This window comes from Labrys sp. LIt4, from assembly GCF_017813775.1.
Classification (GTDB): Bacteria; Pseudomonadota; Alphaproteobacteria; order Rhizobiales; family Labraceae; genus Labrys; species Labrys okinawensis_A.
Window position 1 is genome coordinate 513,920 of the sequence record NZ_JAGIPY010000002.1, and the last position, 110,321, is coordinate 624,240.

At 63.8% G+C, this 110,321-nt stretch carries 111 protein-coding genes, 1 tRNA gene and 2 pseudogenes (2 of these 114 running past the window's edge); 38 read left to right on the plus strand and 76 right to left on the minus strand.

What is annotated here, in order from left to right:
* Together J8I29_RS05310 and J8I29_RS05315 are read left to right on the plus strand one after the other, a co-directional pair.
* A protein-coding gene (locus J8I29_RS05310) for a fumarate hydratase (RefSeq protein ID WP_209430858.1) crosses the window boundary here: on the plus strand, positions 1 to 1,160 show its 3' portion. Its footprint begins 481 nt before the window's first position; only the last 1,160 of its 1,641 coding nucleotides appear in the window; the start codon falls outside the window, past its left edge; its stop codon occupies positions 1,158 to 1,160.
* A 364-nt stretch (positions 1,161 to 1,524) separates the two neighbouring features.
* Positions 1,525 to 2,700, plus strand: coding sequence for a porin (locus J8I29_RS05315; RefSeq protein ID WP_209430859.1), 1,176 nt, complete (start codon positions 1,525 to 1,527; stop codon positions 2,698 to 2,700).
* Between the two features lie 69 nt (positions 2,701 to 2,769).
* Here the strand turns inward: J8I29_RS05315 and J8I29_RS05320 are convergent, their stop codons facing one another.
* A complete protein-coding gene (locus tag J8I29_RS05320; protein WP_209430860.1) occupies positions 2,770 to 3,687 on the minus strand; it encodes an NAD(P)-dependent oxidoreductase in 918 nt (305 codons plus the stop codon).
* A gap of 325 nt (positions 3,688 to 4,012) precedes the next feature.
* On the opposite strand from J8I29_RS05320, the gene recA reads away from it, so the two are divergent.
* The 4 genes from recA to J8I29_RS05340 all read left to right on the plus strand — a co-directional run bounded on the left by recA (position 4,013) and on the right by J8I29_RS05340 (position 9,079).
* A complete protein-coding gene (gene recA, locus J8I29_RS05325; RefSeq protein WP_105862684.1) occupies positions 4,013 to 5,086 on the plus strand; it encodes a recombinase RecA in 1,074 nt (357 codons plus the stop codon).
* A gap of 319 nt (positions 5,087 to 5,405) precedes the next feature.
* On the plus strand, positions 5,406 to 8,057 hold the full coding sequence (alaS, locus tag J8I29_RS05330; protein WP_209430861.1) for an alanine--tRNA ligase: 2,652 nt from the start codon (positions 5,406 to 5,408) through the stop codon (positions 8,055 to 8,057).
* Positions 8,058 to 8,061: 4 nt separating this feature from the next.
* Positions 8,062 to 8,250, plus strand: a complete 189-nt coding sequence (locus J8I29_RS05335) for a DUF3329 domain-containing protein (RefSeq protein ID WP_209430862.1) — start codon at positions 8,062 to 8,064, stop codon at positions 8,248 to 8,250.
* 37 nt (positions 8,251 to 8,287) lie between these two features.
* The gene (locus tag J8I29_RS05340; RefSeq protein ID WP_105862687.1) at positions 8,288 to 9,079 is read left to right on the plus strand and encodes an arginine deiminase family protein; all 792 of its coding nucleotides are present in this window, start codon (positions 8,288 to 8,290) and stop codon (positions 9,077 to 9,079) included.
* Between the two features lie 59 nt (positions 9,080 to 9,138).
* On the opposite strand, the gene J8I29_RS05345 is transcribed toward J8I29_RS05340, so the two are convergent.
* The 4 genes from J8I29_RS05345 to J8I29_RS05360 all read right to left on the minus strand — a co-directional run bounded on the left by J8I29_RS05345 (position 9,139) and on the right by J8I29_RS05360 (position 12,377).
* A complete protein-coding gene (locus tag J8I29_RS05345) occupies positions 9,139 to 9,867 on the minus strand; it encodes an ABC transporter permease subunit (RefSeq protein WP_105862688.1) in 729 nt (242 codons plus the stop codon).
* 2 nt (positions 9,868 to 9,869) lie between these two features.
* The gene (locus J8I29_RS05350; RefSeq protein ID WP_181161172.1) at positions 9,870 to 10,550 is read right to left on the minus strand and encodes an ABC transporter permease subunit; all 681 of its coding nucleotides are present in this window, start codon (positions 10,548 to 10,550) and stop codon (positions 9,870 to 9,872) included.
* A gap of 121 nt (positions 10,551 to 10,671) precedes the next feature.
* Positions 10,672 to 11,448 carry a transporter substrate-binding domain-containing protein gene (locus tag J8I29_RS05355; protein WP_245196675.1) on the minus strand — a complete coding sequence of 259 codons (777 nt, stop codon included), beginning with the start codon at positions 11,446 to 11,448 and terminating at the stop codon, positions 10,672 to 10,674.
* 128 nt (positions 11,449 to 11,576) lie between these two features.
* A complete protein-coding gene (locus J8I29_RS05360) occupies positions 11,577 to 12,377 on the minus strand; it encodes an ATP-binding cassette domain-containing protein (protein ID WP_105862690.1) in 801 nt (266 codons plus the stop codon).
* Between the two features lie 151 nt (positions 12,378 to 12,528).
* On the opposite strand from J8I29_RS05360, the gene J8I29_RS05365 reads away from it, so the two are divergent.
* Positions 12,529 to 13,227 (plus strand): phosphatidylserine decarboxylase, encoded by a 699-nt coding sequence (locus tag J8I29_RS05365; RefSeq protein ID WP_105862691.1) that lies wholly within the window; start codon positions 12,529 to 12,531, stop codon positions 13,225 to 13,227.
* Between the two features lie 2 nt (positions 13,228 to 13,229).
* Positions 13,230 to 14,054, plus strand: a complete 825-nt coding sequence (gene pssA / locus J8I29_RS05370) for a CDP-diacylglycerol--serine O-phosphatidyltransferase (RefSeq protein ID WP_105862692.1) — start codon at positions 13,230 to 13,232, stop codon at positions 14,052 to 14,054.
* A gap of 117 nt (positions 14,055 to 14,171) precedes the next feature.
* On the opposite strand, the gene tyrS is transcribed toward pssA, so the two are convergent.
* On the minus strand, positions 14,172 to 15,413 hold the full coding sequence (gene tyrS, locus J8I29_RS05375; protein WP_209430863.1) for a tyrosine--tRNA ligase: 1,242 nt from the start codon (positions 15,411 to 15,413) through the stop codon (positions 14,172 to 14,174).
* 199 nt (positions 15,414 to 15,612) lie between these two features.
* Here tyrS and J8I29_RS05380 point away from each other — a divergent pair, with 199 nt between their 5' ends.
* Both J8I29_RS05380 and mce read left to right on the plus strand, forming a co-directional pair.
* Positions 15,613 to 16,740 carry an anhydro-N-acetylmuramic acid kinase gene (locus J8I29_RS05380; RefSeq protein ID WP_348535983.1) on the plus strand — a complete coding sequence of 376 codons (1,128 nt, stop codon included), beginning with the start codon at positions 15,613 to 15,615 and terminating at the stop codon, positions 16,738 to 16,740.
* Positions 16,737 to 17,141, plus strand: coding sequence for a methylmalonyl-CoA epimerase (gene mce / locus J8I29_RS05385; RefSeq protein ID WP_209430864.1), 405 nt, complete (start codon positions 16,737 to 16,739; stop codon positions 17,139 to 17,141). The genes J8I29_RS05380 and mce overlap by 4 nt, the downstream gene beginning before the upstream one ends.
* A gap of 199 nt (positions 17,142 to 17,340) precedes the next feature.
* Here the strand turns inward: mce and J8I29_RS05390 are convergent, their stop codons facing one another.
* The 9 genes from J8I29_RS05390 to J8I29_RS05430 all read right to left on the minus strand — a co-directional run bounded on the left by J8I29_RS05390 (position 17,341) and on the right by J8I29_RS05430 (position 27,437).
* Entirely contained in the window at positions 17,341 to 18,768 is a 1,428-nt protein-coding gene (locus J8I29_RS05390; RefSeq protein WP_105862695.1) for a DEAD/DEAH box helicase, read from the minus strand.
* Between the two features lie 463 nt (positions 18,769 to 19,231).
* The gene (locus J8I29_RS05395) at positions 19,232 to 19,801 is read right to left on the minus strand and encodes a hypothetical protein (RefSeq protein ID WP_209430865.1); all 570 of its coding nucleotides are present in this window, start codon (positions 19,799 to 19,801) and stop codon (positions 19,232 to 19,234) included.
* A 230-nt stretch (positions 19,802 to 20,031) separates the two neighbouring features.
* Entirely contained in the window at positions 20,032 to 20,445 is a 414-nt protein-coding gene (locus tag J8I29_RS05400) for an HIT domain-containing protein (RefSeq protein WP_105862697.1), read from the minus strand.
* Between the two features lie 4 nt (positions 20,446 to 20,449).
* Positions 20,450 to 21,688, minus strand: coding sequence for a GNAT family N-acetyltransferase (locus J8I29_RS05405; RefSeq protein ID WP_105862698.1), 1,239 nt, complete (start codon positions 21,686 to 21,688; stop codon positions 20,450 to 20,452).
* Positions 21,689 to 21,793: 105 nt separating this feature from the next.
* The gene (locus tag J8I29_RS05410; protein ID WP_209430866.1) at positions 21,794 to 22,261 is read right to left on the minus strand and encodes a RidA family protein; all 468 of its coding nucleotides are present in this window, start codon (positions 22,259 to 22,261) and stop codon (positions 21,794 to 21,796) included.
* A gap of 114 nt (positions 22,262 to 22,375) precedes the next feature.
* The gene (locus J8I29_RS05415; protein WP_105862700.1) at positions 22,376 to 23,587 is read right to left on the minus strand and encodes an NADP-dependent isocitrate dehydrogenase; all 1,212 of its coding nucleotides are present in this window, start codon (positions 23,585 to 23,587) and stop codon (positions 22,376 to 22,378) included.
* Positions 23,588 to 23,700: 113 nt separating this feature from the next.
* The gene (locus tag J8I29_RS05420; protein WP_209430867.1) at positions 23,701 to 24,345 is read right to left on the minus strand and encodes a glutathione S-transferase family protein; all 645 of its coding nucleotides are present in this window, start codon (positions 24,343 to 24,345) and stop codon (positions 23,701 to 23,703) included.
* 215 nt (positions 24,346 to 24,560) lie between these two features.
* Positions 24,561 to 26,807 carry an NADP-dependent isocitrate dehydrogenase gene (locus tag J8I29_RS05425; protein WP_209430868.1) on the minus strand — a complete coding sequence of 749 codons (2,247 nt, stop codon included), beginning with the start codon at positions 26,805 to 26,807 and terminating at the stop codon, positions 24,561 to 24,563.
* A gap of 381 nt (positions 26,808 to 27,188) precedes the next feature.
* A complete protein-coding gene (locus J8I29_RS05430) occupies positions 27,189 to 27,437 on the minus strand; it encodes a hypothetical protein (RefSeq protein WP_105862703.1) in 249 nt (82 codons plus the stop codon).
* 254 nt (positions 27,438 to 27,691) lie between these two features.
* Between J8I29_RS05430 and J8I29_RS05435 the strand changes: the two genes are divergently transcribed.
* The 3 genes from J8I29_RS05435 to murI all read left to right on the plus strand — a co-directional run bounded on the left by J8I29_RS05435 (position 27,692) and on the right by murI (position 30,078).
* The gene (locus J8I29_RS05435; RefSeq protein WP_245443389.1) at positions 27,692 to 28,438 is read left to right on the plus strand and encodes an RNA methyltransferase; all 747 of its coding nucleotides are present in this window, start codon (positions 27,692 to 27,694) and stop codon (positions 28,436 to 28,438) included.
* A gap of 73 nt (positions 28,439 to 28,511) precedes the next feature.
* Positions 28,512 to 29,009, plus strand: a complete 498-nt coding sequence (locus J8I29_RS05440) for a CYTH domain-containing protein (protein ID WP_209430869.1) — start codon at positions 28,512 to 28,514, stop codon at positions 29,007 to 29,009.
* 247 nt (positions 29,010 to 29,256) lie between these two features.
* Positions 29,257 to 30,078: a glutamate racemase gene (gene murI / locus J8I29_RS05445; RefSeq protein ID WP_245196677.1), complete on the plus strand. Its 822-nt coding sequence runs from the start codon at positions 29,257 to 29,259 to the stop codon at positions 30,076 to 30,078.
* A 70-nt stretch (positions 30,079 to 30,148) separates the two neighbouring features.
* Here murI and J8I29_RS30380 read toward each other — a convergent pair whose 3' ends face one another.
* Positions 30,149 to 30,829 carry a DUF930 domain-containing protein gene (locus J8I29_RS30380; RefSeq protein WP_209430871.1) on the minus strand — a complete coding sequence of 227 codons (681 nt, stop codon included), beginning with the start codon at positions 30,827 to 30,829 and terminating at the stop codon, positions 30,149 to 30,151.
* A gap of 280 nt (positions 30,830 to 31,109) precedes the next feature.
* Complete coding sequence (locus tag J8I29_RS05455; RefSeq protein ID WP_209430872.1) at positions 31,110 to 31,505, minus strand: hypothetical protein; 396 nt, start codon at positions 31,503 to 31,505, stop codon at positions 31,110 to 31,112.
* A 230-nt stretch (positions 31,506 to 31,735) separates the two neighbouring features.
* Here J8I29_RS05455 and rpsD point away from each other — a divergent pair, with 230 nt between their 5' ends.
* Positions 31,736 to 32,353 carry a 30S ribosomal protein S4 gene (gene rpsD / locus J8I29_RS05460; protein ID WP_105862709.1) on the plus strand — a complete coding sequence of 206 codons (618 nt, stop codon included), beginning with the start codon at positions 31,736 to 31,738 and terminating at the stop codon, positions 32,351 to 32,353.
* Between the two features lie 291 nt (positions 32,354 to 32,644).
* A complete protein-coding gene (locus J8I29_RS05465) occupies positions 32,645 to 33,283 on the plus strand; it encodes a glutathione S-transferase family protein (protein WP_105862710.1) in 639 nt (212 codons plus the stop codon).
* 12 nt (positions 33,284 to 33,295) lie between these two features.
* Here the strand turns inward: J8I29_RS05465 and J8I29_RS05470 are convergent, their stop codons facing one another.
* A complete protein-coding gene (locus tag J8I29_RS05470) occupies positions 33,296 to 34,222 on the minus strand; it encodes a LysR family transcriptional regulator (RefSeq protein WP_209430873.1) in 927 nt (308 codons plus the stop codon).
* 87 nt (positions 34,223 to 34,309) lie between these two features.
* Here J8I29_RS05470 and J8I29_RS05475 point away from each other — a divergent pair, with 87 nt between their 5' ends.
* Complete coding sequence (locus J8I29_RS05475) at positions 34,310 to 35,218, plus strand: DMT family transporter (protein WP_209430874.1); 909 nt, start codon at positions 34,310 to 34,312, stop codon at positions 35,216 to 35,218.
* Between the two features lie 182 nt (positions 35,219 to 35,400).
* Here J8I29_RS05475 and J8I29_RS05480 read toward each other — a convergent pair whose 3' ends face one another.
* From J8I29_RS05480 to purL, 4 genes are all read right to left on the minus strand, one after another.
* Entirely contained in the window at positions 35,401 to 35,706 is a 306-nt protein-coding gene (locus J8I29_RS05480; protein WP_105862713.1) for a putative quinol monooxygenase, read from the minus strand.
* Positions 35,707 to 35,798: 92 nt separating this feature from the next.
* Positions 35,799 to 36,140, minus strand: a complete 342-nt coding sequence (gene grxD / locus J8I29_RS05485; protein ID WP_105862714.1) for a Grx4 family monothiol glutaredoxin — start codon at positions 36,138 to 36,140, stop codon at positions 35,799 to 35,801.
* A gap of 104 nt (positions 36,141 to 36,244) precedes the next feature.
* A complete protein-coding gene (locus J8I29_RS05490) occupies positions 36,245 to 36,475 on the minus strand; it encodes a BolA family transcriptional regulator (RefSeq protein WP_105862715.1) in 231 nt (76 codons plus the stop codon).
* Between the two features lie 28 nt (positions 36,476 to 36,503).
* On the minus strand, positions 36,504 to 38,726 hold the full coding sequence (gene purL, locus J8I29_RS05495; protein WP_209430875.1) for a phosphoribosylformylglycinamidine synthase subunit PurL: 2,223 nt from the start codon (positions 38,724 to 38,726) through the stop codon (positions 36,504 to 36,506).
* A 174-nt stretch (positions 38,727 to 38,900) separates the two neighbouring features.
* On the opposite strand from purL, the gene J8I29_RS05500 reads away from it, so the two are divergent.
* Positions 38,901 to 39,137: an Lrp/AsnC ligand binding domain-containing protein gene (locus tag J8I29_RS05500; protein WP_068294951.1), complete on the plus strand. Its 237-nt coding sequence runs from the start codon at positions 38,901 to 38,903 to the stop codon at positions 39,135 to 39,137.
* 257 nt (positions 39,138 to 39,394) lie between these two features.
* Here J8I29_RS05500 and J8I29_RS05505 read toward each other — a convergent pair whose 3' ends face one another.
* A complete protein-coding gene (locus J8I29_RS05505; protein ID WP_105862716.1) occupies positions 39,395 to 39,859 on the minus strand; it encodes a hypothetical protein in 465 nt (154 codons plus the stop codon).
* A 461-nt stretch (positions 39,860 to 40,320) separates the two neighbouring features.
* On the opposite strand from J8I29_RS05505, the gene J8I29_RS05510 reads away from it, so the two are divergent.
* Positions 40,321 to 40,563: a hypothetical protein gene (locus tag J8I29_RS05510; RefSeq protein WP_105862717.1), complete on the plus strand. Its 243-nt coding sequence runs from the start codon at positions 40,321 to 40,323 to the stop codon at positions 40,561 to 40,563.
* A 243-nt stretch (positions 40,564 to 40,806) separates the two neighbouring features.
* On the plus strand, positions 40,807 to 41,097 hold the full coding sequence (locus J8I29_RS05515; protein WP_105862718.1) for a hypothetical protein: 291 nt from the start codon (positions 40,807 to 40,809) through the stop codon (positions 41,095 to 41,097).
* 532 nt (positions 41,098 to 41,629) lie between these two features.
* On the opposite strand, the gene J8I29_RS05520 is transcribed toward J8I29_RS05515, so the two are convergent.
* The 3 genes from J8I29_RS05520 to J8I29_RS05530 all read right to left on the minus strand — a co-directional run bounded on the left by J8I29_RS05520 (position 41,630) and on the right by J8I29_RS05530 (position 44,423).
* Positions 41,630 to 42,613 carry an asparaginase gene (locus J8I29_RS05520; RefSeq protein ID WP_209430876.1) on the minus strand — a complete coding sequence of 328 codons (984 nt, stop codon included), beginning with the start codon at positions 42,611 to 42,613 and terminating at the stop codon, positions 41,630 to 41,632.
* A gap of 30 nt (positions 42,614 to 42,643) precedes the next feature.
* Positions 42,644 to 43,339: a phosphoribosylformylglycinamidine synthase subunit PurQ gene (gene purQ / locus J8I29_RS05525; RefSeq protein ID WP_105863211.1), complete on the minus strand. Its 696-nt coding sequence runs from the start codon at positions 43,337 to 43,339 to the stop codon at positions 42,644 to 42,646.
* A gap of 136 nt (positions 43,340 to 43,475) precedes the next feature.
* A complete protein-coding gene (locus J8I29_RS05530; RefSeq protein ID WP_209430877.1) occupies positions 43,476 to 44,423 on the minus strand; it encodes a LysR substrate-binding domain-containing protein in 948 nt (315 codons plus the stop codon).
* Between the two features lie 209 nt (positions 44,424 to 44,632).
* On the opposite strand from J8I29_RS05530, the gene J8I29_RS05535 reads away from it, so the two are divergent.
* The gene (locus J8I29_RS05535; protein WP_105862721.1) at positions 44,633 to 44,950 is read left to right on the plus strand and encodes a multidrug efflux SMR transporter; all 318 of its coding nucleotides are present in this window, start codon (positions 44,633 to 44,635) and stop codon (positions 44,948 to 44,950) included.
* Positions 44,951 to 44,981: 31 nt separating this feature from the next.
* Here the strand turns inward: J8I29_RS05535 and J8I29_RS05540 are convergent, their stop codons facing one another.
* From J8I29_RS05540 to purC, 5 genes are all read right to left on the minus strand, one after another.
* Complete coding sequence (locus J8I29_RS05540; RefSeq protein ID WP_209430878.1) at positions 44,982 to 45,518, minus strand: hypothetical protein; 537 nt, start codon at positions 45,516 to 45,518, stop codon at positions 44,982 to 44,984.
* On the minus strand, positions 45,518 to 45,757 hold the full coding sequence (gene purS / locus J8I29_RS05545; RefSeq protein ID WP_105862723.1) for a phosphoribosylformylglycinamidine synthase subunit PurS: 240 nt from the start codon (positions 45,755 to 45,757) through the stop codon (positions 45,518 to 45,520). The genes J8I29_RS05540 and purS overlap by 1 nt, the downstream gene beginning before the upstream one ends.
* A 64-nt stretch (positions 45,758 to 45,821) precedes the next feature.
* Positions 45,822 to 46,388: an RNA 2'-phosphotransferase gene (locus tag J8I29_RS05550; protein WP_209430879.1), complete on the minus strand. Its 567-nt coding sequence runs from the start codon at positions 46,386 to 46,388 to the stop codon at positions 45,822 to 45,824.
* Between the two features lie 85 nt (positions 46,389 to 46,473).
* A complete protein-coding gene (locus J8I29_RS05555; RefSeq protein WP_146126911.1) occupies positions 46,474 to 47,016 on the minus strand; it encodes a hypothetical protein in 543 nt (180 codons plus the stop codon).
* A gap of 17 nt (positions 47,017 to 47,033) precedes the next feature.
* Positions 47,034 to 47,798 carry a phosphoribosylaminoimidazolesuccinocarboxamide synthase gene (gene purC, locus J8I29_RS05560; RefSeq protein WP_105862726.1) on the minus strand — a complete coding sequence of 255 codons (765 nt, stop codon included), beginning with the start codon at positions 47,796 to 47,798 and terminating at the stop codon, positions 47,034 to 47,036.
* Positions 47,799 to 48,159: 361 nt separating this feature from the next.
* On the opposite strand from purC, the gene J8I29_RS05565 reads away from it, so the two are divergent.
* Both J8I29_RS05565 and J8I29_RS05570 read left to right on the plus strand, forming a co-directional pair.
* A complete protein-coding gene (locus tag J8I29_RS05565) occupies positions 48,160 to 48,483 on the plus strand; it encodes a DUF1476 domain-containing protein (protein ID WP_105862727.1) in 324 nt (107 codons plus the stop codon).
* A 68-nt stretch (positions 48,484 to 48,551) separates the two neighbouring features.
* A complete protein-coding gene (locus J8I29_RS05570) occupies positions 48,552 to 49,346 on the plus strand; it encodes an aldolase/citrate lyase family protein (protein ID WP_105862728.1) in 795 nt (264 codons plus the stop codon).
* Between the two features lie 153 nt (positions 49,347 to 49,499).
* On the opposite strand, the gene J8I29_RS05575 is transcribed toward J8I29_RS05570, so the two are convergent.
* The 4 genes from J8I29_RS05575 to J8I29_RS05590 all read right to left on the minus strand — a co-directional run bounded on the left by J8I29_RS05575 (position 49,500) and on the right by J8I29_RS05590 (position 53,455).
* Entirely contained in the window at positions 49,500 to 50,063 is a 564-nt protein-coding gene (locus J8I29_RS05575; protein ID WP_105862729.1) for an alpha/beta hydrolase, read from the minus strand.
* 215 nt (positions 50,064 to 50,278) lie between these two features.
* The gene (gene purB / locus J8I29_RS05580) at positions 50,279 to 51,589 is read right to left on the minus strand and encodes an adenylosuccinate lyase (protein WP_209430880.1); all 1,311 of its coding nucleotides are present in this window, start codon (positions 51,587 to 51,589) and stop codon (positions 50,279 to 50,281) included.
* 77 nt (positions 51,590 to 51,666) lie between these two features.
* On the minus strand, positions 51,667 to 52,338 hold the full coding sequence (rpe, locus tag J8I29_RS05585) for a ribulose-phosphate 3-epimerase (RefSeq protein WP_209430881.1): 672 nt from the start codon (positions 52,336 to 52,338) through the stop codon (positions 51,667 to 51,669).
* Positions 52,339 to 52,465: 127 nt separating this feature from the next.
* Entirely contained in the window at positions 52,466 to 53,455 is a 990-nt protein-coding gene (locus J8I29_RS05590; protein WP_209430882.1) for a P1 family peptidase, read from the minus strand.
* A 207-nt stretch (positions 53,456 to 53,662) separates the two neighbouring features.
* Here J8I29_RS05590 and J8I29_RS05595 point away from each other — a divergent pair, with 207 nt between their 5' ends.
* Positions 53,663 to 54,454 carry a cytochrome c biogenesis protein CcdA gene (locus J8I29_RS05595; RefSeq protein ID WP_209430883.1) on the plus strand — a complete coding sequence of 264 codons (792 nt, stop codon included), beginning with the start codon at positions 53,663 to 53,665 and terminating at the stop codon, positions 54,452 to 54,454.
* A gap of 196 nt (positions 54,455 to 54,650) precedes the next feature.
* Here J8I29_RS05595 and J8I29_RS05600 read toward each other — a convergent pair whose 3' ends face one another.
* The 16 genes and pseudogenes from J8I29_RS05600 to J8I29_RS05675 all read right to left on the minus strand — a co-directional run bounded on the left by J8I29_RS05600 (position 54,651) and on the right by J8I29_RS05675 (position 72,219).
* Positions 54,651 to 55,772 (minus strand): branched-chain amino acid ABC transporter substrate-binding protein, encoded by a 1,122-nt coding sequence (locus tag J8I29_RS05600; protein WP_105862734.1) that lies wholly within the window; start codon positions 55,770 to 55,772, stop codon positions 54,651 to 54,653.
* 258 nt (positions 55,773 to 56,030) lie between these two features.
* Positions 56,031 to 57,149, minus strand: coding sequence for a branched-chain amino acid ABC transporter substrate-binding protein (locus J8I29_RS05605; protein ID WP_105862735.1), 1,119 nt, complete (start codon positions 57,147 to 57,149; stop codon positions 56,031 to 56,033).
* A 122-nt stretch (positions 57,150 to 57,271) separates the two neighbouring features.
* The gene (locus J8I29_RS05610) at positions 57,272 to 57,625 is read right to left on the minus strand and encodes a DUF6867 family protein (protein ID WP_105862736.1); all 354 of its coding nucleotides are present in this window, start codon (positions 57,623 to 57,625) and stop codon (positions 57,272 to 57,274) included.
* Between the two features lies 1 nt (position 57,626).
* Complete coding sequence (locus tag J8I29_RS05615; protein WP_105862737.1) at positions 57,627 to 58,349, minus strand: ABC transporter ATP-binding protein; 723 nt, start codon at positions 58,347 to 58,349, stop codon at positions 57,627 to 57,629.
* Between the two features lie 2 nt (positions 58,350 to 58,351).
* Positions 58,352 to 59,275, minus strand: coding sequence for an ABC transporter ATP-binding protein (locus J8I29_RS05620; RefSeq protein WP_209430947.1), 924 nt, complete (start codon positions 59,273 to 59,275; stop codon positions 58,352 to 58,354).
* A gap of 20 nt (positions 59,276 to 59,295) precedes the next feature.
* Positions 59,296 to 60,492: pseudogene (livM, locus tag J8I29_RS05625) on the minus strand (high-affinity branched-chain amino acid ABC transporter permease LivM); the annotation flags it as partial.
* A 203-nt stretch (positions 60,493 to 60,695) separates the two neighbouring features.
* Positions 60,696 to 61,649 carry a branched-chain amino acid ABC transporter permease LivH gene (locus tag J8I29_RS05630; RefSeq protein ID WP_105862738.1) on the minus strand — a complete coding sequence of 318 codons (954 nt, stop codon included), beginning with the start codon at positions 61,647 to 61,649 and terminating at the stop codon, positions 60,696 to 60,698.
* A 431-nt stretch (positions 61,650 to 62,080) separates the two neighbouring features.
* Positions 62,081 to 63,697 carry a molybdopterin-binding/glycosyltransferase family 2 protein gene (locus J8I29_RS05635; RefSeq protein WP_209430884.1) on the minus strand — a complete coding sequence of 539 codons (1,617 nt, stop codon included), beginning with the start codon at positions 63,695 to 63,697 and terminating at the stop codon, positions 62,081 to 62,083.
* A gap of 10 nt (positions 63,698 to 63,707) precedes the next feature.
* Positions 63,708 to 64,436 (minus strand): XdhC family protein, encoded by a 729-nt coding sequence (locus tag J8I29_RS05640; RefSeq protein ID WP_209430885.1) that lies wholly within the window; start codon positions 64,434 to 64,436, stop codon positions 63,708 to 63,710.
* A gap of 39 nt (positions 64,437 to 64,475) precedes the next feature.
* Positions 64,476 to 64,817 (minus strand): XdhC family protein, encoded by a 342-nt coding sequence (locus J8I29_RS05645; RefSeq protein ID WP_209430886.1) that lies wholly within the window; start codon positions 64,815 to 64,817, stop codon positions 64,476 to 64,478.
* Positions 64,818 to 64,911: 94 nt separating this feature from the next.
* Entirely contained in the window at positions 64,912 to 66,129 is a 1,218-nt protein-coding gene (locus J8I29_RS05650; RefSeq protein ID WP_209430887.1) for a VWA domain-containing protein, read from the minus strand.
* Between the two features lie 234 nt (positions 66,130 to 66,363).
* A complete protein-coding gene (locus J8I29_RS05655; RefSeq protein WP_105862743.1) occupies positions 66,364 to 67,281 on the minus strand; it encodes a MoxR family ATPase in 918 nt (305 codons plus the stop codon).
* A gap of 210 nt (positions 67,282 to 67,491) precedes the next feature.
* A complete protein-coding gene (locus J8I29_RS05660) occupies positions 67,492 to 68,052 on the minus strand; it encodes an O-acetyl-ADP-ribose deacetylase (protein WP_209430949.1) in 561 nt (186 codons plus the stop codon).
* Positions 68,053 to 68,186: 134 nt separating this feature from the next.
* Positions 68,187 to 68,984, minus strand: a complete 798-nt coding sequence (locus tag J8I29_RS05665; protein ID WP_105862744.1) for a xanthine dehydrogenase family protein subunit M — start codon at positions 68,982 to 68,984, stop codon at positions 68,187 to 68,189.
* A 122-nt stretch (positions 68,985 to 69,106) separates the two neighbouring features.
* Positions 69,107 to 71,476, minus strand: coding sequence for a xanthine dehydrogenase family protein molybdopterin-binding subunit (locus J8I29_RS05670; RefSeq protein ID WP_209430888.1), 2,370 nt, complete (start codon positions 71,474 to 71,476; stop codon positions 69,107 to 69,109).
* 248 nt (positions 71,477 to 71,724) lie between these two features.
* Positions 71,725 to 72,219: a (2Fe-2S)-binding protein gene (locus J8I29_RS05675; protein ID WP_105862746.1), complete on the minus strand. Its 495-nt coding sequence runs from the start codon at positions 72,217 to 72,219 to the stop codon at positions 71,725 to 71,727.
* Positions 72,220 to 72,633: 414 nt separating this feature from the next.
* Here J8I29_RS05675 and J8I29_RS05680 point away from each other — a divergent pair, with 414 nt between their 5' ends.
* Positions 72,634 to 73,236, plus strand: a complete 603-nt coding sequence (locus tag J8I29_RS05680; protein ID WP_105862748.1) for an exopolysaccharide biosynthesis protein — start codon at positions 72,634 to 72,636, stop codon at positions 73,234 to 73,236.
* A 30-nt stretch (positions 73,237 to 73,266) separates the two neighbouring features.
* Here the strand turns inward: J8I29_RS05680 and J8I29_RS05685 are convergent, their stop codons facing one another.
* Positions 73,267 to 74,157 carry an AraC family transcriptional regulator gene (locus tag J8I29_RS05685; RefSeq protein WP_209430889.1) on the minus strand — a complete coding sequence of 297 codons (891 nt, stop codon included), beginning with the start codon at positions 74,155 to 74,157 and terminating at the stop codon, positions 73,267 to 73,269.
* A gap of 134 nt (positions 74,158 to 74,291) precedes the next feature.
* Between J8I29_RS05685 and J8I29_RS05690 the strand changes: the two genes are divergently transcribed.
* Positions 74,292 to 75,047 (plus strand): SDR family oxidoreductase, encoded by a 756-nt coding sequence (locus J8I29_RS05690; RefSeq protein WP_105862750.1) that lies wholly within the window; start codon positions 74,292 to 74,294, stop codon positions 75,045 to 75,047.
* 5 nt (positions 75,048 to 75,052) lie between these two features.
* On the opposite strand, the gene J8I29_RS05695 is transcribed toward J8I29_RS05690, so the two are convergent.
* The 9 genes from J8I29_RS05695 to J8I29_RS05735 form a co-directional block, all read right to left on the minus strand.
* Positions 75,053 to 75,778, minus strand: coding sequence for an MOSC N-terminal beta barrel domain-containing protein (locus tag J8I29_RS05695; RefSeq protein WP_209430890.1), 726 nt, complete (start codon positions 75,776 to 75,778; stop codon positions 75,053 to 75,055).
* Positions 75,779 to 75,808: 30 nt separating this feature from the next.
* Complete coding sequence (locus tag J8I29_RS05700; RefSeq protein ID WP_209430891.1) at positions 75,809 to 76,213, minus strand: DUF930 domain-containing protein; 405 nt, start codon at positions 76,211 to 76,213, stop codon at positions 75,809 to 75,811.
* Positions 76,214 to 76,573: 360 nt separating this feature from the next.
* On the minus strand, positions 76,574 to 76,981 hold the full coding sequence (locus tag J8I29_RS05705) for a DoxX family protein (protein ID WP_105862753.1): 408 nt from the start codon (positions 76,979 to 76,981) through the stop codon (positions 76,574 to 76,576).
* Positions 76,982 to 77,166: 185 nt separating this feature from the next.
* The gene (locus J8I29_RS05710; RefSeq protein WP_105862754.1) at positions 77,167 to 77,934 is read right to left on the minus strand and encodes a proteasome-type protease; all 768 of its coding nucleotides are present in this window, start codon (positions 77,932 to 77,934) and stop codon (positions 77,167 to 77,169) included.
* A gap of 260 nt (positions 77,935 to 78,194) precedes the next feature.
* Positions 78,195 to 79,007 carry an ABC transporter permease gene (locus tag J8I29_RS05715; RefSeq protein WP_105862755.1) on the minus strand — a complete coding sequence of 271 codons (813 nt, stop codon included), beginning with the start codon at positions 79,005 to 79,007 and terminating at the stop codon, positions 78,195 to 78,197.
* The gene (locus J8I29_RS05720) at positions 79,004 to 79,843 is read right to left on the minus strand and encodes an ABC transporter permease (protein ID WP_209430892.1); all 840 of its coding nucleotides are present in this window, start codon (positions 79,841 to 79,843) and stop codon (positions 79,004 to 79,006) included. The genes J8I29_RS05715 and J8I29_RS05720 overlap by 4 nt, the downstream gene beginning before the upstream one ends.
* Before the next feature lie 58 nt (positions 79,844 to 79,901).
* Positions 79,902 to 81,017, minus strand: a complete 1,116-nt coding sequence (locus tag J8I29_RS05725; protein ID WP_105862757.1) for an ABC transporter substrate-binding protein — start codon at positions 81,015 to 81,017, stop codon at positions 79,902 to 79,904.
* Positions 81,018 to 81,116: 99 nt separating this feature from the next.
* On the minus strand, positions 81,117 to 82,250 hold the full coding sequence (locus J8I29_RS05730) for an ABC transporter ATP-binding protein (protein WP_105862758.1): 1,134 nt from the start codon (positions 82,248 to 82,250) through the stop codon (positions 81,117 to 81,119).
* 313 nt (positions 82,251 to 82,563) lie between these two features.
* Positions 82,564 to 83,472, minus strand: coding sequence for a LysR substrate-binding domain-containing protein (locus J8I29_RS05735; protein WP_105862759.1), 909 nt, complete (start codon positions 83,470 to 83,472; stop codon positions 82,564 to 82,566).
* Between the two features lie 140 nt (positions 83,473 to 83,612).
* Here J8I29_RS05735 and J8I29_RS05740 point away from each other — a divergent pair, with 140 nt between their 5' ends.
* The 4 genes from J8I29_RS05740 (at position 83,613) to J8I29_RS05755 (ending at position 88,230) form a co-directional block, all read left to right on the plus strand.
* Positions 83,613 to 85,181 carry an amidohydrolase gene (locus J8I29_RS05740; protein WP_209430893.1) on the plus strand — a complete coding sequence of 523 codons (1,569 nt, stop codon included), beginning with the start codon at positions 83,613 to 83,615 and terminating at the stop codon, positions 85,179 to 85,181.
* Positions 85,138 to 86,130 (plus strand): dimethylarginine dimethylaminohydrolase family protein, encoded by a 993-nt coding sequence (locus J8I29_RS05745; protein WP_209430894.1) that lies wholly within the window; start codon positions 85,138 to 85,140, stop codon positions 86,128 to 86,130. Before J8I29_RS05740 ends, J8I29_RS05745 begins: the two co-directional genes overlap by 44 nt.
* A gap of 33 nt (positions 86,131 to 86,163) precedes the next feature.
* The gene (locus J8I29_RS05750; protein WP_209430895.1) at positions 86,164 to 87,606 is read left to right on the plus strand and encodes an FAD-binding oxidoreductase; all 1,443 of its coding nucleotides are present in this window, start codon (positions 86,164 to 86,166) and stop codon (positions 87,604 to 87,606) included.
* Between the two features lie 321 nt (positions 87,607 to 87,927).
* A complete protein-coding gene (locus tag J8I29_RS05755; RefSeq protein ID WP_105862763.1) occupies positions 87,928 to 88,230 on the plus strand; it encodes a hypothetical protein in 303 nt (100 codons plus the stop codon).
* 307 nt (positions 88,231 to 88,537) lie between these two features.
* Here J8I29_RS05755 and J8I29_RS05760 read toward each other — a convergent pair whose 3' ends face one another.
* The 4 genes from J8I29_RS05760 to J8I29_RS05775 all read right to left on the minus strand — a co-directional run bounded on the left by J8I29_RS05760 (position 88,538) and on the right by J8I29_RS05775 (position 92,942).
* Positions 88,538 to 89,377 carry a transglutaminase family protein gene (locus J8I29_RS05760; protein WP_209430896.1) on the minus strand — a complete coding sequence of 280 codons (840 nt, stop codon included), beginning with the start codon at positions 89,375 to 89,377 and terminating at the stop codon, positions 88,538 to 88,540.
* Positions 89,378 to 89,384: 7 nt separating this feature from the next.
* The gene (locus tag J8I29_RS05765; RefSeq protein WP_105862765.1) at positions 89,385 to 90,326 is read right to left on the minus strand and encodes an alpha-E domain-containing protein; all 942 of its coding nucleotides are present in this window, start codon (positions 90,324 to 90,326) and stop codon (positions 89,385 to 89,387) included.
* Positions 90,327 to 90,385: 59 nt separating this feature from the next.
* Entirely contained in the window at positions 90,386 to 91,801 is a 1,416-nt protein-coding gene (locus J8I29_RS05770) for a circularly permuted type 2 ATP-grasp protein (protein ID WP_105862766.1), read from the minus strand.
* Positions 91,802 to 92,027: 226 nt separating this feature from the next.
* Complete coding sequence (locus J8I29_RS05775) at positions 92,028 to 92,942, minus strand: LysR family transcriptional regulator (protein WP_209430950.1); 915 nt, start codon at positions 92,940 to 92,942, stop codon at positions 92,028 to 92,030.
* A gap of 116 nt (positions 92,943 to 93,058) precedes the next feature.
* Here J8I29_RS05775 and J8I29_RS05780 point away from each other — a divergent pair, with 116 nt between their 5' ends.
* Positions 93,059 to 94,087 carry an NAD(P)-dependent alcohol dehydrogenase gene (locus J8I29_RS05780; protein ID WP_209430897.1) on the plus strand — a complete coding sequence of 343 codons (1,029 nt, stop codon included), beginning with the start codon at positions 93,059 to 93,061 and terminating at the stop codon, positions 94,085 to 94,087.
* Between the two features lie 184 nt (positions 94,088 to 94,271).
* Here J8I29_RS05780 and J8I29_RS05785 read toward each other — a convergent pair whose 3' ends face one another.
* On the minus strand, positions 94,272 to 94,871 hold the full coding sequence (locus J8I29_RS05785; protein WP_209430898.1) for an NUDIX domain-containing protein: 600 nt from the start codon (positions 94,869 to 94,871) through the stop codon (positions 94,272 to 94,274).
* A gap of 100 nt (positions 94,872 to 94,971) precedes the next feature.
* Between J8I29_RS05785 and J8I29_RS05790 the strand changes: the two genes are divergently transcribed.
* Positions 94,972 to 95,727 carry a DeoR/GlpR family DNA-binding transcription regulator gene (locus tag J8I29_RS05790; RefSeq protein ID WP_209430899.1) on the plus strand — a complete coding sequence of 252 codons (756 nt, stop codon included), beginning with the start codon at positions 94,972 to 94,974 and terminating at the stop codon, positions 95,725 to 95,727.
* A gap of 166 nt (positions 95,728 to 95,893) precedes the next feature.
* Here the strand turns inward: J8I29_RS05790 and radC are convergent, their stop codons facing one another.
* The 4 genes and pseudogenes from radC to J8I29_RS05810 all read right to left on the minus strand — a co-directional run bounded on the left by radC (position 95,894) and on the right by J8I29_RS05810 (position 98,695).
* On the minus strand, positions 95,894 to 96,649 hold the full coding sequence (gene radC, locus J8I29_RS05795; RefSeq protein ID WP_209430900.1) for a DNA repair protein RadC: 756 nt from the start codon (positions 96,647 to 96,649) through the stop codon (positions 95,894 to 95,896).
* Positions 96,650 to 97,480, minus strand: coding sequence for a type I methionyl aminopeptidase (gene map, locus J8I29_RS05800; protein ID WP_209430901.1), 831 nt, complete (start codon positions 97,478 to 97,480; stop codon positions 96,650 to 96,652). It lies immediately after the preceding gene.
* A gap of 12 nt (positions 97,481 to 97,492) precedes the next feature.
* Positions 97,493 to 97,909 (minus strand): annotated as a pseudogene (locus tag J8I29_RS05805) (hypothetical protein); the annotation flags it as partial.
* 165 nt (positions 97,910 to 98,074) lie between these two features.
* Positions 98,075 to 98,695, minus strand: coding sequence for a 2OG-Fe(II) oxygenase (locus tag J8I29_RS05810; RefSeq protein ID WP_209430902.1), 621 nt, complete (start codon positions 98,693 to 98,695; stop codon positions 98,075 to 98,077).
* 367 nt (positions 98,696 to 99,062) lie between these two features.
* Between J8I29_RS05810 and J8I29_RS05815 the strand changes: the two genes are divergently transcribed.
* The 3 genes from J8I29_RS05815 to gpt all read left to right on the plus strand — a co-directional run bounded on the left by J8I29_RS05815 (position 99,063) and on the right by gpt (position 101,744).
* On the plus strand, positions 99,063 to 100,193 hold the full coding sequence (locus J8I29_RS05815) for an Mrp/NBP35 family ATP-binding protein (protein WP_105863216.1): 1,131 nt from the start codon (positions 99,063 to 99,065) through the stop codon (positions 100,191 to 100,193).
* A 53-nt stretch (positions 100,194 to 100,246) separates the two neighbouring features.
* Positions 100,247 to 101,017, plus strand: a complete 771-nt coding sequence (locus J8I29_RS05820; protein WP_209430903.1) for a competence/damage-inducible protein A — start codon at positions 100,247 to 100,249, stop codon at positions 101,015 to 101,017.
* Positions 101,018 to 101,243: 226 nt separating this feature from the next.
* Positions 101,244 to 101,744, plus strand: coding sequence for a xanthine phosphoribosyltransferase (gene gpt / locus J8I29_RS05825; RefSeq protein WP_105862778.1), 501 nt, complete (start codon positions 101,244 to 101,246; stop codon positions 101,742 to 101,744).
* Positions 101,745 to 101,855: 111 nt separating this feature from the next.
* Here gpt and J8I29_RS05830 read toward each other — a convergent pair whose 3' ends face one another.
* The gene (locus tag J8I29_RS05830; RefSeq protein WP_209430904.1) at positions 101,856 to 103,664 is read right to left on the minus strand and encodes a glycosyltransferase; all 1,809 of its coding nucleotides are present in this window, start codon (positions 103,662 to 103,664) and stop codon (positions 101,856 to 101,858) included.
* 235 nt (positions 103,665 to 103,899) lie between these two features.
* Here J8I29_RS05830 and J8I29_RS05835 point away from each other — a divergent pair, with 235 nt between their 5' ends.
* Both J8I29_RS05835 and J8I29_RS05840 read left to right on the plus strand, forming a co-directional pair.
* Positions 103,900 to 104,601: an outer membrane protein gene (locus J8I29_RS05835; protein WP_209430905.1), complete on the plus strand. Its 702-nt coding sequence runs from the start codon at positions 103,900 to 103,902 to the stop codon at positions 104,599 to 104,601.
* A gap of 329 nt (positions 104,602 to 104,930) precedes the next feature.
* Positions 104,931 to 105,128 (plus strand): hypothetical protein, encoded by a 198-nt coding sequence (locus J8I29_RS05840; RefSeq protein ID WP_209430906.1) that lies wholly within the window; start codon positions 104,931 to 104,933, stop codon positions 105,126 to 105,128.
* Positions 105,129 to 105,150: 22 nt separating this feature from the next.
* Here J8I29_RS05840 and J8I29_RS30385 read toward each other — a convergent pair whose 3' ends face one another.
* A complete protein-coding gene (locus J8I29_RS30385; protein WP_209430907.1) occupies positions 105,151 to 106,158 on the minus strand; it encodes a cupin domain-containing protein in 1,008 nt (335 codons plus the stop codon).
* A 29-nt stretch (positions 106,159 to 106,187) separates the two neighbouring features.
* Positions 106,188 to 107,225, minus strand: a complete 1,038-nt coding sequence (pdxA, locus tag J8I29_RS05850; protein ID WP_280869890.1) for a 4-hydroxythreonine-4-phosphate dehydrogenase PdxA — start codon at positions 107,223 to 107,225, stop codon at positions 106,188 to 106,190.
* Positions 107,226 to 107,299: 74 nt separating this feature from the next.
* Here pdxA and J8I29_RS05855 point away from each other — a divergent pair, with 74 nt between their 5' ends.
* On the plus strand, positions 107,300 to 108,178 hold the full coding sequence (locus J8I29_RS05855; protein WP_209430908.1) for a LysR family transcriptional regulator: 879 nt from the start codon (positions 107,300 to 107,302) through the stop codon (positions 108,176 to 108,178).
* A 427-nt stretch (positions 108,179 to 108,605) separates the two neighbouring features.
* On the opposite strand, the gene J8I29_RS05860 is transcribed toward J8I29_RS05855, so the two are convergent.
* The 3 genes from J8I29_RS05860 to J8I29_RS05870 all read right to left on the minus strand — a co-directional run bounded on the left by J8I29_RS05860 (position 108,606) and on the right by J8I29_RS05870 (position 110,153).
* Positions 108,606 to 108,691 (minus strand) — tRNA-Leu (locus tag J8I29_RS05860).
* 36 nt (positions 108,692 to 108,727) lie between these two features.
* On the minus strand, positions 108,728 to 109,900 hold the full coding sequence (locus J8I29_RS05865) for an FAD-dependent monooxygenase (protein WP_209430909.1): 1,173 nt from the start codon (positions 109,898 to 109,900) through the stop codon (positions 108,728 to 108,730).
* Between the two features lie 7 nt (positions 109,901 to 109,907).
* Complete coding sequence (locus tag J8I29_RS05870; RefSeq protein ID WP_105862801.1) at positions 109,908 to 110,153, minus strand: zinc-finger domain-containing protein; 246 nt, start codon at positions 110,151 to 110,153, stop codon at positions 109,908 to 109,910.
* A 139-nt stretch (positions 110,154 to 110,292) separates the two neighbouring features.
* Here J8I29_RS05870 and J8I29_RS05875 point away from each other — a divergent pair, with 139 nt between their 5' ends.
* On the plus strand, positions 110,293 to 110,321 hold the beginning of the coding sequence (locus J8I29_RS05875; protein WP_209430910.1) for an alpha/beta hydrolase. The gene runs 727 nt beyond the window's last position; the window shows 29 of its 756 coding nt (coding positions 1–29); the start codon lies at positions 110,293 to 110,295; its stop codon lies beyond the right edge, outside the window.

The window sequence follows — 110,321 nt, forward strand, 5'->3', positions numbered from 1 at the left end:
AGGAGAAGAACACCAGGACCAATCTGCCGGCGCAGATCGATATTTCGGCGGAAGGGGAGGAGGCCTACAAGTTCCTCTTCGTCGCCAAGGGCGGGGGCTCGGCCAACAAGACCTTCCTCTATCAGGCCACGCCTTCCATCCTGTCCAAAGACCGCCTGATCGCCTTCCTGAAGGAGAAGATCCTCACGCTCGGCACGGCGGCCTGCCCGCCCTATCACCTGGCGGTGGTGATCGGCGGCACCTCCGCCGAACTCACGCTGAAGGCGGTGAAACTCGCTTCGGCGCGCTATCTCGACACCTTGCCCACCGAAGGTTCCGAACTTGGCCATGCCTTCCGCGACCTCGAACTCGAGAAGGAAGTGCACAAGCTCACCCAGTCGCTCGGCGTCGGCGCCCAGTTCGGCGGTAAGTATTTCTGCCACGATGTGCGTGTCATCCGCCTGCCGCGCCACGGCGCCAGCCTGCCGATCGGCCTCGGCGTTTCCTGCTCCGCCGACCGCCAGGCCATGGGCAAGATCACCCGCGACGGCGTCTTCCTCGAGGAGCTGGAACACAATCCGGCGCGCTTCCTGCCCGAGATCGACGAGAGCAAGCTCGGCGGCGCGGTGGTGAAGATCGATCTCAACCAGCCGATGTCCGACATTCTGGAGACACTGTCGCGTCATCCGGTGAAGACGCGCGTCTCGCTGACCGGCCCGATCATCGTGGCCCGCGACCTCGCCCATGCCAAGCTGCGCGAACGCCTGGAAGCGGGCGGCGGGCTGCCCGACTACATCAAGAACCATCCGGTCTATTACGCCGGCCCGGCCAAGACGCCGGCTGGCTACGCCTCCGGCTCCTTCGGGCCCACCACGGCCGGGCGCATGGACAGCTATGTCGACCAGTTCCAGGCCGCCGGCGGCTCGATGGTGATGCTGGCCAAGGGCAACCGCTCGGCCCAGGTCCGCGAAGCCTGCGCCAAGCATGGCGGCTTCTATCTCGGCTCGATCGGCGGCCCCGCCGCGCGCCTTGCGCAGGATTGCATCAAGAAGGTCGAGGTACTGGAATATCCCGAACTCGGCATGGAGGCAGTCTGGCGCATCGAGGTCGAGGACTTCCCGGCCTTCATCGTCATCGACGACAAGGGCAATGATTTCTTCAAGGAACTCAACCTGGGCTGAGTTCACGCGGACGGCTTTTTCGGCGAGGCCTCTTCCTGAAAAGGGAGGGGCCTTTTTCATGCACGTTTCGCGTGCTGTTGCGAATTCGCAACTGTCATGGACAAAGCCCCTTTGTGTCAGAACGGTGACTCACCTTAACATTGTGTAATGTCTCGCCTGGGAGGAAAGCTTCGATATCGCAGTGCACAACGACTGCGCCTCTTCGGTACGCCCAATATTGCTTTGCCGGCTTGCCGAAGAGAGAGGCCCTTTTGAAGGGGTCGACTTATGAGATCGAGGTATTTCCATGTTTATTCGTACAATTTTACTCGGCGCGGGTGCCGGATTTCTTGGTATTGCGTCCGCATTTGCTGCAGACCTACCGATGAGCAAGGGCGAGGCTGTCGAATATGTGAAGGTTTGTACGGCATTCGGTCCGGGCTTTTTCTATATTCCGGGCACCGACACCTGCCTGAAGATCAGCGGCCAGATCCGGGCCGACTATTGGTTTGCGCAGGCGCCCAGCAATGCAACGGGTAAGCGCAACATCAGCCAGACACAGTTTCGGACCAACGCCCGCATCCGCTTCGATGCGCGCACTCAGACCGACTGGGGCATGCTGCGCTCTTTCTTCGAACTCCAGGCCGAGTCCAATGCGGGGGCAGCCACGCATGACACCTTCCAGGTACGCCAGGCCTATCTGCAGTTCGGCGGCCTGACGGCTGGTTATGCCTGGTCGCCCTATGCCTTCTACGACCCCAATTATCAGGCCGAGTTCTTCGCGCCCTATTTCGGCGAGCAGGGCCGGCGCAACCTGATCAGCTATACGGCGCAATTCGACAAGGCCTACGCCACCCTGTCGATCGAGGACGGGCGTGACCATCGCGCCAATGCCTCGGTCTACGGGAACAATGTCGTGGTCAATGGCGTCACGGTTGCTGGTGGCGTCGGCGGTGCCCAGATGCCTGATATCGTCGGCGTCGTCGGCTATGACGACAACAAGAATGGCTGGGGCCGTTTCCAGGTGATGGGCGCCCTCCATCAGAACCGCAGCGCAACGGCCGGCTATAGTGCGAAATACGGTTATTCGATCGGTGTTGGCGGCAACGTCAACCTGCCGGTTCTCGAGGGTGCCTACATCGCGGCCGAAGCCAGCTACGCGGACGGCGCCGTAAAATATCTCGGCGTCGGCGGGTCCCAGCCGAATGGCTCGTCCACCCTCGGCTTCGGCGGCGTGGACGCCTACATAACCAACGGCACGATCCATGATCTCGACAGCGCCAAGGGCTTCGCCGTGCAGGGCGAGGCCGGTCTCAACGTGACCAAGAGCCTGCAAGCCATTCTGTTCGGTGGCTATCTGCACTTTGACGCCCCGCGCATCGCCTCCAAAATCACCGACAATTTCAACTATTATGTCGTTGGAGGCCAGGTGAATTACACCGTCGTCAAGGGCTTCATCGCGGGTGCCGAAGTCTGGTACCAGAACAAGGACCCGGAGGGCCTGAACAGCAAGACGGTCGACGCCGTCGGTGCGGGCGTGCGCCTGCGCCGTACCTTCTGACCTGGTCTACAGGTGTAAACAGCGCGCCGCGCTCCTCCTGAGCGCGGCGTTGCTGCCTATGCCTTCCGGTCAGTTCCGGTTGGCCGGGGTGAGATCGGTGCCGTTCAGGCGGCCGATATAGTCGGTGAGCATCGGCACATGGCGCTCGGCACCGCCGGCGGCCATCGCCACGCCGAACGAGTTCTTCACCGCATTGCCGATCGGATTGACCAGGCCGGCTGCGTCCGCCATCGCTTCCAGATAGCTCAGATCCTTGAAGGCATTGGCGATGGTGAATTTGTGCGCATTCTCGTCGCCCTCCAGGACCCAGCGCGAAAAGGTCTGGTAGAAGCCGCAATCCATGCGGCCGCCGCGAATGACGCTGTCGAAGCGCTTGGGCGTGATGCCGACCTTTTGCGACAAGGCCAGGGCCTCCGCATAGAGGGCGGCATAGCCCAGCGATACGAAGTTGTTGAGCAGCTTCATGCGATGACCATCGCCCGTACCGCCAATATGCACGATGCGTCCGGCCCAGGTGGCGATCACCGGCTTGAGGCGTTCGAACAGGGCGTCGCTGGCGCCGACCATGGTATCGAGCGTACCTTCCCAGGCTTCCTTCGGCGTGCGGCCGAGCGGGGCATCGGCGTAATCGATGCCGGCCTCGGCGAGTTCGGCGGCGAGCGCCAGGGTGGAGTTGGGATCGGAAGTCGAGCAGTCGACGACGACGGAACCCGGCTTCAGGCCGGCTTTCAGCCCGTCGGGACCGCGTATGAGGGCCTCGACCTGCCGCGAGCCGGTGACGCACAGGAAGACGATGCTGGAAGCGGCGCCCACTTCGCGCGGCGTCTTGGCCTCCTTGGCTCCTCGCGACACCAGATCCTCGACGGGTGCGCGGTTGCGATGGCCCATCACCGTCAGCGCATAGCCCTTCTCCACGATGTTCTTGGCCATGCCATGGCCCATATAGCCGACTCCGATGAAGCCGACGCTCTCCTGCCCATTCGTCATTGCAATCGTCCCGTTTCCTGTCCCGCCTGTCCCGAGCGGGTTGCCGACCCATCCTGACGGCGGGGGAGTGTGGACGGGAAGGACGTTGGCGCGCAAGCTGAATGGTTCATTGGTATGATGATTTATCCGCGGCCGCAGGCGATGCCCGACAATCAGCCTTCGTTAAATAAGAAGCGTGAGAACAAAAATAGAACTTGCGTTAATGAGAACAAACTGGGTACATAGCGCCACGGGGCTTTGAATTGCGACGAGATTGCAGGCCCGGTGTTGGAAAATGATCGGTCCGGATGACGAATCCGTTCGTGCTTGATAGGGAAACGGGCATATGAGTCAGACGCAGCTGCGCTTGGTCGAAGGAAGCTCCATGGACAAGACGAAGGCGCTCGACGCCGCCCTATCACAGATTGAACGCTCTTTCGGCAAGGGCTCGATCATGCGGCTCGGCAAGGGGACCAAGACGATGGAGGTGGAGGCGATCTCCACCGGTTCTCTCGGTCTCGATATCGCGCTCGGTGTCGGCGGCCTGCCCAAGGGCCGGGTCATCGAGATCTATGGGCCGGAATCCTCGGGCAAGACCACGCTGGCGCTGCACAGCGTCGCCGAAGCCCAGAAGAAGGGCGGCGTCTGCGCCTTTATCGATGCCGAGCACGCGCTCGATCCGGTCTATGCCCGCAAGCTCGGCGTCAATCTCGACGAATTGCTGATTTCGCAGCCCGATACGGGCGAGCAGGCCCTCGAAATCTGCGACACGCTGGTGCGTTCGGGCGCGATCGACGTCATCGTGATCGATTCCGTGGCCGCGCTGACGCCCAAGGCCGAAATCGAGGGCGAGATGGGCGATGTGCAGCCCGGCCTGCAAGCCCGCCTGATGAGCCAGGCGCTGCGCAAGCTGACGGCCTCGATCGGGCGTTCCAACTCGATGGTGATCTTCATCAACCAGATCCGCATGAAGATCGGCGTGATGTATGGCAGCCCGGAAACCACCACGGGCGGCAACGCCCTGAAGTTCTACGCCTCCGTACGCCTCGATATCCGCCGCATCGGCGCGATCAAGGACAGGGAAGAGGTGGTCGGCAACCAGACCCGCGTGAAGGTGGTCAAGAATAAGGTGGCGCCGCCTTTCAAGCAGATCGAATTCGACATCATGTATGGCGAGGGCGTCTCGAAGGTGGGCGAACTGATCGACCTTGGCGTCAAGGCCGGCGTGGTCGAGAAGTCCGGCGCCTGGTTCAGCTATGAGAGCCAGCGCCTCGGCCAGGGCCGTGAGAACGCCAAGCAGTTCCTCAAGGACAATCCGGATGTCGCCGACAAGATCGAGGGCCAGATTCGCCAGAATGCCGGCCTGATCGCCGAGCGCATCCTCGACAATATCGATCCGGCCGACGCCGAGGACGATTGAGGCTCGTAGCTGGCCCGCGAGACAGCGAACGCTATGCTTGACGAAATAACCCGCCTGTTGGCCCCAACAGGCGGGTTTTTCATGGATGAGCGCCTCGACAGGCCGGAACAGCCTCGCTACAACGCCCCACCACCATGCAAGTTCCTCTTGATCGAGCCACAGGCTCGATCAAGAGGAACTTGCAAGATTTCAAGCACTTGCAGAATATCTCGATATTGCCCATTCGTGGGCAGTATCGAGATATTCTGCTTAGGATGCTGGCCAGGCCGAAAGGAAGGGACCAGCGAAACAGGCATTGGGCCAAATAGGCAAATTGGGCATGAGCGGCGTCAACGAGATCCGATCCACCTTCCTCGACTATTTCGCGCGGAACGGCCACGAAGCCGTGGCGTCTTCGCCGCTGGTGCCGCGCAACGATCCGACCCTGATGTTCACCAATGCCGGCATGGTGCAGTTCAAGAACGTCTTCACCGGCATCGAGAAGCGTCCCTATTCGCGAGCAGCGACCTCGCAGAAATGCGTGCGCGCCGGCGGCAAGCACAATGATCTCGACAATGTCGGCTATACGGCACGGCATCATACCTTCTTCGAAATGCTCGGGAACTTCTCCTTCGGCGATTATTTCAAGGATCGAGCCATCGAGCTCGCCTGGAACCTGATCACCAAGGATTTCGGCCTGCCCGCGTCCAAGCTCCTGGTGACCGTGTTCTCCGAGGACGATGAAGCCCATCGGCTGTGGAAGAAGATCGCCGGCTTGCCGGACGACCGCATCATCCGCATCCCGACCTCGGACAATTTCTGGCGCATGGGTGACACCGGCCCCTGCGGTCCGTGCTCCGAGATCTTCTACGATCACGGCGAGCATATCTGGGGCGGCCCGCCCGGCTCGCCTGACGAGGATGGCGACCGCTTCATCGAGATCTGGAATCTCGTTTTCATGCAGTTCGAGGAACTGGCCGGCGGCGAGCGTGTCAACCTGCCGCGGCCCTCGATCGACACCGGCATGGGGCTCGAGCGTATCGCGACCGTGCTGCAGAACAAGCACAACAATTACGACATCGATCTCTTCCAGGCGCTGATCCGCGCCTCGGTTGAGGCCATCGGCGTGCCGGCCGAGGGGCCGGCGCTCGCCAGCCACCGCGTCATCGCAGACCATCTCAGGGCTTCCTCCTTCCTGGTCGCCGATGGCGTGCTGCCGTCGAACGAGGGCAGGGGCTATGTGCTGCGCCGGATCATGCGCCGCGCCATGCGCCACATTTCCCTGCTCGGCGCCAAGGAACCCACCATGTGGAAGCTGGTGCCGGCGCTGGTGCGCGAAATGGGCGCCGCCTATCCCGAACTCGTGCGGGCCGAGGCGCTGATCAGCGAGACGCTGCGCCTGGAGGAGACCAGCTTCCGCCGTACGCTGGAGCGCGGCCTGGCCCTGCTCGACGCGGAGACCCTGAAGCTCGGCGACGGGCAGGTCTTCTCGGGTGACGTCGCCTTCACCCTCTACGACACCTATGGCTTCCCGCTCGACCTGACCCAGGATGCGCTGCGGGCGCGCAACATCTCGGTCGATCTCGAGGGCTACAAGGCCGCCATGCAGCAACAGAAGGCCAAGGCGCGCGCTGCCTGGGCCGGATCGGGCGATGCGGCCACCGAGACGGTCTGGTTCGGCCTGCGCGAGCAGGTCGGTGCTACCGAGTTCCTCGGCTATGAGACCGAGACCGCCGAGGGCGTCGCGCTGGCCCTGGTCAAGGACGGCAAGCCGGTCGATCGCCTCGCCGAGGGCGAGAAGGGCTATCTGATCCTCAACCAGACGCCGTTCTACGGTGAATCCGGCGGCCAGCAGGGCGATACGGGCATCGTGCAGGCAAACGGCCTGAAAGTGGCGGTGACCGACACCCAGAAGAAGCTCGGCGATCTCTTCGTGCATGCCGTCACAGTCGAGGAGGGCACGCTCAAGGTTCAGGAGCCTCTCGAACTCGTCGTCGATCACGCCCGCCGTTCCGCGATCCGGGCCAATCACTCGGCCACGCATCTTCTGCATGAGGCGTTGCGCCTGACGCTCGGCGATCATGTCGCGCAGAAGGGCTCGCTGGTGGCGCAGGACCGCCTGCGTTTCGACTTTTCGCATCCCAAGCCGATCTCGGACGAGGAGATCAAGGAGATCGAGGATCTCGCCAATGCCGTCGTGCTCGACAATAGCGAGGTGACCACGCATCTGATGAGCGTGGATGACGCCATCGCGTCCGGCGCGCGCGCGCTGTTCGGCGAGAAATATGGCGACGAGGTTCGCGTCGTCTCGATGGGGCAGCGCCAGCCCGGCTCGAACAAGGCTTGGTCGGTCGAGCTGTGCGGCGGCACCCATGTGCGCCGCACAGGTGACATCGGCCTGATCCGCATCGTCTCCAACGGCGCCGTCGCGGCCGGCGTTCGCCGCATCGAGGCCATGACGGCGGATGCGGCCCGCAGGCACCTCGTCAATGAGAGCCGCCTGCTCCAGGGATTGGCCGACGTGCTGCGCACGCCCGTGCCGGAAGCGGGCGACCGCCTGGCCACGCTGGTCGAGGAGAATCGCAAGCTCGAACGCGAACTGACCGAGGCGCGCAAGAAGCTCGCCATGGGCGGGGGCGGGGGCGACAGCGAAATCCGCACGGTCGGCAAGACCCGCCTGCTGGCCAAGGCCGTCACCGGCATCGAGCTGAAGGATCTGAAGGCGCTTGCAGACGAGGGCAAGAAGCAGGTCGGTTCGGGTGTGGTCGCCATTGTCGCGACCTCCGAGGACGGCCGCGCCGGCCTCGTCGTCGGCGTGACGGCGGACCTGACCGGCAGCTTCAACGCCGTCGATCTCGTGCGCAAGGGCTCCGAGGCTCTCGGCGGCAAGGGAGGCGGCGGGCGGCCCGACATGGCGCAGGCTGGCGGCCCCGATGGCTCCAAGGCCCAGGCGGCCCTCGATGCCATCGCCGCGGCACTGGCAGAGGCCTGAGCCGATGGCTCAGCCCAACACGCCGAACTGGATGAGGCCGCTCTGGGTCCGCGTGCTGCTTTGCGTGCTGCCCGCGGCCTGGGCCGGGGTGGAGCTCTATAACGGCAACCAGTTCTGGGGCCTGATGTTCGCGGCCGTGGCCGCCTATGGACTGTGGACCCAGGTCATTCAATATCGTCCTCCGGAAGAGTGAAGCCGGCGGAGGTCAGACCCTTTCGATCGGAGCCAGCATGAGCGCCTTTCCCGTCTATGCTTTCGACAATGCCATCGTGCGCCTGCCGCCGGCGAGCGTGACGGAGGGCCTGCGTGCCGAGGATCGCGGCGCGCCGACCCATGCGGGCGTCTCGACCGAGCATCGTCTCTATATCGAGGCCCTGCAGGCCGCCGGCGTTGCCGTCGAGGTCCTGCCCGCCCTGGAGGATTTCCCGGATTCGCTGTTCGTGGAGGATCCGGCCCTGGTGTTCCCGGAGGGTGCGATCCTGCTGCGGGTCGGCGCCAAGAGCCGTTTCGGCGAGACGGCCGAGATCGCGCCCGTGCTGCGCACGCGCTTCGAGAAGGTCCTGGCCCTGCAAGGGCCGGGGTTCGTCGACGGCGGCGATGTGCTGGTCACGCCCCAGGCCGTGATGATCGGCCTTTCCGACCGCACCACCCGGGAAGGGGCGGAGGAACTGATCGGCCTGCTGGCTGAACTCGGCCGCAAGGGCGTGGTCGTCACCACGCCCCCAGGCGTCCTGCATTTCAAGTCCGACTGCTCTCTGCTCGACGACACCACCATGCTGTCGACGGCGCGCCTCGCCGCCTCGGGCGTGTTCGAGGGCATGCGGGTGCTGCTGACGCCCGAAGGCGAGGAGGCCGGGGCCAACGCCCTCCGGATCAACGACCGGGTTTTCGTCGGCATCGATTATCCGCGCACGGCCGCCCTGCTCGAAGCCGAGGGCTACAGCGTCGTCCGGCTGCCGACGTCGCAGATTGCCAAGATCGACGCGGGCCTGTCCTGCATGTCGCTACGCTGGCATAGCTGAAATCCGACACCCATAAAGACGGGGCGTGTCGACTTCCGGTCGACATCCTCGAAACGCCCTCAATGCGGTTTCACCGTCTTGGCGAAACCGGCTTCCAGGCGCCGGTAGACGGCTTCGATCACCAGCGTGGTGATGAGATAGCCGATGGCCACCACCAAGAGGGGCGTGTAGGTGATCGCCTCGCGCGAGCGGATGATGTTGATCTGGCCCAGGAGATCCTGGACGCTGACCAGATAGGCGAGGGCAGTCGATTTCAGGCAGAGCACGGTCTCACCGGCAAAGGTCGGCATCATCGCCTGCATAGCGCGGGGCAGCCAGATGCGTCGCACCAGCGCGAACCCGCGAAAACCATAGGCGCGCGCCGCTTCCAATTCGCCGCGTGGGACCGAGAGCAGCGCGCCGCGCACGACTTCACCGACATAGCCGCCCACACTCAGCACCAGGGCAAAGATGACATAATAGTAGCCGTCCTTCAGGACTGGCCAGATGAAGGATTGCCGGATGCCGGGAATGGCGGGAAAGAGCGAACCCAGGCCCTGGTAATAGACGAACATCTGCACCAGCAGCGGCGTGCCGCGAATGACCGACACGAAGCTGGAGGCGATGGCGTAGACCAGCCTGTTCTTCGAAACCCGGCCGAAGCCGACCAGCACCGCCAAGGGAAAACCGAAGAGCAACGAGAAGAACAGCAGTTTCAGCGTGGTGAAGAAGCCGCTGAGAATGGCCGGCCAGTATTTGCCGATCCAGCCGAAATTCTCGAAAAACCAGCTTGCCAGATCCGCGGACATGGTCACCCCAGCTTGGGAGTCCAGCGCCGGATGTGACGCTCGAACATTTTGATGAAGATGTTGGAGAATTGCGTCAGCGCGTAATAGATCGCGCCGCAGAGCAGCAGGAAGGGGAAATACATGCGCGTGGAGGCCGCGGCCTGCACGGCCGTGAAGGTGAGCTCGTTATAGCCGACCACGAAAATCAGCGCCGAATCCTTCAGCATCGTCATCCAGAGATTGGTCAGCCCGGCGAAGGCGAAGGGAATCATCAAAGGCAGGATGACGCGCCGGAACAGGCCGAATCCGTGCATGCCATAAGCGCGGGCAGCCTCGATCTGCCCCTTCGGCAAGGCGAGCACCGCCCCGCGCAAAATTTCCGAGGTATAGGCGCCATTGACCACGCCAAGCACGGTGATGGCAGCGAAGAAACCACCGATTCCCAGCGTGCCATAGCCGAGCCACGCCATCAGGGCATTGAGCCCCTGCTGGCCCGCATAATAGAGGATCAGGATGAGCAGCACCTCCGGCACGGCGCGGCAGATGGTGGAATAGCCATTGGCGAGCGCAACCAGCCAGCGCGGTCCACGCAATTTGGCCCAGGCGACCAGGCCGCCGATGACAAGGCCAGTGAGATAGCCCCCGACCGAGATTTCGATGGTGATGACCAGGCCTTGGAGCAACGATACGCCCCATCCGGACATCAGTAGATTCCAGAAAGCTTCCACGCCCGACCCCACAGGAAGGAAAGGGGCCGGCCCGAACTCTCAGGCCGGCTGGAGAAAGCCCGGTTCAGTTCACCGGGAGTGAACCGAGCGGCTTATCTCACTTCGGCGGTGTACCGACGTTGTATTTGAAGTACTTCTTCTGGATCGCGTCGAACTCGCCATTGGCATAGACAGCCTTGATGCCCTCATCGAGCTTGGCCTTCAGATCGGTGTCCTCCTTGCGCAGGCCTCCCCCCACGCCGGCTTCGAAGACCGGATCTTTGGGGAACTGCTTCATCTCGCAGCATTGGCCGTCCTTGCCGGCCAGGAAATCGTCGAGCGCGGCGGCATCGGCCATCACCAGGTCGAGACGGCCGGCGGCGAGGTCGGCATTGGCGGCGTCCTGCGTGCCGTAGCTCTTGATGTCGGCGTCCGGATAGGTCTTCTGGACATATTGGGCGTGAATGGTGCTCGTCTGCACGCCGATCGATTTGCCCTTCATGCCCTCCGGCGTGAAGTCGAACTTGTCGGCCTTGTTGCCGATGAATTCGGGAGGCGTGTTGTAATAGCGGATGGTGAAGCCAATCTGGGCCGAGCGCTCCGGCGTGATCGTCATGGAAGCCCAGATCACGTCGATCTTCTTGGCGATCAAGGCTGGGATGATGCCGTCCCAGGCAGTGGCGACGATCTCGCAATCGAGCTTGGCGGCTTTGCAGACGGCCTTGGCCAGATCGACCTCGAAGCCGACCCATTGGCCAGAGGCGTCCTTCGAAGCGAAGGGCGGGTAGGGCTCGGCCGCGACGCTGACCTTGATGGTGTCCGCCTGGGCCGAGGCGAAGGCCACGCCACAAAGGAAGGCGGTCGCCATGAGAAGTTTGGCGCTGAAGTGTTTCATTTTGGTCCCCTGATAGATAACTGTTTTTTCGACGTTTTCTTGGTTTTCATACTTGATGCGCGAGTTCCGGTGCCCTCCTGCCCCTCGAACTTTTCCGTCAAGCGGAAACGATTGCCTCGCAAGTCGCTTTAGTGCTGGCGCGGCGTGACGAATTGACGGCAGCGCTCGCTGTTGGGATTGCCGAACACCTTTTGGGGTGGGCCTTCCTCCTCGACATTGCCGTTGTAGAGATACATCACATGGCTGGCGACATCGCGGGCGAAGGCCATCTCATGGGTCACCAGCAGCATGGTGCGCCCCTCCGCAGCGAGATCGCGGATGACCTTGAGCACCTCGCCGACCAACTCCGGGTCGAGCGCCGAGGTCGGCTCGTCGAACAGCATCACCTTCGGGCGGATGGCAAGGGCGCGGGCGATCGCCGCGCGCTGTTGCTGGCCGCCGGAGAGAAAGGCGGGATAGACGTCCTTCTTGGCGTAGAGGCCGACCTTGTGCAGCAATTGCTCGGCATGGGCGATCGCCTCGGCCTTGTTCTCGCCGAGGACATGGACCGGCGCTTCGATGACGTTTTCGAGTACGGTGCGATGCGCCCATAGATTGAAGCTCTGGAACACCATCCCCAGCCGGCTGCGGATGCGCTGGAGCTGCTTCTGATCGGCGACCGCCATGGCGCCATGGCCATCCGGCTTGAGGCGAATCTCCTCGTTTCCGATCAGGATGCGACCGGAATTGGGAACCTCCAGCAGATTCGTACAGCGCAGCATCGTGCTCTTGCCCGAGCCTGATGCGCCGATCAGGGCGATCACGTCGCCTTCATGGGCCGTAAGGGAAACACCTTTGAGGACTTCCAGCAGACCGAAACTCTTGTGAATATTGTCGAGTTGAACAACGGGTGTCCGGCTCGCTCCCGCTTGTGGGGCGTCCTCTGGCATAAAGCGACCTCATCTGACGTTCGGTTGCCCAGAACTGTATCAGCCATTTCAGTTTGCACAAGGTGCAGGCAGCCACTCTTGTCGATAACGACATGCTCTGGTCTTTATCCGCTGCATGAGATAGGCAGAGCCCTAAACTGGAACCCTGCCTATGTCGCTTGCCGCCTCCATCCGCAAAGTCCTGGTGCCGATCAACCGCGAAGGCTACCCATTCCTGGGCATCGCGGGCGTGGCCACGCTGATCGCACTGGGATGGATCAAGGTTCTGTTCTGGCCTCTTCTGATCCTCACCGCCTGGGTCGCCTATTTCTTCCGCGACCCTCAGCGGGTGACGCCGGTGCGCGAAGGCCTGGTGGTCTCGCCGGCCGACGGCGTGGTCAGCCAGATCGCCAATGTGCTGCCGCCGCCCGAACTGGGTCTGGCCAGCCAATCACTGCTGCGCGTTTCGATCTTCATGAACGTTTTCGATTGCCATGTGAACCGCAGTCCGGTGACGGGGACGATCACCAAGATCGCCTATAAGCCGGGCAAGTTCCTCAACGCCGATCTCGACAAGGCCAGCGAGGACAATGAGCGCAACGGCTTCATCATCGACACCGGCGCCGCTCGCTACGGCGTGGTACAGATTGCCGGCCTGGTGGCGCGGCGCATCGTCTGCTGGACCAACGAGAACGAGCATGTCGCCGTCGGCCAGCGCCTGGGCATGATCCGCTTTGGGTCTCGCGTCGACGTCTATCTGCCGGAAGGCGTGCGTCCCCTGGTCGGCATCGGCCAGAAGATGGTGGCCGGCGAGACCATCCTGGCGGATGCGAATACCACCATGCCGAACCTGACCCATCGCGTCGGCTGACCATGGACCCGCTCTTCCCGCCTTTTCAGCCTGGAAGTCCGGATCCCGAGGGACCGAGGCGGCGTGCCATTCCGCTGCGCGTACTCATTCCCAACATGATCACGCTGCTCGCGCTTTGCGCGGGCATGACGGCCATTCGCCTGGCCATCGAGAACAAGCTCGACCTTGCCATCGGCTGCATCGTGGTCGCGGCGCTGCTGGACGGTGTCGACGGACGCGTGGCGCGCTATCTCAAGGGCACCTCGAAATTCGGCGCGGAGCTCGATTCTCTCGCCGATTTCGTGAATTTCGGCGTGGTTCCCGGAATCGTCCTCTATTTCTGGGGGCTGCACGATCTGCGATCGATCGGCTGGATCGGCTCGCTGGTCTTCGCCATCTGCATGGTGCTGCGCCTTGCGCGCTTCAACGTGACCAGCAGCGATCCCAACCGCCCGGCCTTCCAGGCGAACTTCTTCACCGGCATGCCCGCTCCAGCCGGAGCCTGCACCGTGCTGCTGCCGATCTATCTGGATTTCCTCGGCCTCACCCACGAGCCGAGCCACGCCAAATATGAGCTGGCCTATGTGCTGCTCATCGCCTTCCTGATGATCTCCACTATTCCGACCTTCTCGGGCAAGAAGCTGGGCAACCGCATTCCACGCGAATGGGTGCTGCCGATCTTCGTCGTCGCGGTGGTGGTGGTAATGCTGCTGGCGCTCTATCCGTGGGAGTCGCTGACCTCGCTCACCGTCGCCTACTTGGCGACCATTCCGTTCGGCGTCGTCTATTACCGCAAGCAGGCGAGGGCCCATGCGGCCTCGCTACCCCTGGAGCGGAAGGGCGAATAGTTCTTTGGAGCGTGGACATCGCGGCGACATGCCTTCATGTCGCGATGTCCGCGCTCATCGTGGGAATCCACCAGATTGGTAGACGAGAGCGGACAGTATGTCCGCGCTCCAGAAGCGTTACACCGGCCTTGCCAGCACGTGCTTCTTCTTGCCAAGCGACAGCTTGATCACGCCGTCGGCGGTGACGTCACCCTTGCTCAGCACGGCCTTGGGATTGCTGACCGCCACATCGTTGACCCTGAGCCCGCCGCTGGCGATCTGGCGGCGAGCCTCGCTGGTCGACGGCACCAGGCCCGCCTGCACGAAGGCATTGAGCAGGCCCACGCCCTCGCTCAGGCCCGCCAGTTCGAAGCTCGGCAGGTCGCCGGCCAGCGTGCCTTCCTCGAAAGTTTTTCGCGCGGTCTCTTCGGCAGCCTCGGCCTTGTCGCGGCCATGGACGAGGGCGGTCGCCTCGGTGGCCAGGCGCTTCTTGGCCTCGTTGATCTCCGAGCCGCCGAGGGCGGCGAGGCGGGCGATCTCGTCGAGCGGTAGGGTGGTGAACAGCTTGAGGAAGCGCTCGACGTCGGCATCCTCCGTGTTGCGCCAATATTGCCAGTAGTCATAGGCCGAGAGCATGTCGTCGTTGAGCCAGACGGCGCCGGCGGCGGTCTTGCCCATCTTGGCGCCCGAGGCCGTGGTCAGCAGCGGGCAGGTGAGGGCATAGAGCTGCGGCGTGCCCATGCGGCGGCCAAGATCGATGCCGTTGATGATGTTGCCCCACTGATCCGAGCCGCCCATCTGCAGCACGCAGTCATAGCGCCTGGAAAGCTCCACGAAATCATAGGCTTGTAGGATCATGTAATTGAATTCGATGAAGGAGAGCTCCTGCTCACGGTCGAGCCTGAGCTTCACCGAATCGAAGGACATCATGCGGTTGACCGAGAAGTGGCGGCCGATGTCGCGCAGCATCTCGATGTAATTGAGCTTGGTCAGCCATTCGGCGTTATCGACGAGGATGGCGCGCTCGTCGGTGTAGTCGATGAACTTGTCATAGACCCTGAGGATGCTGTTTTTGTTGGCCTCGATCTGCTCGATCGGCAGAATGCGGCGGGTTTCGTCGCGGCCCGAGGGATCGCCGACGCGCGTGGTGCCGCCGCCCATCAGGGTGATCGGGCGATGGCCGGTCTTCTGCAGCCAGTGCAGCATCATGATCGGCACGAGATGGCCGATATGCAGCGAGCTTGCCGTGAGATCGACCCCGACATAGGCGGTCAGGCGTCCGCCGGCGGCCTTCTCGTCGAGGCCTTCCAGATCCGATACCTGGTGGATGAAGCCGCGCTCGGTGAGGGTGCGCAGGAAATCGGATTTTAACGCGGTCATGGCAAACGCTTTCAAACGGCTTATAGATGTCTAGAGCAAAGCGTGTTTGGACGGGAACGTCCGTTTGCTCGAGCTCTTTGGTTCGACGCGCCTTTGCGATTGCTGGCGTGTCCGCCAGATCACAAAACGCTTTAAGCGCCCTCTAACAGGTTTGGCGGCGCTTTGGTACAGGGGTGCTGAGAAATCGGGTGATTTGCGCATGAAGACGATGATGACGGCACTCGGGCTGATGTCCGGGACCTCGATGGACGGTATCGATGCCGCCCTGATCGAGACGGACGGCGAGGGCACCGTCGAGATGGGACCGACAGTCGAGCTCGCTTATAATGAGGAAGAGCGCAGCCTGCTGCGGCAGGCCCTGGGCGATGCGGTGGCGATGAAGCGTCGCAACGAACGTCCGGGCGCTTTGGTGGCGGCCGAGCGGCTGATCACCCGCAAGCATGCCGATGTCGTTTCCGATTTCCTCAAGGCGCATGACCTCAGCCCTGACGATATCGATGTCATCGGCTTTCATGGCCAGACGGTGCTGCACCGCCCGCAGGAGCGGCTGACCGTGCAACTCGGCGACGGCCAGGCCCTCGCCGACAGCCTCGGTATCCAGACCGTCTACGACATGCGGGCCGCCGATGTGGCCGAGGGCGGGCAGGGCGCTCCGCTGGTGCCGGTCTATCACCAGGCCCTGGTGCAGGCCGCCAAGCTCGCCGGGCCCGTCGCCGTGCTCAATCTCGGCGGCGTCGGCAATGTCAGCTATATCGCCCAGGGACGCGATCCCATCGCCTTCGACACCGGCCCCGCCAATGCGCTGATCGACGATTTGATGATGGAGCGCACCGGCATCGCCTTGGACCAGGACGGTCGGCAGGCCCTGGCCGGCAGGGTCGACGAAACGGTGCTCGGCCAATTGATGGCCCATTCCTATTTCGGCGAGGCGCCGCCCAAATCGCTCGACCGCAACGCCTTTTCGCGCGAGGCGGTTGCGGGTCTGTCCACGCCCGATGCGGTGGCGACCCTGGCTGCCTTCACGGCCCGCAGCGCAGCGGCGGCGCGCCAATGGCTGCCTGCCGAGCCGAAGCTGTGGATCGTCTGTGGCGGCGGAGCCCGCAATCCGGCAATCCTCAACTTCCTGCGCGCCGAGACCGGCGTACCTGTGCGGACGGCAGACGAGTTCGGCTGGTCGGCTTCCATGATGGAGGCACAAGCTTTTGCCTATCTGGCCGTTCGATCCCTGAAAGACCTGCCCTTGACCTTTCCCTCCAGCACCGGCGTCCGCAAGGCGCTCACGGGCGGTATTCTCGCAGTGCCGGGCCAGAAGCGGGTAAGCGCATGATCGGCCGTCTCAACCATGTCGCCATCGCCGTGCGCGACCTCGGCGCTGCCACCGCCGTCTATCGTGACACCCTCGGCGCCCATGTCTCGCAACCCCAGGCTCTACCGGAGCACGGCGTCACCGTCGTCTTCATCGAGCTGCCGAACACCAAGATCGAACTCCTGGAGCCGCTGGGCCAAGCCTCGCCGATCGCCCGGTTCCTCGAGAAGAACCCGGATGGGGGCATGCATCACATCTGCTACGAGGTTGACGACATCCTTGCCGCCAGGGACCAGTTGAAAGAGGCGGGCGCGCGCGTCCTTGGCGACGGCGAGCCGAAGACCGGCGCGCACGGAAAGCCGGTGCTGTTCCTGCATCCCAAGGATTTCTCCGGTACGCTGGTCGAACTGGAGCAGGTTTGATCCGATTGTGATCGGAGTATGGCACAGTAGCCTTCTCCCCTTGCGGGAGAAGGTGGCCGAGCGCAGCGAGGTCGGATGAGGGGTGTTGGCGGACACTTGGCAGGGGCGCGTTTCTCCCCTCATCCGCCCCTTCGGGGCACCTTCTCCCGCAAGGGGAGAAGGAAGATGCGCCTCATTCGTCCCGGTCGAGCCTATGATCTCAGCCGTTGCTCTTGCGCCGGATCGGCGTGAGCAGGAAGGACGGGACGTGATCGCCCATGCCGATCACCACCGGGCCGTCATCCTCGTCGCGCCGATGCGGCCTGGACGATGCAGGACGGCGTTGCTCGGGGGCCTGCTGCGGCTCGTGGCGCGGGGCCTTGGGAGCTTCGTCGCGTTCGCGCGACGGCCTGGCCTCGCGGCCCTTGCCCTGCTGGCGCGGTTCCTCGGTCTTGCCGCCGCGCTCGCGACGCCCGCGCCGCGGCTTGGCGTGGATCTCTTCCTCTTCATCCCCCTCGATCGGCGGCGGATCGCCGGTGAAGGGGATCTTGTTGCCGGTCAAGGTCTCGATGGCCGAGACATGCTTGCCATCGGCGGAACTGACCAGGGTGAAGGCCCAGCCCGAACGGCCGGCGCGGCCCGTGCGGCCGATGCGGTGGACATAGTCGTCGGCGTGGACCGGCACGTCGAAATTGAAGACATGGCTGACGTCAGGAATGTCGAGGCCGCGTGCCGCGACGTCCGAAGCCACCAGGATCGGCATCTCGCCATTGCGGAAGCTCTCCAGTGCGGCCATGCGGGCGCGCTGGTCCATGTCACCATGCAGTGCGACGGCGCCGAAGCCGTGGCGCACCAGCGAGCGGTGCAGGATGGCCACTTCCGACTTGCGGTTGCAGAACACGATGGCGTTCTTGAGATTCTCCGCCGAACGGATCAAGCGGCGCAGGGTGACCCGCTTTTCGGCGGGGGGCGACTTGGTGTGCACCAGCGCCTGTGTGATCGTGGTGGCGGCAGTGGCGGGCCGGCTGACCTCCACCTGCACCGGATTGTGCAGGAACTGGTCGGTAATGCGCTTGATCTCCGCCGGCATGGTCGCGGTGAAGAACAGTGTCTGCCGGGTGAAGGGCACCAGCTTGCAGATGCGCTCGATGTCGGGAATGAAGCCCATGTCGAGCATGCGGTCGGCCTCGTCGATGACGAGAAGCTCCACGCCGGTGAGCAGCAGCTTGCCGCGCTCGACGTGATCGAGCAGGCGCCCGGGGGTGGCGATCAGCACGTCCACGCCACGCGTGATCTTGGCGTCCTGGTCACCAAAGGAGACACCGCCGATCAGAAGCGCGACCGACAGGCCGCTCTTGCTGCCATAGCGGTCGAAATTCTCCTGGACCTGCGCGGCCAATTCGCGGGTCGGCTCCAGGATCAGCGTGCGTGGCATGCGGGCGCGGGCGCGTCCCTTTTCCAGCAGCGTCAGCATGGGCAGGGTGAAGGCTGCCGTCTTGCCGGTGCCCGTCTGGGCGATGCCGAGCACATCGCGGCGCTGCAGCACATGGGGAATGGCCTGGGCCTGGATGGGCGTGGGATTGGTGTATCCGGCCGCTTCCACGGCGGCGAGGACCTTTGAAGAGAGACCGAGTTCAGCGAAGCTCATTGCGGAAATGTCGAACCAACAGAGGCCGCCCCGATCGGACGGCAGAGGGCGGCTCGCATCGCCGCACGGACAAACAGGGCCCTATCGGGTGGGCCCGGACGGCGCGAACATAGGGTTAGGCAGGGAAATGTCAATGGTTTTGCCGGGCAAAGGCACGGTTTTTGCTCGATTTCCAGGGCTTTTTCGTCGATTTGGTGGGCGGCCGACGCAAGCCTTGATGATGAGACGGCAGGATCGCAAGCTCGAACAAACGGGACGACGTTCCTTCCCTTACGTCATCTATGTGGCGGCGAAGAAAAAAGCACTCAGCGATCCGATCGGGGCGCCCGAAGTGACAAAGATACGCAGGAACAAGGCGTTAGAGGGGAAGCATTCAATCGCGATTGCGCTCCGCTCCGCAAGGGACACAAACGCAAAAGGCGGGCATCGGCCCGCCTTTCTTCTGCAGAGGGATGAACCGGCCTTACTCGGCCACGGTTTCAGGCTTCTTCTTGGCGGGCTTCACGGGGGGCTTGGCCGGCTTGGCTTCGGCGGTTTTCACCGGGCGCGGCTTGGGCTTCTTGACCACGGGCGCTTCCGTGGCTTCGCCGAAGCGCTCGTTGATCTTGCGTGCGATGGGATCGTCGCGCTGGGCCTCCGGATCCATCGGCAGGATGGTCTCGATCGGATCGGCCTGGTCGATCGAGCCAGTCTGATCCTGGATGATCGGGAATTGCGGGGCAAGGGGGGCGTTGGCCGCCGCCTGCATCGAATTGGCATCGGGGGCGGGCGCAGGGGCCGGTGCGGCGGGCGCCGGCGCAAGATTGGCGATGACAGGCGTCGTCACCGGGGGCGGGGCTGTCACCGCGACGGCCTCTGCCGGTGCGGCCGGTGCCGCGTGGATCGAGCGGGCCGTGTCGATGGCGCCGACGAAAGCCACGAAACCGGCGGCGACGAGGGTGCCCTCGCGCTTCAGCTTCCAGTGGTGGCGGGCCCGGTAGGCAGTGTGCCAAAGCCAGCCGACAGTGATATCGACAGCACTTGCGACCAACATGACGAACTCCAACTCAACGCGACCTCGGTGAGAATCACTATTGCGCGTGATGGTGAAGAAAAACTTGCCAAGGCGAATCGGCAGCCAAGAAATTTTGCCGAGGCAAGTTTCGCCGGGTGGTCGGAGCCGGGATTTCCGGGGAGTGCGGACGAAAGGTTGTACTTGCAGGAAGGGAAGAGCGGATCGCCCGATACTGTCTTGAACGTCGTCGGGACGTCCGCGCTCCGGGCCTATAGCAAAGCGCGGATCTTGGCGGCGTGCTGGGCGAGGACGGCGTGGTCGGCCATGGCGCGCGGGCGGACAGGAACACCCGTCTTCATCGGCAGGAGGTGGAAATGGACATGCGGCACCTCCTGGCCGCCCGAAACCTCAGAATGCAGCCGCAGCGTATGGCCATCCGCGCCGAATGCCTTGCAGGCGGCCAGGGAGACCTTCTGGGCGATCTGGGCGAGGTAGGCCAGTTCATCCGGTTCCACGTCGAAGATGTTGCGGGCGGGCTTCTTGGGGATCACCAGGCTATGGCCGTCAACGATCGGCATGATGTCGAGGAAAGCGAGGGTTCGGTCATCCTCATAGAGCGTGTGGTTGGGAATTTCCCCCCGCAGCAGCTTGGCGAAGATGTTGTCGGGATCATAAGCGGTCATGCCGCTATCCTTTCCTGAAGGGCGTTGCCTCGTCGAGAGCTTCGTGGTGGGCGGCAACCTCGGCGCGCTCATGCGCGAGATAGTCGTCAACCGCCCGTCGAAATCCGGGATCGGCAATATAATGGGCGGAATAGGTTGTCACGGGCCGATAGCCGCGCGCCAGCTTGTGTTCGCCCTGTGCGCCAGCCTCCACCCGGCGGAGGCGGCGTTCGATGGCGAATTCGATGGCCTGATGATAGCACACTTCGAAATGCAGGAAGGGATGGTCCTCGATGCAGCCCCAATTGCGGCCGTAGAGCGTGTCGGAGCCGATGAAATTGATGGCCCCGGCGATATAGCGCCCCTCGCGCCTGGCCATTACCAGCAGGATGTGCTCGGCCATGGTCTCGCCGATGAGGGCATAGAATTTACGATTGAGATAGGGGCGGCCCCATTTGCGCGAGCCGGTATCCATGTAGAAGGCGTAGAAGGCGTCCCAGGCCTCCTTCGTGATGGCCGTGCCGGTCAACCTCTCGATGGTGATGCCGTTGGCCAATGCATCGCGGCGCTCGCGCTTGATGGTCTTGCGCTTGCGGGAGGCGAGGGAGGCCAAAAAGGCCTCGAAATCGTCATAACCCTCGTTGAGCCAGTGAAATTGCTGGTCTGTACGCTGCAGGAAGCCCTGGGCGCCGAGCCATTGCCAGTCGTCACGGCCGATGAAGGTGGCGTGGATGGAGGAGCCGCCGATGGAAGAGAGGGCCGCCTTGGCGCCTCTCACCAGGGCCGATGAGACGAGGGCGGGATCCTCGCCCGGAGCGACCAGGAAGCGCCGGCCCGTTGCCGGCGTGAAGGGGATGCTGACCTGGAGCTTGGGATAATATTGCCCGCCGGCGCGCTCATAGGCATCGGCCCAGCCCCAGTCGAAGACATATTCGCCCTGGCTGTGGCTCTTGCCATAGGCGGGCATGACGCCGGCGACCCGGCCGTCGTCATGGCTGACGAACAGATGGAGGGGCGTCCAGCCCGAGCGTCCCCCGACGCACCCACTCGCTTCGAGAGCGTGCAGGAAATCGTAGGAAATGAAGGGGTTGAAGTGCTCGGCGGAGGGATCGGGAGCGGCCGCTTCGTCCCCGGCGCTCGGGCGGTGCCCGGAAAGGCAGTTCTGGGGCGTGGCGGCGAGAGGATTGGCGCAGCGGTCCCAGGCCTGGCGGCCGATGGCCTCGATCGAGGAAGCTGCCTTGATCGTAAAGCCCTGGTCGCTCAAGCTTGCATTCCCTCAACGGATACCTGTCCGGGGAATTTGGGCCTATTCCCGTCGAATGCAAGAGGCGCGGCCCGAGTTCCATTGCCGCGCCTTTCGTAAGCGGCCTCAGGCGACTTCGATCAGCGCCTCGACCTCGACGGTGGCGTCGAGGGGAAGCGAGGGCACGCCCACAGTGGAGCGGGCATGGCGTCCCTTGTCGCCGAAGACCTCGACCATCAGGTCGGAAGCACCGTTCATCACCATCGGATGGGTGGTGAATTCCGGCGCAGCGGCAATGAAGCCGCCGAGGCGGACCACGCGCACCACCTTTTCGAGGGAGCCGACGGCCGCTTTGATCTGCGCCAGGATGTTGATGGCGCAATAGCGCGCGGCAATCCGGGCGTCCTCGACGGTGACCGTGCCAGTGCCGAGCTTGCCGGTGGCGGCCAGCTTGCCCTCATTGTTGAAGCAGAGCTGGCCGGAGATAACGAGGTGGTTGCCGGTGCGCACCGTGCCGACATAGTTGGCGACCGGGGCAGCCGGGGTGGGCAGGGTGATGCCGAGTTCGGCAAGGCGGGCGTCGATGGCGGACATGGAAGCCTCTCTTTGGAGCGCGGACATCCTGTCCGCTCTTGGAAGCGTTGAAGGGCAGGGGAGAGCGGGTCTCGCGGCAAGCAAGCATGTCGCTGAGAAGCCCGCGCTCCGAAATCAGGCCATGGCCTTCTTGAGGTTCTCGTCGATCTTGTCGAGGAAGCCGGTGGTCGAGAGCCAGCCCTGATCGGGGCCAACCAGCAGGGCCAGATCCTTGGTCATGAAGCCGGTCTCGACAGTGGAGACGCAAACCTTCTCCAGGGTGGCGGCGAACTTGGCGAGCTCGGCATTGTCATCGAGCTTGGCGCGATGGGCGAGGCCGCGGGTCCAGGCGAAGATCGAGGCGATGGAGTTGGTCGAGGTCTCCTTGCCCTTTTGGTGTTCGCGGTAATGGCGCGTCACGGTGCCGTGGGCGGCCTCGGCCTCGACCGTCTTGCCGTCGGGGCTGAGCAGCACGGAGGTCATCAGGCCGAGCGAGCCGAAGCCCTGGGCGACGATATCGGACTGCACGTCGCCATCATAGTTCTTGCAGGCCCAGACATAGCCGCCCGACCATTTCAGCGCCGAGGCGACCATGTCGTCGATCAGGCGGTGTTCATAGGTCAGCTTGCGCTTGTCGAACTCGGTCTTGAATTCACTGGCGAAGACTTCGGCGAAGATATCCTTGAAGCGGCCGTCGTAGGCCTTGAGGATGGTATTCTTCGTCGACATGTAGACCGGGAAATTGCGCTGCAGGCCGTAGTTGAACGAGGCGCGCGCAAATTCGCGGATCGATTCGTCGAGGTTGTACATGGCGAGCGCCACGCCGTCGCCCGGCGACTTGAACACTTCCTTCTCGATCACCGAGCCGTCCTCGCCGACGAACTTGATGGTCAGCGTGCCCTTGCCGGGGAAACGGAAGTCGGTGGCGCGATACTGGTCGCCGAAGGCATGGCGGCCGACGACGATCGGCTGGGTCCAGCCCGGCACCAGGCGCGGCACGTTGCGGCAGATGATGGGCTCGCGGAAGATCACGCCGCCGAGGATGTTGCGGATGGTGCCGTTGGGCGACTTCCACATCTCCTGGAGATTGAATTCCTTCACGCGGGCTTCATCCGGCGTGATGGTGGCGCATTTCACGGCCACGCCGTGGCGCTTGGTGGCCTCGGCCGCCTCGACGGTGACCTTGTCGCGGGTCTTGTCCCGGTTCTCGATGCTGAGGTCGTAATAATCGAGCTGGAGATCGAGATAGGGGAAGATCAGCTTGTCCTTGATCTGCTGCCAGATGATCCGGGTCATCTCGTCGCCGTCCATATCGACGACCGGATTGGCCACCTTGATCTTTGCCATCGTACAAGCCTCATTTATTGGGAAATATCGGCGCGGCTATAGCACCGCGATCCGGTCGGGGGAAGTTCGGCGGACGATGGCGCCTGTTGTTTTTGCCGGGTGAAACCAAGCAATTACTGCGGAGCTTGCGCCTGCTTGGCCTCGGCAACCAGCTTGTCGTCGATCTCACGGGCCCGGATGGCGGCGGGACGGCCGGCGATTCGCTCCCAATAGGCGGCGAGAGCCGGACGCGGCTCGATTGTCTTGAACATCAGGCCCCAGCCGACCTGCGAGCCGAAATAGACGTCGGCGGCCGAGAAGCGGTCTCCCGCGATGAACTCGTTCTGGGAGACGGCATAGTCGAGCGCGTCGATCACGTCGGCATAGCAGCCATAGCCGACCATGCGCTTGCGCTCGTCGGGGATCTCGATATTGAGGGCCTTGTTGGTCAGCGCGGCCTCGACCGGGCCGGCCGCGAAGAACATCCAGCGATAATAGAGGCCTCGCTGCGGAGACCCGGCCGGCGGCGCCAGTCCGGCCTGCGGAAAGGCATCGGCCAGATAGGCGCAGACGGCGCCGCCTTCGGTGACGACCACGCCGCGATGGGCAATGGCCGGCACCTTGCCCATCGGATTGAGGGCGAGGTAGTCGGGCGATTTCATGCTGGTGCCGAAGTCGAGGATCTCGGTGCGATAGGGCTGGCCGACCTCCTCGAGCATCCAGCGGGCAATACGGCCGCGCGACATCGGATTGGTGTAGAAGACGAGTTCATCGCTCATGGGGCTGTCCTGCTGGAAACGGTGGCGGGAGCATAGCCGTGCAACCGGATTTGACCAGGGCAAAGCCCCGCCGAGGGTTGGGAGTGTCAGCCTCCGGCTGACATCTTGGAAGCCAAGCCCTTGCGGTCCGGTAGAATGTCAGCCGGAGGCTGACACTCCGCACATCCTGCACTGCGTCACTCAAACCCGACTGTCTTGTCAGGCAAAACCCGGCCCTATGCCGCTCCCGCCTGCGCCTGCGCCAGCGCCGCGTTGAGCGTGGCGCTCGGACGCATCACGGCTTCGCATTTCTGCCGATCGGGCAGATAGTAGCCGCCGATATCGGCCGGCTTGCCCTGCACGGCCGCGAGTTCGGCGAGGATCTTGGCCTCGTCGTGCGCCAGTGTTTCGGCCAGCGGCTTGAATTGCGCCTGCAGGGCCGGGTCTTCGGTCTGGGCGGCGAGTTCCTGCGCCCAATACAGCGCCAGATAGAACTGGCTGCCGCGATTGTCCAATTCGCCGGTGCGGGGCGAGGGGGATTTCTTGTTGTCCAGGAGCTTGCCGGTTGCGGCGTCCAGCGTCTTGGCGAGCAGCTTGGCCTTGGCGTTGCCCGTCTTGATGCCGAGATCCTCCAGCGAGACGGCCAGCGCCAGGAATTCGCCCAGAGAATCCCAGCGCAGATGGTTTTCCTCCACCAATTGCTGCACATGCTTGGGCGCCGAGCCGCCGGCGCCGGTTTCATACATGCCGCCGCCGGCCATCAAGGGCACGATGGACAGCATCTTGGCGGAGGTGCCGAGCTCCATGATCGGGAACAGATCGGTGAGATAGTCGCGCAGAATGTTGCCGGTGACGGAAATCGTATCCAGGCCGCGGATCACGCGCTCGAGCGTGTAGCGCATGGCACGCACCTGGCTCATGATCTGGATGTCGAGACCGGCGGTGTCGTGCTCGGCGAGATAGGCCTTCACCTTGGCGATCAGCTGCGCCTCGTGCGGGCGATAGGGGTCCAGCCAGAACAGAGCGGGCATGCCGGAATTGCGGGCGCGCGTCACCGCGAGCTTGACCCAGTCGCGGATCGCCGCGTCCTTGACCTGACACATGCGCCAGATGTCGCCCTGCTCGACGGTCTGGCTCAGCAGCACCTCGCCGGTCGCTAGGTCGGTGATGTTGGCCACGCCGTCCTCCGGGACCTCGAAGGTCTTGTCGTGCGAGCCATATTCCTCGGCCTGCTGCGCCATCAGGCCGACATTCGGTACGGTGCCCATGGTGCGGGGATCGAAGGCTCCGTGCCATTTACAGAAATTGATCATCTCCTGGTAGATGCGGGCGAAGGTACTCTCCGGCATCACCGCCTTGACGTCCTTCAGGCGGCCGTCGGCACCCCACATCTTGCCGCCATTACGGATCATGGCCGGCATGGAGGCGTCCACGATGATGTCGTTGGGCGAGTGGAAATTGGTGATGCCCTTGGCCGAGTCGACCATCGCCAGTTCGGGCCGGTGCTCGTGGCAGGCATGCAGATCGCGCTTGATCTCGTCTTGCATGCTTTGCGGCAGGGTTGCGATCTTGTTGTAGAGGTCGACCATGCCGTTGTTGACGTTGACGCCGAGTTCGTCGAACAGCTTGCCATGCTTGGCGAAGGCATCGCGGTAGAAGATCTTCACGCAATGGCCGAAGACGATGGGGTGCGACACCTTCATCATCGTCGCCTTCACATGAAGCGAAAACATCACCCCGGTCTTGTGCGCGTCTTCGATCTGCTTTTCGTAGAACTCCAGAAGCGCCTTCTTGCTCATATACATCGAATCGATGATCTCGCCATCCAGCAGCGAGACTTTGGGTTTCAGGACGATGGTCTTGCCGCTGTTGGTGACCAGCTCCATCTTCACGTCGCGGACCCTGTCGAGCGTCATCGATTTCTCGCCATGGTAGAAGTCGCCGTCATGCATGTGCGAGACATGCGTGCGCGAGGCCTGGCTCCATTCGGCCATGCTGTGCGGGTTCTTGCGCGCGTAGTTCTTCACAGCCAGCGGCGCGCGGCGATCCGAATTGCCCTCGCGCAGCACCGGGTTCACGGCGCTGCCGATACATTTGGCGTAGCGGGCGCGGATCGCCTTTTCCTCGTCCGATTTGGGGTTCTCGGGATAATCGGGAATCCTGTAGCCCTTGCCTTGCAGCTCCCGGATGGCCGCCGTCAATTGTGCCACCGAGGCGCTGATATTGGGCAGCTTGATGATGTTGGTGTCGGGCAGCAGCGTCAGCCGGCCGAGCTCAGCCAGATTGTCGGGAACGCGCTGTTCATCAGTCAGAAAATCGGGAAATTCGCCAAGGATGCGGCCGGCGACCGAAATGTCGCTGGTGACGACGTCGATTCCGGCGGGGGCGGCAAATGTGCGGACGATGGGCAGGAAGGCGGCGGTTGCCAATGCCGGGGCTTCATCGGTCAGCGTGTAGATGATGGTGGGGGATTTGGCGTTCATACGCTGGCTTCCTTGGCAAGTCGGAATCAGGGCGACGAAAAGCGCTCGCGCCGGTGCGTGGATCGGCACGAGTGCTCGGTAAATTTGCAGGGCGGCGTGGTCAGGGGGCGTGTCTTTCCGGCAACGGGATGACCTCGATGACTTGGCGCTCGATGACCTTGGCAGAGTTTTCCGGCGGGGTCCGCGGGTGGGGCGCACCGAAGAACTCACGCCTCGAAACTGCCACCTGCTTCGGACTTCGGCAACTGATTTGTGCCTGCGGGCTTGCGCTGCGTCATGGATGGCGGGAGGCTCGGGATCGGCACGACAAGACACTCCCGGAGCGGAGCTCGCGGGAGTGTCGGCAGATTGTCCAAGATTGATGGAGCCGGTCTATCGCAGTCAGTTGCACACTTCGCGGGTGCGATAGATGTAGCTCTGCGCATAGTCGTCCCAGACGCGGTAGCTCACTGTCCGGCAATCGTAATAGGTGGTGCTGCTATAGGTTTGGGTCACGCGGTAGGAATTGGAATAGGTGGGATAATTATAACCGCTCGCATAGCCATTGTCGCAATCGTCGGCGAAGGACGCGGCAGTCGCGGCGGTGAAGGCCGTGGCAGCGAAAGCGAGGGTAAGAAAAATCTTGCGCATGATCGTGGTCCTTTAAGCCGGGCTTCATGGCCCTTTTGATGGGAGGACCCTAGCGAAGCGGATCCGACCCGGCGGTGCGTTCGGGCACATTGGCTCGGCTGCCGATTGGCGGCGTGTATCCGCGGGAACAAGGACAGTCCTGGTTCGGCGCGTTGCAAAGGAGCTTTCATTATCCGCCGAATGGTCTATTCAGCCCGAACTTCTCCTGCTTTCGAGCCTTTTTCGTGATGTCTCAGTCGAATGCGAGCACTGCCGTGACGCCTCCCGCCGTGATCCTGGTCCGCCCCCAGCTTGCCGAGAATATCGGCATGTGCGCCCGCGCCATGATGAATTTCGGCCTCAGCGAGATGCGCCTGGTCTCCCCCCGCGATGGCTGGCCGAAGAAAGGTGCCCGCCAGGCTTCCTCCGGTGCGTCCGCCGTGCTGGACAATGCCAGACTGTTCGAGACGACCGAAGAGGCCATTGCCGACCTCAATTACGTCTTCGCCACCACCGCGCGCGAGCGCGGGCAGATGAAGGACGTCTTCGCCGCCGATGAAGGCGCCGTGAAGATGCAGGTCCTGGCGGGCGAGGGCGCGCGCAGCGGCATTCTGTTCGGGCCCGAGCGCATGGGGCTCTCCAACGACGACGTGGCCCTGGCCGATGCCATCATTTCCTTTCCGGTCAGCCCGGCCTTCACCTCGATCAATCTCGCCCAGGCGGTGCTGCTTGTCGGCTATGAATGGTGGAAGCTGGTCTCGGGCGGCAAGGCGCCGATCGCGCCCACCCGCAGCTCCCCGCCGGCGACGCGCGAACACATGCTGGCCTTCTTCGATTATCTGGAGCGGGAACTCGACGCTGTCTCCTTCTTCTATCCGCCCGAAAAGCGCGAGGTGATGGTGCGCAATTTCCGCAACATCTGGCATCGGCTCGCGATGACCGAGCAGGACGTCCAGACCCTGCGTGGTGCGGTGGCCTCGCTCGTCGGCGGGCGGCAGGGCACGCGAATCAAGCGCGATTGAACCGGCGCGAACGCGAAATCCCTGTCACAGGCTCTTGCTAGGCTGTGCCCACTTCCTTCGGATTGGGTGTTTCATGGCCGTCGAGATCGAGCGCAAATTCCTTGTCCGCAACGATGATTGGCGCCGGCAGGTTCGAGGATCCGCCACGATCCGCCAGGGTTATTTCTGCCGCACGTCCCTGCTGCGGGCGCGCATCCGCATCTATGGCGACAAGGGCTTCATCACGCTCAAGAGCGAACCGGGCACGCGCAGCCGCGATGAGTTCGAGTACGAGATCCCGCAGGTCGATGCCGCCGAGATCATCCGGCGCTTTTCGATCGAGCCTCTCGTCACCAAAACCCGCCACGATGTCGACCATGCTGGAGTGCGCTGGTCCGTCGACGTCTTCACAGGTCCCAATTATGGACTGGTGCTGGCCGAGGTCGAGCTGGAGCACGAGGACCAGGCCGTTCCACTGCCCGAATGGGTCGGCGAGGAGGTGACGGGCGACCGGCGGTACGGCAATTCGAATCTGGCGCGCTTTCCCTTTGCGAGCTGGGGCGAGGAATTGCCGCCGGCCGACGCCTTGTGAGGAATTGTCGGGCGTGCCGCTTTGGGATCAAAAAAAGATCACGATCGCAACGCTTCATTCACTCATCTGGGTTTGAATAGGCGTGCGCCCGGTTGGGTAGTGCGTACGGGCAACCAATATGCAGCGATTGATTCCTGATGGTGTCGATCATTCCGAAGAGCGTCCCATGAAGGCTAGCCTTCCCGGGCAAACTAGTTTGCCCTTCAGGGTCGACCTTCTGGCTGGCACGGTTTATGGAGCTGCGGTCATGTCTGACCGCGCTCCAACTGTCCTTGTCTTTGATTCCGGCCTTGGTGGCCTCACCGTATTTTCCGAATTGCAGAAGGCGCTTTCCGGTGCGCGCTTTGTCTATGCCGCCGACGATGCCGTCTTTCCCTATGGCCGCCTTGCCGAAGACGTCGTGGTCGAACGCGTCGTCGAGGTGATGGAGCGGTTGATCCCGCGTTATCAGCCGTCTTTGGTGGTCATCGCCTGCAACACGATATCAACCGTTGTCCTCCCCGTGCTGCGCCAACGCTTCTCGGTACCCTTCGTTGGCACCGTGCCCGCAATCAAGCCGGCTGCCGCGCTGACGAAGACGGGGAGGGTGGCGATCCTGGCGACGCCGGGTACCGTCAAGCGCGACTATACGCGCGAGCTGATCCGTTCCTTCGCCGCCACGATCGAGGTGGAACTGGTCGGCGCGATGGGGCTGGCCAGCCTGGCGGAAGCCGTATTACGCGGCCAGCCCGTCGAGGATGAAGCGATTGCCCGCGAGATCGCGCCTTGTTTCGTCGATCGCGACGGCAAACGCACCGATGTGGTGGTGCTGGCCTGCACGCATTACCCGCTGGTGCTCGAAACAATGAAGCGGGTCGCCCCCTGGCCGGTCACCTGGCTCGATCCTGCCCCGGCCATCGCTCGCCGCGCTGCCGAGCTTGCCGGCTCGATCCCGCCGCGCACGGTGGTGGAGGGCGGTCTGGCCCTGTTCACCGGCGGCGCCGGACTGACCTGCGAACTCAGGGCGGCGCTTGCCGCCCGCGGCCTTCCGGCCATTGCCGTCGAAGCCATGCCGCCGCGCTGGCATTGAAGCGTTCTCCGGAAAAGTTGGCAGGCTTTTCGACCAGGAAGACGATGAGCATCCCACCGTCGTGGTAGGCTCAATCCTGCGGCTCGTCGCTGACGGGCAGGTTGAAACGGCTCCATGCGTTCCTGGGTATGGCCGCGCCGGCCTGGAACTCGAATGCTGAAACCCTGGCGAGGTCGAGGGTGAGGTTGCAGCGATATCTCAGGACGAACCACTGCCTCCGGCTCCGGAATGCCGCGCCGTCGGCTGTTACGCTCGCATCGCCCATCCTGGTTTCCGCGCGTGCATAGGCGATCGTGAGGTCGGGCTCGAGATCGTGGTTCCAGGCCCGCAACTGGGCCATGGCCTCGATGTTGCACAATTGCTCCATGCGTTCATCGCGGCCGAGGAGAGGCAGCATCTTCCTGGCCTGCCGGCTGCGTGGATCCGCGAGGGCGAGATCGGACAGGATCTTCCGGGCCTGGATCATCGCCGGTGGCGACGACGGTGGCAGGGCTTCGCTCGGCCTGGGAACCGCCACTCCTCCCTGCGGAATGCCATCGGCCGAGGGTGGCTTCGCCGGTAGCGCAGGAGGGGGCGGTGCCGGCGGGGGTGGTTTGGGAATGTCCCCGACGAATTCGACTTCGATGCTGTTTTCGGGAGGCCGGTCCAGCGGTGCGGGGCGGGGAAGCAGGAACAGCAGGGCGAGAGCGATGACGTGGAGCAGCAATGCCGCGGGCCAGCCGAGGGAGATGTCTCGATTGGTTGGAAGCACGGCGACAGGCATCACTCAGGGAGCGGCCGTGGCGATCGGCTGCAACAGCACCATGAAATCCCTCCGATGGAGGCGGGCCGGAATTTTCCGCCGGATCGACGGTCTGCACCATGACGAGGCGTTTTGTCGGAATATAGGCGAGGAACTGCCCGCGATAGCCTGCCGCCATGGACTGGCGAACCGAGTCGGCGGGCACGACGGAGCCGCCGTGCCAGCGGAACTGATTGAGGAAGAGCTGGCCGAACCGGGCGGGGTCCCCCGCGCTCTTCCGCGCTTTGCTCTATTCGACCGTCACGACGATGAAATCCTCGTAGATCTCGACATTGATCAGCGGCGATCCGTCGATGACGGCGTTGGCCGCGGAGGCGCTGATGCGGCCGCGATTGAGCATGCTTTCCAGCCGGGCGCGGTTTTCCTTGCTAGAGAAGAAGCGGTCGGATTCATCTTCCCGGTCGCGATGGTAGCCCAGGTAGAAGTTGGCGCGATCCTGCCGGATGATTGCGGCGACGGAGGTCAATCTTTCGCCGTTCGTGTTGAAATGATCCGCGCTGGAGAGGCGGGCCGTATAGGTTTCGAGCGGTGCCGCGCTGGCAAAGCTCAACGACGCCGCCAGAAATGCGGCGGAGAGAGAAAGGGTTTTCATCAAAGAAGACTCACAAGGGCCGAGTTGGCCCAAGCTACTCACCCGCCATGTAGCTGTCGAGTTGCCCGGGATACAGGGGATCGGGTGCCGTCCTGGAATTGACATGCAGCGATCTTTCGACTAAGCGAACGTCACACGCGGGGCCTTCGGGTCCCGCGTGATGTTTTACGCTCCCGTGACGGCCGGTCTCCGGCTGTCTGTCGCCCGGGTTCCGGGAGAGGAGGGCGCGTTCCTCATAACTTCGCAAACCATAGAGGACGCGAATGTCGAAGCGCCATAACGCTAAGTACAAGATCGATCGCCGCCTTGGCGAGAATATCTGGGGTCGCCCCAAGAGCCCCGTCAACCGCCGCGAGTACGGCCCGGGCCAGCACGGCCAGCGCCGCAAGGGCAAGATGTCCGACTTCGGCACCCAGCTCCGCGCCAAGCAGAAGCTGAAGGGCTATTACGGCTCGATTTCGGAAAAGCAGTTCCGCAAGATCTATGAAGAAGCCCGCCGCCTGAAGGGCGACAGCTCCGCCAACCTCATCGGCCTGCTCGAGCAGCGCCTGGATGCGGTGGTGTATCGCTCCAAGTTCGTGCCGACCGTGTTCGCTGCCCGCCAGTTCGTCAGCCACGGCCACGTCAAGGTCAATGGCCGCCGCGTCAACATCCCCTCCTACAAGGTGAAGCCGGGTGATGTCGTCGAGGTCAAGGAAGCCTCCAAGCAGCTCGTGCTGGTGCTTGAGGCCGTTGCTTCCGGCGAGCGTGACGTTCCCGACTACATCGAAGTCGATCATTCCAAGCTGACCGCCAAGTATGTCCGCGTTCCCACGCTGCAGGACGTGCCCTATCCGGTCCAGATGGAGCCGAACCTGGTCGTCGAATTCTATTCGCGCTAAGCGGATACGACCTGATACACGACAAAGGCCGCCATTTTGGCGGCCTTTTTTATTGCCGGTCGGGTTGTGCACTCTGGAAGGTCCGCAAAACGGGATGGCCGTATTGCAAAAAGATCATGCGACACGCCGGCTCAGTCGCTTATGGTCTGAACCGACGAGCCGGTGAAACAAGCAAGAACAGCGGCAGGGGTTGCACAGAACCAACAAGTAAGAGATTGGGGCGGTCTTCCCCGATCGCCGCATAATGTCGGGAGGTGGCCGGCCGCAGCCGGTCGATGCTAAGAGGTCTGTATGGTTTACACGCTTTGGGGCGAACCGGATTCCGGCTCTTTCATGGTCGAGGCCGCCTTGGCCGAGGCGGGGCAGGATGTTCATCTGATCGATATCGATCTGACCAAGGACGAGCAGCACAACGCTCAGTATCTGGCAATCAATCCGTTGGGTAAGATTCCGGCACTACGCTTCAACGACGGAACCACGATCGTACAGTCGGCCGCCATTCTACTGGCATTGAGCGAGGAACACCCCGAAGCGCGCCTGATGCCGGCGCATGATGCCCCCGACCGTCGCCATGCCCTGCGCTGGCTGATCCATGTGGCGGCTGAAATCTATCCCCTCATCGAACTCTACGATTATCCCCTGCGTTTCGCTCCGCCCGAGACGCATGAGACAGCCATGCGTTCACGCGTGCGCCAGCGCATCCGTGAGCGCTGGCAACTGGTGGAGCAGGCAGCCAGTGCCGAAGGCAGCTTCCTGTTGTCGGGCTTTTCGGCCATCGATCTCGCCATCGCCGCCATCAGCAATTGGGCGATCGGCAATGAATGGCGGGCCAAGGAATGCCCGAAGCTCACCCGTATCACCGAAACCGTGGCACAGCGGCCCGTCATCGCGCCGATCTGGCGCCGGCATTTCGGCGAGCAGGAGAATTGAGCCTACCGCTTGCTAGCCCTTCCGGCCCGGGGCAGTAAAGCTGGAGACAGCCGCCTCGTCATGACCCGCCTCGCGCAGAAGGCGCCCGGCGAGCTCCGCGGCCGGGGCTCGCAGAGCTTCGTCCGAGCGGATCAGATGAAAGGCCACGTGGTAATCGATCGTTCGGTCTGAAACCGGCACGAGGCGCCCCTCGTCGAGGGCGGCCGCCGACAGAGGCGGACGCGCCAGGGCGATGCCCAGCCCCTGGCAGCAGGCATCTATGACCAGGTTATAGTCCTCGAAACGGCGATCCTGGCCGCGCGGCACGTAGTCCACGCCTTCCGGCGCCAGCCAGCGCCGCCATCCCTCGATATTGGAATCGTGCAGGATCGGCAGCTCGAGCAGAGCCTGCGCGTCATTGCCGCGTCGCAGGCGTTCGGCAAGGGCAGGGGAGGCGATCGGGAAAGCCTTCTCCTGCCAGAGCTGGACGCCGCGGACGCCGGCCCAGGGCCCCTTGCCGCAGCGTATTGCCAGATCGCTGCCTTCGCCGAGATCCGCAAGGCGATGTTCGAGCACCAGTTCGAGATGGATGTCGCTGCCTTCCAGGCGGGCAAGGCGGGGAAACAGCCAGAGCGAGGCGACCGAAGGCGTCACCGACAGGCGCACCACGGCCTTGGCCCGGCGGGGAGACCAGCGCTCGCCGCTGTTGCCGAGCAGCGCCAGGGCTTCCTCCGTCCGGGCGAAGAAACGCATGCCCTCCGGCGTCAGGTTGACGCCGCGGGCCTTGCGCTCGAACAGGCGCACGCCCATCCAGCGCTCCAGGCGCGACACCTGGCGGGAGACGGCGCCATGGGTGACGCCGCTCTCCTCGGCCGCAGCCGAGAAGGAGCCGAGACGTGCCGCGCGCGCGAAGGTTTCGAGGGTATCGAGCGGTGGGAGACTGGGCGAGCTGTGAACCATAGACACAGAAGATCATTGATTGAGGTGCTTTTCAAGCACGCCGAAGGGGGATAGGTCACGGGGGGCACTGAGAGTCGGGAGACGATGATGAGCAGCATGGCCTGTGAAGCCGAGGCAGCCAGCAAGAAGAGTAGATTTGATGCGGTTGCCTTCGGCGCCATCCTGGTGACCATTCTCTCCTGGGCCTCGTCCTTTGCGCTGATCCGTGTGTGTCTGACGGCTTTGACCCCGATGGAACTGGCCGCAGCGCGCTATGTCGCGGCCGGCGCCATCGGCCTGGCCTATCTGGCGGCGGTGCGCCCGCCCATGCCGCTGCCGCGGGACTTCCTGCGCCTTGCCATTGCCGCCATATTGTTCATTGCCGTCTATGCCGTGCTGCTCAATACCGGCGAGCAGACCGTGCCGGCCGGCCCCGCCAGCTTCATCATCAACACCATGCCGGTGCTCACCGCCCTGATTGCGATCTTCGCCCTGGGCGAGCGTTTCGGACGCTGGGGCTGGGTCGGTACGGCGACCTCCTTCGCCGGCGTCGCTCTCATCGCGGTGGCGACGGATACGGGTTTCAAGCTCGATCCCAATGCGTTGATGATCTTCGGTGCCGCCGTCTGCGCCGCCGTGGCCAGCGTGTTGCAGAAGCCGCTGCTCGGGCGCTTTCCGGCCCTGGCGATCACCGCCTGGATCCTGTTCATCGGTGCCTTGCCGCTGCTTCCGGCGGTACCCGCCACGCTCCGGGCCTTGGCGGTCGCCCCTGCCGAGGTGAACTGGGCTGTCGCCTATCTGGTGATCTTCCCGACCGCGATCGGCTATGTCACCTGGGCCATCGCCCTCAAGCGCCTTTCGGCGGCACGGGCGTCCAACTTCCTCTATGGCGTGCCACCGACGGCCACGCTGATCGGTTTCCTCTGGCTCGGCGAGGTGCCGACCCCTGTCGGCATGCTGGGCGGCGCGCTGGCGATCCTCGGCGTGGTGATCGTCAACGTCATGAAGGGGCGTTAGATCGCCTTCCAGAAAAGTTGACAGACTTTTCGATTAAGAAAACGCATCAAGACAAAGAGCTAGAGAACGTGCGATTCAGAGAAATCGCACGTTCTCTAGATTCGGTGGGCTTCAGACCAGTCCTATCGTGCCGGCGGGGTATGGCGTTTCCAGGCTGGTCTGAAGATCAGCCCCCACAGCCCTTACGTCGGGCGGGGCGTCCCGATCTCGTAGCAGTGCAGATTTCGCTCGCCGATGCCAAGAGCAGGCCAACTCGCCCGCCACTCGGCGATGTGCTGGGAGGCGAAATGACGGTCCAGGGCCGCGTGGTCGCGCCAGATCTCCTTCACGTGGATGAGACCCGCATCGAAGACATCCTCGGCATAGGAATATTCCTCGCAGCCCTCTTCGGCGCGGCTGCTCTCCACCATGCGTTTCATGGCCGGGCGCGCCAGGGACAAGTTGGCAGCCGGCAGGCGCACCGTGCCGACGATCAGCAATTTGCTCATGGGCCTCTCCGGCTTTTGTCCCGCCCAACGAAAAAGCCAGGCTGCGGGCCTGGCTTTGTTTCTGCGTCACATGCGCGGGCCGGCAAAGACGGTCAGGCCTTGGCCGGAGCCTTTACCGGAATGTTCTTTTCCTGCAGGAAGGTTACCAGCTCGCCCGATTGGAACATTTCACGGGCGATGTCGCAGCCGCCGACGAACTCGCCCTTGACGTAGAGCTGCGGCACCGTCGGCCAGTTTGAAAAATCCTTGATGCCGCTACGCAGATCCGGATTCTGCAGCACGTCGTGGTCCTTGTAGTCGACCCCGAGATAGTCGAGGATCTGCACGACCTGTCCGGAGAACCCGCACATCGGGAACGCCTTGTTGCCCTTCATGAAGAGCACGACGTCATTGGACTTGATTTCGTTTTCGATGAAGGTGGCGATGTCGCTCATGACTCAATCCCGATTGAGGTAATTCTCGATCTGAAACAGATAATGTCGAACATGTAAGCATGCCCGCGTCTAATGTCAGGGCTCAGCCTAACATAATTTATCGATCAGGGAGCACTCGTGGAAAGCGCAAGTGCGTGCAGCACGCCGCCCATCTTACCCTTGAGCGCTGCATAGACCATCTGGTGCTGCTGGACGCGGGATTTGCCCCGGAACGCTTCGGAGATCACCGTCGCGGCGTAGTGATCGCCATCCCCGGCGAGATCGCGAATTTCGATCTTCGCGTCAGGAAAGCTTTCCTTGATCATCGCTTCAATGTCGGCGGCCGGCATCGGCATTGGAATTGAGTCCTCTTCAGGCGGCTTGTCAGGCAGCTTGGCGCGCCGAGCCCATCAAGGTCGGCAGGAACGATTCGTGGCGCTCGCTCAGCGCCGAAACCAGGATGGGCCGGCCTTCGGGCAGGATCAAGGCATCGCCGCCGGTTGTGCCCAGCGTGGTGACGGGCACGCCGGCCTCAGCTGCGGCCTTGGCGAAGGCCTCGGCCTTGTCGGCGGCAACGGCGACGACGTAGCGGGCCTGGTCCTCGCCATACCAGAAGGCATGCGGCTCGCTGCCCTGCGGCGCCTTCGACAGGTCGGCGCCGATGCCGCGCCCCAACGCCATTTCGGCGACGGCCACGGCAAGGCCGCCATCCGAGATGTCATGGCAAGTCTTGAGGTTTCCGGCACGGATCTGGCTGCGGATGAAGTCGCCATGGCGCTTTTCGACGGCCAGGTCGACCGGCGGCGGGGCACCTTCCTCGCGCTTGAGGATCTCGGCAAGCCAGATGGACTGGCCGAGCCAGGTGCCGGGTCCGCCGACCAGCATGACGGTCTCGCCCTCGGCCTTGAAGGCGATCGAGGCCGTCATCGCGACGTCGTCGACAAGGCCGACCCCGCCGATTGTCGGGGTCGGCAGGATGCCACGGCCATTGGTTTCGTTGTAGAGCGAGACATTGCCCGAGACGATGGGGAAATCGAGGGCACGGCAGGCCTGTCCGATACCGTCGAGGCAGCCGACGAACTGGCCCATGATGTCGGGACGCTCGGGATTGCCGAAATTGAGATTATCGGTCACGGCGAGCGGCAGGCCGCCCACGGCGGATATGTTGCGCCAGGCCTCGGCAACGGCCTGCTTGCCGCCCTCGACCGGATCGGCCTCGCAATAGCGCGGCGTCACGTCCGAGGTCATCGCCAGTCCCTTGGGGCCGTCGAGCACGCGCACGACTGCAGCGTCGCCGCCGGGCGTCTGGATCGAATTGCCGAGGATCAGCGTGTCATATTGCTCATAGACCCAGCGCTTGGAAGCCAGCTCCGGCGAGCCGATCAGGTTGAGCAGCACCTCGCCCGTCGACAGGTTCGTCTTGAGCGAGACGGCCTCGAGCACGGGCAGCTTGGGCGAGGGGACATGGGGGCGGTCATAGAGAGGCGCTTCGTCGCCGAGTTCCTTGATCGGCAGATCCGCCTTCAGGTCGCCATTGTGGAAGATGCGGAAGCGAAGATCGTCCGTGGTCTTGCCGACCACGGCGAAGTCGAGGCCCCATTTGCGGAAGATCGCCTCGGCCTCGGCCTCCTTGCCGGGCTTGAGCACCATGAGCATGCGCTCCTGGCTTTCCGACAGCATCATCTCATAGGCGGTCATGCCGCTCTCGCGCACCGGCACCTTGTCGAGATGGAGCTCGATGCCGAGATCGCCCTTGGCGCCCATCTCAACGGCGGAACAGGTGAGGCCGGCCGCGCCCATGTCCTGGATGGCGATGATGGCGTCGGTCGCCATCAGTTCCAGGCAGGCTTCCAGCAGCAGCTTTTCGGCAAAGGGATCGCCGACCTGCACGGTTGGGCGTTTTTCCTCGGAGTTGTCGTCGAATTCGGCCGAAGCCATGGTCGCGCCATGGATGCCGTCGCGGCCGGTCTTGGATCCCAAATAGACGATGGGATTTCCGACGCCGGTCGCCTTGGCGTAGAAGATCTTATCCTGCTCGGCGAGGCCGAGGGCAAAGGCGTTGACCAGGATGTTGCCGTCATAGCGGGTATGGAAGCGCACCTGGCCGCCGACCGTGGGCACGCCGAAGGAATTGCCGTAGCCGCCGACACCGGCGACCACGCCGGAGACGAGGTGCTGGGTCTTGGGATGGTCGGGCGCACCGAAGGAGAGCGCGTTCATGCAGGCGATCGGGCGGGCGCCCATGGTGAAGACGTCGCGCAGGATGCCGCCCACGCCCGTGGTCGCGCCCTGATAGGGTTCGATATAGGACGGGTGGTTGTGGCTCTCCATCTTGAACACGGCGGCGAGGCCGTCGCCGATGTCGATGACGCCGGCATTCTCGCCCGGGCCCTGGATCACGCATTTGCCGGTGACCGGCAGCTTCTTCAGGTGGAGGCGCGAGGACTTGTAGGAGCAATGTTCGTTCCACATCGCCGAGAAGATGCCGAGCTCGGTGAAGGTCGGCTCGCGTCCGATCAGATCCAGGATCCGCTGATACTCATCCGGCTTCAGCCCGTGCTGGGCGATGAGTTCGGCTGTGATGGCGGGTTCCGAGTGCACGGACATGCCGGGTCAGTCTCCTGTCAAGGCAATTTGCATGGTGTTCACGGCAGGCGATAGGGGTATCCGAGCCGAATGTAAACCATTGATCGCATGCAGGCGCCGCGATCCGCATTGACACCGCAACTTTGTTGGCCTTCCTGTGGGCGGACACTCGTTTCCAGTCTCGGAGTATCGGCGATGCGGACCTTTTTCGTGGAGATCAAATGCCAGCTCGGCCGCACCTATGAGGTCGCCAGCGCCCTGGCCGAGGCCGAAATCGCCTCGGAGATCTATTCGATCGCCGGCGACTTCGACGTGCTCGCCAAATTCTACGTCAATGACGATGTCGATATCGGTCATTTCGTCGGCGAGAAGGTGCAGTCCATCCCCGGTATCGCCAATACGCGCACGGTCCTGACCTATCGCGCCTTCTGAGGGCCGGCGGGACGTGCGAGGCCGCAAATGCAAATGGCGGCGCATAGGCCAATGCAGTTCACTTAAGCGTTTCGGGGTGCTCGGCCTTTGTCATTGCCGGGCTTGACCCGGCAATCCAGCTCCCCGAGGGTTCATCCGTGCGGCTTCTGGGTAGCCGGGTCAAGCCCGGCTATGACAAATTCGGAGCGGTTCCTGCTTAAGTGAACCGTATTAGCCCATGGGCCGCCATTTTCTTCAATCGGATGAACGTAGCGCGTTCAGCTCTGGCCCATGGCCTCCGGCAGGGTCGCCCATTGCGTGACGCGATTGCCGTCGGCGCAACGCTCGGCCGCCTTGGTGCCGGAGATCACGTCGCCCGTATGCGAGCCATTGGTGACGATCAGGAAAACCTGCTGGCCGCTGCCGGAATCGGCGCTGACGCAGGCGGCATATTGGTCGGGATGGACTTTCGCCGCGGCCGGCGTGCGCCAGCCGTTAGAGATGCGGGCATCCGTGATGGTGCCGGGGACGAGTTGGGTCAGCTTGTGGGCAAGGGTTGCCCGGCCGGCCTGCGGCACGGGAAACTGCTGGGTGCCGTCCGCCGTGACGACCGGCTGCTGGTTGGAAACGTCCGGCCGGCTGGCTTCGCCGGAGCGCGGACCGCAAGCCGCCACCAGCAGTGAAAGGGCAACGGCTCCGGACAAGCCCCAAGCGAGACGCTGACGGGAAGAATGATGGTTCATATGCCTGCTCCAGTGCACCGAAATTAGAATCGCACCACCCCGGCGGGCTGGCAACCCGCTGTGTGCCTGCACACGACCTGATATGAATCACCGGCGCAGGATGTGCCATAACGCACATGCGATAGCAGATTCATGCAGAACTTCTGCGACTACGTTAACGAAGCGGCAGAACGCGAGAGAAATGCCTGCGCGCGGTTGGCATGGCTGAACCGCGGTGGAAGCATGCGGGCAGCCCGAATGACCAAGCTGTCGACGCGGTGACGCCGGACAATGGCCCCATTCACTGAATATACAGCGGCAATCCCAAGGGCGGAACCCCGCTGGTCCGGACGGCAGGCCTGATCTGCCGCCGCCGGCGTTGGTAATCACAAGGCATGGATGGCGATCTGCGCCGGACGCTTGCGTCCGCTGCCCGTGCGCTGCCGGCCGGTGGCTGCCCTTTCCAACCAAAGGAGAATTCGATGAGCAAGGTCAGAATAGTGGACGGCAATGGCGTCTGGCATTTCGTCAGCAGGGGTTGCGCCCTCGATATCGGTGTGAATCCGGGCGATGGCTATCACGTCTATCACCGTGACGACCGGCGCTGTTTGCCGGTGGCGCACAAGATCAAGCACCTGTTGGGCAAGCAGGTGGTCGTCGCGCCGCGTACCGAGGGGCAGATCAGCGAAGAGGAATTGCTCGAAGCCCTGGAGGCCGCCGCCTGAGGGGGCTGTTTCATGCAATGGTCACGCTTGAGGCAGACTATGGCCAGATTTCACGAGAAGAATGCGCCTCGGCAAAGCTCCTGACGCCAGGATGTGGGCGCCGGGCTGACAATGAGGCAGCCTGAGCGTTGGCCACGTTTCGAACCGCCTGCGGGGCGGGAGGCGATCAATGCCGACGGTGAGCAGGGCAGCCGTGACGTCACCCCGTCGACAGACAAGCACTCAACCCGAAAGGACGACGCCATGAAGCTGACATCGGTGCGAATCGAACGCGCTCTGACCCAGATGGATGGCCGGGTCATTCCCGAATCCAATCCGATAGTGCAGGAACTCATCTCCATCTTCGGGGACCATACGTTCTTCGTTTCCAATGCGGGCCTCAGCACCGTGGAGCCCGTGGAGGCTAATGATGCCGAGCTCGACAAGGTTCGTATCGTCAGGTTGGCCAGATGGGCGGATGAGAGCAAGGCCAGCCTAGTGCCGCACCCGCCGATCAACACCGAAACGATGGTCACTCTCAGCGCAGCAGCCTGAGTCGTTCCCGGAGCTCTGAGATACTCCGGAGGATCATGGCGGCGTATGGGCCGCCATGATCACCAACTCCCGCAATCCTCAAACCGGGATTGTCCTGGGCTGACCTCTCAAAAAAGGGAGGCCAAGATGATCGCGCCATTCCCATCGCATACCCAGGGCCACGGTTCGATCCGGGCCAACGCTGCGGGGCCCCGAGACCCGCAACCGGATCGGCCGTCCCCGGAAAGGCCTGACCCGTTCGACCCGGCTTCGCCGACCGAGATCCCCAAGCCGATACCCCAGCCCGATCTGCCGCAGCTGCCGCCCGACGAGGTTCCGGTGCCGCAGGAGCCCCCGGACGTGCCGTTTCCTCGCGAAGCGGCGCCTTCTACCGATCGCCGATCTGGCGACCGATGACATGACTCGCGCCCGAGGGTGTGACTTGTAGCCCGGGATCCCTTCCCAGGGCTTCGGCCTAGCCAGGAATGACGGGATCGTCGAGGCTCTCCCTGCCGCTGACTGATGGCGAACTGCGCGATTCGACGCGCGGCTTCTATCCGCCCAGATATTCGATTTCCGCCCGCAACGCGTCTTGGTCGAGCCCCTGGCCGAGCAGGACGGCGGCGAGAAGCCGCGCCTTGTGGCCGCTGAGGTCCCCGGCGAAGATGGCCCCGGCGCGATGCAGATCGGTGGCTCCGCCATTGCCATAGACAGGCAGCACCCGCCCGCGCGGGCAGCGCGAGCAGATGATCACCGGAATGCCGCGCTTGATGACCTCCGCCACGGCCTTCGTCACCGATGGCGGCGTGTTGCCGCGCCCGAATCCTTCGAGCACGATGGCCTTGCTGCCGTGATCGGCGGCATAATGGAGATAGCCGCCGTCCATGCCCATGGCGAGGCGGATCAGCGTGACATTGGGCTCGATGGCGCTGGGGGCGTAGGCGCGCCGCAGCGCCGGGCGGCGATGCAGGCAGATGGCGCCCGCGTCGATTTCGCCGAGCTTGCCGTGCTCCCACGACATGAAGGTATCGGTGCGCGAGGTATGCGTCTTGCTCACGTCGCGAGCGGCGTGGAATTCCTGTTCGAAACAGATCATCGCGCCCAGCCCGCGGGCGGCGGGGGCCGCGGCGAGGCGGATGGAATCGGCAATGTTGCGCGGACCGTCGGCATCCGGCTCATCGGCCGCACGCTGGGCCCCGGTGAAGACCACCGGCTTGTCCGAAGCGAGCAGGAGGTCGGCGAGATAGGCGCTCTCCTCCATGGTGTCGGTGCCGTGGGTGACGACGACGCCCTCGCAATCCTCCCGCGCGAGAAGTTCGTTAATGCGGGTGGCCAAGGCAAACGCCATGGGAAGATCGATGGCGAAGCTGTTGAGGTTGCAAAATTCTTCGACCTCGATTTCGATCCCGGGAAGAGGATCGTGCAGCATGGCGCGCAGCGCCTGTCCGTCGAGACCGGCAACCACGTCGCCGGTGCTTTCGTCACGCCGGGAGGCGATCGTGCCGCCCGTCGTAATCAGATGAACCTTGCGCGTCATTGGCCTTCAATCTTGCATCGCCGTCGACGATCAGGCCGAAGCCATGGCGTTGACGACACTGGTAAACAGGCCGCGGCCGTCCGTGCCGCCGGCCAGGGGATCGATCAGGTTTTCGGGATGTGGCATCATGCCGAGAACGCGTCGGTTGGCCGAATAGATGCCGGCGATATTGTTGAGCGAGCCGTTCGGATTGGTGGCGGCGCTGACCTTCCCCGCAGCGTCACAATAGCGGAAAGCCACCAGGCCGTCGCCTTCGAGTTGCGTCAGGGTTTCGGGGCTGCAGAAATAATTGCCCTCCCCATGGGCCACGCAGACGTCGATGGCCTGCCCCTGGCGATAGCTGCTGGTATAAGCGGTATCGGTGCGCTCCACCCTGAGATGGACCCGCTTGCAGATGAATTTGAGATCGGCATTGCGCATCAGGACGCCGGGCAGCAGGCCGCCATCCGTGATGATCTGGAAGCCGTTGCAGATGCCGAGCACGAGGCCGCCCCGTTCGGCATGACGGCGGATGGCATCCATGATGGCGGCCCGGGCGGCGATGGCGCCGCAACGCAGATAGTCGCCATAGGAAAAGCCGCCCGGCAGCACGACCAGATCGGTTCCTGCCGGCAGGTCGGTGTCGGCGTGCCAGATCATCTCGACATGCGCGCCGGCCTGCTTGAGGGCCTTGGCCACGTCTCCTTCACGGTTGGAGCCGGGAAAAATGACGACAGCTGCTTTCATCGGATCCTGCTTATCGGTTGCGGCAGAGGAGGCTGGAGGCTTGGGCGTCCAGCCTCCCTCCATGCGTGCGCATATGGTTCCAGAGGGGGGGCTGGGTCAAGTAAAGAGTGGGCGCCAGGCTCCGAAACCGAGGCAATTACCGTGAATGCGCCGGCCTGCCGTTGGCTTCGGTGGCCATCGCCGGAGGCACCACTTGGCGTTCGGCAAACTCGGCCAGGACCCAGTCTTTCAGCACGGCCACAGCCGGCCGGTTTTCCGCGCCTTCGGGATAGACGAAACTGAACTTCAGGCCCTCCATGACCGGGCCGAAGGGCTGCACCAGCACGCCGGAGGCAAGCTCGGCGGCGACCAGGGACAGGCTGAGCAAGGCGACGCCCTGGCCAGCGATGGCGGCCTGGATGGCGCTGCTTTCATCGTTGAAGCTGATGCCGCTGTCCGGATCGAGGTGCTCGATGCCGGCGCGCCGGGCCCAGGAGCGCCAATTCGGCACGTCCACCCGCGAGGCGATCGGACCCCAGTCGAAATGCAGCAGCGTCGCGCCGAGAAGGTCGGCCGTCTCACGCAGGCCCAGGCGATGGCTGCAGACAGGCGCGAATCTGTCCGTCAGCAGGGGCAGGGCGGTCATGCCGGCATAATGCCCGAGCCCGTAGCGGATGGCGGCATCGGCGTCGCCGGCATTGAGGTCCACCGTGTCGTCGGAGGCATGCAGGCGTAGATCCCAGCCCGGATGCAGGCTGCGCAGCGTGCCGACGCGCGGCACCAGCAGCTTTGCCGTGAAGGCGACGGTCGCCGACAGGGTCGCGATGCGCCGCCGCGGGCGTTTCCTGACGGTTTCCACAGCCTCGGCCATGCTGTCCAGGGCGGCGCGCAGGGCAGGGTAGAGGCTGCGGCCCTCGACGGTCAGCAGGACCTTGCGCGTCTGACGTTCGAACAGGGGAACGTCGAGATAGGCCTCGAGCTGGCGGATCTGGTGGCTGACGGCGGTGGCGGTGACGCCGAGTTCGGCAGCCGCTTTCTTGAAACTCTCCTGCCGCGCCGCGGCCTCGAAGGTGCGCAGGGAGGCGAGGGGCGGCAGGCGGCGCATCATCGCCCCCCGTCTGGCTTGGCTTCATCCCGAGATCGTGCGGTCATCTCCATGCGCATCATCACGTGAGCGATATCTTCCTGCATGAAAGGAATTCATCCATCGCGTGAGAACTTCGAATTTGTTGATTTGGAAGTCAATCACTTAATACGGCGAGGAAGGCTCATGGCTCCCATGAGATGAATTGGATTTTGCAAAGGAAAGCCATCATGGCTTGGCTCTATCTGGCCGCAGCGGCGGTCTTCGAAGTGATTTTTGCCTTGAGCATGAAATATGCGGAGGGGTTCACCCGGCCGCTGCCGACGGCGATAACCGTCATCGCCGTGATCGGCGGTGTAGGTCTGCTGACCCTGGCGCTCAAGAGCCTGCCGGTCAGCGTCGCCTATCCGATCTGGACGGCGGTCGGGACGCTCGGAACCGTGGTCTTCGGTTACATCTTCCTGCGCGAGCCGCTCACGGCCATGAAGATCCTCAGCGCCGTCGCCATCGTCGCCGGTGTCGCCGGCCTCAAGGCCTCGACGGTATAACCCCATGGCGGCGTTGATTGCGCCGCCAATCTCAGTCCGTCAGCTCGATCTTGTCGACAAGGCGATCGAACAACGTGAGGTCGGCCGGCGTCAGCCGGTCGGCCTTCATCCTTATTTCCAGCGTGCCGTTGTCGAAGCGCAGCAAGGCGATGGCGGCGGCCGTCTTTGCCAAAGCCCTGTCCTCGATGTCGTAAAGGCCGCGATAGCCCGTCATGCCACCCGACACGATCGGTTCGACCGGCCCGCGGGGACGTATGCGCGAGCCGGGGGTAAGGCTCTGGATCCGCAGGTCGATCATGGCGCCGGTCGCAGCGCCCGGGCCAAAGGCGCCGAAACCCGGGCTTGGCAGGCCGCGCTCGTCAGACAGGAAGGTCGCGACCGCATGGGGCGGACACGTCGGGGCGGCACAGCGCAGGGCGAGCAGGGCCGGCGGCGCGGAAGCCTCCCTGACCCAGACGGTCTCGTCATAGCGCAGGCTGAAACCGCCGGTCTCGACAAGCTCTTCCGCGAGGCAGGCGCTGCCGGCTCCAACCAGGCACAGGACGGCTGCAAGCAGCCGGACCGGCATCAGGCGATATCGATGCTGTAGTTTTCGATCACCGTATTGGCGAGAAGCTTTTCGCATGCGGCCTTCAGCGTTTCGCGGGCGGTCTCGGCATCGGCCTGGCCGAGCTCGATGTCGAACACCTTGCCCTGGCGCACGCCATCGACATTCTTGATGCCGAGCGAGGCAAGAGCGCCCTCGATTGCCTTGCCCTGGGGGTCGAGGACGCCATTCTTGAGCGTAACGATCACACGGGCCTTCATTCGACACCTGCCTTCCAGCGAGAAAAAATCTTCGGCTTGCGCTTAAAGCAGTCCGAGCGATGGTTCAATCATTGCCTTGCCGACTGGAGCGGGAAAACGTCTCGAATACGCTCAGGAAATGCGGCGGTACGGCCTCGGTCAACCAGACGCCGTTGTCGCTTCGGTAGAATTGCAGCCCCGCCGCCTGCATTGCCTCAGCGTCGATCCGCAGGATGATCCAGGGCCCGGCGCGCCGCATGGCGACCTTTCGCGCCGTTTCGCGGTCGGCAGACAGATGCACGTGCTGGCGCGAGCGTTTTTCGAGGCCGGAGGAAAAGATGCCGGCTTGGTTGGACGCCGAGGTGCCATGCCACAATTCAGCTGGCGGTGCAGTGGCGGCAAGACCGAGATCGACAGCCACGCTGTGGCCCTGATTGGCGCGAATGCGCGTGCCGGTGATGATGAAGCGTTGCTTGTCGCTTTCCCTGACGACCCTTTCGATATCGGGCCGGCCCGCTCCCAATTGCTCGCCCGCGGCCCTGGCGAGATCGTCGATCTCGACCCAGCCCTGCGCATCGAGCGCCAAGCCGGCGGTCTCGGGTGCGTGACGGAGCACGAGGCTCATGAATTTGCTGAGTTTTTTGTCGTCCATAGGCCATATCCGCTATCGTCCGTAGTGGCCGTCGCATCGCTCCTGCGGAAAAGCGTCGCGCCCTTTCCGAGACGATGTCCGGGTTCTATTGCGTTGCTTCGTCGATGAGTTTTCTGGCGATGCGCGGCTCACCGGCGATGACGACGATGAAGCTGGCCCCGCCCTCCTGGCGCTGGCCGACAGCATAGGCGTTGAAGTGATGGGATTTCTTGCCGCCGGTCATCGCCAGCTGGACCCCCCTCCAGTCGCCGGAAGCGAAACCGTCGACGCTGACCTTGGGCGGCGGCGTTTTGGTCTTGGGATCGGACTTGGCCAGCAGAGCGGCAAGCCGCCTGGGCTCGGACAGGGAGCGCTCGATCGCCAGGGCATCCGGGCCGGTCACGGTGAAACGCTCGATCGCCGCATCATAGCCGCAGCGCATTTTGGTGCAGAGCTGCAGCCCGTCGACACGGATGTTCTCACGCGAGACGAAGGCGCGCATCGGCAGCACCACCCACGATCCGGAGTCGGGCAGCGACACCGCCGGATCGCCGGCCCACAGGTCGAAAAGACTGCAGCCCGCAAGGGCGAGCAGGCCCATGCCAGCAAAAAGGGCTCGAACGCCGCGACGCGCGAGCCCCTTACGCATTGTTGCACTCGAGGCGATCACTGAACCAGCTTGGGCCCCTTGACGACGACATTGTCCATCTCGTTCATGATGCCGAGACGGCGGGCGACTTCCGTATAGGCCTCGACCAATCCGCCCATGTCGCGGCGGAAGCGGTCCTTATCGAGCTTGTCGTTCGACTTGATGTCCCACAGGCGGCAGGAGTCCGGCGAGATCTCGTCCGCCAGGACGATGCGCATGATGTCGTTCTCCCATAGGCGGCCGCATTCGATCTTGAAATCGACCAGGCGGATGCCGACGCCGAGGAACAGGCCGGACAGGAAGTCGTTGACCCGAATGGCCAGCGCCATGATGTCATCGAGCTCGGGCGGGCTGGCCCAGCCGAAAGCGGTGATGTGCTCTTCCGAGACCATCGGATCGTTGAGGGTATCGTTCTTGTAGTAGAACTCGACGATCGAGCGGGGAAGCTGGGTGCCTTCCTCGATGCCCAGGCGCGTGGCGATGGAACCGGCGGCGACGTTGCGGACCACGATCTCGAGCGGAATGATCTCCACCTCGCGGATCAGCTGTTCACGCATGTTGAGGCGGCGGATGAAATGGGTGGGCACACCGATATCGTTGAGATTCTGGAACAGATATTCGGAAATGCGGTTGTTGAGGACGCCTTTACCGTCGATGACCTCGTGCTTCTTGGCATTGAATGCGGTGGCGTCGTCTTTGAAGTGCTGGATCAGCGTGCCGGGCTCGGGACCCTCATAGAGGACCTTCGCCTTGCCTTCGTAAATGCGGCGGCGGCGGTTCATCGGGATGTACCGTGGTTTGAGAAAATCCGTCAAAGGGCCTGGGCTCCTGGAAATGCGATCCGTGGCCGGCGCAATTGGCGATTCGATTTGCGGGAGCAAACCGGAGACACGGCCAACTTACCCGATCATGCCTCCGCGCACAATCTTCGTGCAGGCGGAGCGCCCGATCGGAACCAAGCTTCACGAATCAAGCCAAAGCACATTTGCTAGTGCCCGGCATGAGTGTAGTTTCAAGACGCCCGGCATCCTGGGGAGGAGAGGGCGTTACGGCGCATTAATTTGATTTGGGGATTGTGCGCCTATATGCAACAGGCATGGCCGGTCCTTCAAGGAAAACCGGCAGCTGAACAGGATTTAACGGATGACCACCTTCGACAAGCGGGAAGAGGCTTTCGAAAGCAAATTCGCCCATGACGAGGATCTGCGCTTCAAGGCGACGGCTCGCCGGAACAAGCTCCTTGGGCTGTGGGCCGCCGAGAAGCTCGGCCTTTCGGGCGACGAAGCCAACGCCTATGCCAAATCAGTCGTCCTGTCGGACTTCGAGGAAGCCGGCGACCATGACGTGGTGCGCAAGGTGCTCAGTGATTTCGCCGCGGCCAATCTCAGCATGAGCGAGCCGCAGGTCCGCCAGGCCATGACCGAATTGCTCGGCCGCGCCGTTCAGGAAATACAGAACGGCGTTTGACTGCCCTCAATCCATCTCTTGCGACGTCCCCTCCAGCGGGGCGTCGTAGCAATGCGATCGGAAATGCCATGACTGCCCCCACGCTGCGCGCCCGCCTCGCCAAAGGCGAAAAGATCTTTGCGGCCTGGATGGGGGCGGCTTATCCGCGCATCGCCGAGGCGCTCGGCCGGGCCGGCTTCGACGCCGTTATCATCGACCTGCAGCATGGCGAGGCGTCCTTCGGCGAAGCGCGCGATGCCATCAGCGCGGCGCATCTGGCCGGCACGCCGACGGGCGTGCGGGTCGGCCTGGACGGTTTCGGTGACGCAGCACGGCTCTACGACGTCGGCGCTGAGTTCGCCATCCTACCGATGATCAATTCGGTGGAGGATGCCCGCCGGCTCGTCGACACGCTGAAATACCCGCCGGTCGGCGGACGGAGCTGGGGCGGAACCCGAGCCATTTCGCTGTTCGGCGCCGAGACCGAGGCCTATCGTAGCGTCGCGAACGACCGACTTATTGCGCTGGCGATGATCGAAACGCGGCAGGCTGCCGACGCGCTCGAGGAGATTCTCGACGTGCCTGGGCTCGATGGCGTGTTCGTCGGGCCGAGCGACCTGTCGATCAGCCTGAGCAACGGCGCCAGGCTCGATCATCAACTGCCGGAATCGGTCGAGGTGATCAACCGGGTTCTCGCTGCCGCCAAGGCCCGCAACAAGCTGACGGCGATCTATTGCGGCAGTGGCGAAGCGGCGGCCCGTAACGCCGAGCTCGGCTTCGACATCATGGGCATCGGCTCGGACTGGGCTTTCCTGACGGCTGGCGCCCAGGCCGCCTTGAAGGCCGCGCGCGGCCATGCGGGGCCGAGCGGCCCGAATTATTGAGATTTGCCTGGAGCGCGGATTTGGAGGGTCGATCTCCGGATCGACCGTCTTCGCCCTCCTCCCTGACTTGCCGTCCCCTTCCCAGGATCTTCGACCCCGCCGGGCATGACAGAGCGCATCGCACAAACGGGGCAGTAATTTGGCGAGCTGGTATTACTGGCTCTCGTGCCTGAGCTTCGACAGGAAGGACGCCAGGCGCAGCAGGCCTTCGGGCCAGGGGCCGTGACCGGACTCCACATTGATATGGCCGGCTTCGCCCGCATCGACGAATTCGCTGTTCCAGGCTTCGGCAAAGGAGCTGGCGCGATTGATGTCGCAATAGGGATCGTTGCGGCTCGCCACCAGCAGCGAGGGGAAGGGCAGGGCCGTCATCGGGATTGGATTGAAATCGAGATCATAGCCGGGCAGCAGATCCGGCTTGTCCCAATCGGAGGGCGCCACCAGCATTGCGCCGATGACATGCCCTTTCAGACGCTCGGCCGCGAATACGGTGGTGATCACGCCAATCGAATGCGCGATGACGATGGCCGGCCGGCTCGATGTCTCGACATTCTCGACGAGCCTGCTTACCCAGGCTTCGCGCTCGGGATGATCCCAATCATCCTGCTGGACCCGGCGGGCCGTCGAGAGCTTGGCCTGCCAGCGTGACTGCCAATGATCCGGGCCGGAATTGCCGAGGCCCGGCACGATCAGGATGTCGGCGTCGGAAATGCGCACGTCGATGTTCTCCGGCTCGGTTGGTAGGCACTTCAGCCAAGCAGATCGAGCCCGTCTCGACTCAAGATCATGGCTCCATTCTAGAGCATCGTACCGAAAAGCGGACGCCGGTTTTCGGTAAAACGACCCTGCGGGAACGAGGCGGCGGACAGGAAGCCGAAATGCTCCCGCAGCGCCACTCATCCATAACGTCCAAGCGAACCCTCGGGCTCCGCTCAGGTTGCGGCGCCGAAGACGCGATCGAAGATCGTGTCGACATGCTTGAAGTGATAGCCCTCATCGAACATCGCCTCGAGGGCCGCGTCCGACAATTTGGCCGAGACTTCCGGATCAGCCTTGAGGAAGGCGAGGAAATCGCCCTCGCCGCGCCAGACCTTCATGGCGTTGCGCTGGACCAGACGGTAGGAATCCTCGCGGCTGGCGCCGGCCTGGGTGAGGGCCAGCAGCACACGCTGCGAATTGTGCAGGCCGCCGAGACGGTCGAGATTGCGGCGCATGTTTTCGGGATAGATCACCAGCTTGTCGATCACGCCGGCCAAGCGCGCGAGCGCGAAGTCCAGGGTCACGGTCGCATCCGGGCCGATCATGCGTTCGACCGAGGAGTGGGAGATGTCGCGCTCATGCCAGAGCGCCACATTCTCCAGCGCCGGTGTCACGGCCGAGCGTACGATGCGGGCGAGGCCGGTGAGGTTTTCCGTCAGCACGGGGTTGCGCTTGTGCGGCATGGCCGACGAGCCCTTCTGGCCGGCGGAGAAGAACTCCTCGGCTTCCAGCACTTCGGTGCGCTGCAGGTGGCGGATCTCGGTGGCGAGGCGCTCGATCGAGGAGGCGACCACGCCGAGCGTCGCAAAGAACATCGCATGCCGGTCGCGCGGGATCACCTGGGTCGAGACCGGTTCGACGGCAAGGCCCATCTTCTCGGCGACATAGGCTTCCACCGCCGGATCGATATTGGCGAAGGTGCCGACGGCGCCGGAGATTGCGCAGGTGGCGATTTCCTTGCGCGCGGCGACGAGGCGCTCGCGGTTGCGCGAGAATTCGGCATAGGCCTGGGCGAGCTTGAGGCCGAAGGTGACCGGCTCGGCATGGATGCCGTGGCTGCGCCCGATGGTGGGCGTATATTTATGCTCGATGGCGCGCTTGCGCAGCGCCGCGAGGACCTCGTCGACATCGGCGATCAGCAGATCGGCTGCCCGCGACAGCTGGACGGCGAGACAGGTGTCGAGCACGTCCGAAGAGGTCATGCCCTGATGCAGGAAGCGCGCTTCCGGGCCGACGATCTCGCCGAGATGGGTGAGGAAGGCGATGACGTCGTGCTTTACTTCCCGTTCGATCTCGTCGATCCGGGCCACGTCGAAGGTGGCATCCCTGGCTTTCTCCCAAACCTTGGCAGCCGCCTCCTTGGGCACGACGCCAAGCTCAGCCAGCTTGTCGGTGGCGTGGGCCTCGATCTCGAACCAGATACGGAAACGGGACTGCTCCGCCCAGATGGAGACCATTTGCGGGCGGCTGTAGCGTGGGATCATGGGAGAAAGTCCTTTCGCGCCCCTTTTAGGCGCGGATGCCGGGAAAGTGAAACGCAAATCTGCGGAAGGAGACGATGTCAGAGAGCCGCCGTTGCGGCTTCGCGAATGGCGGCGATGTTGGCGGCATAGGCGGCCGGACCGCCCTTGAATACATAGGAGCCTGCGACCAGCGCATTGGCGCCGGCCCGCACCACGAGCGGCGCGGTCTCGGGCGTGATCCCGCCATCGACCTCGATATCGATGTCGCGCTTGCCGACCCGTGCCCGGATGGCGGCGATCTTCGACAAGGTCTCGGGAATGAAGGCCTGGCCCCCAAAGCCCGGATTGACCGTCATCACCAGGATGAGATCGACGAGGTCGAGCACATAGTCGACCACTTCCGGCGATGTCCCGGGATTGATCGCCACGCCGGCCCGTTTACCGAGCTTCCTGATATGCTGCAGCGAGCGGTGGAGATGCGGGCCGGCCTCGGCGTGGACGGTGATTGTATCGCAGCCGGCCTTTGCGAAATCCTCCAGATAGGGATCGGCTGGCGAGATCATCAGATGGGCGTCGAGCTTGGTGGTGACATGCGGCCGCAAGGCAGCGGCGACGCCGGGGCCGATGGTGAGGTTGGGCACGAAATGCCCGTCCATCACGTCGTAATGTACCCAATCCGCGCCAGCCTCCTCGATCGCCCGCACTTCCGCGCCGAGTGCGGCGAAATCGGCCGAGAGAATGGAAGGGGCGATGATGATGGGGCGGGGCATGGCGGATCCTCGGCTGTGACGGTCGCGGTGAACGGGCAGTACCTGCCAGAGCCGGCCAGCCATTGCAATCGTTGAGGAAGCATCCTTCCGGGACCGAGGGCGATCACCTTCCTTGCAGGGGACTCCGTCATCGCCCTCCGAAACGATCCCGCCAACTCGGAAGAGCGCCGGGGAAGGGCAGGGCGCTCGCCTCGTAGACGGCGCGGGCACAGGCCCTCGCCAGCGCATGCGCCGCAGCCGTGCCGAGGGCGATCAGATCTCCGATGGGTTCGGTCAACGCCACATGCCCTGTAGCCGCGGCAAATACCGTGTCGCCGTCGAGCGGGGTATGGACCGGATGGATCGCCCGAGCGAGGCCATCCTGCGCCATCACGGCAAAATGCTTGGCCTGGGCCTTGGTGAGCACGGCATCCGTCGCCACTACGGCGATCGTGGTGTTACCGGCCTGCATGGCCTTGTGGCGCAGGGTCAGGGCATCGACCGGCCATGAAGCCGGCGGACCGAGATCGCCGAACTCCCCTGCCTGCTCGTAGGGCGCCGCCCAGAAATGGGGGCCGTCGCCGATGGTGACGCTGCCGAGCGCATTGACGGCGACCAGCGCCCCGACGGTGTGAAGCCCACAACGGGCGGAGGCCGATCCGAGCCCACCCTTCAGGCCGGCCGTGGTGGCTCCCAGCCCGGCGCCCGCCGATCCCAGCGCGAAGGTGCTGGTAGCCGCCTCGGCTGCGGCGAAGCCGAGTTCGCGATAGGGCGGATACCGCCCCCATTTCTTGTTGCCGCCGTTGAGGAGGTCGAACAGGATGGCACCGGGCACGATCGGAACCCTGACGGCGCCGACCTGGAAGCCGCGGCCCCGCTCGGCCAGGCAGGCTCCGATCCCGGCGCCGGCCTCCAGGCCGAAAGCCGAACCGCCCGACAGGGCGATGGCGTCGATCCGCTCGACCGTACGCTCCAGGGCGAGCAGGTCGGTTTCCCGCGTTCCCGGAGCGCCGCCGCGCACGTCGACGGCGGCGACCGCCGGCTCCTCGAACACCACCGCTGTCGTGCCGGACGCGATCCCGTAATCCTCGGCATTGCCGACCAGCACGCCGGTGACATCCGTGATGAGATTGCGCATGAATCAGCCTCCGCTTGCCGGCAGCTTCGCACCGCCTTGCAGGCGAGACAATCGGCCTCGTGCGGAGCAACCCTGCGACATCACTTCCGATCACGAGACAGGGAGTTCGACGAAACGGGCTTGGGCAAAAGGCGTGGGCGCGCTAGAGCAGGGGCTTCGCCGCCGGAAGGCGGTGTCGACGCGTGAATGCCTGTTCTGGATGGGTCCATGGCCGATATTACCTTGCCTGCCGTGTTCGTGGCCGGCCTGTTCTCCTTCCTCTCGCCCTGCGTGCTGCCGCTGGTGCCGCCCTATCTGACCTTCCTCGCCGGCTCCACGCTGGACGAGATGACGGGGCAGACCATCGACAAGGACGTGCGCCGGCGTGCGGTGATCTCGGCCCTGTGCTTCATGGCAGGCCTTGCCACCATTTTCATCTCGCTCGGCGCCGGCGCTTCCTATCTGCTGGTCCTGCGCAGGGCGATGGCCAATGGCCTCAGCAGCCTGGCCGAGAAGGGCATCCTTCCGGCCTCCTGGGCCAATTCGATCGATCCCTTCTATCTGCTGGCAGGCATCGTCATCATCGCCATGGGCCTGCACTTTCTGGGCATCCTGCGCATCTCCCTGCTCTATCGCCAGGCGCGCCTGCAGGCCGGCGCCGGCTCCGGCCCGTGGGGAGCCTTCGTGATGGGGCTGGCCTTCGCCTTTGGCTGGACGCCCTGCATCGGACCGGTTCTCGGAACGGTGATCGCCGTGGCCGGCAAGGATGGCAGCGTCAGCCAGGGCGTGACCTTGCTCGCTGTCTATACGCTTGGCCTGGGACTGCCCTTCGTAGTGGCTGCCTTTGCCATGAACCCCTTCATGCGCTTCCTGCGGACATTCCGAGCCCACCTCGGCACGGTGGAGAAGGCGATGGGCGGGTTGCTGGTGGTCGCCGGCATTGCTTTCCTGACCGGAGGCATGGCCGATTTTGCCATCTGGCTGCAGAACACCTTTCCGATCCTCAGCAAGCTCGGCTGAAACCCGGGTTCTCCGACGTCTCGTCGGCTTCTTTCTTCCTTTCAGGTGCCAGTCGCCCAAGAGCGGACGAGACGTCCGCGCACCCGAAAAGATGTCCGTTCAGAACGGTTCGGGATTGCGGCCATGTTGCGCAAATAAAAACCCGCCCCGGCGGAGCCGAGGCGGGTGATGTTTCAGCACAAGAGAGGCAAGGGCCTCAGGAGGGGTTCTGCTCCGCGGCGATCTTGCCGTCCGCGGCCTTCTTCCAAGTGTAGATGGCGTAGGCCGGTTGAGCCAGATCGCCCTTCTTGTCGTAGGAGATCTCGCCGATCACGGTCTGGAACTTCTTGCCCGAATGCATGACCTCGGCGATCTTCTGCGGATCGGTGGACTTGGCTTCTTCCGCCGCCTGGGCCAGCACCTGGACGCCGGCATAGGCCAGCAGGGTGAAGCCGGCCGGATCGGTGCCACCCTCGCGGAAGCGCTTCACCAGGTCGGCATTGGCCGGAATATCTTCGACCTTGGGCGCGAAGGTCATCAACGTGCTGACCACGGCATCGCCGCCGATGGTGGCGAATTCGGGCGAGTTCAGGCCGTCGGCACCCATCATGATGGTCTTGCCGCCCTGGTCGCGCAACTGCTTGAGGATCAGCGCGCCCTCGGTGTAGTAGCCGCCCCACAGCAGCACGTCGGCGCCGCTCGACTTCAGCTTGGTGACGAGACCCGAATAGTCCTTTTCGCCGGCATTGGCCCCTTCATAGAGGACTTCCTTCACCCCGGCATCGTTGAGGTATTTTTTCGCGCCCTTGGCGAGGCCTTCGCCATAGGTCTGCTTGTCGTGCGCGATGGCGATCTTCTTGTCCTTGAAATGAGCCAGCACATAGTCCGCCCACACCTTGGACTGCTGATCGTCGCGGCCGCAGGTCCGGAACGTATTCCACAGGCCGCGGTCGGTCAGCTTCTCGCTGGAGGCGGACGGCGTGACGTTGATGATGTTGTTGTCGGCATAGACGTCCGAAGCGGCGATGGCGCCGCCGGAAGTGACATGGCCGACGACCCAGGTCACGCCATCGCCCACGAATTTATTGGCGACCGAGACGCTCTGCTTGGGATCGGCCTGATCGTCGCCGACGCTGATCTCGATCTTCTGGCCGAGCACACCGCCCTTGGCGTTGATGTCCTTCACCGCCATCTCGGCGCCTGCCTTGGCCTGCAGGCCGTAGGAAGCAGCGGGGCCGGTCATCGGACCACCGACGCCGAGCTTGATCTGCGCCTGCGCGCTGCCGCCCAAGGCGAGGCCCGCTGCGAGTACAGCGCCGGCCAATGAAAGTTTGTTCATGGGGGTTCTTCCCTGTTGTACTGGGCGCAGACCGTTCTTTTCTGGATCGGTTCCGCTGCACCCGATGACGCCATTGTCTAAATTTCCAGCGGCTTGTCACGGAAATTCAGGCGAAATCGCGAAGGGAAGGGCAGCCTGGCCATCTCCCCCTGCGTCATGTCTCCCCTCGCGCTCCCACCCGAGCCGCGAATAGGAGCCTCCAAAGAAATCGCCCCAGCGAACCGGGGCGATTGAGATATCACGAAGAATGAAGGCAGATCACTTGTTCTGGAAGAAGTCGATCTTGCCGTCGGGACCCTTCTTCCAGGAGAAGATGACGTAGTCGATCTGCTTCATGTCGCCCTTGTCGTCATAGGAGACGTCGCCGATCACCGTCTTGAAGGTCTTGCCGGAGTGCATCACCTCGGCCATCTTCTGCGGATCGGCCGACTTGGCTTCTTCCGCGGCCTGGGCCAGCACCTGCACGGCCGCATAAGCCTTCAGCGTATAGCCTTCCGGCGTGAAGCCGCTGTCCTTGAACTGCTTGACGATGGCGGCGTTGGCCGGATCATCCTCGGCCTTGGGCGCGAAGGACATCTGGGTGCCGATCACGGCATCGCCGCCGATGGTGGCGAATTCGGAGGAGACCAGGCCGTCGCCGGAGACCATCACGGTCTGCATGCCCTGGTCGCGCAACTGCTTGAGGATCAGAGCCGCCTCGGTGTAGAGGCCGCCATAGATCAGCACGTCTGCGCCAACCGCCTTGAGCTTGGTGACGATGGCCGAATAGTCCTTCTCGCCGGTGTTCACACCTTCGAACAGGACTTCCTTCATGCCGTCGGCGGCCATCAGCTTCTTGGCGTTCTCGCCCAGGCCCTGGCCATAGGTGGTCTTGTCGTGGACGATGGCGATCTTCTTGCCCGGATAGGTGGCCTTGACATAGTCGACCCAGACCTTGGCCTGCTGGTCGTCACGGCCGCAGGTGCGGAACATGCCCCACAGCTTGCGGTCGGTCACCTTCTCGTTGGTGGCGGCCGGGGTGATGGCGACGATGCCGTTGTCGCCGTAGACCTCGGAAGCGGGGATTGTCACGCCCGAGTTATAGTGCCCGACCACCCAGGTCACGCCGTCGCCGACGAACTTGTTGGCGACCGACACGCCCTGCTTGGGATCGGACACGTCGTCGCCGACGGTGGATTCCAGCTTCTGGCCGAGCACGCCGCCGGCGGCGTTGAGGTTCTTGATGGCCAGTTCCGCGCCCTGCTTGATCTGGGCACCGGAGGCCGCACTCGGACCGGTGATCGGTGCGCCGATGCCGATCTTGATCTGCGCGAAGGCGGACGTGCTGAGCAGCAGGCCTGCCGCCAGCGCTGCGCCTGTCAACCAGACTTTTTTCATGTCGTTCTCCCAGTGGATTGGTGGAGCTTGCGGCTCCGGTCTGCGGATAGTCAGGACGTGAACGAGGCCGTCAGCCCAAGTTGCGCGTACAGCTCATCCGATTCCTTTGTGCCTGTATTCGATCATTCCGCGCTCGAGCGCGCGCTCCAGCCAAGCGCGCCTGATCGCTGGAACATCCAGCCATATTTGCCGACCATCTGCTTGGCGAGCCGGACGCGATAGGACACCAGGCCGATGAGCTGAATGATGACGAGATCGACGAAGAAATAATAGGGCGAGAACATGTTGCCGCCGAAAGGCGCCTGGTGGAGGAAGCGCACGCCCATGGTCAGGAGCACCAGATAGAAGAACAGGATCGGGTAGCGGCTCCAGGTCGAGGCACTGGCCTTGCCGGTCATCCAGGCCGCCCAGCCGCCCATCAGCAAGGTGACGAGCACGAAGACGAACAGCTTGTCTTCGTAGAGATAGGTTTCCATCTCAATGACCCCCTTCCAGATAGGCCGCGCGCACTTCGGGCCGGGCGAGCAGTTCCCTGCCGGTGCCGGACATGGTGATCTGGCCGTTGACCATGACATAGCCTCGATGCGCCAGGCGCAGCGCATGGAAGGCGTTCTGCTCGACGAGGAACACCGTCAGTTTCTGCGTCTCGTTGAGCACCCGCACCGCGTCGAAGATCTGCTTGACGATGAGGGGTGCCAAGCCGAGCGAAGGCTCGTCCAGCATCAGCAGGCGCGGCCGGCTCATCAGGGCGCGGGCGATCGCCAGCATTTGCTGTTCACCGCCCGAAAGCGTGCCGCCGCGCTGGCTGGCGCGCTCCTTCAGGCGCGGGAAGAGCGTGTACATGCGTTCCAGGTCTTCGGCGAAATGGGCATTGCCGTCGATCTCGGCTCCCATCTGCAGGTTTTCATAGACCGTCATGCGCTGGAAGATACGCCGTCCTTCGGGGGACTGGGCGATGCGCAGCCGGGCGATCTCATGCATCGGCATATGGGTGATGTCTTGCCCGTCGAACGAGATCGAACCGACACGGCATTTGGGAGAACCGAAGACCGTCATCATCAGGGTCGACTTGCCGGCGCCATTGGCGCCGATGATGGTGACGATCTCACCTTGGTTGATGTCGACATCGACACCTTTGAGAGCGTGGACCTGTCCGTAATAGGTGTGGACGCCGCGTACGGCCAGCAGGGGCGAGGACATGCTCAACTCTCCGTTTCCTCGTCGGTGCCGAGATAGGCGGCGATCACGGCAGGGTCGTTGCGGACCTGCTCGGGTGTGCCGTCCGAGATCTTGGTGCCGTAATTGAGCACCACCACATGATCCGAAATCTCCATGACCACGGACATGTCGTGCTCGATCAGGAGAAGAGAGGTGTCGTGATCGCTGCGGATCGTGCGCAGCAGCTTGTTGAGGTCGAGGCTTTCCCTAGGATTGAGACCGGCGGCCGGCTCGTCCAGGCACAGCAGGACCGGTTCGGTGCACATGGCGCGGGCGATCTCCAGGCGGCGCTGGTCGCCATAGGGAAGGCTGCCGGCGGGATCGTCGGCCCGTGCCATCAGGCCGGTCTTTTCGAGCCAGTATTTCGCCTTCTCGATCGCGGCCTTCTCGGCATGGCTATAGGTGGGCAGGCCGAGAATGCCGAAAACGGAGAAGCCCGACGCGCGCATCAGGTGGACATGCTGGGCAACCAGCAGGTTCTCCAGCACCGTCATGCCCGCGAAGAGGCGGATGTTCTGGAAGGTTCTGGCGACCTTCGCCTGACGGGAGACCATGAAGTCGGGCATGCGCTCGAGCAGGTAGAGCGTATCCTGGCCGTGGCTCAGCTTCTGCTGGGTGGTGGCGGTCAGGGCGTCGAATTCATCCCAGGCCGCTACCGAGCCGTGCCGCAGGCCGATCCGGCCTTCCGTCGGCTTGTAGAAGCCGGTGATGCAGTTGAACACCGTGGTCTTGCCGGCGCCGTTGGGGCCGATCAGGGCCGTAATGTCGCCCCGGCCGCAATTGAAGGAAACGGCGTTGACGGCAGTAAGGCCGCCGAACCGCATGGTCAGTTTCTCGACCTTGAGGATCGGGTCGCTGTGCCAGTGCTGCTCGGGATGGGCGTGCGAGGCGAGGGCGGGATCGATCATATCGTTGTTCTCGGGCGCGCTCATCCGTGACCTTCCTGTACCAGGGCGCCGGAGACGATCTTGCGTTCTTTGAGATAGACGGTGGGAGCACGGTTGGAAATGAGACCGCGCGGCTTCCACAACATCATCGAGACCATGGCGAGGCCGAAGATCATGGGGCGATACTGACTCGGGTCGAAGTCGGGCCCGAAGATCCACTTCATGAAAGTGAGCTCGCGCAGGATCTCCGAACCGCCGACCAGCAGGATCGCGGCCACGACCACGCCGAGGAGGCTGCCCGAACCGCCGAGCACCACGATCGCGAGCACCATCACCGATTCCTGGAACACGAAGCTTTCCGGATTGATGAAGCCCTGCTTGGCCGCGAAGAAGGCGCCGGCGAGGCCGCCGAACAAGGCGCCGCTGGCGAAGGCCGCGAGCTTGGTGGTGGTGGTGTTGATGCCGAGCGAGCGGCAGGCGATCTCGTTCTCGCGCAGGGCTTCCCAGGCGCGGCCGACCGGCAGCCTGCGCATGCGGCTGGTGATGTAAGCCGTCATCACCGCCAGAATGAGGATGACATAGTAGAAGAAGATCTTGCCATGGATCGGCGAGAAGGCGAGGTCGAAGGTCTTGGCGAAACCGTTCGGACCGGCCGTGAAGGGAATGCCGAAGAAGGTGGGGGGCTTGATCGAGGTGATGCCGTCATTGCCGTGCGTGAAGGATTTCCAGTTCACCAGCACGCTGCGGATGATTTCGCCGAAGGCAAGGGTGACCAGCGCGAGATAGTCGCCGCGCAGGCGCAGCACGGGAAAGCCGAGAATGATACCCCAGAGCGCGGCGAGGAAACCCGCGATCGGCAGGCATTCCCAGAAGGTCATGCCGTAATAGACCGATAGCAGCGCATAGGAATAGGCGCCGACCGCATAGAAGGCGACATAGCCCAGGTCGAGCAGGCCAGCCATGCCGACCACGATGTTCAACCCCCAGCCCAGCATGATGTAGATCATGATCTGGATGCCGTAGGTGTCGATCCACTTCAGCGAGCCCTTGTCGCCGAGAGCGAACAGCATCACCAGCGGGAAGACGACGGCGAGCCCGGCACCGAACCACATCACCCAGGGCGACATGCCGATGCGCGTCATCGTCTGGGCGAATTTGGAGGGCGTCTTGTGTTCGGGGCGTTGCGGGCGCAGCAGCACGAACAGACGGATCGCCAGGATGAGGCCGACGATCACGGCGGTGGTGATCAGGCCGCCGAAGCGCTTGCCGAAGGCGAAGTCGGGGTTGAGGAAGTTCAGGCGGAAGCTGTTGGTGGCCTGGTCGGAATAGGTCGTCAGTCCCACCACCGGCAGGAACATGCAGGTGGAGACCACGGCCCAGAAGATGAGATCCTTGAACAGGTCAGCCGGTGAAATGCGGGTGGTGCCGGTCGCGGCCATGATCACACCTTCTCCACTTCGGGGCGTCCCAACAGGCCTTGCGGCATGAAGATCAGCGTGATGGCGAGCACGGAGAACACCGCGACGTCGCGGTAGGCCGCAACGTCACCTTCGAAGGATCCCTCCCACAGTTTCTCGATCAGGCCGATCAGCATGCCGCCGAGCACCGCGCCAGGCAGGGAGCCGATGCCGCCGAGCACCGCGGCGGTGAAGGCCTTGACGCCGGGCACGAAACCGTCCCGGAAGTTCACGGAACCGTAGAGCACCAGGAACATCAGGCCGGCGACGGCAGCCAGGGCCGCGCCCATGATGAAGGTGATCGAAATAGTGCGGTCGACGTCGACGCCCAGCAGGGCGGCCATCTTGCGATCCTGCTCGCAGGCGCGCTGGGCGCGGCCGAGCGAGGTGCGGGAGACGATGTACCAGAAGACCGCCAGCAGCACGGCCGTGGTGACGAAGATCAGGATGGCCTTGAGCGAGAGCGAGGCGTCCATGGCGCGCCCATCCGAGGCGACCTCCGACCAGATCTGATATTTGGCGCTGAGGGCGGCGTCCACGGCATGGGGGATTGCCTTGGATTCGGCACCCTGGCTGACCTGCACGAAATTCGACAGGGCCATGGAGACGCCGATGGCGGAAATCAGGGGAGCAAGTCGGAACGAGCCGCGCAGGGGACGATAGGCGATGCGCTCGATGGCCCAGTTCCAGATACTGGTGAGGACCATGCCGATTGCCATCACCGCCAGCAAAGCCACGATGACCGACGAAAGTCCAAGCAAGGTGACCAGGATCACGAAACAGATGAACGCGATGATCGCGGAGAGCATGAACAGGTCGCCGTGGGCGAAGTTGACCATGCCGATGATGCCGAACACCATCGTGTAACCTACGGCGATAAGACCATATAGCGATCCTACCGCCAGCCCGTTGATGAGCTGCTGTAAAAACTCTGCCATCGTCTACAAACTTTCCCCTCTGTCGACGCCGTCCTTGCTTCTCCTGGCCCCCTTTGGCGGGATTTTTGCCTAAGAGACAGGCAGTCATTCGACGATTTCCTGTCATAGCAAGCGCTTTGCAAACTGACAATCACCGCGGCGGTCCCGAAGGCGAAGTTTCTGGAAATCACGAAATATTTATGCAGCTCGGCGAATTTTTTAGCGCCGGCTGACGCTTGAAGCGCCAATTCTCAGCCAGTAACGCCCAAAAAACGATTTAAAGGCTGAATGGCTCCAGTCGAGCAAACGTGTAACGCCTGTTAGATTTCGTCTGGATCCCCACAAAAATTTCGATTGCCATACTATCCTTCATCAGGGGAAAGAATGTTGCTGAATAATTGCGCACATCCCCTGCGCACGAAAGTTGCGCTACCGGGCGGAGCAACAAAATATCACGTCCGGAGTTGTCGCAATTGCGCGAGCGCCTCCTTCGTGTCGACATCGAAGCTGGAGGCCCTCGAAGAGACGGGAATTTCCACAATCGCGTCGCTGTTCGCCTTGAGAATCTGCCGGCCACCGGCGTCGCCCTCGATGGCCTGCAATTCGTCGAAGAATCGGCGCGCCCAGATCACCGGATTGCCGCGCTGCCCTTCGGTAACCGGGAGAACGATGAGGGCGCCCTTGTCCGGTTCGAAGGCCGATATCAGCCGGTCCAATAGGGCGGCGTCCACCAGCGGCATGTCGCCAAGCGCGATCAGGGCGGCGTCGCATTCGGTGGGGAGGGCCGCAATGGCGGCGCGCACGGAGGTCGAGAGGCCCTCGGCGAAGTCCGGATTGTGCACGAAGGAGACGGCCAGCCCTGCCAGGGCAGCGCGGACCTCGGCCTGCTGATGGCCGGTGACCACCGTGACCGAGTTTGCTCTGCTGGCGAGCGCCGCTTCCACGGCGTGGCGGACGAGCGGCTTGCCGGCATAGTCCTCCAGAAGCTTGTTCGGCCCGCCCATCCGCGTGGAACGGCCTGCCGCCAGGACGATGGCGGCGACGGAAGGAGGGGTCTCGCCCGTCTTCCCGGCGGCGGCACGGGGCTGGGGGCGGCTGACGATCTCCATCAGCAGGCCGCCGACGCCGAGGCCGACGATATCACCGCGCGTGACTGGCAGGCCGGCCAGCAGGCGATGCAGGATCCAGTCGAAGCCGTTCTCCTTGGGCGAGCGCGCGCAGCCTGGCGCCCCCAGCACCGACATGGCGCCGGAGCGCCCCAGCAGCAGAAGATTGCCGGGATCGACCGGCATGCCGAAATGTTCGACCGCGCCACCCGAAATTTCGATGGCGGCGGGGATGACATCGCGCCGGTCGGCGATGGCCGAGGCTCCGAAGATGATGGTGAGATCGGCCTCCGCCGCCTTGGCGCGGTCGAGCGCGAGCGCCAGCTCCCGGGCCTGATGCGGCACTCTTTCGTCCAGGATGAGCCTGGCCCCAGCCGGCGCCAGGCGCTCCTTCAGGACCTGCAGCGTGCGGGCGATCACGCTTTCCTTGAGCCCGGGAAGCAAGGTGGAGATCGCCGCGACCTTGAGCGGACGAAAAGGGGCGACCCGGATGATCGGGGCGCCCAGGCCGGCGAGGGCGTGCTCGAAGGTGGGCGCCTCCACGGCAAAGGGAATGATCTTGACGGTTGCGATCATTTCGCCGGCCTTGACTGGATCGAAGGCAGGCAGGGTCGCGAAGGTGATGCTCTCGTCGATGGCGTTCACCCGGTCAACGCCGTCACGGTCGATTACCAGCACGCCGGCGTGCTCGGCGAACAGATTGGCCCGGCCGGTGAACGGTTCGGCCACGCGTACGCCTTCACCCCCCAACCGGGCGGCAATACGCTCGGCGGCGATATCCTCTCCGACATCGCCGGGATCGAGCCTGGCGATGACGATGGACTCGACCCTCTCCCGGCGCAGCGCTTCGATTTCGGCCGGCCCGATATGCGTGCCCTTCTTGAGGACGAGCCCACCCTTGCGGATCGAATGGACGGCAACGCCGCCCAGGGCCTGATCGATAGAAATCTCGCCGAAAAACATGGAGCTATAGTCACCTGTAACAGGGTTTGGGCGGAGCAGGCGGCCTGGGTTGCTTCTCGCCGCTTTCCAGCCGAAGCGCGGCCGTGATCTCGGCCATGATCGAGACGGCAATCTCGGCCGGACTGATGGCGCCGATATCGAGGCCGATAGGCGCATGGATACGCGCCAGCGCCGCCTCGTCGACCCCGGCCTCGTTCAATCGTTCGATGCGGCGCGCATGTGTCCTGCGCGAACCCAGCGCCCCCACATAGAAGCAGTTGCGTTCGAGCGCATGCTGCAGGGCCCCGTCATCGATCTTGGGATCGTGGGTCAGCGCGACGAAGGCTGTGTAGCGGTCGATCCCGAGCGGCGGCAAAGCGACATCAGGCCATTCGGCGAGCAATGTCACGCCGGGAAAGCGCTCGGGCGTGGCAAAGGCGGTGCGCGGGTCGATGATGACGGGATCATGGCCGACGAGGCGGGCGAGGGGGGCCAGGGCCTGGCTGATATGGACGGCGCCGATCATCACCAGCCGTACCGGTGGGACGTGGACGGTGATGAAATGGCGCCTCCCGTCCTGCTCGACCGTGGCGGAGCGCCCCTGACGCAATTGCTGCGACAGCATGGAGGCGAGCGGATCGGCCGGGATTCCGCTTTCCTCGACTAGGCGTTCCTCGCCGGTGTCGAGATCGGTGACGAGGAGGACGGCCCTGCGGGCGGCCTTGGCCTGGTTGAGGGCCTGGAGAGTGGCAAGTTTCATGGCGGAGCCTGCAAGAAGGGGGAGGGAGGAAGGCGGCCTTCAGTCCAGTTTCTCGACATAGACCCGGATGGTGCCGCCGCAGGACAAGCCGACCCGCCAGGCGGTCTCGTCGGCGACGCCGAATTCAATGAGGCGCGGCTTACCCTCCCGAATGACCTCTAGTGCTTCGGTGACGACGGCACCTTCGACGCATCCGCCCGAAACCGAGCCGAGAAAATTGCCGTCCTCATCGATGACGAGGTTCGAGCCCGTCGGGCGCGGGGCCGAACCCCAGGTCTCCACCACGGTGGCGATGGCGACGCCCTTGCCATGTTCCCGCCATTGCTGGGCGCTGGCAAGGATGTCGGTGTCGGATGCGAAATTACTGGCAGTATCGCTCATCGAAATTGCTCCTTGAAACGAGGCCTAGCACGATAGTCGCGTTTGTCCGGAATCTCGGAGGCTGACACTCCAAGGCACCGTTCGCCGGTCCTTCTCAACCAACGCGTTTTAACCAGCTCCTGGGATCGGCAGCGGCATCGGCTCTGCGGTCGAGGGCCTTGACCAGATCGCCCATGCTCCTGAGATTGTGAATGGTTCTGAATTCGTCAACATGCGGCAGCATGGCTTTGATGCCCGCCGCCCGCGCTTCGAAGGCGTCGAAGCGCAGCAGGGGATTGAGCCAGATCAGGCGGCGGCAGGAGCGATGCAGCCGGTCGAGTTCCTTGGCGAGGCCGGGATCGACCTGGCGCTCCAGCCCGTCCGTGATCAGCAGCACAGTGGCGCCCTGGCCGAGCACGCGGCGCGACCAATCCTTGTTGAAGCGCTCCAGGCAATGGGCGATGCGGGTGCCGCCGTCCCAATCCTTGACGGCGCGGGAAGCATGCTCAAGCGCCTCGTCGGGGTCTCGCGTCCGCAGCGACCGGGTGATGTTGGTCAGCCGGGTGGCGAAGACGAAGGCGTGCACGCGCCGGCCCTTTTCCGAGATCGCGTGCAGGAAATGCAGAAACAGGCGGGAATAGTCCGCCATGGAGCCGGATATGTCACAAAGCGCCACCAGGGGCGGGTGCTTCTCGCCGGCCTGGCGGTAGGCGATGGTGACGAGGTCGCCGCCGCTGCGCATGGCAGCCCTGAGTGTCCGCCTGAGGTCGATGACCTCGCTGCCGCCGGGCCTGAGGCGGCGCGTCGGCTGGATGTCGAAGGGCAGGCGCAGTTCCGCCATTTCCTTCTTGGCGGCGGCGATCTCCTCCGCGGTCATCTGGGCGAAATCCCGCTCCTTGAGGATCTCGCGCTCGGACATGGTCAAGCGCGCGTCGAACTCGACGAGCTTCTTCTCCTCCACCTCGCGCGGCGGTTCCTTGTAGAAGGCGTCGTTGACGCGCTGCGCGCCGGCCTTGGGCTTGGGCGGTTCCTTCATGGCCACCGCCTGGGGCGACATCATGGCGATGAGTTTCTCGGTCAAGGCGCGCTGACGCCAGAACAGCTCGAAGGCCTGGCGAAACAGCAGCGATTGTTCGTGCCGCGTGACGAAGACGCTATGCAATGTCCAGTAGAAATCCTGCTTGGCGCCAAGGCCTGCCGTTTCCACTGCCCGGATGGCATCGAGCACGCTGGCCGGGCCGACCGGCAGGCCGGTGTCGCGCAGCAGCCGGCCGAAATAGGCGATGTTGTCGGCAAGGCGGCCGAGATTGGGGGAACTGGCGTCGATTGTCATTGGCACATGCCATTTCGGACGAAGACGCGCCGTTTACCCTCCCCTCGATGGGGTCGGTCATTCCTCTTGAATTGCCTGGGGTCGACACGAAGTGTCGGGGTGGGGTGACTTCGCAATAAAGTGGTCGTCATCCCCACAGCCCGAGCGTTTCCACCCCACCGCGGCCTTTCAGGCCGACCCTCCCCATCGAGGGGAGGGTAAAGGGGTCGCATCCACCGCCCGAAATTGCCTGTTTCAACCATGCGCCTGCGCCCCGGCCTTGACGCTGTCGATCAGCCTCTTGGCCTGGCTACCGGAGAGGCGGGCAATGTCGTCCTGATATTTCAGGAGCACGCCAAGCGTATCGGAGACGAGGGCGGGATCGAGCGCCACGGCATCGAGCTCGGTCAGGGCCGTGGCCCAATCCAGCATCTCGGCGACCCCTGGGGACTTGAACAGGTCCTCGCGGCGCAGCGCCTGCACGAAGCCGACCAGCTCCCGCGACAGCTTGGCCGGCACATGCGGCACCTTGCGGCGCAGGATCTCGAGTTCGTTCTCGGCGCTGGGATAGTCGACCCAGTGATAGAGGCAGCGCCTCTTGAGGGCGTCATGGATCTCGCGGGTGCGGTTGGAGGTGATCACCACGATGGGCGGGGATTCCGCCTTTACCGTGCCGAATTCGGGAATGGTGACCTGAAAATCCGAAAGGACCTCCAGGAGATAGGCCTCGAAGGCCTCGTCGGTACGGTCGAGTTCGTCGATCAGCAGGATCGGTGCGCCGCCTGCCTGGGGGCGTACCGCCTCCAAGATGGGCCGGGCGATCAGGAAGCGTTCGGAGAAGAGATCGGAGCTCAGACTGGCGCGGTCGACGCCGCCGCCGGCCTCGGCCAGGCGGATCTCGATCATCTGCGCCATGGTGTTCCATTCGTACACCGCCGAGGCGATGTCGAGGCCCTCATAGCATTGCAGGCGGATCAGGGGGCGCCCCAGCGTCGCCGACAGCACCTTGGCGATCTCGGTCTTGCCCACGCCGGCTTCCCCTTCCAGGAAGAGCGGGCGACCCATGCGCAAGGCGAGGAACAACACGGTGGCAAGGTCGCGCCCGGCCACGTAATCGGCTTTGGCGAGTAGGGCGGCGGTCTCGTCGATGGAAGCGGGAAGGGGGGCGGGCAAGGCAAACTCCTGAAATCTGCAGGCACTATAGGGCGAGTCCCTGCCAAGCGGAATTTCTCGATAGCCAACGGACTGGCGATCTCAAGAAACGCCGCAAGTATTTGAGATCCCGCGGAGTTCTCCTGGCCGAGCCCTCGCCTCGGTCAGGAGAACTCTGCACGGGCAAAGCAAAGCTGGAGGAGATTTGCTTCTGCCTGCCGGCGCCGGAAGTCAGAAGGGGGCAAGACCCGCATCGAGGAAGGCTTGGCGATAATGAGTCGCCGTGCCCGCATCGAAACAGCAGAACACGACGAGTGAAGGAGGGCTCGGCAACAGCGGCAGAGTATCGGTGACGGTCGCGACGGCGATAGTGGCCGCCTCGTCCGCCGGATACCGATAGATTCCGGTGGAGATGGCCGGAAAGGCGATCGAGGTAATGGCGTTGGCAGAGGCCACTTCTAGGCTGCGCCGATAGCAGGAGGCAAGCTTGTCGGCCTCTCCCTGGGCCCCGCCGTTGAAGACCGGGCCGACGGTGTGGATGACGTGGCGGGCCGGCAGCCGGTACCCCCCGGTAATCTTGGCGTCGCCCACCTTGCAGCCATTCAGCGTGCGGCACTCGGCCACCAGGTCCGGCCCGGCAGCGCGGTGAATGGCGCCGTCAACGCCGCCGCCGCCCAGCAGGGAGGTATTGGCGGCATTGACGATGGCATCCACCTCGAGCGTGGTGATGTTGGCGACGAGCACCGTTAGACGGGTCTTGGCCAGGTCGGTGGAGAATTCGTCTTCGGGCATCATCCTTGGCTCGCAGGCATCCCTGCCTGCTCTTTCTCGGGATGGGCGGAGCGTTCCCAGGAGCAGCCACCGCGCGACATGCGCATGTCGCTGACAGGCCTGCGATTCCAGGAAGGCTCGCGCCCTGGGTTACCTCACTTTGCGGCTGCGACGGCCCGCTTGGTCAGCACGCCGATCAGGTGGGCGCGGTAGTCTGCGCTGGCATGAATATCGCCGTTGAGCCCCTTTGCCGAAAGGCTCACCCCGTCGAGCGATTTGGCATGGAAGCGCGACGACAGGGCTTCTTCCGCCTTGGTATGGCGGAACACGCCGTCGGAGCCGGCGCCGGTGACGGCGACGCGCACGGAACTCCCCTTCTTGGCCACGAACACGCCGACGAGCGCGTAGCGCGAAGCAGGATTGGGGAATTTCTGATAGGCCGCCTTGGCCGGAATGGGGAAGGAGATCTTGGTGATGATCTCGCCTTCCTCCAGCGCGGTGTCGAACAGGCCGGTGAAAAATTCGTCGGCCGGAATCTTGCGCTTGTTGGTGATGATGGTGGCGTTGAGGGCGAGGGCCGCCGCCGGATAATCGGCCGCCGGATCGTTGTTGGCGAGCGAGCCGCCGATGGTGCCGCGCGAACGTACCGCCGGATCGCCGATCATGCCGGCGAGAGCGGCAAGCGCCGGGATGGCTTCGCCGACCGTGGCGCTCGCCGCCACTTCGCCATGCGGGGTGGTGGCGCCGATGATGAGGTTGCGCCCCTTCACCTCGATGCCGCTGAGGCCCTCGATCTTGGTGAGGTCGATCAGGGTGGTGGGGCTGGCGAGGCGCTGCTTCATGGTCGGCAGCAAGGTGTGCCCGCCGGCGAGCAGTTTGGCGTCCTCCGCCTTGGCGAGGGCGGCGATGGCGCCGCGGACGGAGGTTGGGCGCTGATAGGTAAAGGGATACATGGGTGGCTCCCGGTTGAATTGGGGAGCGGGTCTTCAGACCCGCCCAGTTCTTATTGCTTGGAGGTTCCAGCCGGGTCCTGCTCCATCGGCATGCCGATGGAAGTGAGAAGACCCGCCCTCCGTCATTCCGCGGCTTTCCTGCCCTTGGCAGCACGCTGCACGGCGTTCCACACCACCTGGGGCGATGCCGGCATGGCAATGTCCTCAATGCCGATGGCGTCCGTGATGGCATTCATCACAGCCGGCGGCGCCGCAATCGCACCTGCCTCGCCGCAGCCCTTGATGCCGAGCGGATTGGAGGGGCAGGTGGTCTTGGTCATGCCGACATTGAAGGAGGGCAGGTCGTCCGCGCGCGGCATGCAGTAATCCATGAAGGAAGCCGTCAGGAGTTGGCCCTCCTTGTCGTAGACCGCGCCCTCGAGCAGGGCCTGGCCGACGCCCTGGGCGATGCCGCCATGCACCTGGCCTTCGACGATCATCGGGTTGATCAGCTCGCCGAAATCGTCCACCGCCGTCCAGCGTGCGATGGTGGTGACGCCGGTATCGGGATCGATCTCGACTTCGCAGATATGCACGCCCGCCGGGAAGGTAAAGTTGGTGGGATCGTAGAACGCACCCTCCTTGAGGCCGGGCTCGAGGTCCTGGCCGGAGAATTTGTGCGCGATATAGGCCTGCAGCGCCACTTCGCCAAAGGCCAGCCCTTTGTCGGTGCCGGCCACCGAGAAGCGTCCATCCTTGAACTCGATGTCGCCCTCGGACGCTTCCAGCACGTAGGAGACGACCTTCTTGCCCTTGGCGATGATCTTGTCGACCGCCTTGACGATGGCCGACATGCCGACCGCGCCGGAGCGCGAGCCATAGGTGCCCATGCCGAACTGCACCTTGTCGGTATCGCCATGCACCACGGCGACCGAGTCGATGGGAATGCCGAGCCGGTCCGAAACCAACTGGGCGAAGGTGGTCTCGTGGCCCTGGCCATGGCTGTGCGAGCCCGTCAGCACCTCGACGGTGCCGATCGGATTGACGCGGATTTCCGCCGATTCCCACAGGCCGACGCCGGCGCCGAGAGAGCCGACCGCCTGGGAGGGCGCGATGCCGCAGGCCTCGATATAGGCCGAATAGCCCAGGCCCCTGAGCTTGCCGGCCCGCTCGGAAGCCCGACGGCGGGCGCCGAAGCCCTTGACGTCGTGCAGCTCCATCGCCTTGTCGAGCGAAGCGTTATAGTCGCCGGCGTCATAGGTCATGATCACCGGGGTCTGATGCGGGAAGGACTTCACGAAGTTCTTCTTGCGGAACTTGGCCGGATCGAGACCGAGTTCGCGTGCCGCCACCTCGACCAGGCGCTCGACCACGAAGGTCGCCTCCGGCCGCCCGGCGCCGCGATAGGCGTCGACCGGAGCGGTGTTGGTGTAGACGCCGTCGACCTCGGCATAGATGGCCGGGATGTCATATTGGCCTGACAGCAGCGGCGCGTAGAGATAGGTGGGCACGCTGGAGGAGAAGGTCGAAAGATAGGCGCCGAGATTGGCGATGGTATGGACGCGCAGGCCCGTGATCTTGTTGTTGGCGTCGATCGCGAGTTCGGCATGGGTGACGTGATCGCGGCCATGGGCATCGGCCAGGAAGGCCTCGGTGCGGTCCCCGGTCCATTTCACCGGGCGGCCGATGCGCTTGGCGGCCCACACGCACACCGTCTCTTCGGCATAGATGAAGATCTTGGAGCCGAAGCCGCCGCCGACATCGGGGGCGATCACGCGCAGCTTGTGCTCGGGCGCGATGCCGATGAAGGCCGAGAGCACCAGCCGGGCGACATGCGGGTTCTGCGAGGTGGTGTAGAGCGTATAGGCCTCGTTGCCGGCGTCATAGTCGCCGACGGCGGCACGCGGCTCGATGGCGTTGGGCACCAGGCGATTGTTGAGGATGTCGAGCCTGGTGATGTGCTTGGCTGCCTTGAAGGCGGCATCGGAGGCGGCCTTGTCGCCAAGATGCCATTGGAACACCGTGTTGTTCTCGGCCTCGGCGTGAACCTGGGGGGCGTCCTTGGCCTGGGTCTTGGCGGTATCGACGCTGGCCGCCAGCACGTCATAGGTGACATTGATGGCTTCGGCGCCGTCCTTGGCCTGTGCCAGGGTCTCGGCGAGCACCACGGCGACATGGTCGCCGACATAGCGCACCTTGCCCTGGGCCAGTGCCGGATGGGCCCCGGCCTTCATCGGCGTGCCGTCCTTGGAGTGGATCATCCAGCCGCAGATCAGGCCACCGATCTTGTCCTGCGCCAAATCCTCGCCGGTGAGGATCTCGATGACACCCGGCAGCTTGCGGGCCGCGCTGATGTCGATCGATTTGATCGCCGCATGGGCATGCGGCGAGCGCAGGAAATAGGCATGGGCCTGACCCGGGCGATTGATATCGCCGGTATAATTGCCCTTGCCGGTGATGAAGCGGAAATCCTCCTTGCGGCGCACCGGTGCGCCAACGCCTGTGGCGTTCATGTCGTTCTCTCCCCTGGAGCACAGCGCGTTCATGCGTGAACGCTTGTCTGCTCGAATTCGCTGTTTCGACGTCTTTGGTATTTGACGCGATTTCCTCGCATCGCAAAACGCTATGGGATTGGAATAATCCCCGGCAAACAAAGGCTTCGCCGAGAGAGTCGATGGAAAGATCGAAGTCCGGAGTGGCGGTCGCGAGTGCTCGTGGGCTGCCACGAACGGGTAGGGCGACACATTCCGGGAGAGAGTGGCTATTCGGCCGCCTGCAGGGTTTCGCCCTCGGTCATGGCCTTGGCCCCTGCCGCGACCGCCTTGACGATGTTGTGATAGCCCGTGCAGCGACAGATGTTGCCTTCCAGCTCATGGCGGATGGTCGCCTCGTCGAGGTCGCCGCCGAGCCGGTCGACCATGGCGACCGAGGTCATGATCATGCCGGGCGTGCAGAAGCCGCATTGCAGGCCGTGATTGTCGCGGAAGGCTTCCTGCATCGGATGCAGCTGGCCGTTATTGGCCAGGCCCTCGATGGTGGTCACCGAGCTGCCGCTGACCTGGACCGCGAGGGCGGTGCAGGATTTGACGGCCTTGCCGTCAATATGCACCACGCAGGCACCGCACTGGCTGGTATCGCAGCCGACATGGGTGCCGGTGAGCCTGAGGTGCTCACGCAGAAATTCGACAAGCAAAGTACGCGGATCAATATCAGCCGTAATTTCCCGTCCATTGACGAGAAGCGAAACGGAAGCCATGGGGTCCTCCAACCGGTTCGCGATCTGTCGTCCCCTCTGCGTTCGCCGCCATTCATTGGCGGTCTGAACGGGAGACTCTCATGCAGCAGATCGGAATAATTCCAGTCTGGACCCCCGTTTTTCGGTGGTCAAGTGACAAGCTTGAAAAGTTGAGGGTCGTTTTTGCGGGGTTTTTCGCGATTTTTGCGATTTTTCGAACAAAGCTGGAGAAGGAGCCTGCGACAAGTCAGCACGACCTTCGGGGTCTTGCGATGCAGCATGCAATGTTGTGCTGCACAGGGAACTATGCGGCAAAAGCACAACACCTATCCGCAAATGCCACGCCCTGTTTGGCGTTCGGCAGCACAATCATCTCGAAATTGTCGCAGAGTCTCACTATAAGCCCGGCAAGGATCCCCACGAGTCAGCTTAATTTTGGAACCGCGTAACCCCAGAACATCCGAACTCCTTGCGGCGATTGCCTCGGCGGAAGGAGAGGAGCGCATTTATTTCGGCGACCTGACGGCCGCCATGCGCAACCGCGCCTTCGGTATCCTGTTCCTGCTGTTCGGCATACCCAACTGCCTGCCGATGCCGCCGGGCATCCCGGTGATCTGCGGCATCATCGTCGCCCTCATCGCGGCCCAGATGGTGATGGGGCGCGATAATCTGTGGCTGCCGCAATTCCTGGCCAAGCGCAGCTTCGCCCGCAAGGATCTGCAGCGCATCGTCACCAAGGCGGAACCCTGGATCCAGTGGGTCGAGCGTTTCGCCAAGCCGCGCCTGCACCTGTTCGCGGATGCCCGTTCCCGGCGGATCGTGGGTATCGTCGCGCTCGTGCTGGGCCTGGCCCTGCTGCTGCCCATCCCGATCATCGGCAACATCCCGCTCGGCATTCCCATCTGCATTCTTGGCCTCGGACTGGTCGAGCGCGACGGCGCCGTCATCCTGGCTGGCTATATCGCCACCAGCGTGGGTTTGTTGATCACGGCCGGGCTCGGCTATCTCATTTTCCAGGGCGCCCTGGCGATCTTCTGAGGCGCGCGGCAGCGACAGTCCCTTCGATGATCAGGCGGCTGCCCGAGCCCGCCCCCTCGCTGCCTTGATGTCGCGAACCGGCGGCAGGCCGAACAATCGGCCATATTCGCGGGTGAATTGGGGAACGCTCTCATAACCGACCGCGAACGCTGCCCCGCTCGCGCTCATGCCCTCGGCCTGCATCAGGCGCCTGGCCTCGATCAGGCGCAACTGCTTTTGGAATTGCAGGGGAGAGAGGGAGGTTATCGACCGGAAATGCTGGTGGAATGAAGAGACGCTCATGCCGGCAGCCGCGGCCAAGCACCCGACCGGCAAGGGTTGCATGAATTCGGCCCTCAATACCGCTACGGCTCGCGCGATGCGCTGCGCGTGGCCATCGGGCCAACCCAGCCGCCGGATTGCCGCCCCGTGACGGCCGGCCAGCAGCCAATAATGCATCTCACGCACGAGTTGGGCCTGCAGCACCGGCACCGAGGCCGGTCGATCGAGCAAATGCATCAGCCGCAATGCCACGTCGGCGACCTCGGCATCGGTTGGCTGGACACGCACCGGGGCGTGATCGGCTCCGCCAACAGCATTCATCTGTGCAGCCAGATCGGCGATCACGGCCGCGTCCAGCTCCAGCACCAGCGACAGATAGGGCGCCGTGGCGCTGGCGCGGGTGATCTGGCTGACGGTCGGCACGTCCGCGGTGATCAGCAGGGAATCGCCAGCCGCGAAGTCGAAGGCCTGCATGCCCATGGTGACATGCTTGCTTCCCTGCAGCACCAGGCAGGCGAGGGGGCGGGAGATGGCGTGGACGAGGCCGCTGGGAGCAGTCGCCCGCACAGTGGTAAGACCCGGAATCGGCGTGGCTGCGATACCGTTCGAACCGGCGTGGGCTTGGGCATGGCGGCGGATGGCTTCAAGCAGGGCGGTCATGGTGGCAGCCTACTCGCTTCATGCTCGTTTTGCATGTCTCTCGGAGGATTAGGCAAAGAACATCGAGATTCCGGCAACACCGAAAGGCTATTTCGCCCGATATCGAGGGCCGTCACACCAACGGAGTTTGCCCGATGACCAGGATTTCACTCGTAACCGGGGCCAGTCGCGGTCTTGGCCGCAGCACGGCCCTCAATATTGCCCGCCTTGGCGGCGATGTCATCCTCACCTATCGCAGCCGGAGCGAGGATGCCGAGGCGGTCGTGGCCGAAATCGAGGCCATGGGCCGGAAGGCGGTCGCCTTTCAACTCGATACAGGCGACGTCCGGGCCTTTGCCGCCTTCGCCGAAAGGGTGCGGGCAACGCTGCATGACACATGGTCACGGGAGACGTTCGATCATCTGGTGAACAATGCCGGTCATGGCGATTACGCTCTAATCGGCCAGACGACCGAGGCGCAGTTCGATGCCCTGGTCAATGTCCATTTCAAGGGTGTCTTCTTCCTCACCCAGGCTCTGCTCCCCCTGCTGGCGGATGGCGGCCGTATCGTCAATCTATCCTCCGGCCTGACACGCGTGTCCTTTCCGGGCTATGCGGCCTATGCCGCGGCGAAGGGGGCCGTGGAGGTCCTGTCGACCTATCTGGCCAAGGAACTGGGTGAAAGGCGGATTGCCGTCAATACCGTGGCGCCGGGAGCGATCGAGACCGATTTCGGCGGTGGCGCCGTGCGCGACGATCCCAGCATCAACAAGCTCTTTGCGCAGATGACCGCCCTGGGGCGAGCCGGAGTGGCCGAGGATATCGGGCCGATGATCGCGAGCCTGTTGTCGGATGCCAATCGCTGGGTCAACGCCCAGCGGATCGAGGTCTCCGGCGGTCAGGCCATCTGAGCCGCTCAGCCGGCGAGATAGATACCGTCGTCCAAGCTGATCCGCCCAGGCTGCTCGACGGTGCCGTAAATGCCGATCCGATTGTCGAACTGGCGCGCGACCGTCTTCATGATCGCGGGAGTGCGCTGGGCCGTCTGGGGATCGAGGGTGATCATCACGCAGCGGTCGATCGGCCGGTCGGCGCGCAGGAGGACCTCCTGGTTGCCGATGGCGAGCCGCTTGCCGAGCCAATCCCGCTCCCAGATCTCGGCATCCGCAGGCTCTATCACGAGATTGATGCGGAAGCGCCGCAGATCGATCCCGCCGCCATGGGCGTGCGCCAGGCGGCCAGCCGTCGTCGTGCTCACCAGCGAGACGACGGCGCTATCGAAATGGCCCCGGCCGAGCTGCATCAGATGCACGGGCCCGCCGGCCGCCTCGCTCAATTCCCGGCATAAGGCGGGATCGTCAATGTCGTATTCGCCGCCTTTGGGCGAGACCACGGTGAGCGCTGAGGTTCTGGGATCCTCCGGCTTGAGATAGCGGGCGCGATAGAGCAGCAGATCCGGCAGATCCCGGCTTGTGAGATAGGGAAAGCGGCCGCGGTCCCGCGTTTTCACGAAGGCATATTGCCGGTCGCCGGCAAGGCCGTTCCAGCGCAGCTCCGCCGTGTCCAGGACATCGCTGCCCATGGATTTGACCGGAAAGCGCTGGACCCGGCGGATAACGCCGATCGAACCGTCCTTGCCCATGCCTGCTCGCTTGTGCGGGGGTGAAGGAAATCAGTGAATGGAGAGGCCGTGCGAGTCCCATTGGTCGCGCGGCACGGCTTCGCCGACCCTGTACTCCAGCGAGATCACCTTCATGCGGTCGGGTGTCGCCTCGCAGGTAAAGGAATACTGGTACCAGATTCCGCCGCTGCGGAAGGCACCGCCGTCGCCCTTAAGCGTGTCCCCCGACACATGAGGATCGCCCAGCGCATAGGCGATCACACTGTCGGGCTTGTAGGGGCGGGATTCGTGACGCAGCCTTTCCATCAGCTCTATGTCGCAGGCTTGCTGAAACCGATCGGCTGGGGCCAGCTTGGCGAGGCCGGCTTCGGTCCGGCTGGACTTGCTGTTCTGGCGGGCTAAGGCGGGTGTCAGGGCAAGGGCGATCAGGGCGATCGAAAGTAACGTCGATTTCATTCATCCAGTCCAGGCAGTACGGACGCGTGCCGGATCGCTGGGCGGCCGGCACGAGCCCGTTATTGGCCATGATTCCCACCATGCACCGCACGATCGGCGAAAGGCCCGGTACGCGCGGCGGCTGGAAATGAGGGACCCGAACCACAGGCGTTCAACAATCCCGCTTTTGCTCCGGGCGACCAGCCACGATGGCCGATGCGGTCATCTCCATGGCGAGTGGGACCGGCTCGGCACGCCAGGGGAGGCGATGTCGACCCCATGGGCGCCCCGAGCCGATTCAGGGAGCGCAACCTAACGCTTCATCCGCGCCTTGTCGATCCGTGGCTGACGCGCAAACCGAAAGGGGGATGCGGCTAAATTCTACCTCTTGCGCGCTGCGTCCACGCTGATCGATCCTGGTCCCGCGAAGACGAAATAGAGGAAGAGGAAGCAGTAGAGGATGGCGGCGTCGCCGCCGTTCAGGGCCGGGAAGAAGGATTTCGGCGCGTGGAACATGAAATAGGCCACCGCCATCTGTCCGGAAAGGATGAAGGCGACGGGGCGGGTAAACAGGCCGATCACGATCAGCAGGCCGCCAAAGGCCTCCAGTATGCCACCGAACCACATCAGGCCGAAGAGCGGGATCTCTCGATCGGGCGGGAGTGCCGGGAAGCCGAACAGCTTCTGGGTGCCGTGTGCCAGGAAGATCAGGCCGGCGACGATGCGCACGATGGAAAGAATGGTCGGCGCATAGGCCTGAAGGGTCGATTGCGTCGAGGATTGCGACATGCTGCTCCGTCCGTGGTCGCTGAAGGGAACGCAGCCTTAGGTTATCAGCGCGCCTCTTTCCAGTCCGCGCGGCAGGCTCCGCGATCACGAACCATCACGTTCTTGTTTAACCTCGTTCCAGACTTGACTGATTTCCAAAGTGTTACGCAGCCGGACCGTGGTGCGGCGCGCGCCTGGGCGGCTGTTCAGGGCGTGTCGAGGACGCCCGTCTTGCCGATGATATAGGGCGGCCGGGGAATGGCGATATGAGCGGCCCGCAAGGCCGCCGACCAGCGTTCGCGCAGATCGTGGAAATAGGGCTCGCCCGGCTCGATGCGGTGGCTGATCTCGGATTTGAGGGCGTCGCGCCGAACGGTGAGGATGTCGATCGGCATGCCGACCCCGAGATTGGAACGCATGGTGGAATCCATCGAGATCAGGCCGACCTTGAGGGCGTCCGGCATTTCCGTCTCGTAGTTCACGGCGCGGTCGAGGATGGGCTTGCCATATTTGTGCTCGCCGATCTGCAGATAGGGCGTATCGGCCGTCACCTCGATGAAATTGCCGGCCGAATAGATCATGAAGAGCCGCATCTTGCCGCCCTTGATCTGCCCGCCGAACAGGAAGGCCACGTCGAAGCGGCTGTTGTGCTCCTCCAGACTGCGGCCATCGGTGGCGTAGACCTGGCGGATGGCCCGGCCGATCAACTGAGCGGCCTTGAACATGCTGGGCATGCTCATCAGCGTATCGACGGCGCCGGTATCGGAATTTTCGAGGCCCTCCTGGATGTGGTCCAGCACAGCCTGGCTGACGGAGAGGTTACCCGAGGTACACACCGCCAGCACGCGCTCTCCCGGCTCCTCGAACACATGCAGCTTGCGGAATGTCGCGATGTTGTCGATGCCGGCGTTGGTGCGCGTATCCGCGATCATCACCAGGCCCTCGCGAACCGAAATCCCGACGCAATAGGTCATCGACTGAACTCCCAAGCCGCCTGCCGGCGGCGCCCCAGCACGAACCCGATCGCCGGGCCGCAGCGATCTTCCCATAGAGCAAGATTCGTTTGCCGCCTACGGGCACCGCCCCGATCGGGACAGCGGCAAATGGCGGCAGGGGAGCGGGCCGCCGTCGCTTGTCCCTATAGGGCCGCTGTTGTCATTGCGAGCGAAGCGAAGCAATCCAGTCTTGCCCCGATACACGGAACTGGATTGCTTCGCTCGCAATGACGACAGGCTTAATGCTTCGGCGCCGAGCGCAGGCTCGAATAGAGCATTCGGATGACCAGCACCAGCGTGGTCAGCACGATCAGGATGACGGAGATCGAAGCGATCGCCGGATCGATGTTGTCGCGCACGCCGCTCCACATCAGCCGCGGCAGGGTGATGGCGTTCACGCTGGTGATGAAGAGGGTGACGCCGATCTCCTCCCAGGACAGCACGAAGGACAGCATCGCCGCTGTCAGCAGGCCGAACTTGATGTTGGGCAGGATGATCCTGGTGGCGCGCTGCCAGACGCTGGCGCCCATGCCGCGGGCGGCGAGATCGATGCGGCGGTCGACCTGGCTGAGCGAGACCATGATCAGCACCACGCAGAAGGGGACGATCATCACCACATGGGCGAGCACCACGCCGAGCCAGGTATCGAAGCCGATGATGGCGCTGACCTGGGACAGGCTGGTGAGCAGAAAGTAGAGCGTCATTGCCGAGACGACCGGCGGCACGATCATCGGCAGCAGCACGAAGCCGACAAGGGCCGCGCTGAAGCGGGGGCGGAACATCCAGATGCCGACGCAGAACAAGGTCGCCAGCGTGGTGGCGAGCACGCTCGAGACAACGCCGATGCGAATGCTGAGCAGGATGGAGTTGGCCCAGTCCGGGTTGGTGAACAGGGTCCGATAGTGGGTCAGGGCATAGTTGCCGTTGGGCATCGACAGATAGCGCGCCGCGGTGAACGAGACCGGCACCACGGCCAGCAGCGGCAGCAGCAGGAAGACGGCGACGAGGGCGGCGACGGTGAGCGCGATCAGGCCGGGGCGATGCGAGGTCATTTGGACACTCCCGTATCGCCGAGGCGGGCATAGCGGAACAGCAGGCCCATCAGCGCTGCCACGATCACCACCAGCGTCACGCTGATCGCTGCCCCCAGGCCCCAATCCGGGCTCTGGAACATGCGCAGATAGATGAGCTCGGCCACCATCACGCTGCGGCCGCCGCCGAGAATGGCAGGCGTGACGAAGAAGCCGAGGGCGAACACGAAGACGATGAGCGTAGCCCCGATGATGCCGGAAAAGGTCATCGGCACGAAGACCGACCAGAAGATGCGCAGCGGGCCGGCCCCCATGCCGCGCGCCGCGAGGAAGACGCGCTCATCCAGGCTGCGCATGGCCGAGGCGAGCGGAAACACGGCGAAGGGAATGAGAAAATGCGTCATGCCGACGATGACGCCGAACTCGTTGCGCACCAGCGTCAGCGGCTGGGAAATGAAGCCAAGGCTCTGCAGCCAGCTGTTGATGAGACCCCGGTTGGACAGCAAAGCGAGCCAGCCGAAAGCACGGGTCAGCACGGAGATCCAGAAGGGGATGAGGATGCATAATTCCGCCAGGCGCTGCTGCAGCGGCGTGCCGCGCACCCAGACATAGGCGATCATATAGGCGGCGATGACGGTGAGCACCGTCACCATGGCGCAGATGCGGAAGGTGCGCAGGAAGACCGAGAGCACCAGGGGATCGCCGGCAAGCCTTTGATACTGTGTCAGTCCTGGTTCGGGCAGGGTGATGCTCCACTGGGCCACCCCCAGGAAGGGAATGAGATAGACCAGCGTCAGGAATGCCAGCAATGGCCCCGCCAGAACCAGGAATGAAAGCGAAGACAAGGGCTTGTGCATGAAGGCTCTCGCATCTCTTCACTGCCCGGGCTTAGGGGGCCCGGGCAGCGGATGAAGGTCAGGCCGAGATGATCTTGGTATAGGCGTCCAGCGCCGCGCCGTAGTTTTCGGCATACCAGTTCATGTCGAGCGCCACCTGCTTGGCCATGTTGGCCGGATCGACGGGGTTGAGGCGCTTCTGGTCGGCAGGGATGAGAGCGTCGGTCGCCGGATTGGCGGGGCCCTGTCCGAGCATGTCGAACATCACCAGCTGCTTCTTGGGATCCTGCGCGCTGGCGATGAACTTCATCGCATTGTCCCTGCCGCCGGGATTGTTCTTGATCACCGCCATGGCGCCGGGCGAGATCAGGCCCTGGTCCCAGATGAACTTGATCTGCCCGCCCGAATCCTTCTCCAGCACCGAGGCGCGAGTGGACCAGATCAGCGCCATCGAGGCATCGCCATTCAGCAGCACCTGCTGACTTTCGGCACCGCCACCCCAATAGGACACCACATTGTCCTTGAAGGCGGCGAGCTTGTCGTGGGCGCGCTTGAGATCGAGCGGATAGAGTTTTTCCGGCGCCACGCCATCGCCGAGCAGCAGGGCCTCCCACATGCCGGCACCCCATTTGTAGAGCGACCGCTTGCCCGGGAATTTCTCCACATTGAAGAAATCGGCCATGCCGGTCGGCGGCTTGTCGCCGAATTTGGAGGCGTCATAGGCAATGACATAGGAGAAGAAATAGGTCGAAGAGGCATGTTCCCAGCCAAATCCCGGCCGGAACTTCGACTTGTCGACCACCTTATAGTCGATGGGTTCGAGCATGCCCTGCTTGCCCAGGGAAATGGCGGAGAACGGGTCGGCGTCCACGATGTCCCAGGTCGGCTTGCCGCTCTTGAACTGGGCGGTGATGCCGCCTTCGGTCGGGCCAGTGCCGTCTTCCTTCACGGTGATGCCGGTTTCCTGCTGGAAGGGCTGGCCATAGGCGGCGTCATAAGCCTTGATGGCGTCGCCGCCCCAGTTGACGAGGACGAGCTGGCCGCCATCGGCGCGTGCCGGGCCGGTGCGCAGGGCGAAGGGAGCGCCGGCGAGCACCATGGCGGCGAGCTGGGCGAAGCGCCGGCGGCTGATCTGGCCGGCTTCGACCTTCGAGGCGAGGATTTCGAGACAGTCTTTCTGGAAGGCTTCGTTCATGGCCGATGTTCCCCTGTGGGTATGCGAAGGCGGATGGTGAGAGTTGTGTTATAATTATTTGTTTTTGAGATATTTTATTTGCAGGAAGAGGCCGTTGTTTCAGGCGTCTTCCGGCAACAGGAAGCCCTTGCTCTTGGGCCAGGTGAGCCAGAGGTCCGGCCCGTTTGCCAAGGCTTCCGCCGCGCGGTCGGTCGGCAGCGTCAGGCTCACCGGCGTGCCGCTCTTGGTGGTCAGGGATAGTTTGGTGGCCGAGCCGAGATAGGTGGAGGCCGTCACGGTGCCGGCCAGGCAGTTGAGGGACTCCGTCTGCGGCCTGGCCGAGACGTCCATGTGTTCGGGGCGGATGGCCAGGATGCCGGTCTTGCCGACATGGGTCTGAGACGGCACGTCGAGCAGGGCTCCGTCGCAGGAGCCGCGGGCATTGCCGGCTTCCCGCTGGACGTCGTGCAGCGGCAGGAGATTGATGTCCCCCAGAAATTCCGAGACGAAACGGTTGGTCGGCCTTTCGTAGACCTCCTGCGGCGTGCCCACCTGCAGGAGTTGGCCCTGGTTGAAGATCGCCACATGCGACGACAGCGCCATCGCCTCGCTCTGATCGTGCGTGACGAAGATGAAGGTGGTGCCGAGTTCCTCGTGCAGGCGCTTGACCTCGTCCTGCATCGAGTTGCGCATGTTTTTGTCGAGGGCGGAGAAGGGCTCGTCGAGCAGGAGCACGGGCGGCTCGAACACCAGAGCCCGCGCCAGTGCCACGCGCTGCTGCTGGCCGCCGGAAAGTTTCGAGGGCAGCTTATGGCCATGGCCGGACAGGCCGACGCGGGCCACCATCTCGCCGACGCGCCGGCGGATCTCGTCGCCGGGCACCTTGCGGATATGCAGGGGGAAGGCGATGTTCTGCTCCACCGTCATATGCGGGAACAGCGCATAGCCCTGGAACACCATGCCGAAGGCGCGCTCTTCGGCGGATAGGGTGGTGATGTCCGTGCCGTCGCGGGTGAGGCGGCCGACCGTCGGTTTCTCGAAGCCGGCGAGGATCATGAGGAAGGTGGTCTTGCCGGAGCCCGAAGGGCCGAGCAGGGTGAGGAATTCGCCGCGGGCGATGGTCAGGGACACGCCCTTGAGCGCCTCGAACTTGCCGAATGTCTTGCCGATGCCCTCGGCCCGAATCTCGGCAGCATGTTCGGTGCTCGAATGACCGGCTGCCTTGCCGGGCGCTGTCCCGCCGTTTTGCGCCATGCATGTTCCCCTAAGCGGGTTATCCCTGATCGGAGCCACGGTCTCGGTCAGGGATAACCCGCATGATTTCAAACGATTGCAAGGTTGGCGTGCTTTGCCATTGTGGGTGAAGCGGGCCAACTTTGCTTGGAGCAAAGCGCTTTGCTCCGATTCCGTGTTTCGACGCGTCCTTGCGTTTCCTGCTGCCGCCAAATCGCAAAACGCTTTGGAAAACCTTTCAAAGCCTAAGCGTGATTATCGTTCACGACAATTGAATGTTGTTGCCTCCAGGGAAAAATTTGATTCACCCCAACGGGTAGCCCGCTACAGTTCTTCAGCCATAGTTGGGTCGGTATGTCGGGCTCGTCTGCGCCAAGGCCGACTTCAGCCAGTCTGCGAAGGCGCGAGAGACGGCGTGGCCCGTCTTGGTGTGTTCCATCACCAGGAAATAGGAGCGGGGCGACTTGATGGCGAGATCGAAGGGACGGATCAGCTGGCCGGCCTTCATGGCGGTGCGGCAGGTGAGCTCGTCCCCCATGGCGATGCCTTGGCCGGCGGTGGCGGCGGCAAAGACGAGATTCATGTCGGAAAAGATCATGCCGCATTCGGCGTTGGGATTTTCGACATTGGCGAGAGCCAGCCAGCGTGTCCAATCGTCGAAATCGCCCAGATGCAGCAGCGGTGCCCTCAACACATCCGAAGGCTCGTTGAGACCACCGACCTTGTTGAGCAGAGCGGGGCTGCATAAGGGCGTGAACTGGACCTCACACAGGAGCTCCACCGCCCGATTGGGCCAGTTGCCGTCTCCGAAGGCTATGAAGAGGTCGACATCGGGATTGGAGACGTCGTCGAGCCGCCGCGGCGTCACCACGCGCAGCGACACGTCCGGATACATCTCCTGGAACTCGGCGATGTGCGTGCACAGCCAAAGCGAGGCAAATCCGGGCGTACAACTCACCTGCAGCGTGCCGGCGACACCCTTGTCGCCATATTGCAGCGAGGCGTCCCCGATGACGGTGAGGGCCTTGCGCACCTCGTTGGCGTAGTGGCGGCCGCGCGCGGTCAGCATCACGCCTTTGCCGTTGCGCTCCAGGAGATCAAAGCCGAGGTCGCGTTCGAGCAGGCGCAATTGATGGCTGACGGCGCTGCGGGTGAGGAAGAGCTCTTCGGCGGCGCGCCAGACGCTGCCGTGGCGGGCGAAGCTGTCGAGGGCCCTCAGGGCTTGGGTGGAGGGAATTCGCAAAAGAGGCTCCGGGAAATCTCTCCCCAACTTTTGGGAGCAATTGCTTACAGGTGAATGGAATTTGTTCAAACGGGCAAAACATATCACTTTTTGATAGCGATGTTCACCGCTTATCCTCGCCATGGATCAGGGAGGCGGAATTGACCAGTTCAGCTCAGCAGACGGCGCTTGCGCATGTCGACGCCATCGCCGGCGATCTCTCGCGCTGGACCCGCACGATCTTCGATTTTGGCGAGACCGCCTGGCGCGAATATGAATCGGCGCGCTGGTATGTCGAACTCCTGCGCCGGCATGGCTTTACCGTCGAGGAAGGCTCGGCCGGCATGCCGACGGCCTTCTGTGCGCACTGGACGGGCAAGCCGGGTGGACCTGTGATCGGCATGTATGCCGAATATGACGCGGTGCCCGGCAATTGCCAGGATGCGGCGACCGTCAGGCGCCCGCGGCCGGGGCTCAGCGAACATGCCGGCGGCCATACCGACCCCCATTCGGCGCTCGGCACTTCCAGCCTCGGCGGCTTGCTCGCCACCAAACAGGCGATGGAGCGCCACGGTCTTGCCGGCACGCTGCGTTTCACCGGCGAGCCGGCCGAGAAGGTGAGGGGCTCCAAGCCTCTCCATGCCGCCAAGGGCTATTATGACGGCCTCGACGGCATGCTCTCCTTCCATCCCTTCTACATGCTGCCGATGTGCAACACGGTGCGCTGGGATACCCATTGCGGCGCCGCTTTTTCGATGATCTACCGCTTCGTCTGCGACGAGCCGGAGGCCTGGAACCGCGCCGCGGGCGCACCGATCCCGCAATCGCATTCGGCGGTGCGCGCGCCCGGCGCCAACGATGCGCTGATGATGATGTACATGGCCTCCAAGGCCCTGCGCGATTCCATGCTGACCCATCAGGGCGGCTGGTCGATCAGCGAGGCGATCCTCACGGCTGGCCAGGCGACGGCGGACAATCTCCCGGCGGGCCTCGCAGAGATCCAGTACATGATGCGCATGCCCACCCTCGATATGGCCGAGCAGGCGACGGCCATGCTCGACCGCAATGCCGAGATGGCGGCCAGGATGACCGGTTGCCGTTATGAGCGCCACTGGGTGTGCAAGTCGCGCCCGGGCCTGGCCAACCATGCCATCGCCAACGTCGTCTGGGAGGCGATGTCGACGGTGGGGGCGCCGCGCTGGGGCGAGGAGGCCTGCCGGCTCGCCCGCGAGATCCAGGTCAATCTCGGCCTGGAGCCGATGGAAAAGCCCTTCCTGGCCGAATGCGAACGGCTGATCGCCCCTGAGGAAGCCGAGGCGATCCTGCGGCGGGACCTGCCGCCCTCCCAGCTCAACTCGACCTCGGACGACTACACCGACATGAGCTGGCACGCCCCGACCGCCCGCTTCTACGTGGCCCGGCCGGCCCTCAGGGCGCCGGAAGGCTATACCTATCCGGGCTGGGTGATGAATGCGCTGGGCGGCATGCCCGCCACCATCGATCCGATGGTGACCACCGCCGCCAAGACAATCGCCCTCTCGGCCCTGCGCCTGATCGAGGACGGGGAGGCTCGCGCCGCTGCCCGCCGTGAATTCGAGGAACGCACCGGCGGCGGTGTCGGCGGCTCCAACTGGATACCGCCGCTGGCTGACTATCCGCCGCCGATCGGCTTCCGCTGGCCCGAATATGTCACCACCGTTCGCGGGCGCGAATGGTGGATCCCCACCTAAGGAAAGGGAAACGACCGTGAACCGCATCGAACAGATCCATGTCGACGACGCCTTCACCCTGCGTCGCCGCAATCTCGCCGGCGGCACCAAGCCGCTCAAGCATTGGGGCTTTCGCAACGAGACCGACCGCTTGACCGACGTCCTGCTCGGCTCGCCGGCTTATCTCAGGCACATGGCCACCAGCTCGCTGTCGCGCAAACATCTGCGCGAGGCGCCCTGCAACATCCAGACCGCGCAGGCCCAGCATAAGGAACTGGCCTCGGCCTATGAGCATTTCGGCGTCAATATCCACTGGCTGGAGCCGGAAGTCGAACTGCCGATGCAGGTCTATACGCGCGATTCCAGCGTGATGACGCCCTATGGCGTCATCATCACCGCCATGGCCAATTGGTGGCGCCGCGGCGAGAACTATGCCGCCATCCGCGCCTATGAGAAGATGGATATCCCGATCTACGACATGGTGACGGCCGGCACCTTCGAGGGCGGCGATTTCAACGTGATCGAGGAAGGCTGCGTGTTGATCGGCTGCGGGGGCGCCCGCACCCAGGAGGAAGGCGCCCGCCAGGTCGCCGGCTGGTTCGAGAAGGAAGGCTGGGAGGTCCGGCTCGCCTTCATCGACGAATATTACGTCCATATCGACCTGATGGTGGTGCCGATCGCGCCGAAGCTGACGGCAGTGTGCCTGGCCTGCACCGAACCCGGCATCGTCGACTGGCTCAAGGCCAAGGGCCACGAGATCATCGACGTGCCGTTCCAGGATACGATGGCGCTTGGCTGCAACTTCATGTCCGTGGGCGATGACCGCATCATTGCGCCCACCGCGAGCAAGAGCCTGATCGAGCAGCTCAAGGCGCGTGGATTCGAGGTTGCGGCCGTCGACACCGGCGAGATATCCAAGACCGGCGGCGGCATTCACTGCATGGCGCAGGCATTGCGCCGCGCGGCCTGAGCGCTCAAGGCGAAACGACAACAGGGTGAGGCGATGATCGGGCAGGAAAACGGGCTTCCGGCTGACTTCCTGTCAGATCTCGCCTCGGCGGTGGGCGCCGCCAATATCCGCACCGGCGCCGGAATCGCCGAGCTCGATCCGGGTGAGGACCCCGACAATCTCGGCGCTTCTGCCGTGATCTCGCCAGCGACGACAGGGGAGGTAGCCGCGATCGTGCGTCTTTGCGTGCGATACGGTGTTCCCGTAGTGCCGCAGGGTGGGCGCACCGGCCTTGTCGGCGGCGGCATTTCGACGGCGGGACAGCTCGTGATATCGACCCGCCGCCTCAACCGGATCGAGCGGCTCGATGCCGATGAGCGCGTGGCGGTGGTGGAAGCCGGCTGCACGCTGCAGGCCCTGCAGGAGGCCGCGCTCGCCCACCGGCTCGAGCCCGGCATCGATCTGCCGGCCCGCGGTTCAGCCACGATCGGCGGCATGATCTCCACCAATGCCGGGGGTATCATGGCCTTCCGCAATGGCGTGATGCGCCACCGCATTCTCGGCCTGGAAGCGGTGCTGCCGGATGGCTCCATCTATTCCGACCTCACACGGGTGGTGAAGAACTCGGCGGGATATGATCTCAAGCATCTGCTGATCGGCGCCGAGGGCACGCTCGGCATCGTCACCAGGGTCGCGATCAAGCTGGATGCCGTGCCGGCGGCCCATGCCGTGGCCTTGTTCGGTTTCGACTCGGTGCCCGCCGCGCTTGCTGCCATCCGGCGCGCCCTCGACGCGCGGGTCGGCGAACTGCGCGCCGCCGAGGCGATGTGGGCCGATTATTTCCGCTATGCCGCCCGCCACTTCGGCTGGTCGGCGCCGGATTTCTCCATGGAACACCGGATCTATCTCATTCTCTCGCTGGGCGGCGCCGACGAAGCGGCGCTGCAGGAGGAATTGGCGGCGATCTACGAGGAACTGCTGGGAACCTACCCAGAGACCAGCGCCGTCCTGGCGAGTTCGCTGGCGCAGGAGCAGGCGATCTGGCGGCTGCGCGAGGAATCGGCCGTCATCTATGTCGACTATCCCAACTCACCCAGCTTCGACGTCTCGCTGCCCTTGTCGCAAATAGACGACTACGTGCGCGCCAGCATCGCCGGTCTTGCCGGCGTCTCGCCGGGGCTGGCTCCCTTCGTCTTCGGCCATCTGGGCGATGGCAACCTGCACATCATGCTCAACCGGGCGGAAGACGCGCTGACGGCAGACGACATCGCCGGTGTGGAAGCGGTGCTTTATGGCGGCATCCGCCAGCGCGGCGGTTCGTTCTCGGCCGAGCACGGCGTCGGCTCCAAGCGTATCCATGCCCTCTATGCCACGGCGGACCCGGTCAAGCTCGGCTTGATGCAGGCGATCAAGGCGATGGTCGATCCGGGAGATCTCATGAATCCCGGCAAGGTGATCGATCCCTCCCGCCTTCCCGAAACGAAGCATTCGGGCTGACGCAGCCTGCGCGGAAAGGTGCCATCGCTGGGGGGCGCCGATGGTCTCGAGGCTCTGCCGGCATCCGGCCGTTGCGGAGCCGATACAGTATAATGCCTACCTCATCCGAATAGGGCATTGCTTCTTTTGTTGAAAGAATACACTGTTCGAGACCATCACGGTCGGAAATCAACCTTGCGTGAAAAAGCCTGACCCCCCTTCTTTTGGAGGAGTTTTTTACTAGACTCGGGGTGGGCAGTATCGGCAAGATCGATCCTGCTACAGATGGTAGAACGAAACACCGGGTTCCGCAGCAAACCAACGAAATAGTTGGAGAGACATATGTTCGTGATCTGGCCTGTCATCGTTGCGATAGTGCTGGGCGCTCTGTGCGGGACTTTTGTTCCGGTACTGGCTTTCACGATCATTGCCCTGATCGCATCGATCGGCAGCGCCCTCATCATCTGGATGGCAGGCTTCGGCCTGGGAGCGGCCTTGATTGACATGGTGGCCATCGCCATCGCCCTGCAGGTGGGCTATGTGCTCGGAATTCTGATCTTGCTTGGGGTCAGCAAACTGGCCCCGAAATTGCGGCCGGCCATGGTGCGCCGCTACAAGCATGAGCACGATTCAAGTCGGCCTTGAGAGCCGTTCCCCGAGGTGTTTGCAGACTATCGAGCCGGAATTGCGCGCCGTCGTCATTGAAGAGCAGCGCCACGTTAGAGCGTTTTCCAGAAAAGTTGATAGACTTTTCGATTAAGAAAACGCGTCAAAACAAGGAATTAGAGAGCAAAGTCCGATTCGGAGAAATCGCACTTTGCTCTAGACATCCAAGTCTCGAAACGGCATTTTGGCGGGCGGGTCCCCGGCCCCTGGAAGACGCATGGCCTGCAGGCGGGGCTGGGAACGCGCCCAGCGCAGACCGCCTTGCAAAGACCTTGAAAGGGCTAGGTCAGCTCTGCGATTGACGCTGCGCCTGCGGATGCTCTCCCTTTTCGCCGATATCGATGGCGACCTCCAGGCTTTCGCCATCGCCGCCATAATGGGCGCCCCGCACCGGTGCGGCACTCAGGTAATCCAGGCCAGCGGCGACGCGGATGTGGTGGATGGTGGGACAGACCGACAGCGCCGGATCGAAGCCGACCCAGCCCAGACCCTCGACATAGGCCTCGGCCCAGGCATGGGTGGCGCTGCTTTGCTGCGCCGGCGGCTGCCAGAGCAATCCGCTGACGTAGCGGGCCGGGATGCCGAGCGAGCGGGCGCAGGCGATGAAGAGATGGCTGGCGTCCTGCGCGACGCCGCTGCCGGTCGCAAGGGCCTCGATCAGGCCGGCTGCCGGCTGCTTCGGATCCCGGCTGACCTCGACACGGTCATGGATCGCCTGCATCAGGGCATGACAGGCGGCGAGCCCGCCTCCTGCCGCCGCGGCACTCCGGCTGGCAAAGTCCTGGATCGAGGCATCGGCCTGGGTGAGGCCGGTATCGCGCAGATAGAGGGAGACGGGGAAACGCTCGACCACGCCGTGCAGCACGCCCGCATTGTCATGGGTCTCCACCTCGCCTTCCACGCGCACCCGCAAGCTTTCGATGCTGCCGATGGCCGTGAAGGCGTGGCTGATATTGCCGAAGGCGTCCTCGGACTGGCTCAGCCTGACGTCCTGGTCCACATCGATGCGCCAGCGCACCACGTGCTGGCCATCATGCGAGCGCGGGGTCAGCCGCAGGGTCTGGATCACGGATTTGGCCGGCCGCTCGTAGCGATAGACGGTTTCGTGGGCGACGCAGATGCGCATGGGTTCGTCAGATCAGATATTGCTCGGCGATCGCCGCGCTCAGATTGTTGTTGTCGGTGATGAAATCGGTGATGAAATCATGCAGACCGGATTGGAAGACCTCGTCGATGCTCAGATTCTGCAGGCGCGACTGAGTCACGCGCGCCAGCCGCTGGGCCGGGCCCTGCCGGCCATAGACCTGCGCGAGCTGATCGAGATTCCCGTTCAAGTTCTCATAGCATGAAGCAAGGGAACGCGGCATCTGTGTGTTCAAGGTCAGCAGATCGGCGACAAGCCACGGCTTGAGGCTTTCCTTGTACACCCAGTGATAGGCGGTCAGGGCCGAGACGGCGCGCAGGATGGCCGTCCACTGGAAATAGTCGAGACTGCCGCCGACGCTTTCCGAGGGCGGCAGCAGCACATGGTATTTGACGTCGAGGATGCGGGCCGTGTTGTCGGCGCGTTCCAGGAATAGGCCGAGCCGCGCAAAGGCATAGGCGTCGTTGCGCAGCATGGTGCGGTAGGCCGAACCGTCGAACATCAGGGAGACGCCCTTGACCCAGTCGAGGAAGCGGGAGACTTCCTCGCGGCTCATCCGGGCCGGATCATAGCGCTGGAGCTGGAGCCAGGCGTCATTGATGGTCGACCACATCTCCGCTGTGAGGGCGGTGCGCACGCCGCGGGCATTGGTACGCGCCATTTCGAAGCAATTGCGGATCGAGGAAGGGTTCTCGGCGGAAAAGGCCAGGAACTCGGTGACCGTGCGCTCGTTGGCCTCCTCATAGGCGGCAAAGAAGGCTGGACCGCATCCCGCCGTCTCCACGGCGCTCTCCCATTCCGTGGTCAGGCCGCCATAGGAGGCCGGCAGGGACGACAGACGGTAGGCCGCGTCGAGGATGCGGGCGAGATATTCGGCCCGTTCGACATAGCGGGCCAGCCAGAACAGGTTATCGGCGGTACGCGACAGCATGCGTCAATGTCCGGACGAGAGGAAGCAGGAGAGCGGCTGCGGAGCGTTCATGGCTGATGTCATCGGTCCAGAACCCAGGTATCCTTGGTGCCGCCCCCCTGGCTCGAATTCACCACCAGCGAACCTTGCTTCAGTGCCACGCGGGTCAGGCCGCCCGGCACGATGCGGACCTTGTCCGAACCGGTGAGGACGAAGGGCCTGAGGTCGACATGGCGAGGGGCGATGCCTTCCTCGACGTAACAGGGGCAGGTCGAGAGCGCCAAGGTCGGCTGGGCGATATAGCCGAAGGGATGCGCCTTCAGCTTGGCCCTGAAGTCGGCGATTTCGGCCTTGCTGGCATGCGGCCCGATCAGCATGCCGTAGCCGCCCGATCCCGAAACCTCCTTGACCACCAGGCTTTCGAGATTGTCGAGCACATAGGCCAGAGCTTCGGGCTCGCGGCAGCGATGGGTTGGTACGTTCTGCAGGATCGGCTCCTCGCCGAGGAAGAAGCGCACGATGTCGGGCATGTAGGAATAGACGGCCTTGTCGTCCGCGACACCGGTGCCGACGGCATTGGTCAGCGTGACATTGCCGGCACGGTAGGCAGTCATCAGGCCAGGGACGCCGAGGGCTGAATCCGGGCGGAAGGCGAGGGGATCGAGGAAATCGTCATCGATGCGCCGATAGATCACGTCGACGCGGCGAGGCCCTTCGGTGGTGCGCATATAGACGATCTCGTCCCGCACGAAGAGATCGCGGCCCTCCACGATCTCGATGCCGAGGCGATCCGCCAGGAAGGAGTGTTCGTAATAGGCCGAATTGTACATGCCCGGCGTCAACAGCACCACGACCGGATCGCGCGAGGCCGAGCGCGGGGCGATCGAGCGCAGGGTGGCGAGCAGTTCGTCCGTATAGTTCTCGACCGGTGCGATGCGGTGGCGCGCCACCACCTCCGGGAAGAGGCGCATGGTGACTTCGCGGTTCTCCAGCATGTAGGAGACGCCGGAAGGCGTGCGGGCATTGTCCTCGAGCACGTAGAAGGTATCGGCGTCGACCCGGACGATGTCGATGCCGGCTATATGGACATAGACGTCATGGGGCACGCTCTGGCCCGCCATTTCGGGGCGGAAGGCCGGATTGTTGAAGATCAGATCTTCCGGCACCACGCCGGCGCGCACCACTTCGCGTTTGCCATAGACATCCTTGATATACATGTTCAGCGCCCGCACGCGCTGTTCGAGGCCGCTTTTGAGCGTGTTCCATTCCTGGGCCGCCAGGATGCGCGGGATGATGTCGAAGGGGATCAGGCGCTCGGCGCCATCCTTGTCGCCGTAGACGGCGAAGGTGATGCCGATGCGCCGGAACAGCAACTCGGCCTCGTTTCGTCGGTGGGTCAACAATTCCTTGGGGGCCGTGGAGAGCCATTGCGCGAGATCGGCGTAGGCGGAACGAATGGTGCCGTCGCTCAGGGTCATCTCGTCGAACGCCGCCATACATTCCCTCCAGATGTGCAATCTGGCGTTACATTGAGCGAGATCGGGCAAAGCAGCAAGCGGTCTGCGCATAAGGATTGGTGAGATCATGAGCAGAATTGCGGATTTGCCTGCCGGGGAGGCAACTTGCCTTCCCCACGGGCATGGTTTGCCTGAAATGGCGGCTTGCGCTCTGACGTCGGCACTTCGTCGATGGGAGCGAAGCGATAGAGGAGCAAGCCCGTCTTCAGAGGCCGACTTCGTTGCTCATCAAGCGGGAAAGGTTGGTGGCGAGCAGGTCGATGGCGGCGCGTACGCGCAGCGGCTGCACGGGAGCGCGCGGCCAAAGGGCATGCACGTCGAAGACCAGGCCCGGATGTTCGGTCAGCACCCGGATCAACTCGCCTCTGCGCACGCGCTCGGCCACCAGCCAGCAGGGCATCCAGGCAAGGCCTGCTCCGGCCACCGCCGCATCGGCGACGGCATCGAGGGAATCGAAGATGAAGCGGCTCGGGGGCATGATCTCGATGGCCGGCCCGCTTTGTACCGGAAACAGCCATGACCGGGGGTGGCCGGAGCGGCCATAGAGAATGGCCTGATGGTCGGCGAGGGCGGCCAGGGTGAGCGGCGCGCCATGCTCGCGCAGATAGGCAGGAGCGGCGCACACCGTCATGCGCTGGAGGGCAACACGGCGCGTGATAAGGTTCATGTCGGATTCGAGGGTGCCGTTGCGAATGGCGAGGTCGTAGCCTTCTTCGATCAGGTCGACGCGCCTGTCGTTGAAGTTGAGCTCGAGTTCGAGAGCCGGATGCTGGGCCGCAAGCCTGAGTAGAAGCGGCGCGACACAGACGCGCCCGAACAGGGCGGGCATGGTGACGCGCAGCCGGCCGCTGACATCGCGCCGGCCGCTGTCGAGCAGAGCCTCGCCCTCGCGGATCTCGGCCAGCGCCCGCAGGCAGCGCTCATAGAAGACCTGGCCGTCCTCGGTCAGCGCCTGGCTGCGCGTGGTGCGATGGAACAGCCGGGCGCCCAGGCGCTCTTCAAGCCGGGCGATCGACTTGCCGACCGCCGAGCGCGACAAGTTGAGCCGCTGGGCGGCGGCGGCAAAGCCGCCAGCCTCCACCGCTTCGACGAAAACCGAGACACCGTTAAGACGATCCACCATTGGAAGGATGATATTGTAGAGGATTGAGAACCAAAGATCGGAACTTATATCGCCACTGGTGCCAGAAATTCAACATTACAGTGCCGCTCCCACTGATCCGAATGGAGACGACAATGACGGAGCGGATGAAACGATGGTCCATGAACGCAATCGGGCGCGATCGGCTCGTGCTCGACTATGCGCCGAAGCCCCAGCCGCAAGCAGGCGAGATCCTGGTCAAGGTGACCGCCGTTTCCCTGAACTACCGCGACAAGCTGGTGATCGAGACCGGCTTCGGCCAGCCCCTGACCTTCCCCTTCACCCCGGCATCGGACATGGCGGGTGTCGTCGAGGCGCTCGGAGAAGGCAGCACGCGCTTCAAGCCGGGTGACCGCGTGATCTCCACCTTCGTTCCCGGCTGGATCGACGGACTGAACCACGGTACGGCCCGCGTGCCGCCCTACCGCACTCTGGGCGGCATGCGGCCCGGTGTCCTTGCCGACCATGTCGCTTTTCCCGAAGACTGGTTCACCCTCGCGCCGGCCACGCTCGACGATGCCGCCGCGAGCACTCTGCCGGTGGCGGGGCTGACGGCCTGGTTCGCCCTGGTGGAGCGCGGCACGCCGCTGGCCGGCAAGACCGTGCTGGTGCAGGGCACGGGCGGCGTCTCGCTGTTCGGGCTGCAGATCGCCAAGGCGGCCGGGGCCAGAGTGATCGTCACGTCCGGCAGCGCTGACAAGCTGGCGCGAGCGCGGGAACTCGGCGCTGATCACGGCATCGATCGCAGCCGGGAGGATTGGGTGGAGGCCACCCATCGCCTGACCGGCGACCGTGGCGCCGATCATATCCTCGAAATCGCCGGAGGCGCCAATCTGGGGAAGTCGGTCCAGGCTGCGGCGATGGGCGGGCGTATTTCCGTGATCGGCGTGCTGGAAGGTGTCGAGGTTTCCACGCCGGTGGTCCCCCTGATGCTCAAGGGCTTGACGGTCCAGGGTATCGGCGTCGGCCACCGCCGGGCACAGGAGGATCTCGTGCGGGCCGTCGATGCGCTCGGCCTTCGGCCCGTCATCGACAAGCGCTACGGCTTCGACGAACTGCCGGCCGCGCTCGACCATCTCGATCGCGGCGCCTTCGGCAAGATCGTGATCGAGACGGCGCGGTAGTGGAGGGGGCCTTCGCGTGGCTCTATAGCTGCTTTTCATGTTGGAAAGCAGGCTATTGGGAATGTCAGCCTCCGGCTGACATTCTGCCCGCCCGACGACGCTTCGTTTTCCAGAATGTCAGCCGGAGGCTGACACTCCAAATCCGCCCAAATGAAAATCGCAATAGTAGTATTCGGGCGTGGCATCATGCCGTTCCTCCCGCTTTGCCGAAGAGATGCAAGGCGGCATGGTAGAGCAGCATGATGGTCTTGCCGTCGCGGATCTCGCCGCGCGCGATCATTGCCAGCGCCTCGTCGATGTCGAGTTCGAGCAGATCGATGTCCTCGCCTTCCTCTACGTGGCCTCCGCCTGGGCCGACCCGGTCGCCGGGGCTGTAAGCCGCGACGAAGAAATAGAGCTTCTCGGTCACCGAGCCCGGGCTCATATAGGCTTCCATCACGCGCCGCACCTCGCGGATCCTAAAGCCGGTTTCCTCTTCGGTCTCGGCGCGGATGCGCTCTTCCGGGCTTGCCTTGTCGAGCAGGCCGGCCGGGGTTTCGATCAGCAGATCGTCGCAGCCATTGACGAAGGCCGGATAGCGGAACTGGCGCGTCAGGATCACGGTGCGCCGGCTGGGATCGTAAAGCAGGATTGTGGCACCGTTGCCGCGGTCATAGGTCTCCCGGCTCTGCCTTTGCCAGCTTCCGTCGCCGCGGCGATAGAGAAACGTCGTCTTCTTCAGCACATACCAGTCATCGGAGAGGAGTTGGACCTCCTCCACACGAACCCGATCCGCCACGCTCATGGAAACCTCTCTGCACGAAATTTCGCGAATTATCTTGAAGGGCGCCTAAAATTCGTGCAAACTCGTGTATAGTCAAGAAAATTCGTGAGGCGACAGCAGCATGCTCACCAGCGAGCGCAAGGCCTATATTCTCAAGGTTCTCGGCCGGGATGGGCGCGTCGTCGCCAAGGCCATCAGCCGTGAGCTTGACCTGTCGGAGGACACCATCCGCCGGGACCTGCGCGAATTGGCGGGCGAGGGGCTGCTGCAGCGCGTGCATGGCGGCGCCCTGCCGCATTCGCCGGCGATGGGCGATCTCGTCCAGCGCCGCGAGGTTTCGGCTTCCGGCAAGGTCGCCATCGGCCGGGCGGCTGCTCGCCTGGTGAGTCCGGGACAGGTGGTGATGCTCGACGGCGGCACCACGGCGGTGCAACTCGCGCGTCATCTCGCTCCCGGTCTCAAGGCCATGGTGGTGACCCATAGTCCGAATGTTGCGGTCGAGCTCGCCGGCCATGCCGGCATCGAGGTGGAACTGATCGGCGGCCGGCTGTTCCGCCATTCCATGGTTGCGGTGGGGGCAACCGCCGCCGAAGCGATCGCGCGTATCCGGGCCGACGTTTATTTCATGGGCGTGACGGGCATTCATGCCGAGATCGGCTTGACCACGGGCGACAGCGAGGAAGCGGCCATCAAGCGGGCGCTACGCCGTCAGGCTGCGGAAACCGTGGTGCTGGCCTCACGGGAGAAACTCGGCGCTGCCTCGCCTTTTCATGTCGCGGACGCCGGAGAGGTCGACACGATGCTGGTGGAGGCCGATACCCCCGATCAGGCTGTCGATCCTTTCCGCGCTCTGGGTGTCACCGTCATCCGGGCATGATGCCCCCAGCCGATCACCGATTTGGCTCAGAGCCGGCGGCCGGTCCGGACGAGAAAGAGCAAAACGCGTTCGAATGTGAACGCTTATCTACTCCAACTCTTTGCTTCGATGCGTCTTTGCGATTCTTGGTGGCTCCGTCAAATCACAAACATCCATAAGGGCCTGTTCAGAACAGGCGCTGCGCCTTCAGGCTGACATGTCCGTCGCGGCCGATGATGATGTGGTCATGCACCACGATGCCGAGCGGCCCGGCAACGTCGGCGATGGTGCGTGTCATCGATATGTCCGCCGAGGAGGGCGAGGGATCGCCGGAGGGATGATTGTGCACGAGGATCAGCGCGGTGGCCGAGAGCTCCAGCGCCCGCTTCACCACCTCGCGCGGGTATACGGGCGTATGGTTGACCGTGCCCCTCTGCTGGACCTCGTCGGCGATCAGGCCGTTCTTGGTGTCGAGGAAGAGGATGCGGAAGATTTCGCGCTCGGCGAAGGCCATGGTGCTGCGGCAATAGTCGATGAGGGCCGCCGAGGTCGACAGTACCGGCCGCTTGGTGATGCCCCCTTTGGCGAGGCGGTGGCCGGCTGCCTCGATGATCTTGAGGTCGCCGGCCACGCCGTCGCTGACGCCGTCGATCTCCTTGAGCCGGGCAATCGGAGCGCCCAGCACCTCCGCCAGCGAACCGAAGCGGGCGATCAGCGCCTTGGCGAGCGGCTTGACGTCCCGGCGCGGGATGGAGCGGAACAATATGAGTTCGAGGAGTTCGTAGTCGGGCAGGCGGCCCTCGGCCTCGGCAAAACGCTGGCGCAGCCTCTCGCGATGGCCGAGATAATGCGGCTCCGCCGTTTCGCCGGCCGATGGGAACAGGGGCGCTTCGCCCAGGCCGGGAAGCGGGGCGTCCGGCAATGGCGAGCGCCCCTTCTTCATTCAGGCAGCCTTGGCGTAGGGGGGCTGGTTCAACGCGGCGGGGGAGAGGGTGAAGATCTCGACGCCCGTCTCGGTGACGCCGACGCTGTGCTCGAACTGGGCCGAGAGCGAACGGTCACGCGTGACGGCGGTCCAGCCGTCATTCAGCACCTTCACGTCCGGGCGGCCGAGATTGATCATCGGCTCCACCGTGAAGAACATGCCGGGCTTGAGCACCACGCCTTCGCCGCGCCGGCCGTAATGCAGAATGTTAGGCTCGTCGTGGAACAGGCGGCCTAGGCCGTGCCCGCAGAAATCGCGCACCACCGAGCAGCGCTCGGCCTCGGCATAGCTCTGGATGGCATAGCCGATGTCGCCGGTGGTCGCGCCGGGCTTGATGACGTTGATGCCGCGCATCATCGCCTCATAGGTGACTTCCATCAGCCGCTCGGCGCGGCGGGGGATGTCGCCGGCTGCATACATGCGGCTGGAATCGCCGTGCCAGCCATCGAGCACCACGGTGTAGTCGATGTTGAGGATGACGCCGTCCTGCAGCGGCTTGTCGTCGGGGATGCCGTGGCAGACCACATGGTTGAGCGAAATGCAGCTCGACTTGCGATAGCCGCGATAGAACAAAGTGGCCGGGTAGGCCTTGTTGTCCATCGCGAATTCGAACAGCATCCGGTCGAGCTGGTTGGTGGTGACGCCGGGCCTGACCGCGTCCACCATCAGGTCCAACCCCTGGGCCGCAAGTCTGCCTGCCGCGCGCATGCCGGCAAAAGCCTCCGGGCCATGAAGCTTGATCTGGCCGTTCTTGCGCTGGGGAGACAGTTCTGCGTCGATGAAGCTCATGAAACTACCTGATTAGACGTGTCGGATTCTTATGCCATCTGGGGATGCGGGCAGGAAAGAGAATTCTGAATATCGCATGGCTGCCTTGTGCTCACCCGGGGATCGCAGGCTTCCAGCCTGCATCGTGCTTTCCTCTACCCGCAATGCTTCCAGATGCAGGCGGGGACGCCTGCGATCCCGGAAGTTACACCTGCCCGGTGCCAGGATTTCTCGCAGGGTCATGCGCCTGAACGCAGCAACGATGGTCGCGCCTTCTTTTTCGTCCACCGAAACCGCCAGGCGCATGGTCGCCTCGCCGAGCTGCCAGATCATGAAGGCGGTAGAGGCATAGGCCGAAGCATCCGCCGCCCCATGGGCCCGCGCCATGGCATCGGCCAGCATGCCGCCGCAAATCCGGCTTTCGGCAAGTTCCAGGGCCGCGAGTTGCTTGTCGCCCTGCGTGCAGCGTTATCTGGTGGACTGGACGTTCTGGAACCACGTCAGGACAGCAGCTTCGGCCTTGGCCATGGTCCTCTTCACACTGGTCCTGATCGGCCACAGCGCCAGCTGACACCTGGCATGTCCCCGACATATGCGGCCCGGGGCGGGACGCTCTCAGCGTCCGAAGATGCCTTTGAAGAACTGGGCCACGCCGTTGCGCTTCTTCTTGCGCTCGAGTTCGCCGGCATCCCTCAGCCAGGTGATCTGGACGACCCGGCGCTCGCCGGCGAACGGCTTGTGGCCGTGCCAGGAATTGGCGGCTCGACGAAAACCGAAGCACGAACCCATGATCGGCGATATTTCCGCCGTCATGTCGTCGAAGTCGTCGGGGCCGTTCAGCACGCGCAGGCGCCCCCCGTCTTCGTCCCAATCGTCGTTCAGGTAGACGAGGAAGGTGGCGAGCTTGCTTTCGCTGTCGGTGTGAATGCGCCCGTCCTTGAGCTGCGAGACCCGGCGGATCGTCGTCAGCCGGGGCAGGGGGTCGAGGTCGAGGCCGAGCTTGTCGGACAGGGACCTGGCCATGGCGCTGCTTTCGAGGTCCTCGACCAGGTCCCGGAAGCTGCCTCGCAGCGCCATGTCGTCGACGGTCAGGAAGCCGGGTTTGTCGATGGCTGGAAAGTCCTGCCGCAGCGACGAGATCTTGTCCTTTTGAAGAAAACCCTCGCCGATGATGTGACGGTAGGGCTTGTCGTGGATTTCAGCATTGCGGATGACATCGAGATCGATGACATACATCGCCGGTCACTCCTGGAATGCATGCGCCGGCTGGCAAAGCCTGCACGGTGCTGCCCGAGCGTCCCCCGACCCTGAATGGATATGACGGGCTCCAATGTCTCGCTGCTGCGTGTCGTGGTCAAGGTGCTTTTGGTTTATAGGCGGTCCTGGCAAGCCTCGCTGCCTGCCCCTTTCGCGCCCCGGCTTGAACGGAGCCTTGCTGCAATCTGCCCGATAGGAGAATCGTGCCGGCGCGCCATATTAATGCGGAACCTGGTGGTGGTTGTGCTTGAATGCCCCCGCCGCGCTTCCCAATATTGAGGGAAACCTTCGGGGCCGCCTTGCCGGCACCTTCCCCTTGTTCCCCTTGCTTCGTGAGGATCGTTCCTTGTCCCTGACGCCAGCCGATGTCATTCGCGCCCTCGAACTCGTCAAATTGCCGGCAAGCGGCCAATCGCTGCCTGCGACCGGCCGGCTGACCGAAATCCGCATCGACGGTTCAAAGGTGATGTTCGCCATCGCCATCGATCCCACAGAGGCGCGGGCGATGGAGCCCGTGCGTGCCGCGGCGGAGAGCGCCGTGCGTGGTCTTCCCGGCGTCACCAACGTCCTGGTGGGGCTGACGGCCGAGCGGCCGGCCGGTGCAGCGCGCCAGGAGCCGCCTGGCCCGCGGGCGCAGGCCGCCGCCCACAATACACCGCAGCAGCGGCCGCCCGCTCTGCCCAGCGTGAAGCGCGTCATCGCCGTCGCCTCCGGCAAGGGCGGGGTCGGCAAGTCGACGACCGCCTGCAATCTCGCCATTGCCCTCGCGGCGCAGGGGCTGAGCGTCGGGCTGCTCGATGCCGATATATTTGGACCTTCCGTTCCAAAACTTCTCGGCCTGACGGACAGGCCCGAGCAGGATGACAACAAGAAGATTATCCCGCTCGAAGCCTATGGCGTGAAGACGATGTCGATCGGCTTCCTGGTCGACCAGGAGACCGCGATGATCTGGCGCGGCGCGATGGTGCAGTCGGCGCTCACCACGCTGCTGCGCGACGTCGTCTGGGGCAAACTCGACGTCATGGTGGTCGACATGCCGCCGGGCACGGGCGATGCGCAGCTCACCATGGCGCAGAACACGCCTTTGGCCGGCGCGGTGATCGTCTCGACGCCGCAGGATCTCGCCCTGATCGACGCGCGCCGCGGCGTCGGCATGTTCCAGAAGGTGAATGTGCCGATCCTCGGCATCATCGAGAACATGTCCACCTTCTCCTGCCCCAATTGCGGCCATGTCAGCCATCTCTTCGGCCATGGCGGAGCGCGGCGCGAGGCGGAGAAGCTCGGCGTGCCGTTCCTCGGTGAACTGCCCCTGTCCATGGAAGTGCGCGAACGCTCGGATGCCGGCAGGCCGGTGGCCGCTACCCTGCCGGACAGTGCCGAGGCCGGCATCTATCGCCGGATTGCGGCGCAGGTTTGGGCAGGTCTGTCGGGGGAGGGTGTTGATCAACGCCAGCCGCCGCGTATTGTCATCGAGTGACGGCCGGCCGCTGCCCGCCGGAATCCGACAGCGACATCATCCGGAAATGCCTTATGGAAACGCCCTCTGTAAATCCCGAGCAAGCCGCTCCGGTCTCCGTGACGGCAGCCATTCTCGTCGTCGGCGACGAGATCCTGTCGGGCCGCACCAAGGACAAGAATATCGGCTACATCACCGAATTCCTCACCGGGGCGGGGATCGACGTGAAGGAGGTTCGCGTCGTTCCTGACGAGGAGGAGCGTATTGTCGAAGCCGTCAACGCGTTGCGCACACGCTATGACTATGTGCTGTCGACGGGCGGCATCGGACCGACCCATGACGACATCACGGCCGATTCCGTCGCCAAGGCCTTCGGCGTCGGCATCGAGATCGACCAGCGTGCCGTCGAGGTGATGACCAGGCATTATGGCGGCGCCGCCAACCTGACGCCGGCCCGCCTGCGCATGGCGCGCATTCCCGATGGGGCCGAACTCGTCGACAATCCCGTCTCCGCAGCGCCGGGCTTCATGCTGGACAACGTCATCGTGATGGCGGGTGTGCCCAACATCATGCAGCGCATGCTCGACAACGCGATCTTGAAGATGCGGGCAGGCGCGGTGACCTTGTCCGATAGCGTTTCGCCGGGCCCCGGGATCGGCGAGGGCGCCGTCGCCGAGCCGCTCGCGGCGATCGCGCAGGCTCATCCCGAGGTCTCGATCGGTTCTTATCCGTCCTTCGGGCCGGCCGGCTTCCAGACCCAGCTGGTGATCCGGGGCAAGGATGCCGCCAAGGTCGCCGCCGCCAAGGCCGATATCGAGGCGATGGTCGCCACCATCAAACGCTGATCGCCGAGTTTTTCCGGGATCGGCTCGTAAAATGGCGTGGAATGTTGAAGACTTGACTTGATCCGTTCGATTTCGCCGCTATGAAGAGCGACCCGCGCAAGCAGGTGATGGCCGATCGGATCATGACCCGATCTGCCATCACCTGCAGGACTTTTAACATTTGCAGAATTTACCAGCTCCATCCACCCCGTGGATGAAGCTGGCAAATTCTGCAGGGGACCGGATCATGAACTCGCCGAAGCCCGACAAGGCCTTCCCCGTATCCTGGGATCAGTTCCACCGTGATGCGCGCGCGCTTGCCTGGCGCTTGTCCGGCAGCGGTCCCTTCAATGCCATCGTCTGCATCACGCGTGGCGGCCTGGTTCCCGCGGCGATCATCTCGCGCGAGCTCGGCATCCGCCTGATCGAGACGGTCTGCATCGCCTCCTACCATGACTACAAGACCCAAAGCGGTCTCCAGGTGCTCAAGGACGTCGACGAGAAGCTGGCCGCCAATGGCGGGGAAGGCATCCTGGTGGTCGACGATCTCGTCGATACCGGCTCGACCGCCAAGGTGGTGCGTGACCGCCTGCCCAAGGCGCATTTCGCCACCGTCTACGCCAAGCCGCTCGGCCGGCCGCTGGTCGACACCTTCATCACCGAGGTGAGCCAGGATACCTGGATCTACTTCCCCTGGGACATGGGCCTCGCCTTCCAGCCGCCGATCGCCCAGAGCACCGAGGGCTGATATCGGAGCCCGCTCAAAGCGGCACCAATGCTTGCGGGGATCGCAGGCATCCTTGTCTGCTTGACGGCGATCTGCCTTCAAAAGGACGCACGCGCCCCCCGACGATCGTCTTCAGCCCCGTTGCGTGATGCGCAATCGCTCCAGTTCCTCCCAGCAGTTCCGGATGATCGGCTCCGCGCTCGGGCCGACATGCTCGCGGAAATGGGCCAGCATTTCGTCCATCGGCAGGCCGAGCTCGTCGAAGCCGATCATGTAGTTGCGGATGCGGTCGTGCCAGCTGATCGTATAGGGCGCGCCCATCGGGCGGTCGAAGCGATGGATCCAGCGCAGGAAGGGCAGGCATAGGGTACGCCCGCCGGCCTGGCGGAATTTCTCGTGAATGTAGCCTTCCTCGCCGCCAAAGCCGCGGAAGTGCTTATTGTAGCCGGGCCAGGCCGCGCGGCGGCAGGCGTAGAGGCCGAGTCCCTGCATCGGGATGTCGAAAGGCGGCGCCTCCGGATCCCTGCCGGCGGCGTCGAGTGCCCAGGTGCCATACATGCCGCCGGCCCACTCCGCCTTCCAATGGGTGGAAAGGCTCGTGAGGTCGTCGCTGACGAGCGGTCCCTGCAGCAGGTCGTTGCTGCCGGGATGCTGCTCGAAATAGCCGAGGAGTCTCGCCAGCGCTCCCGGCACCAGCAGAACGTGGCAATCGAGGCACACGACATGCTCGCCGGCGGCTTCCTGCATCACGAAATCACGCACGGCGGTGCCGATGCTCTCCGCCACCGGAATGTAGCGAAACCCGCCAGAGCCCCTGGCAAGGCGGCGAAGGGCATCGCCGCATATTCCGTTCGGATTGTTGTCGACCACCAGCAATTCGATGTCGTCGGCAACCTCGGGATGATAGAGGCGCAAGGCCTGGAGTGTGAAATAGACCCCGTCATAGTCGTCGAATGTCGCCATGCCGATGCTCAGGCGTTTGCGTGGCCCGGCGAGGGCGGGCTTTGGGAAGGCCCAGTCGCCGGCCGGGCGTGCCGTAACGGCCGCCGCGGCCTCGAGTCTCTGACGCACTTCGATCTTGTGCTGATGGGCCGCGTTCGCCACCGGCAGGCCGGCGTCGAGCGTACGGCGCAGAAAGCTGTCGAGCCAGTCGCCGGGCTGGCCGAAGCGCACTCTGACGACCGGGACCTGCCGGGCGAAGTCGCTCAGCTTGGCCTCGATCGCAGCCGATATCCGCTGGTCCGGATGCTGGGCGAGTTCGAGAAAGAAGCGGCATCTGTCCGACGAGACCGTGTGCAGGTCGGGTTCGGCACCCTCATGGCGCTGCGGGACCAGTACGAGGACGCAGGGCCGTTCGGCCGCATGCCCCTCCGCCAGCGCTTCCGGCTTGATCACGGCACCTGCCTGGGTGAGGGAGGCATAGGCATCGATGAAGGTCGGCGAGGACAGGATGCGGGCCGACACCGGTGTATGCGGCGCAAGGGCAAGCGCGCCCGGCCTGACGGATGTCTCCGCATCCCCGAGGCAGACGAGATCGTCGGCCAGAAACTCGAAGCCCTTTTCGACCAGCCAGGCGGCCAGGCTGGTCTTGCCGCAGCCGGGAGGACCGGCAATCAGCACCACCCTGCCTTGGTGGGACACCGCTGCGGCGCGCAGAACCGGGCGGATGGAAGCCGTCGCCACTACGCGGCCGATCTCATCGAGCAGGGGATGCAGCGCCTCCGGCCAGGACAGATCCTTCCAGACCAGGGCGTCGTCGCGATGGAGTTCGAGGCGACCCGAGGCTCGTCGGCAGAGGCGCAAGGTCGCGGGCCGAGACTCCCGCTGGCTGCCATTGGCGACATGCCAGAAATAGGGCCAGATCTCTTCGTCCAGATCGTCGGGATAGATCAGCGCGAGGTCGATGCCGCAAAGCGTGATCGAGATAGTGCTTTCGCTCATCCCTTCTTCTGCTCCCTCTTCATGCATGGCAGTGACATCCCGGCCAGGACGGCCCGCATGGCTGGATGCAGAGCACGAGCAGGCGAGGCCTTGCAAGGCCCCGGCCAAATCGGCCGCCAAGGCAGTCGCCTGCGATGGTGGCATGCGGCCCGATATATTCTGCCTGTTGCCGATATGTCACCGACTTTTACTTTCCTTAAAAGTATACTTACGTCGTGTTTATGAGGGGGATTCGATGCGTACCATCTGCTTCGCCATAGCCGGTCTTTCCGTCTTGCTGTGCTCGACTTCGATCTTTGCCGCCGACCTAGCCGCGCAGGCCGTCGAACCGGTTCCGCCGGTGATGACACCTTACAATTGGAGTGGCCCCTATGTCGGCTTGCATGCCGGTTATGGCTGGGGCCGCGAGAATGACGACCAGAGCAGGCTGTTTCCGCCCATAAGCACCACGCCTACGCCGGCGGCCGACAAGTTCGATCTCAGCGGCTTCATCGGCGGCGCTCATGCCGGTTACAACTACCAGATCAACGATTTCGTCATCGGCGTCGAAGGCGACATCGACTACTCCAATCTGAACGGCAGCGCCCATGCCATTTACAACGGCAACATTGCGCGCACGCTCAAGCTGAAGACCGAGTGGCAGGGCTCCGCCCGCGCCCGCCTCGGCTATGCCTTCGACAACATCCTGATCTACGCCACCGGCGGTCTTGCGCTGGCCAATGCCAAGCTCTCCACCGCCGGCGCGGGCTCAAGCAATACCCATGTTGGCTGGACCGTGGGCCTTGGTGCCGAATATGCCTTCACCCAGAACTGGATTGGCCGGCTGGAAGTACGTTACAGCGACTTCAACAAGAAGAGCTATGCCACGCCGGATGGCCGCGTGAAGGCCGACTGGAACCAGACGACCGTCACGGCGGGCATCAGCTACAAGTTCTGATCAACCTTGCGGCAATGGCGTGAGAAGCCCGGACCAGCCGCAATGCAGTTCACTTAAGCGTTTCGGGGTGCTCGACCTTTGTCATTGCCGGGCTTGACCCGGCAATCCAGCTCCCCGACGGTTCGTCCGTGCGGCTTCTGGGTAGCCGGGTCAAGCCCGGCTATGACAAATTCGGAGCGGTTCCTGCTTAAGTGAACCGTATTAGGACCAGCCGGGCTTTTCATTTGGCGCGACGAGTTTTCAAATAAGAACAATTCAAGAACAAATTGCTGGCCAACGCCTGGCTTCCCAGCTACTTTCCCCTCGGATTCGAGGGATGGGAGGCAGGGATGTCGATAGATCCGAAAGTGCTCTTTGCGGACGAGGTCGTGCCGGCGACGGAGGAGGAAGCGGCCGCCCTCGATGGCATCATCCGCGATTGTGATGGCGATCCCTACAAGGCGGCGCTGACACTGTATCGCCTGTTCACCCTGCAGTCCGCGATCGTGGAGGCGAGGGGGCAGCCGGCGGAGGGGAAGGCAGACTGAAGGCTGGGAACGGGCGCGGCGTTCACGCGTGGCTGCGCGGCGGCTCGATCAGCACGATCTGGCATTCGGCGGTCAGTGCTTCCGGGCAATGCTCGACGCCGTGCGGCACGATGATGAAATCGCCTTCCTCGACGACTTCGTCGCGGTCGCGGAAGCGCATGAGCAGCCGGCCCTTATGCACCAGGAGGAAGGCGTCCTGCCTGGCATTGAAATGCCAGCCGGATTCGGCCTCGACCCTGGCCAGCTTGATCTCGATGTCGTTGATACGCCCGGCAATCCGCGGCGAGGCGGTTTCGGCAACGGCGCCGAAGGCCGAGGACAGGCTCTGCTTATGGTAGGGGGACAGGTGGTTGTTGGTCTGCGCCACGTCCCGCATGATGGCGGCGAGCTGGCCCGCCACATCCTTGCCTGCGGCCGGATAGCGCCCGTCCAGCGCGGCGGTGCCGATGGTGAAGCCCATGCCGCCCGCCTCCTTCACCGCTGCGATCTGCCCGGGCGTCTCGATCGATCCGGCCATGTAGACAGGCTTGGACACCGCGGCGCAAACGGCCTTCATCAACGCCGGCACGTCTTCCTTCGAGCGATAGGCAAGCAGATCCAGGCCATGCACACCTTCATGCGCCGCGAGTTCGCGGGCGCTGGCGACGATTTCCTCGATGCTGCCCTCGAGCACGCTGGGATGGCCGCTGATCCGGCCGGGGAAGGGGCAGTAGCGGATGGGCGTGCCCCTGACAATCGCCGATACCTCCTCGACATGGGTGCCGCCGAGCAGGATATCGACACCGATCTCGACGGCGGCTCGGGCGGAGGCCAGTTCGCTGTCGCGATCGAGCGAGACGACTTCGAGATAGGAGGTCGCGCCGCCCGCCCGGATCGCCCGGCCGAGATCCTTGAGCCGCTCGATCGGCAGGCCGATATCCTTGAAGCCGATATGGCGGATCCCGAGTTTCAGTGCCGTTTGAAGATGCGTATCCGCATCCTGGACCGTCCGGTCGTTGCGGGTGAGCATGAAGATGAAGCGAAGACCCATCAGGAAACCCTCTCTCGTTCAGTGCCGGCTTAGGCCGCAATGAGGCGCCGGGGATCGGCAATGGCGGTCAGAATCGAGGGATCCGCGATGCCCTGCCCGGCGATATCGAACGCCGTGCCATGATCGGGGCTGGTGCGGATGAAAGGCAAGCCCAGTGTGATGTTCACGCCGCGATCCAGCCCGAGATATTTGATCGGAATGAGGCCTTGGTCGTGATATTGGGCGACCACCACGTCGAACCGTCCGCGCCGGGCCTGCAGGAACACGGTGTCGCCGGGCCAGGGGCCGCTGGCGTCGATGCCCTCGCGGCGTGCCGCCGCGATGGCCGGCGCGATGATCTCGATCTCCTCGCTGCCAAACAAGCCGCCTTCGCCGGCATGCGGGTTGAGGCCGGCGACCGCGATGCGCGGCGCCGAAATGCCGAGCGCCCGCCCGCCTTCATGAGCAAAGCGGATCGCCGCCATCTGGGCCTCGAAATCGGCCTGTTCGATCGCAAGGCCCAGGGCGGTGTGAATGGTGACGAGAACTGTCCGGATTTCGTCATTGGCCAGCATCATCGCCACCCGCGAGCCCCCGCCATGGGCGGCGAGGATCTCGGTGTGGCCCGGATAGGACAGGGCGGCGGCCGCCAGTGCCTCCTTGTTGATCGGGCCGGTGACGATGCCTGCCACCGTACCCGCCTTGGCCGCGCCGATGGCCGCCAGTAGCGCGTCATAGGCTGCCTTGCCGCAAGCTGGGTCGATCCGGCCGGGCGGCGGTGCCTCGCGGAGGTCGCAGGCATCGACGACCTCGATGACTGCAGGGTTGAACCGGGCTGTTTCAGGCCCGGCAACAGCGCGAACCTGCAGTGTCAGGCCAAGACGGACCACGATGTCGGCCATCACGCCCACGCTGCCATAGACGACGCAGGGGCCGCAGCCCTTGGCAAGGGCCTTGGCAATGATCTCGGGCCCGATGCCGGCGGCATCGCCCATGGTGATGGCAAGCGGCCGGGAGGCCGCTGAAGAGCTGACAACTGGCCACTGCCTGCCCGGCAGGTCGACGTCTTCGAAGGGAATGGTTTGCATGGCTCGATTATCGCGGAAATGGAGCCCGGAAAAAGCGATAGTTTCTGGCCATAACTGGTGATATCAGATCACCAATGGATCGCTCCGAGATTCCTTCGCTGGACGATTTGCGCGCCTTCGAGGCTGCAGCGCGGCTGGGCTCGGTGCGCCTGGCCGCCGACAGGCTGGCGCTGACGCATGGCGCGGTCAGCCGGCGCATCGCCAAGCTCTCGCAGGATCTGGGTTTCCGGCTGTTCGAGAAGAGCGGGCGCGGCCTCAAGCTGACGGCGCACGGCGAGACCCTGTTCCTGACGGTGAATCGCTGCTTCGGCGAATTGCGCACTACCGTGCAGGGTCTGCGTGCTGTGGCGACACGGGATGATGCCCTGGTGCTGTCCTGCGAGCCCTCGGTGGCGATGCGCTGGCTGATCCCGCGCCTGGGCGGCTTTCAGGAGGCCCATCCCGCGGTCGCCCTGCATCTTTCGGTCGGCGGCGGTGCGGTCGATTTCGCGCGCGAGCGGATCGACCTCGCCATCCGCCGTCTCGATTTCGCCGTGCCAGAAAGCTGGCAGGTCAGGCGCCTGTTCGCCGAAAGGGTCGGGCCGGTGATGGTGCCCGACCGCCTCGCCGATTTCGAGGAGGGGGCCTATATCGGCCTCGGCACCCGGACACGCCCCGACGCCTGGTCGACATGGCTGGCGCGCCACCCCCTCCGGCCGCGCCCGAGGGAAATCCGCTTCTACGACCACCATTTCCTGATGATGGAAGCGGCCTCGGCGGGGCTCGGCGTGGCGCTCGGCCCACTGGTACTGGCAACCGACGACATCAAACGAGCCCGCCTCATCGCGCCCGCCGGCTTCTGGGCCGACGGCACGCATTACGGCCTGATCTGGCCGGGCGAGCGAGAACTGGGCGCGAAAGGCGAGCAGCTGATGGGCTGGCTGGTGAAGGAATGCGCGTCCTCGTTTGGATAGTGTTTCTCTAGATAGAGTGCTGGAATGAGATGCGGGTGCACTGTTGGGACGCACGCTATCTAAAGGGCCGCCAGCTGTCCCGTTTGCCATTCGATGAGGTTTCGGTCGTTATCGGTTGGGGTTTCCTCGTTCGTCGACCCTGCGAACTGTCAGGAGAGAGATCTCCGTGGAACCACAACTCCGTCTGTTGACGGCGGAACCTACTTCGTCCTGGCCGATACGAGCGGCTGTAAAAGTGTTCTTGTCGATGGGAAGAAATGGTCCTATGCGATCGGAATGCCTGGCCCGATCGGAGATGGCAAGCATTCGATTGCTTGCGGCGACCCGGATTTGGCAATTGAGTTTGAGGTACCGTTAGGCAAGACGTACGCGTTTGACTATTGGGGGCCATAATAACTGGTGGGCCAACGCCTGTCGCGTTCATGGCTGGTGCGGACGGCGGGACTCGAACCCGCACCCGGTTTCCCGAAGCAGATTTTAAGTCTGCTGCGTCTACCATTTCGCCACGTCCGCAGCGCCGGTCTTGCTTAGGGCTGGAATCATGGCAGCTCAAGCCGTTTCTGTCGGCTTCCAGCCATAGAGCCAGTCATAACGCTCCAGGAGGCGCCGGCCACCGAGGGCAGACAGGCCGAGATCGCGTGCGGCGGCGAGGGGCCAGCGCCAGTGATAACGTTGGCCGTTGCTGTGCGCCTCGGCCTGGATCCGGCCGACACGCGGCAGGCGCAGGCGCGACCATTCCTGTAGACGGGCGGGAAGGTCGCCGTGGCCTGCGCCGTCGAGCCGGGCAGCCAATTCGGCCGCATCCTCGATGGCCGCCGCGCCGCCCTGGGCGATGAAAGGCAGCATGGGATGGGCTGCGTCGCCGATCAGGGCGATCCGGCCAGTCGCGATCCGGCTGTCGGCGCGGCCTTCGAACAGCGGCCAGGTCCGCCATTGCGGCACCGTGGCGAGCAAGGCGCGCACGCGCCCGTCCCAGCTGGCATAGTGCGGCAGCAGCGCGTCCAAGGGCTGCGGCGTGGACCAGCCGGGGCCGGCGTCGTCGGCATGCGTCACCGCCACGAGATTGAGCGCCTGCCCCGAACGCACGGGATAATGTACGAAATGTGCGTTATCGCCGAGCCAGAGCCCGGTCTTCTGGCCTTGGAACAGGGCGGGTATTTCCTCACTCGGGATTACTGCCCGCCAGGCCCGTCGCCCGGCGAACCGGGGCGGCTCGAGGTCGAGCTGGGCTCGCAGCGTCGACCACACCCCGTCGGCGCCGATCAGCATGGGAGCGGAAACATCCGCATCCTTGCCCACGAAGGACAGGGTCACCCGCTGCCCATCCTGGCGGGCCGCGCGGATCTCCCGCCCCAGCTTGAGCGGAATGGCGTGCCGATGCACCGCTTCAACCAGCACCGTCTGCAGGTCGGCGCGATGGATCACACCATAGGGAGCGCCCCAGCGCGCCTGGCAGGCTTCGAGCGGCAGTTGCTGAACGAGGGCGCCGGTTGCGCCCTTGCGGATCACCACCGCTTCCAGCCGCACCATATGCGCTTCGAGCGCTGGGCCGAGGCCGAGGCCGAACAGGACGTTGAGTGCATTGGGGGTGAGCTGAATGCCGGCCCCGGCTTCCTCCAGCCTCGAGGCGCGCTCATAGATTTCAACCGCAAAGCCGCGCCGCGCCAGGGCCAGGGCCGCCGTCAGCCCACCGATTCCGGCGCCGGCGATCGCGATATCCATGCCCGGTTCAGGCGGCCTGGGCGTTCACCGTGCAGGCGGCCGGCTCCGACATGCCCTCGGGCAGCTTGGGATCATATTTATAGAGCGTGGAGCAGTAGGAGCAAACCGCCTCGTCATCCGAACCGAGGTCGATGAAGATGTGGGGATGGTCGAAAGGCACGCTCGCGCCCTGGCACATGAATTCCTTCGAGCCGACGCGAATGACCTTCAAGCCGAGGTCATTTTGGAAATGGGGAATGGAATGGCCTGCCATTGATCTTCAGTCCGCCATGGGGACCCGGGGTCCACGACGTGGATTTGGGGTCCGTAATTTTCTCTCGCGCGGACCATAGCGGTGCCGCACGGGATGCGATAGGGGCTAATGGGAGCAAGAGCAAAGGAAAACCGCGCCGATGCAGCGTTTTGATCACGACGGCGTCGA

Bases quoted from the DNA above. Each gene is read 5' to 3' on its own strand.
- J8I29_RS05315 (WP_209430859.1), top strand. From the start codon at position 1,525: ATGAGCAAGGGCGAGGCTGTCGAATATGTGAAGGTTTGTACGGCATTC.
- J8I29_RS05320 (WP_209430860.1), bottom strand. From the start codon at position 3,687: ATGACGAATGGGCAGGAGAGCGTCGGCTTCATCGGAGTCGGCTATATG.
- recA (WP_105862684.1), top strand. From the start codon at position 4,013: ATGAGTCAGACGCAGCTGCGCTTGGTCGAAGGAAGCTCCATGGACAAG.
- alaS (WP_209430861.1), top strand. From the start codon at position 5,406: ATGAGCGGCGTCAACGAGATCCGATCCACCTTCCTCGACTATTTCGCG.
- J8I29_RS05335 (WP_209430862.1), top strand. From the start codon at position 8,062: ATGGCTCAGCCCAACACGCCGAACTGGATGAGGCCGCTCTGGGTCCGC.
- J8I29_RS05340 (WP_105862687.1), top strand. From the start codon at position 8,288: ATGAGCGCCTTTCCCGTCTATGCTTTCGACAATGCCATCGTGCGCCTG.
- J8I29_RS05345 (WP_105862688.1), bottom strand. From the start codon at position 9,867: ATGTCCGCGGATCTGGCAAGCTGGTTTTTCGAGAATTTCGGCTGGATC.
- J8I29_RS05350 (WP_181161172.1), bottom strand. From the start codon at position 10,550: ATGTCCGGATGGGGCGTATCGTTGCTCCAAGGCCTGGTCATCACCATC.
- J8I29_RS05355 (WP_245196675.1), bottom strand. From the start codon at position 11,448: ATGAAACACTTCAGCGCCAAACTTCTCATGGCGACCGCCTTCCTTTGT.
- J8I29_RS05360 (WP_105862690.1), bottom strand. From the start codon at position 12,377: ATGCCAGAGGACGCCCCACAAGCGGGAGCGAGCCGGACACCCGTTGTT.
- J8I29_RS05365 (WP_105862691.1), top strand. From the start codon at position 12,529: ATGTCGCTTGCCGCCTCCATCCGCAAAGTCCTGGTGCCGATCAACCGC.
- pssA (WP_105862692.1), top strand. From the start codon at position 13,230: ATGGACCCGCTCTTCCCGCCTTTTCAGCCTGGAAGTCCGGATCCCGAG.
- tyrS (WP_209430863.1), bottom strand. From the start codon at position 15,413: ATGACCGCGTTAAAATCCGATTTCCTGCGCACCCTCACCGAGCGCGGC.
- J8I29_RS05380 (WP_348535983.1), top strand. From the start codon at position 15,613: ATGAAGACGATGATGACGGCACTCGGGCTGATGTCCGGGACCTCGATG.
- mce (WP_209430864.1), top strand. From the start codon at position 16,737: ATGATCGGCCGTCTCAACCATGTCGCCATCGCCGTGCGCGACCTCGGC.
- J8I29_RS05390 (WP_105862695.1), bottom strand. From the start codon at position 18,768: ATGAGCTTCGCTGAACTCGGTCTCTCTTCAAAGGTCCTCGCCGCCGTG.
- J8I29_RS05395 (WP_209430865.1), bottom strand. From the start codon at position 19,801: ATGTTGGTCGCAAGTGCTGTCGATATCACTGTCGGCTGGCTTTGGCAC.
- J8I29_RS05400 (WP_105862697.1), bottom strand. From the start codon at position 20,445: ATGACCGCTTATGATCCCGACAACATCTTCGCCAAGCTGCTGCGGGGG.
- J8I29_RS05410 (WP_209430866.1), bottom strand. From the start codon at position 22,261: ATGTCCGCCATCGACGCCCGCCTTGCCGAACTCGGCATCACCCTGCCC.
- J8I29_RS05415 (WP_105862700.1), bottom strand. From the start codon at position 23,587: ATGGCAAAGATCAAGGTGGCCAATCCGGTCGTCGATATGGACGGCGAC.
- J8I29_RS05420 (WP_209430867.1), bottom strand. From the start codon at position 24,345: ATGAGCGATGAACTCGTCTTCTACACCAATCCGATGTCGCGCGGCCGT.
- J8I29_RS05425 (WP_209430868.1), bottom strand. From the start codon at position 26,807: ATGAACGCCAAATCCCCCACCATCATCTACACGCTGACCGATGAAGCC.
- J8I29_RS05430 (WP_105862703.1), bottom strand. From the start codon at position 27,437: ATGCGCAAGATTTTTCTTACCCTCGCTTTCGCTGCCACGGCCTTCACC.
- J8I29_RS05440 (WP_209430869.1), top strand. From the start codon at position 28,512: ATGGCCGTCGAGATCGAGCGCAAATTCCTTGTCCGCAACGATGATTGG.
- murI (WP_245196677.1), top strand. From the start codon at position 29,257: ATGTCTGACCGCGCTCCAACTGTCCTTGTCTTTGATTCCGGCCTTGGT.
- rpsD (WP_105862709.1), top strand. From the start codon at position 31,736: ATGTCGAAGCGCCATAACGCTAAGTACAAGATCGATCGCCGCCTTGGC.
- J8I29_RS05465 (WP_105862710.1), top strand. From the start codon at position 32,645: ATGGTTTACACGCTTTGGGGCGAACCGGATTCCGGCTCTTTCATGGTC.
- J8I29_RS05470 (WP_209430873.1), bottom strand. From the start codon at position 34,222: ATGGTTCACAGCTCGCCCAGTCTCCCACCGCTCGATACCCTCGAAACC.
- J8I29_RS05475 (WP_209430874.1), top strand. From the start codon at position 34,310: ATGAGCAGCATGGCCTGTGAAGCCGAGGCAGCCAGCAAGAAGAGTAGA.
- J8I29_RS05480 (WP_105862713.1), bottom strand. From the start codon at position 35,706: ATGAGCAAATTGCTGATCGTCGGCACGGTGCGCCTGCCGGCTGCCAAC.
- grxD (WP_105862714.1), bottom strand. From the start codon at position 36,140: ATGAGCGACATCGCCACCTTCATCGAAAACGAAATCAAGTCCAATGAC.
- J8I29_RS05490 (WP_105862715.1), bottom strand. From the start codon at position 36,475: ATGCCGATGCCGGCCGCCGACATTGAAGCGATGATCAAGGAAAGCTTT.
- purL (WP_209430875.1), bottom strand. From the start codon at position 38,726: ATGTCCGTGCACTCGGAACCCGCCATCACAGCCGAACTCATCGCCCAG.
- J8I29_RS05500 (WP_068294951.1), top strand. From the start codon at position 38,901: ATGCGGACCTTTTTCGTGGAGATCAAATGCCAGCTCGGCCGCACCTAT.
- J8I29_RS05505 (WP_105862716.1), bottom strand. From the start codon at position 39,859: ATGAACCATCATTCTTCCCGTCAGCGTCTCGCTTGGGGCTTGTCCGGA.
- J8I29_RS05510 (WP_105862717.1), top strand. From the start codon at position 40,321: ATGAGCAAGGTCAGAATAGTGGACGGCAATGGCGTCTGGCATTTCGTC.
- J8I29_RS05515 (WP_105862718.1), top strand. From the start codon at position 40,807: ATGAAGCTGACATCGGTGCGAATCGAACGCGCTCTGACCCAGATGGAT.
- J8I29_RS05520 (WP_209430876.1), bottom strand. From the start codon at position 42,613: ATGACGCGCAAGGTTCATCTGATTACGACGGGCGGCACGATCGCCTCC.
- purQ (WP_105863211.1), bottom strand. From the start codon at position 43,339: ATGAAAGCAGCTGTCGTCATTTTTCCCGGCTCCAACCGTGAAGGAGAC.
- J8I29_RS05530 (WP_209430877.1), bottom strand. From the start codon at position 44,423: ATGCGCCGCCTGCCGCCCCTCGCCTCCCTGCGCACCTTCGAGGCCGCG.
- J8I29_RS05535 (WP_105862721.1), top strand. From the start codon at position 44,633: ATGGCTTGGCTCTATCTGGCCGCAGCGGCGGTCTTCGAAGTGATTTTT.
- J8I29_RS05540 (WP_209430878.1), bottom strand. From the start codon at position 45,518: ATGCCGGTCCGGCTGCTTGCAGCCGTCCTGTGCCTGGTTGGAGCCGGC.
- purS (WP_105862723.1), bottom strand. From the start codon at position 45,757: ATGAAGGCCCGTGTGATCGTTACGCTCAAGAATGGCGTCCTCGACCCC.
- J8I29_RS05550 (WP_209430879.1), bottom strand. From the start codon at position 46,388: ATGGACGACAAAAAACTCAGCAAATTCATGAGCCTCGTGCTCCGTCAC.
- J8I29_RS05555 (WP_146126911.1), bottom strand. From the start codon at position 47,016: ATGCGTAAGGGGCTCGCGCGTCGCGGCGTTCGAGCCCTTTTTGCTGGC.
- purC (WP_105862726.1), bottom strand. From the start codon at position 47,798: ATGAACCGCCGCCGCCGCATTTACGAAGGCAAGGCGAAGGTCCTCTAT.
- J8I29_RS05565 (WP_105862727.1), top strand. From the start codon at position 48,160: ATGACCACCTTCGACAAGCGGGAAGAGGCTTTCGAAAGCAAATTCGCC.
- J8I29_RS05570 (WP_105862728.1), top strand. From the start codon at position 48,552: ATGACTGCCCCCACGCTGCGCGCCCGCCTCGCCAAAGGCGAAAAGATC.
- purB (WP_209430880.1), bottom strand. From the start codon at position 51,589: ATGATCCCACGCTACAGCCGCCCGCAAATGGTCTCCATCTGGGCGGAG.
- rpe (WP_209430881.1), bottom strand. From the start codon at position 52,338: ATGCCCCGCCCCATCATCATCGCCCCTTCCATTCTCTCGGCCGATTTC.
- J8I29_RS05590 (WP_209430882.1), bottom strand. From the start codon at position 53,455: ATGCGCAATCTCATCACGGATGTCACCGGCGTGCTGGTCGGCAATGCC.
- J8I29_RS05595 (WP_209430883.1), top strand. From the start codon at position 53,663: ATGGCCGATATTACCTTGCCTGCCGTGTTCGTGGCCGGCCTGTTCTCC.
- J8I29_RS05600 (WP_105862734.1), bottom strand. From the start codon at position 55,772: ATGAACAAACTTTCATTGGCCGGCGCTGTACTCGCAGCGGGCCTCGCC.
- J8I29_RS05605 (WP_105862735.1), bottom strand. From the start codon at position 57,149: ATGAAAAAAGTCTGGTTGACAGGCGCAGCGCTGGCGGCAGGCCTGCTG.
- J8I29_RS05610 (WP_105862736.1), bottom strand. From the start codon at position 57,625: ATGGAAACCTATCTCTACGAAGACAAGCTGTTCGTCTTCGTGCTCGTC.
- J8I29_RS05615 (WP_105862737.1), bottom strand. From the start codon at position 58,349: ATGTCCTCGCCCCTGCTGGCCGTACGCGGCGTCCACACCTATTACGGA.
- J8I29_RS05620 (WP_209430947.1), bottom strand. From the start codon at position 59,275: ATGATCGATCCCGCCCTCGCCTCGCACGCCCATCCCGAGCAGCACTGG.
- J8I29_RS05630 (WP_105862738.1), bottom strand. From the start codon at position 61,649: ATGGCAGAGTTTTTACAGCAGCTCATCAACGGGCTGGCGGTAGGATCG.
- J8I29_RS05635 (WP_209430884.1), bottom strand. From the start codon at position 63,697: ATGTTTTTCGGCGAGATTTCTATCGATCAGGCCCTGGGCGGCGTTGCC.
- J8I29_RS05640 (WP_209430885.1), bottom strand. From the start codon at position 64,436: ATGAAACTTGCCACTCTCCAGGCCCTCAACCAGGCCAAGGCCGCCCGC.
- J8I29_RS05645 (WP_209430886.1), bottom strand. From the start codon at position 64,817: ATGAGCGATACTGCCAGTAATTTCGCATCCGACACCGACATCCTTGCC.
- J8I29_RS05650 (WP_209430887.1), bottom strand. From the start codon at position 66,129: ATGACAATCGACGCCAGTTCCCCCAATCTCGGCCGCCTTGCCGACAAC.
- J8I29_RS05660 (WP_209430949.1), bottom strand. From the start codon at position 68,052: ATGCCCGAAGACGAATTCTCCACCGACCTGGCCAAGACCCGTCTAACG.
- J8I29_RS05665 (WP_105862744.1), bottom strand. From the start codon at position 68,984: ATGTATCCCTTTACCTATCAGCGCCCAACCTCCGTCCGCGGCGCCATC.
- J8I29_RS05670 (WP_209430888.1), bottom strand. From the start codon at position 71,476: ATGAACGCCACAGGCGTTGGCGCACCGGTGCGCCGCAAGGAGGATTTC.
- J8I29_RS05675 (WP_105862746.1), bottom strand. From the start codon at position 72,219: ATGGCTTCCGTTTCGCTTCTCGTCAATGGACGGGAAATTACGGCTGAT.
- J8I29_RS05685 (WP_209430889.1), bottom strand. From the start codon at position 74,157: ATGACCGCCCTGCTTGAAGCCATCCGCCGCCATGCCCAAGCCCACGCC.
- J8I29_RS05690 (WP_105862750.1), top strand. From the start codon at position 74,292: ATGACCAGGATTTCACTCGTAACCGGGGCCAGTCGCGGTCTTGGCCGC.
- J8I29_RS05695 (WP_209430890.1), bottom strand. From the start codon at position 75,778: ATGGGCAAGGACGGTTCGATCGGCGTTATCCGCCGGGTCCAGCGCTTT.
- J8I29_RS05700 (WP_209430891.1), bottom strand. From the start codon at position 76,213: ATGAAATCGACGTTACTTTCGATCGCCCTGATCGCCCTTGCCCTGACA.
- J8I29_RS05705 (WP_105862753.1), bottom strand. From the start codon at position 76,981: ATGTCGCAATCCTCGACGCAATCGACCCTTCAGGCCTATGCGCCGACC.
- J8I29_RS05710 (WP_105862754.1), bottom strand. From the start codon at position 77,934: ATGACCTATTGCGTCGGGATTTCGGTTCGCGAGGGCCTGGTGATGATC.
- J8I29_RS05715 (WP_105862755.1), bottom strand. From the start codon at position 79,007: ATGACCTCGCATCGCCCCGGCCTGATCGCGCTCACCGTCGCCGCCCTC.
- J8I29_RS05720 (WP_209430892.1), bottom strand. From the start codon at position 79,843: ATGCACAAGCCCTTGTCTTCGCTTTCATTCCTGGTTCTGGCGGGGCCA.
- J8I29_RS05725 (WP_105862757.1), bottom strand. From the start codon at position 81,017: ATGAACGAAGCCTTCCAGAAAGACTGTCTCGAAATCCTCGCCTCGAAG.
- J8I29_RS05730 (WP_105862758.1), bottom strand. From the start codon at position 82,250: ATGGCGCAAAACGGCGGGACAGCGCCCGGCAAGGCAGCCGGTCATTCG.
- J8I29_RS05745 (WP_209430894.1), top strand. From the start codon at position 85,138: ATGTCACCACCGTTCGCGGGCGCGAATGGTGGATCCCCACCTAAGGAA.
- J8I29_RS05750 (WP_209430895.1), top strand. From the start codon at position 86,164: ATGATCGGGCAGGAAAACGGGCTTCCGGCTGACTTCCTGTCAGATCTC.
- J8I29_RS05755 (WP_105862763.1), top strand. From the start codon at position 87,928: ATGTTCGTGATCTGGCCTGTCATCGTTGCGATAGTGCTGGGCGCTCTG.
- J8I29_RS05760 (WP_209430896.1), bottom strand. From the start codon at position 89,377: ATGCGCATCTGCGTCGCCCACGAAACCGTCTATCGCTACGAGCGGCCG.
- J8I29_RS05765 (WP_105862765.1), bottom strand. From the start codon at position 90,326: ATGCTGTCGCGTACCGCCGATAACCTGTTCTGGCTGGCCCGCTATGTC.
- J8I29_RS05770 (WP_105862766.1), bottom strand. From the start codon at position 91,801: ATGGCGGCGTTCGACGAGATGACCCTGAGCGACGGCACCATTCGTTCC.
- J8I29_RS05780 (WP_209430897.1), top strand. From the start codon at position 93,059: ATGACGGAGCGGATGAAACGATGGTCCATGAACGCAATCGGGCGCGAT.
- J8I29_RS05785 (WP_209430898.1), bottom strand. From the start codon at position 94,871: ATGAGCGTGGCGGATCGGGTTCGTGTGGAGGAGGTCCAACTCCTCTCC.
- J8I29_RS05790 (WP_209430899.1), top strand. From the start codon at position 94,972: ATGCTCACCAGCGAGCGCAAGGCCTATATTCTCAAGGTTCTCGGCCGG.
- radC (WP_209430900.1), bottom strand. From the start codon at position 96,649: ATGAAGAAGGGGCGCTCGCCATTGCCGGACGCCCCGCTTCCCGGCCTG.
- map (WP_209430901.1), bottom strand. From the start codon at position 97,480: ATGAGCTTCATCGACGCAGAACTGTCTCCCCAGCGCAAGAACGGCCAG.
- J8I29_RS05810 (WP_209430902.1), bottom strand. From the start codon at position 98,695: ATGTATGTCATCGATCTCGATGTCATCCGCAATGCTGAAATCCACGAC.
- J8I29_RS05820 (WP_209430903.1), top strand. From the start codon at position 100,247: ATGGAAACGCCCTCTGTAAATCCCGAGCAAGCCGCTCCGGTCTCCGTG.
- gpt (WP_105862778.1), top strand. From the start codon at position 101,244: ATGAACTCGCCGAAGCCCGACAAGGCCTTCCCCGTATCCTGGGATCAG.
- J8I29_RS05830 (WP_209430904.1), bottom strand. From the start codon at position 103,664: ATGAGCGAAAGCACTATCTCGATCACGCTTTGCGGCATCGACCTCGCG.
- J8I29_RS05835 (WP_209430905.1), top strand. From the start codon at position 103,900: ATGCGTACCATCTGCTTCGCCATAGCCGGTCTTTCCGTCTTGCTGTGC.
- J8I29_RS05840 (WP_209430906.1), top strand. From the start codon at position 104,931: ATGTCGATAGATCCGAAAGTGCTCTTTGCGGACGAGGTCGTGCCGGCG.
- J8I29_RS30385 (WP_209430907.1), bottom strand. From the start codon at position 106,158: ATGGGTCTTCGCTTCATCTTCATGCTCACCCGCAACGACCGGACGGTC.
- pdxA (WP_280869890.1), bottom strand. From the start codon at position 107,225: ATGCAAACCATTCCCTTCGAAGACGTCGACCTGCCGGGCAGGCAGTGG.
- J8I29_RS05855 (WP_209430908.1), top strand. From the start codon at position 107,300: ATGGATCGCTCCGAGATTCCTTCGCTGGACGATTTGCGCGCCTTCGAG.
- J8I29_RS05865 (WP_209430909.1), bottom strand. From the start codon at position 109,900: ATGGATATCGCGATCGCCGGCGCCGGAATCGGTGGGCTGACGGCGGCC.
- J8I29_RS05870 (WP_105862801.1), bottom strand. From the start codon at position 110,153: ATGGCAGGCCATTCCATTCCCCATTTCCAAAATGACCTCGGCTTGAAG.